Below are 113,543 nucleotides of genomic sequence, written 5' to 3'. Positions count from 1 at the left end.
GTGGCTCTGCCCCTGTCCTCACCCGGCGGACGTCGAGGAGACTGCCGACACCGGCGGCCCCGGGGAACCCACCGTCGCCCGACGGGCCGTGCCCACATCCGGGCCTGCTCCGGACGCCGAGGATCAGCTCAGTCTCTTCGCCGTCAGGCCGCAGGAGCGCGGGGACGGGGAGGCACCGTGAGGTCCCCGGTCCAGGAGACCCTGCCGTTCGAGGACCTGCCGGAGGTACCGACCGCGTCACCCTGGTGCCAGCGGTGGCGCGAACGGAGGCACTCCTGGGCGCATGTCCGGGACGGAGGCTTCGACGCTCGCCGCTACACCGTGGACGTCATCCCCGACGAGGAGCCCGCCAAGGGGTTCGTACTCGCACACCATTACTCCGGCTCGTACCCGGCGGTGACGGTGCAGTTCGGCCTGTACGACGTCGTCGACGGCGAGCAGCGGCTCTGTGGTGTGGCTGTGTTCGGGGTGCCGGTGAGCACCGCCGTCCTCACCAAGCCACTGCCCGAGCTCCGGCCGTACACCGAGTCGTTGGTGTGCTCGCGGTTCGTCCTGCTGGATGAGTGCCCGGCAAATTCGGAGTCGTGGTTCCTCGCGAACTGTCTAAAACGCCTGCTCGCCAGTGGTGTACACGGAGTCGTCTCGTTCGCGGACCCTGTCCCGCGCCGGACAGCCTCGGGACTTCTGGTCATGCCCGGGCACGTCGGCACGATCTACGCAGCCACGAACGCGGTCTACGCCAGCCGGGCCACCGCCCGGACGGTGAAGCTCCTGCCGGACGGCACCGTCTTCCACGAGCGCACGGCGCAGAAGATCCGCCGCCAGGAGCAGGGCCACCAGTACGCCGAAGCCCAGCTCATCGCGCTCGGGGCTCCGGTGCCGCGGGCCGGGTGCAACCCGGCCGTCTGGCTTCGGGAGGCCCTGGTCGCGGTCGGCGCCCGCAACGTACGGCACCGCGGAGCGCACCGCTACGTATGGCGGCTGGGCCGAAGCCGGCGCGAGCGCGAGCAGATCAAGCTCGGCCTCCCCGCCCAACGGCCCTATCCCAAGCAGCCCGACCCCGAAGCGATCGCGGTCTGAGGGCTGTTCAGCCGCGCAGTCCGTACCGCCCCCCCCGGTCGCCGCCCATTGTCCCGTGCTCCCTCAGGAGGAGACCCATGCCCGCCCTCTGGAATCCGCCGCCGACCCTCTCAGTGCACCAGCTCGAAGGCCTTCCCGTGATCGGCCACGCACACGGCCCCAAGGACACCGCCCCCTGGTCGACGCGGCCCGGGAACCGAACCCGATACAGCATCCACGCCGTCGACACCGCCCAGAGCAAGTTGCTCGTGTCGATCAGCAGCGTCGTCATCGCCGGCGGAGACACCGAGTACCCGCACCCCCAACGAGGCGTGACCGGCTGGGCGCCCCTCACGTGTTTCGACCTCATCCTCCTCACCCACCTGCGCACCAGCGGCTCGTACGCCGGACACCAGTGCCACCACCACATACGTGCCTACCCCGAGGCACGGGCCTGCTGGCACTGCAAAGCCCGTCCGCCCGAGGCCCAGTGCACCTACTTCACCGCTTCCCAGCCCCACCAGACCGGCCCCGTCAGCGATGCCCCCTAACCCGCCCACCAGGAAAGAGGAACCATGTCGCACCCCAACCCCCTGTACGTCGACCCGGTCGAGTTCGCCGCGACCCGGCACCGCATTGTCATCAACCTGTCCGGCGGGAAGGACGGACTTGTGGCCGGCGTGATCGCGATGGACGCTGCCCGCCAGGCCGGTGTCGCCGACCGCGTCTGGACCGCCCACGCGAGTCTGGGCCCGATGGAGTGGCCCTCCGTCACCGTGGACGGAGTTCGCTGGCCGAGTGCCAGCGAACTCGCTGCACAGCACAGCCAGGCCCTCGGCGTGCTGCCCGAGCGGCATCTCGAGGTCCGGCGCAGCCGTGAAGTCGACGGTGAACGGGTGCCCTTCGACCTGCTGACCTTCATCGCGGAGCGGGGCGACTGGCCCTGGCTCGGCCGGGCCCGCACCTGCACGGGCCCGTGGAAGACGAAGATGGTGTACCAGGCGTTCACCCCGCAGGTCCGCGCGCTCAGGAGGGAAACGGACGGCCCGTTGATGTTCGCAAACGTGCTCGGGATGCGGGCCGAGGAGAGCCCGGACCGCCGCAACCGGGAGGTGTGGCGCCGTACGACCGACAACTCGGCCCGGGTCGTCGACGAGTGGTTGCCCGCCCACCAGGTGACCACCGAGGAGGTCTGGGAACGCACGATCGGTGCGGGGCTGCCCTACCACTGGTGCTACGACTCGTACCCCGGCGCCAAGGACCGGCGTGGTTCCAGTCGCTGTTCGTGCTCGGCCTGCACCCTGGCCAACCACCGCGATCTGCTGCTGACCGCCGGGCGCCGGCCGCGGCTCGCCGAGCTGTGCGCGCTGGTTGAACGCGTCCGCCAGGTGCCGTTCAATCCGAACATCACCATGGCCGAGCTCATCGCGCTGTCCCGTCGGCGCGACGCCCCGGACCCTGGCGTCGAGGTTGAGGAGAACGAGGACTTCGAGCGGATGGAGCGTGACGTCCACGCCGCCTTGCGCAAGCCGCCCACATGGGACTCCAAGGCCCGTACCGGGCCGGGCGAGCTCCTGCACAGCGCCGCCGGGTGCGATGGCTGCAGCTGACCACCACACCGCGCTCACCCCCATCCGGGAGGGGTACTCAATGACGATGACGACGACCCAGCTCATCCTCGACCTCGCTGCGGCGGCACCGGCCAGCCATGGCGAGGACCTGGTGCTGCTCCTGGGCGAGGCGAACGAGCTGTACCAACAGGGCCTGCAGGATCTGCACCGGGAGGTGGCAGAGCGCCTCGGCGGACTGGCGACCGCGGACCTGATGTTCGCTGCGGAGACGGCCGGCATGCCATGTGATGCCTCACAGGACCGCGACGAGGTGATCCTGCTGCTGGCCCTGGTCGAGTGGGAGATGACGCCGGCCGCCATGGCGTACGCGGAGATGGCCGAGGACGCCGCGCGCCGCGGCGTGTGCTTGATCCCCAAGGAGTGACGAGTCCGGCCATCCGGGAGAACCCGGGGCCACGGGCTGGACCCCAACCCGAACTCCTGCCATTATATGATTTGCGAGTCCGGCCAGCACGACGAACGCCTCACACACCGCCACCGGATACACGCCCGTGGGCGACACGAGAGTGGATCTTCAAGCGGCGACCTTGCTGCTCCGAATGCATGCCCACCATGTCCCATACGAGGGTCACAGCGAGTACAACGATCACTGGGCGCCCGAGCAGGAGGGTTGCGGCACCACCCCTGCGCCGAGCCGGTGTATCACCGCCCCCGGTCGGGCACTCCGAAACCTTCGGAGTGCCCGACCCCAGTGCGCTGTCCGCCCTGGACGACGGTGTGGATCACCGCCACGCAACGCTGCCGACATGCCCTGTGATGGATCGCAGGACCGCGACGAGATGATCACTGCTGGCCCGGGTCGAGTGGAAGATGACGCCGACCGCCATGGCCTACGCAAAGTAATGACTTCGCTCAATGCTGGAAACCTGAGGCCGCAGGCTGGCCCTCCCACCAGACTCCTGCCATTATGTGGGTTGTGAGCCGGGCAGGCCGGCTCTCCTTGCGACAGGACGGATACCGCCCACATGGCCACCGGCTCCGCGCGACGCTTGGCCGACGCTGCCGAGATCTCGGCTGAACAGGGCCTGACGCCCGCGCGGATCACCAGCCTCTACACCAGTCACGCGCAGAACGCGGCCGGCGAGACGTTCCCCGAGCCTGTCGACAAGCGCGGCCGCGCCCGCCTGTGGGACCACGCAGAGGTCACCGAGTGGTTCGCCCACCGCGCGCCGGCAAGGCTCCAGGGTCACACGCCGCCCTCCCGCGACCCTGAGGAGTTGCTGAACGCGGCGGACGCCTCGAGGTTCCTCGGCTACAAGAACCCCAACCAGGTCACCACGTTCATGCGCGATCACCCCGGTTACTTCGCCGACCCGGACGTCGTCGAAGAGTTGGGCACGGACGAGAACCCCTACCGTCGGCAGCTGTGGCGCGTGCAGACCTTGCTGGATTGGATGGCCACGCGGCCCGGGCGCGGCAGGCGTGCCGGCGTCGACCGCGAGTCCTCGCTGCCCGACGTCCCCGTCGACGGTGATCCTGACGAACTTCTGGGGGCGACGCAGGCGGCTGCCTTGCTGGGGTACAAGAGCATCGGTTCCTTCTCCAGCAGTCTTTCCCAGGGAAACCTGCCGCTGCTGAAAACCACGGACGCGGTCGCCGAGAATGCCGGGCGCCAGAACGGGCGTCGGCGGTGGACGCGCCGACGCATCCTTGAGCAGGCCTCCCAGCGCAAGTCCAGAAGGTGAAACCCGGCGGTGAGCGCACCTCCGCTCACCGCCCCAAAAGACGCGGCAGCCGGTTACGGGCGTTGGTCCCTTGCGGGCCGGGTGTCGCACGATGGCCGGCATGGCGTGGCTCGCCACCACGCCCCGCAGCAGCATCAGCTGCTGCGGACCGGCCATCGCCTGTCTTCCATGACCGCTGCCGTGGGCTGTTCCTGAAACCCCACGCAGCCCCGGGTACTCCTGAGCCTTCGCGCAGTCTCGTGGTCGGGGCGACCATGGCCCCGACCACGAGAACGTTCGTGGGTCGTGACCTTGGTCGGGGCCTCATGGTCGGGGGTTGGGTCGGGGGCGGAGGGTTGTCTCATACCCATGACCAGCCCCACACCAGGTGCTCCGGCCGCCGAGTTGGCCCCCAGCCCCGCAGAGCCGCTGCGTTTGCAGATCCTGACCGCGCTCGCCCTCCATCGCATGGCCACCACCGGCCAGTTGCGCCAGATGCTGCGGCCGGACGGCTCCCGCCAGCTCTTCTCCCGCGCGCTGAACAAGCTGCGCGCCACGGGCTTCGTTGACCTCACCCCTCTTCCGGAGTCAGGCCGGTCGCGTACCCACGCCTGGTACCTCACAGCGGAAGGATCGCGTCTGACCCGAGATCTACCTGTCCTGCGAGGGCGGCCGCCGTATCCCATCACCTCGACAACCGCAGCGTCGCTGAAGACACCGCACACGCTCACAGTCGTGCGCGCCCACCTGCCCTTCGCGGCAGACGCCCGTCGGCTCGGACACGAGCACGGCCCGTGGGACTGGACCCCTGAGGTTTCTCACCCCATCGGTGAGGGAGAGCGGCTCGCGGCTGACGCTGTCATGCACTACACCGTCGTCGACGGGGAACACCGGTGGAAGTTGCGGGCGTTCGTGGAGGTCGATCGCAGCACGATGAGCAGCGAGCGCCTGGCCGTGAAGTTGATCGAGTACGCCCGGCTGCTCCAGTACGAAGTCCAGCCCGTCGGCCGCCGTAGGCCGGCCGCCACCGGCCCTGCCTGGCTGCGCTGGTATCCAGTCTTTCCGCGCGTACTCTTCGTGCTCACCGGCGCCTCCAGGGCAAGGCTGGGAGACAGAATCCGCGATCTGCAGGCGATGGTCGCTCAACATCCGCTCGTCGCGGTTCTCGCCCGCGAGGTTCAGCTGGGGGCCGCCGTCCTGGAAGACATCGAGCAACACGGTCCCTCCGGGGCAGTGTGGGTATCGCTGACTGGAGGCGAGCCTCGCCCGTGGATCGCCTTGTAGCGACCCGGTCCGCGCCTTGGTCATCAGCCGCCTGAGCTGGCGGAGCGGTCCGCAGCCAGCGGCGCAGAGGCCAAGTCCCGTCTGCCATATGTGCTGTGGGAGATCGGACAGGCCCTTCAGAAGCTCAGCGACCTTGGTTCACCCGCCGACCCGACGGGCGCCGATCCGGACACGGACCTCGTGCAGCAGGCCGTGGCTGCGGTTGAGCATCCTGCGCGCACGGTAGACAGAATCCACCAAGACGCCCCAAGCCGCAGTCGCTTGGGGCGTCCGCTGCGTTCGGGATTAGCTCCCGTACAGCCAGCTGTCGAACGCGGCGTTGTCGACCAGGTCGTAGAGCCCGAGGGCGCCGGGGAAGAGCACCAGGGCGAGGACGCCACACCGTACAAGTACCGGCGCCATGATCATGACGCCGCCTGTCTGGCTAGTGATCGTGCGCCAGTCGCGCCACCGTCGGATGTCACCCCCGCAAGCCATCCAGAAGAAGCCCCCGAACACGATCCCCGCCCCCGCGAAGACCATGGAGAACCCTGCCACCACGGCGAGGAACGTTACGCGGTCATGGTGATCAGTAACGAAGAACATGCCTACAAAGAGCAGGGCGACGGCGGCGATCCCCTGCACCGCCCCACGTACCACCACGTCCTTGAAGCGCAGCCGCGGCAGCCGTACACCGTCCCTGTCCGTGGCCCGTTGAGTGGCCGGCTCTGCTTGGGTGCGCTGCGTGCCCGTCATGAAGGGCACGCTATCTGAGCCCGGGACGCAAGCTCTCACGGCCTGCACAGCCCTCGGGATGCGGCTGGCTGGGAGGCGCAGCAGCCGTCGAAGGTCCGCCCAGGTTGCGCGTGGCTCGTAGCCGAACATCACTTGCCTTCCCTGGGATTGGAGGGAACCAGCAGGCCGTTGCCCGGCCACAGAGCGCACCCCGCTTCCGCGCAGGCGAGTTGTTTGCCGACCGCGACGAGGACTTCGATCCGGTCGGCGGGCCCGTACGTCTTATACCGCCCGGCCGCAGGGTCGTAGGCACGGACCTCGCTGTGCGGGCCCACGCACACCAGAGCACGGGCGATGTCCGGCAGGCCCAGGCTGAGGGCGTCGCATTCACGGTCTTGGATGAGCTGGAGCAGGTCGGCGGTGACCGCTTCCCAGTCGCCGACCGCCGGCCAGCGCGCACCGCCGTCCAGTTCGTGGGTGAGCGTGGACAGCGGCACGATCTCGCCTTGTCGGCGGCCGCGGGTGAGGCGGTCGTAGATGCGGGCGCCGTCGGGCTGCCGTACGCGCGGGTGCAGCAGGGAGGCTGCGGCCACGAGCGAGGTGTTGATCTCCTTGGCGGCGGCCGGGTAGTAGGCCTCGTGTGAGAAGAGCAGGTACACCTGGCGGGTGGGCTGCTCGGGGCCGTCCTGGGGCATGTGTGTTTCCTCCTTCGTCGACGAGATGGGGGTCGTGCGGTCGGCTGAGGGACGGGGGCCGGGCGGGTAGGGGCCCAGCGGCCGCTGTACGCCGAGCCGGTCGCGCCGGGCGGACGGTGCGTCGCCCTGCGTGGGTGTGGCGATCTGGCCGGTCTGGACGGCGAGTTGCAGCATCAGCCGCTCCCGGGCGATGAGCTCGCTGGAGGCCGAGCGGGTGTCGTGGCGCTGCAGCAGGTCTGCTGTGTCGAACAGCTGGTGGTGGCCGACTTCAACGGCGCGCCGTACCTCGTGGCGGTCGCAGCCGACGGCCGTCTGGACGAGGCCGGCATGCAGTGCGGCGAGGCGCTGCAGGTAGCGGCAGGCGGCTTCGGCCTCGACGATCCGGACGTTTTCGCTGGCGCGGGCATCGAGCGGGTCAGGCAGGTGCTCGACGAGGAGCGGGGCTAAGGCGGCCGCCGGCAGCACGATGCTGAAGGGGACGCCGTGAATGATCGCAAGGGTGGCCGCAAGCAGGGTGAGGGCCGCGACGGCGGCTGTGGCTGTCCGTACGGCAACGGGGCCGAGGCGGATTTGGTGTGCGGGACGCCTGGCCAGCCAGCGCAGGCTCAGGCGCTGGGAGTGGGTCGCGATCGGGGTGAACACGGCGATCCGGTGGGGCTGTTCGGGCAAGCTGCCGTCGGCAGGGACGGTCCAGTCGATCCACCCCCATCCGGTCCGTTCACGGATCAGGACGGGTTCGCAGCCAGCCGCGCACCCGGAGCCGCAGCAGACGTGGCCGTCGCGCACCGCGCGGGACCGTTTCCTCTCCCACCGCTGCCGCTGCTGCTGGAACGGGCTCAGCCGCTGAGCGATCCAGGCCGTCGGCGGTGCATGGGTGGTCATGGGGCCCTTCCTTCCAGGTGGGTCGATGCGGTGGCGCAGGTGGTGCAGCGGCCGTCGCCGTCGGGGTGGGCGCGCCGGGGAGTTGGGCCCGGGCAGGTACGGCACAGCGGCCAGCCCAGGCAGGCCGGGCAGAGGTCCTCGCCCGGGGCTGTGCCGGGAACACCGCAGCCGGCGCATTCGACGAGGGCCCGGTAGGCCAGGGCCTCGCTCACCGTGTGGGCGGCAGACGCCGTCGACGATCGTTTGGTGGTCGCCTGCGGGAGCGGCTCGTGAAGCGGGGGCGCGTCGTGGTGGTCTGCCACGGTCGCGGGCGGCGGGTAGGCCTGGGCGGCGCGTAGCCGGGCGGCGATGATCGCGCCAACCGTGGTACGCACCGGCCGCGGCAGGGGCCGGTCGGTAATGACGTGGCGCAGCTGCTCCCGGCTCCAGCCAGCGTCCATCATCACAGTGACCACGCGGCCCTGATCGGTCAGCGGCGCCCCGGTCAGGAGCAGTTCCGGACGGCTCGCTCCGATCTCGAGCAGCAGCCGGATCCCCGGATGCATCTCATCCGCCCCGGTCGCGTCGAGTCGATCCGTCCCGGCTGGCGTCCGCGCGGCTTCGCCGCGGTCGCACGGAGGGACGGAGCTGGTGTTCTGCTGGGTGGTCTTCTTTCTGTTGGTGTTCTTAGTACCGGGGTTAGCCAACGTAGGTTTATCCAGTACTGGAAAACCCGACTCTGGTTGTGACCTGGTGTTTTGCAGGCTGGGCAGATCGGTGATGAAGTACGCGGCCCCGCCCAGCGTGCCGTTCGGGTTGCGCTCGCGGTGCCGCTGCAGGAAAGCGTGGTTCTCCAGCTCTTTCAGTCCGCTGTTTACGGCAGCCTCGCCTTCGCGGCCCTGGCGGATCAGATCCGCGGTGGACGTCCTCCAGCCGTCGCGATGCGTACTGAGATAGCCGAAGATCCCCTTTGCCTTGAAGGACAACCTGCTGTCGCGGAACAACGCGTTGGCGATCTGGGTGAACTGATCGGCGGCCATCACGCCACGGCGGATCCCCGCGCCGAAGCCGCTGTCGTGCCCAGCCTCGGGCGCCGTGATCACCAGGTCGGCTTCGATCAGCGCGATGTCCACGGTGGCCGGGCGGTCGGTGATGCTGTAGACGACTTCGCCGAGAGTGCCGTCCGGGCGGCGCAGGCGTTCACGGATCAGGTAACCGTGCGTCTGAAGCTCCTTCAGGCCGGCGCGCACGGCCTCCCGTCCGTCGGGGCCCAGGCGGACCAAGTCGGCGATCGTCACTTGCCAGCCGTCCCGGTGCGTACTGATGTACCCGAAGATTCCCTTGGCCTTGTACGACAACTCGGTGTCGCGGAACAGTGCGTTGGCGATCTGGGTGAACTGATCGCCGGCCATCACGCCACGGCGGATCCCCGCCCCGAAGCGGCTCATCGCGCTGCCCCAGACGCAGGCCGCGCGCGGTGGCCGAGGCAGCCCACCAGGGCCACCGGGGTGGGGCGGCCGGTGGAGCTGGATGCGGGGGCGTGCGTGTGTTCCATGCCGTCAGCTCACCGGCCGACCCCGACCACGCTGACGGCCACCAGCCCCGACCATCGGTCACGATCCGGCAACATGCCCGTCTAGCTGCCGTGGTCGGGCTCATGGTCGGGCCGACCATGAGCCCTCAGCGCCGGCCGCCTGGTGCGCAGTCCCCGTTGCGCACCGCCCGTCCGGGGCTGCGCAATGGGGCTGCGCAACCGATCGAGGTTCGTGCGCAGTCGGGTTGCGGGGCGGGGATGCGCATTCCAGCCCATGGCGCCGGCTGTGCCCCTGCGCAGGTCCGGGTGTCGCAATGCGCAGGCACCTGCCGCGGCCGGTGCTGTGGCCGTCTGCGCATCGGCGTACGGGCCCGGTCGCTGTGCGGCGCAAGGGCGTCACGGCGGTCTTCGGCCGCGGACTTGTCACCGAGCACGCTCGGCTCCCACCGGCCCACGCCTGACCCGTGGTCGGGCCTGTGGTCGGGCCGACCATGACCCCGACCATGAGCTTCGTATCCCCATCGTGACCGTGGTCGGGGTCTCGTGGTCGGTGGTCGGGTCGGGGTCGCCGGGTTTTCTCAAGGTCAGCAAGTACACGATCTGACCTGGGAGTTTGACCATGTCTCCTGGCAAGCAGGCTTCGGAGAGCGGCGCTGCCCCTCCGATGGCCGCAGGCGTCGAGCTGGAGAAGATGAGGCGCCGCGTGCGTCTGTCGCGCCTGGCCCTGTTCACCGCGATCGCGGCCGGGCCCGTCGCCCTGGGCGTCGCGGTGATGTCCGGCCCGACCACGGTTGCCGCCGCCCCCTCGAACAAGCCGACTGCTGTGCGCACGGCCGCCGCGGCGGACCCGGCGGGCTATGCGCAGGTGTTCGTCGACGCGTGGTTGCGCAGCAGTGCCGACGACGCCAACAGTGCGCAGGCTCGGCTTGCGCAGTCCCTCGCGCCGGACGTCGATCTGCCGGACCCGGTTCCCAGTGCGCAGCCGAAGCTGGGCTCCGTGACCGCAGTGCGCAGTACGCAGCGCGACGCCGGCAAGTGGGCGGTGACGGTGGCTGCGCAGTACGCCGACGGCCCTGTGCGCTACTTCGTCGTTCCCGTGGCCGCCGACTCGAGCGGCAGCTCGTTCGCCGTGACCGGTGCCCCCGGCGTAGTGGCCGGCCCCGCGCGCGCCACGGTGGCCCAGTCGCCGTACGGCGTGAGCGTTCCCTCCGGCGGCGAACTAGGGTCCGCGGTCGGGGAGTTCTTCGGCGCGTACCTCACCGGGGCCGGGGAGGTGGACCGCTACCTCGCGCCCGGGGTGAAGCTGGCGCCGGTCTCCCCCGCCCCGTACACCGCGGTCACCGTCCAGGAGGTGTGGGGCGCTGAGGAGGCCGCGGCCGCCGAACAGGTGCCGGCCGACGGCACCAAGGTTCGCGTCCGCGTCCAGGTCGAAGCCCGCGATGACGCCGGGCGCTGGCCGCTGGCGTACGACATCGACCTCAAATCCCGCTCCGGCCGGTGGGAAATCTCGGCGCTGCAGTCCGGGAGCGTCCAGGACGGGGGTGCCCGGTGAACTCGGTGCACAGCCTGATGCTCGCCGGGCAGCTGGACGACCTCGGCGACAGCTGGATCAACATGTTCGAGGACTGGGCCACCAAGGGCCTGCAGGCCGGTCTCATCGTGCTGGTCGTCGTCATCATGATCCAAAAGTTCAGCCTGAAAGCCGGGATCGGCGCTCTCCTGCTGATGATCATCGCGCTGGGGCTGTACGACTCCCGCGAGGACCTGGCGGACATGTTCACCGATGAGGTCAAGAACCCGGCCAAGGGCGCGCCCACCGTCCCCGGCATCGTGCGCAGTACCGACCCGATTCCGCGTGAGCTTTCCGTCGGCGCGGGAGGCTGGCTGTGAGCGCGGCCGCCCAAGTGCGTACGGGGCGCTTTTATACCTCCGCCCGCCGCCACCCCTGGGTACTGGGGAAGGTCGCCGACTGGAAGATCCCGCTCGGCCCGTACACCCCTGCACAGATCGCGGTCGCCGTCGGCGGCGGCTTCCTCCTGGTCAAGACCATCAGCTGGTGGTCGTGGATGGGCCCGGTGCCGATCGTGGCCTGGGTTCTGACGGTCTGGGCGATACGCCGACCGAAGATCAAGGGGCGCGCCCCGTTGCAGGCGGCTCTGGGCTGGATGCTGCTCGCCTGGCAGCCGCAGGGCGGCCGGATGGGCGGGAGGGCCGCCCGGGACCGTATCTCCCGTCCCCTGCTGGGCGGCTTCACCGTCGAAGAGGCTGCTCCCGTTGTCCCTGCCATGGCCGCACCGCCCCGGGCCAACCAGCCTGCAGCTGGCCGGAGTGCACGCCGCGGTCTGGCGGTCCGCCCGTCAGTGCGGCCAGGCCAGGATGCGCAGGTGCCCCCGCAGGCGGGTCCGGTGTCGGGTGTCCAGCAGTTGCTCGCCCTCGCCCAGCAGGCGGGGGGTGCGCGGTGAGGGTGCCGATCCGTCACATCGCCGGGCATCTGGTGTGGTCGACACATGGCAGCGTGTGGGCTCTCTACCGGCTGCACCCCGGCCCGGACGCGCGCGGCCGGAGGGAGGAGACCGTCCAGGGCACGTACGTGCCGGCCGCGGTCCGAGACGAACAGCTCGCCAAGATCACGCACCTGGTCCGCTCCCTGACCGGGGCGCCGCGCCTGTTCGGGCTGTGCGCCCAGGTCGACCCGGGCGAGATCGCCCTGCGCATGATCGAGGGCATCGAGCCTGGCGACCAGCCCCCCGGCAGCGCGCACCCGTGGGTGGAGAACGTCGACGCCACCTTGGACTTGCTCAACGAGCAGGAGATGCACCGCCGCACACTCTGGCTGGCGGTGCCGCTGCAGAACGAGGCCGCCGGCGGGCAGGTGACCGCGTCACTCGGCGCGATGTGGGCGGACGTCGCGCCGATACTGGGCATGCGGGCCGCTCCCGTGGCGCGCCGCGAGGTGACCTCCTACCGCGAGCAGGCCTCCCGGGTGGAAGCCGCCCTCGCCGGCGGCGTCGCCTTCCGCCCGGCCCGCCCGGCGGAGATCGTGTGGATGATCCAGCACGCCCTCCATCGCGGCCTGGACGAGCCGCTGCTCACCGAAGCCGAGAGCAGCGAGTTGTACGGCGGACAGCTGACGGCGGGGATGCTGCACTCCCCCAGCTACGCCGATCTCGGCCAAGTGCGCCTGCAGGAGGGCGGCGTTGATCCCGCGCTCGACGACGTTGACGACCTGGCCAGTGCGGACCGGATCGGCCGGTCGGGCCGCAAGGCCTGGTGGCGGCTGAAGACGGCCTCGCCGCTGCGGCGGCGGTGGCTGCAGGTGGAGTCCGACGGCGGAGTGGGCTATCAGGCGCAGCTGGCGCTTGCCGAGTGCCCGCCCGGGGTCAGCCAGGACGCCGCCGACCTCTTTGCTCAGCTGGAAATGCTGGACTTCCCCGTCGACTACGCCGTCGACCTCACCCTGGTGCCGGCGGAGAAGGCCCGCGACCAGGTGCGGCGTAAGAAGAACGAACTCATCGACCAGGCCGACCAGTACGACGCGCGCCCCACCGGCATGCCCGCCTCCCTGACCGACGCCGCCCGCGACCTGGGCGAGCTGGACGCCCGCCTGTCCCGCACCAGCGTGGAGGTCGAGGTCCAGTCGGTGACGGTGTTGACGGTGTGGGGGCCGACCGCCGCCGTGTGCGACGCCCGCGCCCGCGCCCTGGTCGCGCTGCTTAGCGCCGCCGACTACCGGGCGGTCCGCCCGGCCGGCCTGCAGGAGGCCCTGTTCACCCTGGGGCTGCCCGGTACCGCCCGGCCGGGTGTAGTCCGGGAGTTCACCCAGCACCAGGTCAGCGAGGACTGGGCGTTGGGCGGGGCGTTCACCGCTGCGGAGGTCGGCGACCCCAACGGCATGTTCCTCGGCATCGATCTAGACTGCGGCACCACCCGCCCCGTGATGATCAATGTGGCGGACGCGCCGAAACAGGACGCGTCCGCTTCCATGGGGATCGTCGGCGATCTCGGCGCGGGCAAGAGCGTCCTGGAGAAGTTGATCTCTGAGGCGGTGTGGGCGCGCGGCGGGTGCGCGATCTGCATCGACCGCACGCCTGTGCGGGAGTGGGCGAGCTTCGCCCGCACCGCGGCGAAGGGCCGCTGCCAGATCATCGACGCAGCCCAGGCCGAGGTGTCCATCGACCCCTTGCGCATGTTCGACGGCCCCGAGGGACGCCACTACGCCCTGTCCTATCTCACGCTCCAGCTCGGCATCGGTCCGATGAGCACCAACGGGGAGGTCCTGCACCACGCTGTCGAGCGGGCCGCAGCCAGCGACGCCCCCTCCATGCACCGTGTCGTGGAGGTCCTCGAGGAGATGGCCGGGGCGGAGGCGGGCAAGCGGCAGGACGCGGCCGCCACCCTCGCCGGACTCATCCGCGTCGTGGCCAGCAACCCGCTTGCCGCGATGGTGTTCGACCCCACGCTGCCGCCCGTGCGGCTGGACGCCTCCAGCGCCTCCGACATGATCGTGATCACGACGACCGGCTTGAAGCTGCCGCCGAAGGCGGCGTTCGACAAGCCCGAAGTGCTGCACCAGCAGCCGCTCGAAGCCCTGATCGGCCGCGCGGTCCTCTACCTGATCGCGGCGATTGCCCGGCAGACCGCGTTCGAGGACCCGGAGCGGTTCACGGCAGTGGTCCTGGACGAGCTGTACTGGCTCACCTCGTCGGCCGAGGGCACCGCCCTGGTCCACGAGATCCTCCACGACGGCCGCAAGCACGGCGCCGGGCTCCTCGCTGGATCCCACGATTCAGAAGAACTCGGACCCGACCGCGGGCTGATGGCCTACCGCGCGCTCGCCCGCACCGCCGATCGCGAACGCGCCCGCCGCGGGCTGGAGTTCCTCGGTCTCGATCCGAGGGACCCGGAGCTGCTGCGGCTGGTGACCACCGGCCTGTCCCCGGTCGGACAGCGCGGCCGCGAGGGCGAGTTCCTGATCACCTGCCCGCGGCAGAACACCGGCCGCGTCAAGGTCGTCATCCCCCGCATCGAACGGATCTCCTCCTCCATCACCACCACACCGGGACGCCGCACCACCGTGCCCGCGCCGCTCGCGGGTGCCGCCACGGGTGACCGTCCGAAGGAACTTCGATGACCTCTTTCACACCCAGTCGCTCACGGCGCCTGGCCGCAGCCGCGAGCGCCCTCACGGCGATCGCCATCGCGGTCGGCGTGCTCGTCCTGGCGCTCGGGGCGAGCCTGCCAGAGGCCTGGTGGCCACGCACCGGACAGGCCTTCGCCACCGAATCCTCCTCCGCGCGCGAGGATCCGTGCGGCTTGATCGTGGGACCTGCCAAGGCGTACTGCGAACGCGACACCACAACGACTGCCTCTGCCCCCGCCGAGCACCCCGCCGACGTCGCCGGGGCGGCGTGGACGCTGGTGCCAGCCGGCACGGGCCTGGCTGCCCTCGTGATGTGGCGGCGCCGGGGCGCCGCTCGGCAAGGACGGCGCTGAATGCGGCGCCCAGACCGCGGCACGCTCCGCTCGGCCGGTGTCGTCGTCCTGCTCTCCGGCGTCTTCGTCTTGGTCAACAGCCAAGTCGTGTATGCGGCGAGCAGCAGCAGTGAGACCGGTGACCTCCTCGGGCCGCTGAACATCACCTCCTCCGAGGGGGTGGCAATCAACGGCTACGAGCTGGCCGCCGAAGGCGGCTCCATCGTCAGCTTCAAGACCCAGTCCCTCGCCTTCGCCCTGTCCGGCCTTTTCACTCTCATCCGGCTGCTGGTCGGGTTGGCAGGCTGGGCGATCGAGGTCGCCTTCCGGTTCCCGCTGCTGAAGATCCTCACCGCACCGGCGCAGAAGGTCGCCGACGCCTACAACAACGTGGTCGTCGACACCCTCGGTCTGAAGGGCCTGTTGCTGGCCTGGGCGTTCGTCTTCGCCGGTTTCATGATCGTGCGCGGCCGGGTGGGCCGTGGTCTGGGCGAAATCTTCCTGACTCTGCTGATCGCGGCGTTCGCAGCTTCCGCGTTCGTCCGCCCCGACTACCTGCTCACCCAGGACGGCCCGCTGGGGCAGACCCAGCAGGTGGCCGCCGAGGTCGCCAAGGAGAGCGTCAACTCCTACAACTGGGGCGGCAAGCTCGCCAGCAAGGGCCCGTGTGACGGCATGGCCGGCATGCAGGAGACCAAGTGCCTTCAGCGGGAAGCCGAAGCCCCTGTCTCCTCGACGGATGTGGCCCGCCCTCTCCAGGACTCGATCACCAACGCGCTGATCGTGAAGCCGTACATGCTGCTGCAGTACGGGCGGATCCTCGACCCGGCCAAGCCTTCCGACCGCAAGGCGTATGCGATCCATCTGAAGTGGATCGTCGGCGGCTACAAGGCGGGCGAGCCCTCGGAAGACCGGAAAGACGCCTGCAGCCTGGTCTACGGTCCGGCCAAGGAGTACTGCGAGCGCGGCACCGACGACTCTCCCCGTGGGAGTGACGACCTTCCCTCCCTCACGCCTGGTGGTGAACTGCTCGACACCGTCACGCCGGTGGTCAGTGAGGAAGACCAGGAGTTCGCTGCGTTCCTCGCCGATTTGAAGAAGGCTGGCCCGGTCGGCAAGTCGTGCGCCGCCTACGCCGAGAAGCCCACCTGGTGGCGGGTCGGCGGCGCCGCCCTGCTGCTGATCGCCGCGCTGTTCATCTGCGGCATGCTGCTGTCGTCCGCGATCGTCCTGCTCGGCACCCAGGGCATCTGCGCGGCCGCCGCGGCCGCGGGCGGGGTCACGTTCGTCGCCGGCATGTTGCCCGGGCCCGCGCGCCAGTCGGTGTGGAAGTGGCTGTCGCTGTGGGGGATCGCGATCCTCGCGCTGGTCGGGATCTGCGCGTTCGTGCCGTTCTTCGGTATCGCCGTGGACGCCACCATCACCAACGGGCCCGACCTGGTGGTGGAGCGGATCCTGCTGATTGACGTGCTGGCCATCGCGGGCGCGGCCGGTCACCGCCGCCTGCTGACCGGCATCAGTTCCTTCGGCCGCCGTATGGCGATGCGGATGCGCTACGCCAAGGTCGGTGGCACCCATATGCCGGGCGACACCTCCGAACTCGGCGCCGCCCTCGCCATGAACTCCCCCGCAGCGATGGGCGGATACGGGGGCGGACTGCGCGCCTTCACCGGAGGTGGTGGCCGGTACGGGATGCTCGGCACCCGCCAGCGGCTGATGGGCGCCCTCACCTCGTTGTTCGACGGGGCGGGCATGCCGGTGGACACCGGCCGCGTGCTCGCCGACGCCACCGCGGAAGCCGGGCGCGGGCTCGCCCCGCTCACCGCGGCGGCCGCCGTGGGCGGGGCGGGGGCGCGGCTCGGTGCGAAGGGCGCGCACTGGCTGCTGATCGGCCGTCGGCCGGACAAGGAACAGTTGGCCAAGTGGCAGAAGCCCACAGCTGACGGCGACCCGAACGCGAGCGGCCCGTCCGGCGGCCCAGGCGGCGGTTCGGGCGGTGGAGGGCCGCGCCGTCCTGGCGGTCCGCCCGACCGGTACCGCGACGAGGACGGCCAGGTCCGCGACCGCAACTCCGGCAAGGTGCTGCACGACCAGAACTCCGACCGCACCCTGTTGTCGACGCGCGCCCACAACCGTCTGGTCCGCTTCCGCGGTTACCGCATTCTCCACCGGGGCGGCAGGACCGCGTACGGGGCGACGGTCGGCGTGCCGGCAGGCGTCCGCCGGGCCCGGTCGGGAGGTTCGCGCTACTCCCAGGACGCCCGCCAGCAGGTGCGGGTATGGGGCAACACGGTGCGCGAGGACGGACGGGCCTGGGCAGACACGGGGCGTCATGTGTCCGGGGTCATTCGGGAGAACACCGCCGACCGCGGCGGGCCCGGCCCCTTCGTCAGCCGTCGCCTGCCGACCCGGGCGGCCCCGGCCCGGCGTGCGGGCACTCCTCCGATTCCGCCCGGATCCTCCAGCTCCGCAGGCCGTACGAGTCCAGCCGCACACCCCATGGCGCCGACGTCACCAGCCGCAGGCAGTGCCGCTCCGTCCGCGCCGACGTCCCCGACGCGGCTCGGAGGCGGTACGCCCCAGCGTCCGGCAAACCCGGCACCGACCAGGCCCGGGCCGGTCTTTCCCGGAGGCGGAGGCACCAGCAGCAGCACCCGTGACGCGGCGGCCGCCAGGTTCCAGGAGCTGCTGCGGCGGACCGAGCCCGACGCCGAGCGACTGCGCCAGGAACGGGGCCGCCAGGACGAGGACGGTGGGGACGAGTGAGGCCGGCCCGGCGCCGCATGGCGCGGTGGGGATGCTTAACCGTGCTGCTGCTGTTCACCGCCGTGTGCTGCGCCGCACCCGTCTCCAACGCGATCAGCGCGGTCATGGCCCAGCAGAGCAGGACGAGTGACGACGGCGGGATCGCCGAGGGCGGCACCGCGGCCGACATCCCGCCGCGCATGCTCACCGCGTACAAGAAGGCAGTCCAGAAGGTCGGGAAGCATGTGCCGAAGTGCCGGGGGATGCGCTGGCCGATCCTGGCCGGCATCGCCAAGGTCGAGTCGAACCACGCTGTTGGCCGCAACATCGCGGACAACGGGGACATCCGCCCGCGCATCTACGGGGTGCTCCTCAACGGCTCCGGCGCCGGCGGCAACACCACCGTCTTCCCAGACACCGACAACGGCCGCTGGGACGGCACCGCGCACGGTGAGCGCGCCGTCGGTCCCTTCCAGTTCCTGCCCTCCACCTGGGAGGGCGTCGGGAAGGACGCAGGCGGCGACAAGACGGCTGACCCGCACAACGCCGACGACGCAGCGCTCGGCGCCGCGATCTACCTGTGCGGAAACGGCCGCGACCTGGCCAAGCGCGCCCAGCTCAAGGGGGCGATCCTGCAGTACAACCACTCGTCCGAGTACGTCTCCAACGTGCTGGGCTGGGTCGACCAGTACACAGCGGCCGCCAAAGGCCCCAGCCTCAAGGACGTCTCCGCCAAGGTCCGAACCGTCCTCGAGACGGCCCTCTCCCAGCGTGGTGTCCCGTACTCGTGGGGCGGGGGCAACGCGAGCGGCAAGACGTACGGCAAATGCTGCTCGCCCCGTGGCAAGAGCGGCACAAACATCAAGGGCTTCGACTGCTCGGGGCTGACCACCTACGCCTACGCCAAGGTCGGCATCCGTCTGCCGCGCCTTGCCGCCGACCAGGCCGGTGTCGGACGGCGGATCCCCGCCAGTCTCGGCACCAGTGCCTTGAAGGCGGGCGACCTCGTCTTCTACGCCTACGCCCCGGGTCGCGACTCGACGATCTATCACGTCGGCATCTATGTCGGAAGCGGTCAAATGATCAACGCTGCGCGCCCGGGCACTGTCGTACGGCTGGACGCGGTCGACGCGATGTCCGGTTATGCGGGAGGGGCCCGGCTGATATGACCACCACCCCACGCACACCGCGTCTGCTGTTGATCAGCGCTGTCGTCCTCGCCGTGGCTGGCGTAGTCCTTCTGAGCTTGCCGCACGACCAGGAGGTACCGGTTTCGGCGACTCCGCCGAGCGCGACCGCGTCCACGCATCCCTCACCGGCGGCCTCCTCGCCTTCCGACCACAAGCCGACGGACAGCACGCCTCCGGGCCAGGCGGCACTCGAGTCCGTGCTGCCGCCGCACGGCGAAGGCGCAGCCGGTGACCAGGCGATTCAGAAGGCGTTGGAGGCTGCGTGGCCCGCTGACCTTCCCGCGGGCGACGAGCGTCAGTTGCTCACTGCCGGGCGTGCTCTCCTGCGCGCGGACGCCACCGGGATCGGCCGCGCCAACTGGCCCGCCCTCTTCCCCTCCCGGAAGCAGGCGGTGGCCCCTGCGTTCGCCACTTCCCGCTTCCGCATCCAGGCCGCGATCGCCCGCCGCGACCGGAGCTCCGCGAAGGCGGTGGTCCATCTCGTGTGGGCGGGGGCCGACCGCGGCGGCACTTACACCGACGGCCGCATCACCGACCTGCACTTCACCCGCACGACTTCGAACAAGGACGGAGGCGCCGCGTGGACTCCACAGCCCCATATCTGACCAACCAGACCGATCAGATGGCCTCCGGTCAGGTACTCGGCCTGATCACCTGGCTGGTCGACGCCGTCGGCTGGTTCTACGACCACTGGTACCTTCTGGCACTGGCTGTCGCCGTGGCCTGGGGCGTGGGCGAGATGGTGGTGCGCCGCCTGGCAAGGAAGGCCTCGGCCGAGCGGATGGCGCTGGAGCTCGTGCCGGCGCGGCACTTCGACCCCGGCCTGGAGGAGATCTTCCGCCGTGGGGTCCAGCTCGCCCGGGCCTCGACGAGCATGCCGTGGTGGGCGCCGCGCCGTACGAAGGCGGTGCAGATCCGGCTGCGCGCGGACGGCTCGAGTCCGCTGCGCTACCGGATCGAGGGTCCCGCAGGCGGCGAACGCCTGCTGTCGATCACTCCCTTCGGCCCGGCCGTCACGGTGAACCGGGCTCGTCCGCTCGTCGACAAGCCGCGTGAGCATGTGGTGCGGGCGGAGTTCTTCCTGCGCGGCAAGCCCACGGCCCCGCTGCGTGAGGTTCCGCTGGACCCGGACCCGTTGCAGCCGCTGGTCGATGCCGTCTCCGACCTGCGGGCGGAACTGGGTGACCTGGCCGAGATACGGCTCGACATCCAGCGGGCTCCCAAGTGGGCGCTGCGGGCGCGCCGTGTGCAGCTGATGTCGGACGCCCGCCGCAGGGAGCGGCGCGAGGCCCAGCGGGCTGCCAGGTGGGTGCGGCAGGACGCCGCCGGCATCGAGGACTCGCTGGCCTGGCAGTTGCAGCAGTTGGTCAGCGGAAAGCAGGGCGGGGGCGGGCGCCGTCTGGTGATGCCACCTGTCCCCCGCCGGGTGGACCCTGAGGACGCACTGGGCAAGCTCGCCGATGACGACCACCTCGTCCGTGTGCAGTTGCTCGTGATGTGCGCGTCGAACACCAAAGGCCGATCCGAGGCCCGGCTCGCCCAGCTGCAGGCCGCCTTCGACGTGTTCGGCGGCGGCTCGCGGTGGGCGATGCGCGGGTGGCTCGTGGGCCCGTGGCGGTTCGGGGCCGACCGCTGGCCCAGCCGACGCGGCTTCGAGCGCCGCTGGCGGCTGAGGCACTGCCAGCCGCCCCGCCCGAACTGGGTGCGCCTGGAGGAACTGGCCGGTCTACTCAAGCCACCCACGGTGCACTGCCGACTGCCGCTGCTCGCCGGAGACCTACCGACCTTCGAGTTCGGGAACCCCGAGTTGCTGCTGCAGGGCATCTACCGCGGTCCTGAGGGCCGCCGGCGGTTGGTCGCCAGCTATGCCAAGGAGACGCTGTTCGAGGTCGGGGTGGGCAAGGCGGGAGGCGGCAAGACCGAACGCGCCCTGGCGCAGGCGATCGGCTGGGCGCATGCCGGTGGTGGGCTGATGTTCGTCGACCCGCACCGCGACTCCTGGCCCCGCGCTCTGCCGTTCCTCTCCCACGACGTGCTGATGCAGCGGATCGCGCTCATCGACCTCAACGCCAATGGGCCTGCTCCGCAGGTGAGTTCGTGGAACCCGCTCGGTATGCACCAGGGCCAGGTGGCGCACGAGGTCGTCGAGGCCACCGCCGACGCCTTCGCGTCCGCACTCGGCTGGGACGATGCCAGCGCACCCCGGGCGCTGACCATCCTCACCGCCGCCCTGGCGGTGCTGGTGACTGTCAACGACGCCGCATGCCAGGCCGGGCGCCCCGAGGACCAGGCCACTGTCTTCCATGTGCGGTCGCTGCTCACCGACTCGGTCTTCCGCGCTGCGGCGCTCGCCGGGGTGGAGGGGCGCCTGGATGAGGAGACCCGCTCCTGGTGGCGCACAGTGTTCCCGACACTGCCCGTCGACTCCTTCGCCGTGGTCCTCAACCCGATCGCCCGCCTGGCCTCCAACCCCGTCACCCGCGCGTTTCTCGGGCAGCCGGCCGGCGTCTACAACATCCGCGCCGCGATGGACTCGAAGATGATCGTGTGGGTGTGCCCGGGCGGGAACGGGCCCACCGACCGGCTGGTCACCGCACTGCTCGCCCGGGACCTGCTGCGCGCCGTGCGCTCCCGCCGCGATACCCCGGAAAACCAGCGGGTGCCGTTCCGCCCGTACTTCGACGAGCTGATCACCCTGACCGGCGCGGCCCCGGAGACGATCGCCGCGATGTTCGAGGACTTCCGCAAGTACAAGGTCCACGTCCACGGCATGACGCAGCTTTTGGCCCGCCTGCCCATCCCGGTGCGGCTGTCGCTGGTGCAGAACGCCTCCACCCTGGCGTCAACTGCGGGCTCTCAGTCAGCCGTTGCTCCGATTACCTCGGAATGGGGCGACCGGCCTAGCCCCGACGTCGTCGCCGCCCTGGACCGGTTCGATCACTACATGTCGCTGACAGTCAAGGGCCGTCGCGTCGGTCCCGTCCGGATCACCGGCCCGCACCTGGACGAGGTCTTCGCCGACTACTGCCGGCCCGGTCAGGCAAAGGCACTGGAGCGCGCGGCCCGGGCGATGGCCGGCGCGGCGCCGCTGGACCAGCTCACGGACCGGGCCGTCCAACAGCTCACCCGTGTGAACGGCTTCCTCGCCCAGCACGCCTCCACCACCCCGCCGGCTGTACATCTGCAGAAGAAGGGATACAGGTGACTACCGCCTTTGAGACCGTGTCGTCCGGGCGTACGCCGAGCCCGGTCGAGCCGCTGCCGCATCAGCTACTGGCCGCGCTCGGCCAGCACCGGATGGCGACCACGAATCAGCTCCACGACCTGTTGCGGCCCGGCGCGGCGCGTCAGACCGTGTCCACGCCGTTGAACCGGCTGCGCCGCGAGGGCCTGGTGGACTACACGGTGTTGCCGCAGTCCAACCGGTCCCGCGCCTGGTTCCTGACGAGCGAGGGTGCCCGGCTGACCCGGGACTTCCCCGCGCTGCGCGGCCGTCCGCCCTATCCGATCAACTCGGCCACGGCTGCCTCGCTCAAGACCCCGCACACCCTCACCGTGGTCCGCAGCCATCTGGCGTTCGTCGCCGATGCCCGCCGACGCGGGGATGAGCACGGTCACCTGGACTGGACGCCGGAGGTCTCCCACCCGCTCAGCGACGGCGAGAGGATCATCACGGATGCGGTGATGCACTACACCCTCATCGGTGAGGATCAGCGGACGAAGCTCAGGGCGTTCGTCGAGGTCGACCGGGCGACCATGGGCAGCGAGCGGCTCGCGTCGAAATTGATTGAGTACGCGCGACTGTGGTCATACGAACCACAGGCCGTCGGTCGGCAGCGCTCGAGGCAGCCGGCCACCCCGGGAGCCATCTGGCTGCGTTGGTATCCCGTGTTCCCCCGGGTGTTGTTCGTACTGACCGGGGCCTCCAAGTACGTCCTGGACAACCGGATCAGCGACTTGCAGGCCATGGTGGCGCAGCACCCTCTCGTGGGCTCGTTGGCCCGGCAGGTGGCAATGGGCGCTGCGGTCCTGGATGACCTCGAAGTGCAGGGCGCCTCCGGAGACGTGTGGGTGCCGCTGGCCGGCGGCGAGCGGCGCCCCTGGACCGAACTGTGAGAGCCCTCGCCCGTACGGCTACGTCGCGCATCCTGCGCTGTCGTGTTCTCCCTGGAGACCGCCGTCGCACCAGAGCCATTGATGCTGGGCGTCGTTCATCACCGAACGCGCCGCCTCCGTCAGCCAGTTGGAGAGCAAGTGTGATCTCAGCAGGACCGACCGGTTCCTGCTTCAGCACGGTGCCACAGTCACTGAGCCGCGGCTGTGTCAGTGGGTGGCACAGTACGCCGCCAAGCTCCAGGCGATCCCTGCTTTGCACCGCGCTCGGTGGCCCCAGATCAACGGTGTGAGGGGACGTCACGAACATTCGAGCGACACACGGTCAGGGGCACGTGGAACGTGTGCCGTTCGGTGCGGTGAGGGGACTAGGGTGGTGCCGCGCCGTTCTCTGTGTCCTGCGGGACGCGGCAAATGGTCCTTGGACACGACGATGGCCCCGCATGGCTCCAGGTCGCCACAACCTGGATCGCGCCAACGGGGCCGAGCCGGTGCGAGGAAGCTACTCGTCAAATGCGTCTCGCACAGTGCGAGACCGAGGTCTTGGAAACGAGGTCTCGCTGCGATGCAGCGTACCCGTAACTGTCCTTTGGGACACAACACGCCCCGCCAGGTGGAGGCTGTGTCAGCTCCGGCCCCCTGGTGGATTTCCGCATGCCGTCCGGCATGCGGCTCTGCCACGGTCCCCGATGAGGGGGGCTGGATGACGTAACCCATCGAAGGGGCGGATCCCAGCGGCGCCTTCCTCAAGGGCCACTGCCGTCCCTGGCCACGAGGCCCGGTCCCCACCGGGCCGTTCGGCTGAACTGCCACCGCCCTCTCCAGGGGCCTAATCCCTGGTCAGGCGAAGTGCCCGACCTCCCCAGGTCGGACAGATTTTCAGGTTCTCCAGAACCCCGAAGCACCGTCACCGGGCTTCGTTGTGCCCCGGCACAAAGGCACCGGAGTACGGAGGTAATGATGCACGACGTTTTGTTGTGCCGCCATATCAAACCGGTGGCACGCGTGGATGTGTCCAAGACCGCATCGGGCGTGGGCGCATCCGGTCGCTCTTTCGATCTTGTTCATGACGCCAGCGCCCACGAGATCAGCACGACCGCGTCCCGGCAGCTGCGCGGGGGCGCGGATTTTCTCGCTGCCGCACGGTTCATGGTCGGCTCCGGGTTCCACCTCAGTGCCGGCCCGACGACGCTGCGGCTGGCCGAGGTGTTCGCCGCGCGCATGGGGCGCAGCAAGGACGGCACATTCCCGTTCAGCGTCGAGGCGACAGCCCGCGAGCTCGGGCTGAAACGGCGCGCGGTCTTCAACCATGCCCGATACCTGCGCGAGCTCGGCCTGCTCGCTTACGCGGAGCACGGCTCGAAGCGCAACGCACTGCGCACCCGCTACGGCGCAAGGTGGATCAGGGAGCACGGCTACCGCGGTACGGCGACCCTGTTCGCGGCGGTGGCACCACGGGTGTGGGACGACGCGATGGGACGCCGGATCAGGGGCGAGGGCTACACGGCCAGGCAGGTGGGGGTCACTGATGCGGGCCGGGAACTGGCGGTGGCCGCCGCCGGTGAACGCCAGCAGGCACGGCTACGCAAGCAGCAGGCGGAGCCTGTGGAAAACTCCCGCTCGTGCACCCCTTCTTTTGTGGTTCCCCAGGACGGCAGTCATCTGAAGGTAGAGGGGGGTAGTAACTACACCTCGCGCAGGCGCGCGACGCGAACCGACAGCGCCGACACCACCGGCCAAGAACGCGTCTCAGCCACCGAGTGCGCACGGGGCATCGCGACCGCCGAGCAGTTGCAGCGCGAGGTGTGGTGGCTTAACCGCGGATGTGCCCGACGCCTCGCGCACGCCCTGCGCCCTCTGATCGCTGCCGGATGGGCCTGGCAGAGCCTTGCCGCCGAACTCCTGACCTGGGGAGTTCCTGGATATCTTCGAGATCCAGCAGCGTACGTACGCCACGAACTCGCCCGTCGCCGACAGCACCATGTCTGGCCCCACCTTGCTGCACCGGTCGTATGCGATGACCAAGTCGACGAGAGGGGCGAACGCCGTCAGGAGATGCTCCGCCGCCGGGGAGCGGCCCACTCCCCGGCGTGGCAGCGCTATGCCGAGCAGCTCCGCCCCGAGTTGCGTCGCCGTCTGGCCGAAGGACGGCAGGCCCGTCAAGCTCACCGCCTGCAGAGTTCGGCGTACCGACCGATGTGGCGCGAGCCTGAAGAGCATTTCCTGGCCTCCCTGCCGGACCAGGCGTGGGCCAAAGCCCCTTCTCCCCTGGAGATCTACGCGGCGCGGGCTTGGCGCCGGCCTGCTGTTGTCCCGGACAGCGGCACGCTGCCGGCTGGCGATCAGGGGTGGCTGGAGCACTTGCGTGACCAGGCTGAGGCTGAGCGGGCCTGTGCAGTGCTGCGGGCAGAGCTTGAAAACTGGGAGGCCGAGCGCAGATGACCGGCCGCCGGGTGACGCTGTATCTCTCCTCCCGACGTTTTGGCAGGTGTAGCGGACTCAGCCTTCCTCTTGCGCCTTCTGTCCTGGGCCGATGCTGTCTGCCACGTGGGATGTTCGCGTCTTCGCTTCCACAGCCCGCCAAATCGTTCATGATTATTGACACTTTGGTATTTAGTGCGCCAGGATCTGTGGCCATCAGAGATCGCGTATGCCGGTGCCGTTTACTGCACGCGACCCGCCTTAGAACGTATCGGTGTTGATCGCACACGGCCGCCGCGGCCGCGCTGCTCCGTTGTTTCCGTACTCGACCAGGAAACGGTGCGATGACCTACCCCCACTTCGGCCACGCTCCCCATCCCGACGGCCCGTTACCACAACAGCAGCCCGGTTGCCCCGTCCATAACCAGCGGCCCTTGGCGCTCTCCAACGAGTACATGCGGGAAGGCCCGGACAAGCTGTACCAGTGGATTCGGCAGGAGTACGGCCCGGTGGTGCCCATCCTCCTCGAGCACGAGGGCGGGAACGGCATTCCGGCCTGGTTGGTCATCGGGTACGAGGAGCTGAAGCAGGTCTGCAGCCACGAGGAGTTATTCACCCGCGACTCCAGGCACTGGCGCGAACTAGCAGAGGGACGGGTGCCGGCGACCTGGCGGCTGCTCCCCCAGGTCGCCTACCGCGACAACACACGTTTCACCGACACCCCCTACCACCAGCCCCGCCGAGACGCCCTCATCAGCGCGCTGAAGCGAATCGACCAGACCCAGACCCGCCGTCTCATCGAGGCGTACGCCGATCAACTCATCGACAGTTTCTGCGCGTTGGGCTCGGCCGAGTTGGTCGCGGAGTACGCGCGGCCGCTGCCGCTCCTGGTCCTCGCGCGCCTGTTCGGCCTGCGCGGGAACGACGTTGGACAGCTCCTCAACGCGGTGCACCGGATGCTGCAGGGCGGCCAGCAGGCGCAGCGCGCCGACTACGAGATAACCGCCATCCTCGACCGGCTGGTGGCCGACCGCCGCGAGTTACCCGAGGACGACCTGGTCTCTTGGCTGATTGCGGCCGTGCCCGGGCTGAGCGACGAGGCCGTACGCCAGGACATCTGGCTGATGTTCACCTCTGGTGCAGGGGCCGCAACGGGATGGATCGCGAACTGTCTGGCACAGCTGGCCACCGATAAGGAGCTTGCCGCGGGTCTGCGGTCCCACAGGCTGTCTCTGGAAGCTGTTCTGCGCGCGACGCTTTGGAACGCGCCGCCGGCGGAGAACGTCATGGGGTCTTTCGCCCGGGTGGACGTGGTCCTGGGCGGCAGGACCATCCGTGCCGGGGACATGCTCATCCACGGCCTAGGGGCAGCCAACCGCGACCCCGCTCTCGGCGAGGGCAGCGCCCGCGACGCGCACACGGTCAGCAACCGCGCCCACGCCGCATTCGGGGCCGGACAGCACCGGTGCCCCAAGCCAGCAGTCATCCTTGGTGAACTGATCACCACGGTGGCGGTCGAGCGGCTACGACAGCGCTGCCCCCATATGGCCCTGGCCCATCCCGAGCGACCCCTCTCCTGGGGGCCTTCGTTTGTCGTGCGGGCACTCACCGCCCTGCACGTCGTCTTCACTACTACCCCGCGCGGAGCACGCCGCGCGCCAGTCCCATCCGCCTTCGGAGGCCCCTCATGGCACTCACAGAACCCCAGCTCACCAACGGCGTCCCCGCCCCCGAGCGCATGGAGCTCACAAACCCCCTCTACGTCCTCGGGAGCGGTGACGCCGCCGGGGACGCACGGGCACTGCAGGCGCTCGGGCCCGTCGTCCCGGTGGCACTCCCTGGTCGCGTGGCTGCTTGGTCGGTGAACCGGCGTGACGTCGCCGACGAGCTCATGACCCATCCGAGTATGCGCAAGAACCCCCAGCACTGGCAGGCCCTCAACGACGGCCTCGTACCGGACTCGTGGCCGCTGCTGGGAATCATCACGGCCCCCACCATGCTCAACATGGACGGCATGGACCACATCCGGCTGCGCAGTCTGATCCAGAAGGCTTTCACCAGCCGTCCAGTCGAGGCCCTGCGGCCGCGAATCGCGGAGATCACCCGGAAACTGCTCGATGACCTCGCCGCCGCCGGGCCGGGCACGGTGATGGACCTGCGTAGCCAGTTCGCCTTCCAGCTGCCGATGCGGGTGATCTGCGAGCTGTACGGAGTCGACGACCCGGACACGCGGCAGCAGCTCGCGGCCGACAGCGGACGATTGCTCAGCAGCCAGACGCCGCCGGCCGAACGGCTCGGCGCGCAGGCCGCCATCGGCGCCGCGATGGCCAAGCTGGTGGCAGAAAAGCGGGCAGCACCCGGTGGCGACCTCACCACAGCCCTGATCAACGCCTACGACAACGACGACCGCATGTCCGAGGACGAACTCGTTGGGACGTTGTTCCTGATGCTGATCGCCGGGCATGAGACCACGCAGAACCTGCTCACGAACGCGATCAAGAATCTGCTTGAACACCCTGCGCAGCTCGACTTGATACTCGAAGGCCGCGCCAGCGAAGACCCCTGGCGGGGTGTGGTGGAGGAGTCACTGAGGCTCGATGCTCCGGCCGCCACCATCATGTTCCTGTACCCCGTCGCCAATGTGACGGTGGCCGGGGTGACGATCCGTGCCGGCTCGCCGGTCATGATCCATGCAGCGGCGATTGGGCGTGACGATCAGGTCTTCATCGCGCCTGACCGGTTCGTGTCCGGCCGGGACAATGCTCACCAGCACCGCGCCTTCGGCCATGGCGTTCACCGTTGCCTGGGCGCACATCTCGCTCGCCTTGAGGCCCGGATCGCGCTCCCCGCTCTCCATGAGCGGTTCATCATCACGCCCGCGGAGAAACTGTCCGAGCTGGAGCCGCTCGACTCGCTGTCGAGCAACTCGGTAGCGCGGCTGCCTGTCCGCCTTAGGGAGCGGAACCCAGCCCCGAAGTAACCCACGTTCGGGTCGTGTGACTCAGGGACCGGCCCCGAGGCTGAGAGACAAGCTGACCTTGTCCTTGGGCCTTGGGACCGGTCCTTCTGGCCGCAACCAGTGGTTGATCACGGCGTTCGCCATAGCAGCGAAGCTCCCGGCCGCAGGGCACGACCGGGAGCGGGCGGCATCGGCAATCCGAGCTGGGGGCGCCGGTATTCAGCGAGAGGCGTGCGGCACCAACTGCTCCAGCATCCGCGGCGGGAACAAAGAGTGAGCGCTCCGCGAGGCGCCTAGGGCAGAGCCGGAGGCTGCCTCGTCACCGAGGACGCGATCGCTCCGCCTGAAGGCCACGGGCAGAATACGCAAGGACCGCACGATGATCGATGTGCCCCAGTCCAGGGACTCGTCGGGATTCTCCAGGTACGGGGCCCGACAGCGGAACAGGAAATGGTCGATGGCCGTCCTGACGATGTCCTTGGCCATGCGCTCCCCGGGACACCCGTGCGGGCCCGCACCAAACGCGGGGTGGGATTCATTGGTGAGGGTGTAGGAGATGCGCTCGCCGGTGCCCGTGGCATTCGGGTCAGTACTGGCACCGGCCAGGCCCAGCACCAACATGGCGCCGCGAGGGATCTGATAATTACCCAGGGACAGATCCCGTGTCGCAAACCGACCCAGTACGTTTTGAACAGGAGGGTTCTCCCAGTTCGTTACGTTCATGATCTGGTCGATCGACGCCCTGTTGGCGACGAGCAGGTCATGCAACTCCGTCTTTCGTACGACCTGCTCCATGACGTTGGCGATCCAGTTCGTGCACCCGCCGGCCCCCGCCAGGATTGTCAGCCAGGCCTGGTTGGCCACTTCCTTGTCGCTCAGTGACGGCCAGTCCGTGTCAGGGCGATTGACGGGACTGTGGATCAGCCAGGACGTGAGGTCCTTCTCGGGCTGGGCCCGGCGCGCGGCCACCACGCGCTGGAGGATGGCGTTGATCTGTTCATTGGCGCGCTGGGCTCCTTCGCCGCCCTCCAGCAGGCGGGGGATAGCAGGCAGCAGCTGCTCTCCGTCCTCGTGTGACAGCCCCATCAGGCGCAGCATGACCAGGAGGGGCAGGGGTGCGGCATAGTCGGCGACCATGTCGGCCCGCCCGCTCTCACAGAACCGGTCGATCAGCCGGTCGGCCTCCCACTCGACGACGCGGCGAGTCAGCCTGCTGTCAGCCTGACTGAGCCCGGACTCCAGAACGCCGCGCAGCCGCCAGTGCTCTGCACCGCTCATGAACCGGGCATTCTCCTGATAGGCGACCTGCGGCAGGAGCGGCCAGTCGACCGGCACCCGGTGCGCCTGCAGCTCGCTCCACTGTCGGGAGTCCGGGGTGAACAGGTCCTCTTGCTGGCAGACCTGTTGCAGTTCTTTTCGGCCGATGACGAGGAAGGCCGGGATGCCGCCGTCCAGTTCGATCGGTACGACCGGCCCGTGCTCCTTGCGCCACGTCTCGTACAGGCCGCTCAGCTCGTGCTCCATCAGCTCACTGGTCAGCCGTACTCGGCCGGCGTGTGCCGGGCAGCTGGGCGGAGGCACGGGGCCAGCGCTGTCGAAAGGCTGAGCGGGGGGTGGCGGGTAGGTCATCTCGGAACCGTTTCCTGGTCGTCAGAACCGACGGCGGCACGGCCCTTGGGCCGCGCGCGATCATCACGAGGGTCTGGCAGGCCACACGAGCACGTCATTCCGCTGATGCGACCTCTGGCAGGCCAGATCTTGGTGCACCATCAGCAACACAGTCAACGATTGTGAACGAATCGGCCAAGTGGTCTGCATTGCGGGCTAGTTGAGCGGTGAGCCTGCCCGGCAGAAAGGCTCTTCCACTCGCGCCCCGGTCCTTGCGGAGGGGCCGCTCGAAGGGCACGGCGAGAGGGTCGCCCGGGCCCACTCCAGGTGAGACGCAACCGGGATGTACTTCGTGAAGGGGGATCCCTCAGTCAGCAGCGCATGTGGCGCGACTGGCACGCCTTGCTGAGACACCCAAGCTCTATCCGCGGCGGACACTGGTAACCTCCGTGAACAGATCAGTCATGCACTGTCTGTCACGAGGGGATTGGGAGCGTGTACCGGCCGATGAACAGCCCCGCCGCCGCGGCAGCGGATCGCCGGACGAGCACCACACCAGCGCCGACAGGGGCCGTGACGCCGGCCTCCGACCTGACCACGGGTCTCTGAGCGGCATGGGCGGATCCTTCTCGGCGTATCCGGGTTTAATGGCCACCGCATGCGTGCCACGCACGGTCGTGAGCCAGACCGTCACCGTGTGGTGGACACGACGGCGAGTGGTCCACCAGGCCAAGAAGCTCGGTCTTCGCCCCGACCTCGGGCTGGAGGCGATGATCGACCGCATCGCCCGGCTGCGCGGCCAGCCGATCGATCTGGATTTCGTGCCGATGCCCAGAAGGATGACCGGGCTGTGCTGCTTCGGTGAGGACCGTGACACCATCGTCGTCAACGCAGAGGCCGAGCCCCTCCACCGTGTGCTGATCACACTGCACGAACTGTGGCACCTGATCGAGGACTTGGTGGGCCCCGGGCCTCTTGTCCGTCTCTGGCGGCTCCTGGTGACCCGGCCGCTTGAGCGATGCGGCCTGCGGAAGAAGGGGGCCGGATCCCCTTTCGGTGATCACACCGTCTTCGAACTGGACAACCTGGCAGATGTGCTGGACGCGCTGTCACCCGAGTTGGTCCACGACGTCATTGAACACCGCCGGCCCGTGAAAATGCGCGGGGAACACAACCACAGCCACGACCCAGCTGAGGTGTTCGCCCGGCAAACGCTGCAGATGCTCGCCCTGAACGAGGACGCGTCCGGAATCGGGTCCGTGACAGCTTCGCTCGACCACCGGCGCACCGGCATCTGACCTCGATGCTCGAGCCCGTCCTCACCGCCGTCAACCTGGCGATCTTCGCGGTGTGTGCCACGGTCGGTATCGCCAAGGCCGCTGCGGCCCGCAGCGACCGGGACACCACCTTGCGCGTCACGGCGTCCGTCCTGCTGGTCGCCTCCGTGGTCTATCTCCTGTCCGCGCCTGCCGTCTACCGGCTCGTCGGCACCGTCACTGGGTCGCCCAGCCTTCCCACGCTGCTGGTCAGCGTCGCCATCCTGCTGTGCGTCGGCCACGCCCATGCGCTGACCCTGCTGTGGCATCCGCGGCGCCGGACCCCGGACGCATGGCGCCGCTCGGTCACCGTCTGGGCACCGATGTACATCCTGGCGATCGCCGCGATGGTAGTGCTGTTCTGGGCCGCCGACCTGACCGGACCCGCCCACCCGGCCCGGCCCCTCTCGTTCGCCACCTCCTACGCCCACGTTCCAGCTGCTCTCGCGTTCCAGCTGGTGTTTCTCACGGCCCTCGTCGCCGGGATCACTGTCACCGTGCGGCAGTGCCGCGGCCGCGACGGGGTCATCGCGCTGCCCGAGCGCCCCGAACTCGCGGACAGCCTGCGTCTGTTCGCCGCAGCCGTCGCGCTGGATCTCGCCTACGTCGCCTGCACCGCCACTGCCGTCATCTCCGCCTCGCAAGGGCACCATGCCTTGGACTTCCTCGCGGCAGTCGGCTCTGTGGCCAGTAGCAGCAGCGCCCTCGTCGCGAGCTACGGCCTGTCCAAACCCGCACTCGCCGCCCGCGCCGCCGAACGCGCCGACCACCGGATTCTGCTGGCGCTGTGGATCGCCCTTCAGACCGGTCGGGGGTCGAAGCCGCCGCGCCCGGCCTGGTGGAACCGCTACGCTCTCTCGGATCTCCTCGCGGAGATCCTGGACGGCACCTACCGCCTGCGCCCCTGGATGAGCGCGGCTGCTGCGCAGGCCGTGAAGGAGCTCGCCGCGACCCGCCCGGACGCCCATGATCTCGACCTGCCCTCCCTGCAGGCCGCCGCCACGATCCAACACGCGCGGCAACGCCGCGAGTCCGGATTTCCTACCTCGGATTCCGCCCCGCCTCATGCCAGCACCCCGCCCACCCTCGAGCGCGCCCGCCAAGTCCGCATCGCGGCGCACCTTTATCACCCGCTGGTGACGGAGGCACTCAAGACCCTCACGCGCGTCGCCTGAACGGACACCGGCATCTCACACTTCGTCCGGTGCGGATCGTCGTGGCTCAGGCCACGTGCCGAACCGGATTGCGCACGGCACAGATCGGGGAAGCAATATGAGCGCCACTGATCGGCTCGAAGGGAGCCCCTGTGACGCTCGTAGCGCCTCCCCCCATACCCAGGGCAGCGGGATCCATTCCGCTTCTGGGTCACGCGATACAGCTCATGCGCGACAACCTCGCATTCATTGCATCGCTTCGCCACACCTACGGCCCGCTGGTCGAAATCACACTGCAGCCGGGAACCCGCACCATCATCGTTCAGGACCCTGAGCTCATCCGCGTCATGCTGAAGGACCTTGGCCCAAGCCTCGACAAGGGCCGTTTCTTCGAAAAAATGGGTCAACTGCTCGGCGACTCCGTGGTCACCGCCGCCGGCCAGGACCACGTCCGCAAACGCCGCCAGCTTCACCCCGCGTTCGCTCGCGGCGAGATCGCCCGCTACGTCGACATCATGCGAGGCGAGGTCACAAACACCGTCGACAACTGGAAGCCCGGCCAGACCCTCGACGTGCGCGAGGCAATGGTCAAACTCTCCCTTGACATGCTCGCCAAAACGGTGTTCTCCGGCAGCCTCGACGAGACCACCTTCCGCCGACTGCGCCGGGACCTGTCAGTAGTGATGAACGGCGTCGGCGCCCGCATCATGCTGCCCGACTGGGTGGAGAAGCTTCCACTGCCTTTCAATCGCCGCTTCGACCAGGCACGGGACGCCGTACGCGCCACCATCCAGAGCGCCGTCGACGAACTGCAGGAATCCGGGCACGACACCGGCGACATGCTCTCCATGCTGCTACGCGCGGAGGACGAGCAGACCGGCCAACCAATGACGGGGCACCAGATCTGCTCCGAAATCCTCACCCTGGCCGTGGCCGGCACCGAAACCACCGCGTCCGTGCTCTCCTGGATCCTGTACGAACTCGCCCGCCACCCCGACACCGAGGCCCGCGTCCTGGCCGAACTCGACGAGATCCTCGGCGACAGGCCGGTCACTTTCGAGGACGTAAATCGGCTCCCCTACCTGAGGCGTGTCATCGATGAGGTACTGCGCCTGCACCACACAGGATGGCTCGTCACCCGCCGCACCGTCACCGAAACCCGCCTCGGGGAATGGACCCTGCCCGCCGGCACCGAACTGGCCTATTGCCAGCATGCCCTGCACCGCGACCCGGCACTGTTCCCCAACCCCCTGGTCTTCAACCCCGATCGGTGGCTGGACAGTGAGCAGCCGCCCCCCTCCGGGGCGTTCCTCCCGTTCGGCGAGGGCAAGCACAAGTGCATCGGCGAAAGGTTCGCCCTGACCGAACTGATCACCGCGATCGCAACGATCATCCGGGAAGTGCGGTGCGAACTCGCTCCCGGCCAGATTGTGCGCCCCGTGGCCCGGGCCACCGTACGGCCCAGAACTCTGCTGATGACCGTCAGGAACCGGGAACGCTCCGATCAGACGCCAACCGCGATAACCGGCACCTGAAGGCCGCCGTCAGCTGTGACGAGGATTCGTAGGTGGCACCAGAAGAGGGCCATCTGGCGCCGAGATCGCCTGGCTCGCCCCCTCCTGCTGCCCGGCACCGTACGGGCGAGTAGCCGTCCGTACGGAAGTGCCAACAATCCTTGGGAGCTGACAGGAGGCCGGAGGAATCACGTCTGGCACACGTCCTGGTCAGAGCTCTGCAGCGGTGCCAACTACAGGTCTTCGTCACGTCAGCGGACCAAATCCGGCCGGACCCTGGAGAATTGGTGTCCGTAGGATCCGGACCGGGAAGAGACTGCTTCCAGAGACTTCATTGATCAGGAAGGACCTGCATGTTTCCTCTGGGGATGCCCCCTGCAATCGCACGGCTCACGGCGCTCGGCCGAGCCTACGACGCGCTGAAGGCGAAGCTTGGACGGTCAAAGAAGTAGGGCTCCTGGCAGTCGGATGCCCATGCCCGAACGCGGGGCATGGGCATCCGACTGCCAGGAGTGGCGGAGGTGAGGACTGGTTCGTTCTTCAAATGCCAGGGGCTCCCTGAGCGTTCGTGGGGGGAGCTCTGGAGGAGCCGGTGGGCGACTTCTCCCTCCGCGCCGCCCGAGCTACTACTTGGGGAACTTCCAGATGAACGGTTCGCCGTTCTCCTCCGACCAGCGGACCTCCACCGACTTCGTCTTCGAGGGGATCAGGTAGGACTCGCACAGGACATGGCTCTCGCCCGACTTCCAGCTCTCGATGTCGATCGGGTCCTCGCATCCGGGAGAGTCATCGGAAGCGCCGATCAACAGGGCACCCTTCTGTCCGTCCGCCCAGATCGTGGTGCTGTCGTTCGCGTCTGGGCTCTCCGTGAGCGCCGGGCCGGCTTTGTGGGTGAACTGTACGTGTGCGACAGCGAGCACCATTCCCTTGGCGTCCGCCGGGTCCTGCACCAGCTTCTGGGCCTCGGCCTCCGAACCAATGTCGACCTTCTGCGCCGTGATGTCGTAGGTGATCTCGGCGTCGCCTTCCTTGACCTTCCCCGTGGCGCTCTCGCCTGTGTCGAGCTCGCCGCCGGAGGCCGGCTTGGCCTGGGTGGCCTTCGGCGAGGACTTCTTCGCGTCGGCGTCGGGCTTGTCGTCGCCGCCACCGCCGCATGCGCTGAGGGTGAGCACGAGGAGGGCGGGTGCGGCGATGCGCAGCGTCTTGTGGGGCAGCAAAACAGGGCTCCTTGCTGAAGACGGTTGGAGGGGTGCCGAGGGCTCCGCAGCCGAGACAGCGGTCTTCCCCGGTGGGCAATCAGGCCGCGGATGTGGCGTACCTGGCCCTCGGGCACCAACGGCGATCATTGAGCTGCCCAGATCCTGATGCACCACAACGCAAAGTGTCAATAATCGTGAACGATTTGTACGGTGAGGTGCACAGCGTCAGATGGGGAGTTGGGCCTCAGGGATGCCTGCGACAGTGTTCTTGACCAGGAACGTTTCCAGGGGCCGTCCTTGTCGGTGCGGCACGAGGGCGCGGGACCGGCCGCCGCACCTGCGCCCTCGCCCCGCACCTGGCGCGCGCTTCGGGGACGGATCGCTACAGCGCGGCGCATTGAAGAGTTCGGAGGGGCCTAGCTGCGCTTTCGGCGGGCGGTGATGACCGCGGTCAGGATCTCGTCCATCGCATCAGCGGCCTGGCTCAGGTCGTCCGTGCTGCGTGCCGCGACCTTGGTCACGCCGTGCTCGTACGCTTCGGCCACCTTGTTGAGGAACTTCAAGTTGCTCACGATCGGGCCGAGGATTGCCGCCAGGGCTTCGCGCTCGTTGTAGGAGCAGAACCCGGGCAGGGCACCGAAGTGCCGCTCGATGGCGGCGATGTTCTCCGGGCTGGTGAGCCGGCCCTCGGTGAAGACGTAGAAGACCGTCTGCTTGCTGACCTTGGAGCCTCTGGCGATTTCCCCGTAGGTGTACGGCCTCGGGGTCCTGCCGCTGAGCCGGCGGGTCATCGGTGTCTTCAGGCGCGTCTTGCGCAGGAAGAGCAGGCGCTGCAGGAGGCGTGCATGGGCGGCTTCCTTCGAATCGTCGCGATCCGGCGCAGCGCCGCCGAGCAGGGCAGTCACCCGCTCCGGCTCTATGCCCGTGGTGTAGCTGATCCTTTCCGGGTCCAGAAGGAGTTTCAGCTTGTCCTGGGCCGCTGGCGGCAAGCCCTGCGCCATCTCCTGCAGTTCGCTGAGCAGGCCGCTGAGGTCATCGCCCTCAGCGGGTGTCGTCACTGCGGCGCCGGACTCGTCACCCTTCACCGCTGCGGGCTCGCGGGCGGCATCGTTCACCTGAGCTCTCCAAGGCTGGCCCGACAGGTCTGGAAGGGGGATGCCATGAGGCTACCTCTCTGGTTGCCCCATGCAATGGGGGGTCTGCGGAGATCGTACGGGCGCAGCGAACCCAACGCCACGATCGTTCACAATCATTGACACTTTGGCTCGCGCTGCATCAGGATCTGCAAAGGCCGGAGCCCGCGCCCATCCGGCGCGACGGGCATTGGTGCGGGCTGTCCGCCTGCCGACACAGCGTCGTCCGGCTGCCTCTGGCCAGCGCAACCACCGGCAGACGCTGAGGACTTGGAACAAGGCGGCCTGGAGGAACACGATGACGCACGCGGCACGGATGAACGGGCTCATGACAGCCGAGCGATCCGCTGTGCTGCCTGCTCACCGCCAACCGCCGCTCTGCACACTTCCGGTCCAGGGCTTGCCTTGGACCGGCGCTGGTCGGGGCGCCACCCGGATCGCGCCTACCCCTGCGCCGTCCGGCCTCGACTTGGGCTGGGGCGCCCGGACCGTACCCGGGCGCCCCAGCACTACTCTCTCCCGCCGACCGGGTAACCGCCATGATCGATGACACCACGACCGGCGCTGTCCAGAGCATCGACGGGATCTGGATCACTCCGGCCGGCCGGTACTGGGACGCCGTGCGGCTCCCCCGCAGGCTCGGCCTGGACGCCTTCAACGCCGTGACAGGACCCCTCGGCGCCGTGGTCATGGCCCCGGTCACCCGCGGCATGTACTTCCTCGTTCCACCCGGCACGACACGCTCATGGAACCTGCCGCAGACCGTCGGCCTCGGCGAGGCCGCCCACATCGCCCTGCCACCGGCAGGGCGAAAATACCCACCCGGACCGTACTGGCTGGTCCCTCCTCGCCGCAGCCAACTCCACACCCCGACCTACGACTTGCACTGCGCGGTCGAAATCGCACTCGGCCTGCGGCCCGGCAGGCCGACGGCAGACAGGCCAGACCTTGCACGCCTCTCCCTCAAGCAAGTCAAAGGCGTGCACTGCGCGTTGTGCAGTCACCGGCTCGACCAGGCCCGAAAGCTCGGCGTCTTCTGCACAGGCGAAGGGCTGCTCGCCGAACCCACCGAACTTCGGGCCTGCGCCCCCGACTGCTCGACCACCAGCCGGTCGTCTCTCCCCGCTGCCGGGCGCGCCCAGGCACCCGAGCCAGCCAACTGGAAGCAACCTGCCACCGAGCATCGCGCCATGCGGTTCGACAGGGTGACAGCCCGCCCACGCACGGCTTGTTGCCCACTCCGGCCCACATCCTGACCAACTCCACTGACCTGCACGTTTCGTTCGCCGCCCGCCTGTACCTCTGCTCCCAGGAGCCTGGAACCGTGCCCCTCACCGCTGCTCCGTCCGCGAGACGACCAGGCGCGGCTAGGACGCATCGTGCCCTCGTGTGTCTCGGCGTAAGCCGTCAACGGGGAGCGCCGGTGTACGCCGAGACCAGGCCAGCCCCCACCTGCACGCCCCGTTTCAGGAGGAAGCACAGCAATGACGTCCCCCCACCGCACTGCCCACACCCCCCGCATGTCGCTGGTCTCGATCAGCGTGATCGCGGCCGCCGCACTCAGCGGGTGCAGTGCCGGCGCCGACGAGAGCTCCGGGACCGACGGGGCCGCCGCGAGCCCCACCCCGAAGGGCGTGGTAACAGCCGATGTCGCACGCGCCACGGTGGACACGTACGAAAAGGTCAACAACAAGGCCAACAAGGTCCGGGACGGGAAGCTCCTGGGCACTGTAGAAGGGGGCCAGGTTCATGAGCAGTCCCTGGCCGACTACAAGCAGTTCAAGACGTGGTCGAAGGACGAGCAGAAGAACTACGAGAAGCCCTTCACGTACAAGTCCCGGGAGTACTACATCCCGGACGCTGATCAGAACTGGTTCGCGGTCAAGGCGAAGTCCAACGGAACCAAGTCAGAAGCACTCATGATCTTCGACAAAGTCGACGGCCGCTTCAAGATGGTCGCCACGGTGTGGGCGGAGGACCCGATACCCGAGATCGCTGTCGACCGGAACGGGCTCGCCACGGCCGTCGACCCGGCCAAGCGCGTCGGAACGATCGCCCCGAATCAGATCAGCGCCGCCTATGAGGACCTGTACAAGACCGGCGGCACGAAGGACGGGGCGAAGCTGGCCTCCACGAAGACCACCAAGGAAGCGGTCAAGGTCTACCAGGAGCGCGACAACGGCAAGGAGGCCCGCTGGTCGACCAAGAAGTTCTTCACCGCCAAGCCGGCGCACCCTCAGCTGTACGCGCTGCGCCTGGCCGACGGCGGCGTGCTGACCGTTTTCCCGACCGCTCACACCCAGGAGAGGCTGCTCAAGCCCGCGTACATGAGCAGCTTCGAGATCAATCCGAATGAGCAGGAAGCCGTCTACAACCCTGCAGGACGGTCTCTGATCACCGACGAGTTCCAGGGACAGGGCCTTGCGAAGCTGAGCCCCAAGGGCGAGTACCAGGTGATCGCCATGGAGTGGAAGATGGTGGACTCGCGGTGAGCGCCCCTGAGATGCCCGTCGGCTGTGTTCCACAGCCGGGCACCCTGCGGTACACCCCGATCGCCACGCCCAGCGCCTGGGCCTTCGAACGCGACCGGAGATTCGCGGTGTTCCTGGCAGCCCGGCTGACCGAGGCCGAAGACCTCGGCTGCTGCCACGCTGAACTCAAGGTCCTGGCCGGCGTACGGGACGTCTTCGAGGAGTGGCTCGCCAACCGCGAGCTCGCCATGAAACTCGCCGACCACGACCTCGCCATGAAAGTCGACGACGACCTCTTCACCGGCAGCATCAGCGCTCTGGGCTGGACGCTTCGGTGTCTCGCCCGCACCGTCTGGTCCAGCCATCCCGGGTGGGAGTTGGCCTTCCACCCGAACGTTGTCTCGGCGCCGATCGACCCGCTGAAGGCTTCTGTAAGTGCAAATGCACACAGCCACTCGTCGACTCCCGGCTTCGGAAACGACCGCAGGGGTCCCGAGTCGTAGGAGTGAACTCGATTATAGAGCTGAGAAGTTGACTGGCAGATGCGTAATCTTGCGGCTACGGAAACGCATTACCGCAGCTCGACCATGCCGTGCACGCGACCACAGCACCGCAGAGCCCGGGGTTGTGGTCGTCACACAGCGCGTTCGTACGGGGAGACAACGTGACACAAGAACACCACAGGCCCATGCTCACGACTGTTCGCATCCGGAATCGGCGCACAGTGTCCTCGGCGCTGGTAGTGCTTGCTTCGGTCACCCTGGCGGCTGGCTGTTCCTCCGGCGGTGGGGGCAAGACCGACACGTCGCCCACGCCCGGCAGTGCAGCTCCCACGAAGACCGTGTCCGCCGACGAGGCGCAGGCCCGCAAGGCGGTCATCGCCGCCTATCAGAGCATGGCCGATGAGCAGGCCAAGGCCTACGCGAAGTCTTCTCTCGCCGGGAGCGACATCACCAAGTACGCCACCGGCAAGGCACTGCGGGACGTGAAGGACGCGGTCTTCGTCAACATGCAGAACGGCATCGTCGTCAAGGGCGAGCCCAAGGTGATCGCGGCCGAGGACGACGTGACGCTCGACACCACCAGCAAGCCTCAACGGGCCTCCCTGCAGGTGTGCTTCGACACGAACACCTGGAAGCCGGTTGACAAGAAGACAGGAAAAAGCGTCGCTCCGCCCAACCAGGTCAAGCGCTACACCATCACCGCGAACCTTCAACAGCAGAGGTCCCGGTGGCTGGTCACCGATGAGAAGGCGGACAAGGAGAAGACATGCTGAGCCGGCGCGCCCTGGCGGGCGCCGCGCTGGCCGCACTGCTCGCCCTAGTGTCCGCGGAAGCCACCGCATATGCCGACGGCGGCAAGGTCGTCTGCGATGAAAAGGGCTTCTGCCGGGTAGTCGCCGACGACACCGTCACCACACCGGGCAAGGGCGAGGGCGGTGACAGCGAGCAGGCCTCCGACGGCAAAACGAGCAAGCCCAAGTGTTACGACGACCGAGTCGGCAACAACCCGGTGCCCTGTTACCTGAAGGGCTACGGCTACTGGGTCAACGGCCGCAACTGCTACTTCCAGAAGGCCGATCCTCAGCCGCCGGCGGGCGATCCCCGATGGGAGGGGCACGATCCCGCGGACGGGGCCGTGTATGACGCGTACTGCCCCGACAACCCGAACATGACCTCACAGTGGTTCGCGCAGCCGCCCAACGGAGGCGCGGCGGTTGATCCGGAGGTGCTGGCTCGGGAGGCCGTGAAGAAGATGCGGCTTCTGGGCCCGGACATCGCCAGCCCGCGGGCGGCCGGGAAGTACACCGTGGGCGTGCCGATGTGGATGTGGGTCAACCAGAGCGCGACCACGTACGGGCCCCAGTCCGCGTCGGCGTCTGCCGGCGGAGTGACCGTCACGGCCACAGCCAAGGTCTCTCAGATCGTCTGGCAGATGGGCGACGGTGCCACGGTTACGTGCCACGGCCCGGGCACGGCCTACCAGGCCTCCGCCGGCATGTCAGAGTCCCCGACCTGCGGCCACCTCTACGCCAAGACGTCGGCCGGTACGCAGAGCGGCAAGTACCAGGTGACCGCGACCTCAACGTGGTCGATCGACTGGGAGGTCACTGCCGGCGGAGGCGGGCAGAACGGCCAGCTCACTCAGACCCAGCAGTCCCAGATGCAGGTGGCGATCGGCGAAGTCCAGGTCGTCAGGTAACGCCGCCGGAAGGACAGAACGGTGAGCAAGACCCAAGAACGTGTAGACGCAGCCAGCTCGAACGGCCTCCAACAGGGGCGCGTGGCCGGCCCGGTGGCTCCCCCGCGGGTGTCCGCCCGCAGGCGACGCCCGGGTGTCATCGCCCTGTCGCTGGCGCTGATCGCCGCTGGCGGGGCGGGGGTCGCCGTGTTGCTGCTTCAGGTCGGCCATCGCACCGAGGTGGTGACCGTGGTGCGCGATGTGCCGGTCGGCCAGGTTCTCACCCAGGACGACCTGGGCAAGGCCTCCGCCGCCCTGGACCCGGCCGTGAAGGCGGTGCGTGCCAACGACGTGGACTCGGTGGTGGGCAAGCGGGCGGCCGTGGAGCTCAAGCCCGGCTCCCTCCTGGCGCCGTCGCAGGTGACGAAGGACTCCCTAGTGAAGGCCGGGGAACAGCTGGTCCCGATCGGGCTCAAGCCTGAACAGGTTCCAGCCACCGCACTGGTGCCGGGCCAGAAGGTGGAATTGGTCCATGTCCCGGCCCAAGGCGCGACAGACACGGGCACGACATCCGACGCCGCGCCGCAGACCATCGACGGACGGGTCGTGAAGGCCTCCAAGGCCGCCCCCGGCACCGGGATCGTGGTCGTCGACGTCGCCACCTCCGCCACCGACGGCCCCACCGCCGCCGCCTGGGTGTCGGCCGGCACGCTCAAGCTGGTTCTCGCTGCTCCGGACGGCAGCTGATGGCTGTCATCGCGCTGGCCGGATGCAGTGGCTCGCCCGGCGTGACCACGAGCGCTCTCGCGTTGATGCTGTCGTGGCCGCTGGAGCCGTGCCGGAGGATGGTCCTGGCTGAGTGCGACCCGGACGGCGGGGCTGTGCTGCACGGGCTGTTGCAGGGCACGCTCGGCGACCGGTACGGGCTGCGGAACCTCTCGGTCGCCGCCCGCCAAGGCGACCTCGGCGATGCCTTCTGGCGTCAGCTGATCGACCTGGGCGGCGAGGAGGGCAAGAAGCAGTCGCCGCGCGACCGGCTGCTTTTGCCGGGCATCACCGACCCCGCGCAGTCAGCAAGCCTGGGCTCGGTGTGGAAAGCCTTGGGTGTCATCTTCCGCGGCATCGAGGCCGAGCACGGCCACGACATCCTGATCGATCTCGGCCGCCGCGGAGCTTTTGGCCCGTCCGGTGTATTGGCCGAGCAGGCCGACGCAGTGGTCGTCGTGGTGCGCAACACCCTGCGCTGCCTGCAAGCGGCCGAGGGCCGGGTGCGCGCGCTGGAGGAGCGGGTCGGTGACGTCGGCGTGCTGATGATCAACGAGGGGCCGTATCCCGCGGGTGAGGTGCAGCGGGTGCTGCGGGTCCCGGTGGTGGCGACCCTGCCGTACGCGCCGAAGGACGCCCGCGTGCTGTCCGACGGTAGTGAGCAGCCGCGCCACTTCACCAAGTCAGCGCTGATGAAGGCAGCCAGGACGGGCAGCGCCCTGCTGGTCCAGCGGGCCGCTGTGCGCCGGGCCCGCCTCGATCCACACGGCACGTTTGCCGCAGGCGGGGAGGTAACCCGTGCGCGGTAGGCCCTTGCATAACGATCCCATCGTGTCTCCGCCGCCCGGCCGCCCCCAGCAGGCGTGGCCCCGCCAGGCGAACGGCACGCCTGCCGGTGCTGCCTCGAGTACGCACGCGCTCGGCACCGCCACCCCTCAGGTCACCGTCGACTACAAGGTGGCCCGGCACATCGCCGGCCAGGTCGCCAAGCAGCGCGAGGACTTGCTGAAGACGACGCCTGATATGGACCGGGCCAGCGAAGAGCAGCGCTGTCTGGACTGGATCAACGAGGCGGTCGCGCTGTGGTCGGACGCCCAGGCGATGGCGCCGCAGGAGGATGAAGCACTGCGGCATGCCGTCTATGACCTGCTCTTTCGGGCCGGGCGGCTCCAGCCGTACCTGGACGATGAGCGGGTCGAGGACATCATCATCCAGGGCCCGGACCAGGTGTGGCTCGACTACGGCGACGGCGAGCGCCGGATGGTCGGGCCGATCGCGGATTCGGAAGAGGAACTGCTGGAGCTGCTGCGGGAGTTGGCCCGGGGGTCCGGGCACAACGAGCGCACCATCTCCACCGCGAACCCGACCCTCGCCCTGTCCCTGCAGGACGGCTCCCGCTTGCAGGCCATCACGGGGCTGGGCCCGATGACGTATGCGGTCATCCGCCGGCACCGGGTCTCCCACGCCGGCCTCGACGACCTCGTCCGGCTGGGCACGATCGACCCGATCCTGCGCGACTTCCTCGGTGCGTGCGTGCGCGCGGAGAAGAACATCATGATCGCGGGGAAGCAGAAGGCCGGGAAGACCACGCTGCTGCGGGCGATGCTCAAGGAGTTCGACCCGGAGTGCCGGTTCGCGACCATCCAGACCGAGGACGAGCTGTTCGCCCACGCCAACGGCTACCACCGGCAGGTTGTCTCTCTGGTGGGCCGTGAGTCCAACGGGGAGAAGGATGTCACCGGACGGGGCGCCGGCGAGGTCACGCTGCTGGACCTGATGCATCCCGCTTTGCGGATGTCGCTGGAGCGGATCGTGGTTGGCGAGGTCCGGGGCCCGGAAGTCGTGGCGATGATGCAGGCGCTGACGAACGGTTCGGGCGGCAACTTGTGCACGATCCATGCCCGGCGCCCGGACATTATCTTCGACCGGATCGCCGAGCTGTATGCGCTCGCCCAGGACAACCTGTCCGAGCAGCTCGCCTACCGGCAGACGGCGAATGGCCTGGACTTCATCGTGTACGTCGACATGACCGATGAGACGCAGATCGGCGGCCATCGTCACCGCTACGTCTCCCACGTCCTGGAGCTGACCGGGATCGGTGAGAACGGCCGTCCCGCCACCAACACGGTCTTCTCCCCCGGAGCCGAGTTCGGCGAGTTGCGCGCGGTGCCGCGGATGGACCCGGGCTGCAGCGACGACCTGCGTCGCGTCGGTTTCGACTCCGCCCTGCTGCAGCAGCCGTACGGGGCTTGGCAGGCGCCGTTGCCGCTGAAGGTGGGGGTGAGCCGATGACCCTGTTGTGGGGGTTGCTGAGCGGCATAGCCGTCGTCGGCGGGTTGATCGGCGTCGTGACAGGTCTCGTGGGCACTACAGCGCCGCGAAGGGCTCCGCTGCGGCAGCGGTGGCAGGCCTTGCGCGCCGGGAAGGACCAGGGCGAGGATGTGCGGCTGCGTCGTCGGACCCTCGCGGCCTTGGCGGTCGTGGTCTTCGTGGCCGTGTGGCTGGTCTCGGGGAACTTCGTGGGCGGTGCATTGCTGGGCGCGGCCGTCATCGGCGTGCCCTGGCTGATCAGCCCCGCGCAGATGGCGCAGGAACGCATCGGCCAGTTGGAGGCCCTCAGCGAGTGGACTCAGCGTCTGGCCGGTCTGCTCCGGCTGGGCATGGGCCTGGAACAGGCGATGGTCACCAGCCGTCAGGGTGCACCGGACGAGCTTGCCCCGCAGATCATCAATCTGTCCGACCGGCTGCGTCTGGGCTGGCGGCCGGAGGGAGCGCTACGCGCGTTCGCCGAGGAACTGAACGACGTCACCGCGGACAAGGTGATCGCCGCGCTCATCCTGTCCGTCAACGACCGCGGCCCGGGCCTGGCTCAGGCGCTGGAGGACCTGGCGGGAACGGTCCGCGACGAGGTCGCCAAGAAGCGCGCCATCGAGGCGGACAGGGCGAAGCCGCGGACCACCGTGCGGTGGATGACCATCATCACCGTGGGCGTCGTGGTGGCCGGGTTCTTCGTGCCCTCCTACACAAAGCCCTACTCCACGCTGCTGGGTCAGCTCGTGCTCGCCTTCCTGACGGCCGGCTTCATCGGGGTGCTCGCCCTGATGCGGCAGCTGGGTGCCTTCCGCCGCATCCCGCGCTTCCTGATCACCGACCCGTCCAGCACCGTACGGCTGTCCGCGTCAGCGAGGGAGCTGGAAGGAGTCACCTCGTGAACCTGCTTCCCGTCGTCCTGACCGGCGGTTCGGTCGGCGCCGGCCTCGCCTTGCTGGTGCGGGAGCTCCTGCGTCCCCAGCCCGCGTTGGGGCTGGCCCTGCAGCGCAGCGCCCCGGCCACTTTGACCATGCCCGAGCCGGAACTGGATCGCGAAGAGCAGTGGGGCCGGTGGCTGCTGGCCCGCCTCGAGCGCCTGCCCGGCGTACGGATCCCGACCACCAACTTGGCCCTGCTGGGGCAGGGGCCGGGCCAGTTCATGCTCAAAAAGACCGCGCTCGCAGCCATGGGCCTGCTCTGCCCGGTGATCGCGACGATTCCGTGGATCATCGCGGGCGTCTCGCTGCCGTTCTACGTACCCGCCGGCGTCGGACTTCTCATCGCGGGACTGCTGTTCATCACCCCGGATCTCGCGGTCCGCGACCAGGCCAAGCGGGCGCGGGAGGAGTTCGCACACGCCCTGTCCGCCTACCTGGATCTGGTGGCGCTCAAGCGGGCGGCCGACGCCGGCCCCGCTGAGGCGCTGGAGAAGGCCGCCGAGGTCGGCCGCGGCTGGCCCTTCCTCTATCTGCAGGGCGCGCTACGCAGGGCCCGGCTGGAGAAGATCCCGCCCTACCAAGCACTTACAGAACTCGCCGACGAGTACGACCTCCCTGTCCTGGACGACGTCGCCGACATCATGCGGGGATCGGCCACCGATGGCGCCGCCATCTACAAGGCGCTGCGGGCCCGTACCGCAGCGCTCAATTCCGAACTGCTGGCCGATCAGTCCGCGGAGGCGAACGCCGTCAGCGAGAAGATGACCGCCCCCGGCGCTCTCCTCGCCGTGCTGGTCATGTTGCTGATGGCGTTTCCCGCGGTCATCCGCATGTTCACCGTCTAACACCATCCCGACTTTGCTGATCCTCTGAGGGAGCAAGGAGCTCAGATCATGAACCACACCACAGCCCGCGCCTACCGTGCGGTGCACTGGCTGAGTACGCGTCTGCAGGAGAGCCTGGAGGAGGCCAAGCGCCGTCCGGACCGCGGCGACATCAGCACGACCACCGTCATCATCTGGGTGGCTTCCATCACCGGCGCCGTACTGATCGCCGGAACCATCACCATCGTGATCGCCAAGTACAACGGCAAGCTCAACGGGCTGTGATGTCTCCTCCGGAGCGGCTCAAGGACTGGTGGCAGGGGCGAAGATGGCGCGACGACCGCGGTGACACCGCCATCCAGATGGCGATCATCTTCCCGTTCGTGCTGCTCGCCACGGTGGCCGTTATCCAAGCCTCGATGTGGTATTACGCACGGCAGATCGCCTTGACCGCTGCCCGCGAGGGCCTCACCACAGCCCGCGCGTACCAGTCGAGCCCGGCCAACGGCGCTGCCCAGGCACGGGATGTGCTGGGGCGCGTCGCGGGTGACAGCCTGCGCGGTTACAGCGTCAGTGCCGGCAGCAATGGGCAGCGGGTGCGGGTACAGGTCTCCGGGACGGCCATGTCGATGATCCCGGGTATTTCGGGTCTGCAGGTCACCCAGTCGGCGTCCGGCCCGGTGGAGCGCTGGACGGTCCCGGGAGGGTGAACGACGTGCGATACACGGCCCGTTGGGCTCGCAGGCTGCGCAGCGATGAGGGCAGCGCCGCGATCGAGGCGGCCATCATCCTCCCGTCGCTGATCATGTTCCTGTGTCTGGCTATCGCCGGGGGACGCCTTGTCACCTCTGGCTCGAAGATCGACGCGGCAGCTGAAGATGCGGCCAGGGAGGCGTCCATTCACCGTACGGCGGGGGCCGCCCAGGGTGCCGCGCACGCGGCGGCCACCGAGTCGCTCAACGACCAGGGCATCACGTGCGCGTCGACCAGCGTCAGCATCAACACCAGTGGCCTCAGCGTGCCGGTGGGCCAGGTAGGGACGGTCACCGCGACCGTGAACTGCACGGTCAATCTGTCGGATCTACTGCTGCCGGGCGTGCCAGGGGCCCGGACTCTCACGTCGACAGCGACCTCAGTTGTGGATCAGTACAGGCAGCGAGGTGACTGATGATCTTCCGGCAGATGGGGCTGATCCCGGAACGGTGGGATGACCGGGGAGGCGTCACGGTGTTCGTAGCTGTGTGCGTCCTCGCACTGATCGGCCTCATCGGCGTCGCCGTCGATGGCGGCAGCAAGATGCGGGCCACCGAACGCGCCGACTACATCGCCGGCGAGGCCGCCCGGGCAGGCGGGCAGGCGATCGACCCCGCCGAGGCCATCAGCGGCGACGCGATCGTCGTGGATCCGCAGGATGCCCAGGCCGCGGCCCAGGCGTACTTGCACTCGGCCGGCGCCACCGGCACGGTCAGCGTGTCCGGTGATGGCAAGACCCTCAACGTGAACGTCACCGGCACGTACGACACGAAGTTCTTGCCGGTGGTTGGGATCGGCTCGTTGTCGGTGACCGGCCAGGGCAAGGCCACCCTCCTGCACGGCGTCACCGCTCCCGAAGGAAACTGATGCGCACCACCCCCTCGCCCGCCGCAGCGGCTGCCCGCACCCTGGGCCGGATCATCAAGGCTGTACTGAGTCTGCTGGTCCTGGCTGCCGCGGTCGCGGGGCTGCCGCTGCTGCTGGCCTGGGTCACCCCGGTCATCTGGGAGGCCAGCCACGACGACCTCGCACACCTGCTGGACCGGCAGGACACGGGGGCCGCGTTCCTGCTGCTGCTCGTCGCGGTGGGCTGGATCGGGTGGATGCAGTTCACGTTCTGCGCCGTACGCGAGCTGTTCGCACAGCTGCGGGGCCGGACCTGGCACGCCCCGCGAGGACTGGGCTCCTCACAGCGCGCCGCGGCTCTCCTGATCGGCAGCATCTTGGTGCTGCTGCCCACGAGTTCGGCCCTGGCTTCCGATGCTCAGGCGGCCCCGGTCACCACCTCTGCTCGCGTTCCCGGCCCGGCCCAAGCCTCGCAGGCCTCGCAGGCCGCTGAAGCCGATCCGGCCGCGCCGTCTGCCGCGCGCAAGCAGGCGTCCCGTACTTCGTACACGGTGCGCGAGACGCGGCCGGCTGAGAGCCTGTGGGGCATCGCCGAGCGGGAGTTGGGGGACGGCGAGCGGTGGCGGGAGATCTCCGCCCTGAACGAGGGCCGCGTGATGGCCAACGGCCAGGTCTTCAAGGCCAACAGTTTTCTGCAGCCCGGCTGGCAGCTTCAGATGCCGGATTCCTCCGAAGCGGCGGGAGGCGTCCGTACGCAGCTGGGTGACAGCGCCCCGGCTACTGCCGAGGAGAGCGCGCGCGTCGTCACGGTCCACTCGGGCGACTACCTGTCGAAGATCGCGGAAGAAGAGCTCGGCGACGGCGACGAGTGGCCTCAGCTGTTCGAGGCCAGCCGGGGCAAGCCGCAGCCGGACGGCCTGCCCGCCATCTCCGACCCGAATGTGGTCTACGCGGGACAGCAGGTCACAGTGCCCGGCGCCAAGCCCGACCAGCACGAGCCGCCGCACGACAGCAACCACGGCGACGAGACGGACAACCAGGAGACCACTCCCCCGGCCACGCAGAAGCCAGATGGCGAGCAGAAGCCGGGCAAGGACACGGGGGATGAGCAGGCACCCGCGCCGGGCAGCACCACGGCGCCCGCGCCAGAATCGTCGGCCCCCAGCGCGGCGAGCAGCCGTCCCGCCCAGCAGCCCGGGCAGGAACAGGGCTCTCCTTCCGCGACGGCCCAGCCCAGCACCAGCGCCTCCCCCTCTGCGCCGTCGGCGTCGGCTGAGCCGTCCGCTACCGCTGCCTCCTCCCCCGCCACTGCGGCGTCCGAGACGCCGACGTCGGCTCCGGCCGACAGTCCGCTGAACCTGCGCACCGTTCTCGGAGCGGGCGCGCTGCTAGCCGCCGCCATCACCGGGGCTCTCGCGCTGCGCAGGACGCTGCAGCGCCGCCGCCGCCAGCCGGGCGAGAAGATCGCCATCGCGTCGGAGACCTCTCCGGCCGAGGCCCAGTTGGCGGCGGCCGCCGAACCGGGCGGTGCAGCTCGCCTGGACGTGGCCCTGCGGACTCTGGCCCACCAGTTGGCCCAGCAGGAAGGCGCTGCGGACCTGCCGCCATTGCGGGCCGCACGGATCGGTGCCCGCGCCGTGGAGGTGCTTCCCGAGGATCTCGCCCAAGGGCCGCAGGCGCCCTTCGTCTCCGGGAAGGGCGGATGGTGGGTCCTGGCCGCCGACGCCGCCCTCTTGGATGAGGAGGCCGCCCGCGATGTACCAGCGCCGTATCCGGGGCTGGTCACCATCGGCAGCACCGAGGCGGGCGACCTGCTGCTGCTCAACCTCGGCCAGGTGCCCGCCGTGCTGCTGGACGGCAACCCGGTCCACATCACCGAGATGTGCACCTCGCTCGCCCTCGAGCTTGGGATGAGCCCGTGGGCGAGCGAAGTCGAAGTCGTCACGGTGGGGTTCGGCGAGGACCTGCCGCAACTGCTGCCCACCGCACGGATCGCCCACATGCGCCACGCCACCCACGCGCTGCGCGATCTGAGCGAACGGCTGCTGGAAGCACACCAGATGCCCGAGACCAGCCATCAGCCCTACCTGCTGCTGTGCGTGTCCTCGCTCGACGCGGACACAGCCTGGGAGTTCGCCGACGTCATCGACAAGGCCGGGACAGTTCCCGTCACCCTGATCGCCCCGGCGAGTACGGCGGCCGGGCACTTCCCCGAAGCGGAGATCCTCAACGCCTCACTTAGCGAACCGCAGCACCTCGACTACGCCAGCACCGAGATCACGGTGCAGCGCCTGGAGCACGCCTCCTACCTGCAGATCACCGCTGCGTTGAAGGTGTCGGCGCAGCCAGCCCACCCGGCCGAGGGGCCCTGGGAGGACGTCCCAGACGAGCCTGACAACGTGCCCGGGGCTGAGCCGACCGCGCCGGAGGAGTCCGCCGCGCCCGCGACGGACGCTGACACGAGCCCTTCGTTGACGCCGGCGGCCGACATGAGCGGCGAGGTCTTCCCGGCCTTGCTCGCCGCCACCAGCGATCCGTCCGGGCTCCGCCTTTTGTCCCCCGCCAAGACGTCGACTCAGGCCGAGGACGAAGACGATCCGGGTGCCGAAACGGCGGTGCCCCCTGCCCCGAGGGCACCAGAGGCCGGGGAGGCCACGGTGGCCGGAGAGTCCGACGACGGCGGGGACACCGTTGAGGAAGGCACGGTGCCGGAGGCGGATGAGGGCGAGGCTCACGATCTGCACGCGCCGGAGATCCGAATCCTGGGCCCGGTCGCGGTGACCGGTGTGGACAGCACCGGCCACGGCCCGCGGATCGCACAGCTCGCCGCCTTGTTGTATTTTCGTCCCGGGCGGAACGCGGACGTTCTGTGCTCTGACATGGACCCCATCAGCCCCTGGTCGTTGAGTACTCTCAACGCCCGCGTGCAGGGCCTGCGTCGCTCCCTGGGCAACGACCCCGCCGGCAACCCCTACGTGCCTCGCCGCAAGTCCGGCGAGGACCCCTACCGGCTCTCCCCCGGCGTGCGCTGCGACTGGACCCGCTTCCTCCAGCTCGTCGAACGCGCGCTGCCTCTGGGCCCGTCCGGTCTGACAGATCTGGAGAGGGCACTCGCTCTGGTGCGGGGCCGACCGTTCGGAGGCAAGGCATTGCCCTGGGCTGAGCCCTACCAGCAGGAGATGACCACCCGGATCATCGATGTGGCGCACACCGTGGCCACCTATCGCACCCCCGTGGGTCCGCACCAGGACCTCAGCGCGGCCCGCCAGGCCGTCGCAACCGGTCTCGATGTCGACGACACGGCGGAGTTGCTATATCGGGACGGGATGAGGATCGAGGCCGCGGCGGGGAACCGCTCGGGGCTGCACACCGCCATTGCCCGCGTCCAGCAGGTCAATCGGGCGTTGGACTGTTCACTTGAGATGGAGACCGAGCAGCTCATCAACGAGCTGCTCAACGGCTCGGGCGGGGCGGCCCGCACGGCCCTGTAGCCGAGGGGTGCGCAGATGCGCAGCGCGTCACTACTGGCTGTGGGTGACGTCGTGGGCTGCGTACGCGAGCAGTTCGCTGATGGCGGCCTCGTTGGAGGCGGGAGGCCGCGAACGCCACTGCGCCAGCGTTTCCCGAACGGTCTGCGTAACTGCCTTCGCGTGCTGCACCAAGTCGTCGTCGAGTGCTGTCACGTCGCCGGTCGCTGTGCGGCCCGTGACGACGATGGTCCCGGCCAGTGGGTACAGGGCTATGCCGCGCCAGGCACTCGCTAAAGCCCATGCGGCCAGGTTCTGCGGGAGTCCGACTTGCCGGCCGGTGCCGTGGATGTGCAGTACGGCCCGTCGGTGGTACGCCCCTTGGTCGACGGCGTCGGGGGAGCCGACGTGTTCCCGGATCGCCGATTGCGCATCGGGCTCGGGGAGGTGGATGTCTGTGACGGTGGCGTCCGGGTCGATGCGCAGGGCTCGCACGGGTGTCCTCCTCTGTAGGGACGATGGTTGCGCAACGCCGCAGCGCGCAGGGCTGCGCAGTGATCGCTTGGGCTGCGCATTGTGCTGCTGATCAGGGATTTTACTGATTACGCAGACTGAAGGGGCTACCGATGCGCACGGTGCACACGGCGGTCTAGGGCTGCGCATCGGCGTGGTGGCGGGTCAGTGCCTGCCAGCGCCGCTCGAAATCCTCGGACTCTTCGGCGACGTAAGCGGGGGTGATGGGGCGGTTGTACTGGGCGGTGATCCCCCGGTCTGCGCATGCCTGCGCAACGGCCGACTGCGCAGGAACTTCGGTGCGCACTCGCTGCTCGGCCCAGACGTTGTACACGCGCCAGCGCACGAAGTGCCTGCGCAAGTTGGACGGGCTGATGGGCTTGTTCCCGCGGCCGAGCAGTCCCTTCTCTGCGCAGTAGGCCGACAGTTGCTCGTCGCTGGGCTCGCTCCCCTTCTGGTCCTGGTACTCCATCCATGCGAGGTAGTACCGGTCAGAGGCCGTGAGGTCGCCTCCCCCGGCCGCGGGCTGTCGCGGCTCGTCGATGGGAGCATCAACCCGGGGGCCGCGCTGTTCCTTTGCTGCCTGTGCTGGAGCGCCGACGGGCTCCGGCTGTGGGTCGTTCGCCTCCTGGAGCGACTCGTCGGCTTCCTGCTCGACCGGAGCGGTGCCCACCCCGGAGGGTTCGGTCTGGCCGAACTCGCGCTCCTGGAAGCTCGCGAGGAAACTCTCCAAGTCGTCGCCCGTGATGGGCTGGCCGCCATCGCCCGTGATGGTGTCCCGCTCGTACACGTAAGCCGCTAGTGCGGCAGCGTCGGGGTAGGCGCCGCGCTCCTGCTGGTAGCTGAGCCAGGCGCTGTAGAAGTAGTCGTACCAGGACTGGTCGGTCTCCTGCGGTGCCCCGGAGGCAGCAGTCTCCTCGGTGTGCGGTGCGTAGCGCTTCTGGAGGACCTGGAGCAGGGGCTGTACCTGCTCCTCGGAGAGCGGGCCGCCGGTCCCCGTGGAGATGCCGTACGCGTCGCGGAGCCAGAACGCCCACTGCGCGGGGGACGGTTCGACTTGGAACTGCGCGATGAAGGCCTGGTAGGCCTCAGCGAGTCGCTCGGCGTCTCCCTCGATGGATTCCTCAGGCTCACGTGGCCGCTCGGGTGCTACGTCTGGAGCCTGCACCGGAAGCGGCTCCGCGCTCTCCAGCTCCGTTGTCTCCGGCTCGTGATCTGGCGTGGCCTCGGGCGCGGGGCCTTCGGGCTGGACGGGGGCGGACAGCCGCTCGACGGTGAAGAGGATCGGCGGCTCATCGATGCCGGCGGCGGCGAGACCGGCGGGCGCGGTCTCGGCGAGCGGTACGCCGTACCTGGCCAGCCGGAGCGGCATCAGCGCCTCAACTGGAGCCTTGCGGCGCCAGGCGCGGCCGAAGCGTGAGCGGAGGCTGGTCTGGTAGACCAAGCGCTCCTGTTCGAGTTTGATCACGGCGTCGTAGGAGCGCAGTTCCCACAATTTCATGCGTCGCCAGAGCAGGAAGGTAGGGATCGGGGAGAGGATCCAGCGGGTGAGGCGTACGCCCTCCATGTGCTTGTCGGCCGTGATGTCCGCGATCCGGCCGATCGCGTGGCGCGCGGCCTCGACCGAGACGACGAACAGGATCGGGATGACCGCGTGCATGCCGACGCCCAGCGGGTCCGGCCAGGCGGCCGCGCCGTTGAACGCGATCGTCGCCGCCGTCAGCAGCCACGCTGTCTGGCGCAGCAGCGGGAAGGGGATACGGATCCAGGTCAGCAGCAGGTCCAGGGCCAGCAGGACGCAGATGCCCGCATCGATGCCGATCGGGAACACGTAGGAGAAGTTCCCGAAGCCCTTCTGCAGGGCGAGCTCACGGACGGCGGCGTAGGAACCGGCGAAGCCGATACCGGCGATGATGACCGCTCCGAAGACGACCACCCCGATGAGTATCCGGTGTGTCTTTGTGAGCTGCATAGGCGCGGCCACTCTGGTTCCACTCCCCCAACGCGTCTCGTCCTGGGCAGCTTTCACACTCCCACGACCGGGCGCGGGTTGGGATGGCTGGCGGCTGGTTCGCGGTGGATCGTCTGCGAAAAGTGATCATTGAGGACCCTCTGCGGCGGTGTGCAGGTCTGCGCTCATTGGTGGTCCGTGCTGTCCTGCCTACGGGCCAACAGTGCGGCGCCCGCCCCAGGCTGAGGGGTCAGGCGCCGCATGCACGATATTCCGTCGGAATACGCTTCATCGCTTCCGAGTGGAGTTGAGGCGTTGGATCCCGAGGGCATCCGCCACAGCAGCGATGTCCTCAAGTGCCTCGTTGCGAGGGTCAAGGAACCGCAACGGACGCTGGGTGACGATGGTGTCCTTAAAGCGCTGCTTGCGTCGGATGATGGGCAGCAGTTTGGGGTGCCAGTCCGGGTTGCTGCGAATGGCTTTGATGGCGTCGTCCGCGACAGCTCCGCCGCTGCGCCGGATGTTGCCTTGGGCGTCCAGGGGGATGTTGGTGGCAAGGATGTGCTGGACTTCGGTTTTGAAGCCGAAGCGGCGGAACTTGCGCGCTCCCTTGTCCAGGGTGTCTTCGAGATCTTGCAGGCCGATGATGTACTTGAACTCGTCGGCGATGCACCCGATGACCTCCGGGCCGACCATGGCGATCGACAGCAGGAGAATGCCGAGTGTCGGGCCGCAGTCGAAGAACAGGATGTCCCAGCGCCCTTGGGGCAACTGTTCGTCCAGGACGTTCTGCAGCCACAGCACACCTGCGGGGTCGAGCCCGAGGTTGACCTCGGCATCCGCCATCTCTGGTGTACCGAGGAGGAGGTCGAGATTGGGGATGCGGCGGAACGCGCTGTCTTCTTCGCCTTCACCGATGCGGTAGCGGGCCGGGACGACGGCTTCCTCGAGACGGTGCTTCCCTTGCAGAACATCGAAGATGGTCGGCTGTCCCTCGGGTGGGTCCTGGTAGCCGAGGATGTGGGATGCGGTGCGCTGGGGGTCGAAGTCGGCGACGCCTACGGAGTGCCCTCGCCCGGCTGCTTCAACGGCGAGGTTGATGACGTCTTGGGTCTTGCCGGCGCCACCGGCAATGACGGAGCAGGCGAAGATTCGCGGCGCTTCGGGCGCGTTCGTGGTCTTGGAGGTTGGCAAGGGTTCTCCTGAGGGTCGTGCTGGGGCGCCCTCGTATTCCGTCGGAATATTGCGATCGCTGCGTCAGCGGTATTCCGACGGAATACGAGCCTGCCTCACTTGCCGCCGAGGCGGTCCAGCTCCCAGTCGGTGGGCTGATAGTTGACGGCGGACTTGAGGTGGGCGAGGTAGTCACTGACCTGGGTGTCCCAGGCGCGGTTAGCGGCGGAGGCACGCTGCTCGGCGACGGCCAGGGCGACGGCCAAGGCGACGTGAGCGGTCAGCTTTGCGTCGCCGGATGCGGACACCTCCGCGAAGTACTTGTCCGGACTCGTTGCATCGGGCCCGATGGGCTTGGCAGTTGTCCGGAGCCACTCGTGGGCCATCTCCCGAGCGGCCTTGCTCGGGGATGCGAGAAGGGCAGGGGCCAGGAGACGCAGAGTCTCCCGGGGGTTCGAGGGGACTCCCAGCTCCAAGACAGTGCGGCACGCATGGACCCGCAGTTGTGCCGCTTCGACGCTGTGATCGGGTTCCGGCTCGGTCTGCCCGTCGGGGTTGGTCTGCTCGGCCTGCTTTTCGCCGTGATCAGAGCCGGTGGGCTTGATCTCTTCAGGATTGGAGTCTGCTGCTGGAGCTTCCTCGGGTGCTTGCTCGTCCGGGGAGTTCGTCTTCTGCGGCGGGACGGCAGAAGTCGGCTTCGCCTTGGGCGCGGGCTTGGCCTTGGGCTTGGGTGTCGTTGGGGACGAGGGTGCCAGTACCCTCGCGGCGGCGAAGGCAGCCTTGATGCCTTCCTCCTTCATAACCCTCCAGGCCTGCAGGTGCTGCTCTGGAGTGGTGAGCCTGTCGAGCAGGATCTCTGCCTCGCTGACGGCGAGTCCGTCCATGACAGCCTGCTGGACTTCGGGGGCGAGCTTCAGCAGCTTGATCCGGCGCGAGATGTGAGGCTGCTTGCATCCGGTCTGCGCGGCGACCTCCGCTTGCAGCATCCCGTCGTCGAGCGCTCCTTGGAAGCCCAAGGCCTCTTCGATCGGGTTCAGCGGGATCCGCCGCATGTTCTCCGGCAGTCCGAGAAGCCGCGCCCTGGGGATCTTCGAGTTGGTGACCTTGCAGGGCGCAGTGTCCTTGCCAGCCCGCGCCAGTGCGAGCTTCCTGTTGTGTCCAATCAGAGTGACGTAGTCGCCAGCCGGGACCGATCCCAGCTTGTCTTCCAACTCCTCAAGCTTCTCTGGCTGCGTCTCAGCGAGGCGGGCACGCCAGTACTCGAGGAACCCTTCTACTTCAGCAACCGACAGGTCCTGCAGGACTCCGCCTTCTGCCTTGATCGACTCGGTGAGCTCGTCGATGTCCTCGTCCCGGTAGACGAGGCGGGGGTTGAAGGGGTTGGGGTGGAGTTGCTCAAGGGGGATTTCGACGACCTCAACGGCATCAGGGTCGTCCCAGATGCTTCGGGTCTTCTTCTTCCTGCCGAAGGTCATCGTGGGCCCGGAAGCTCCAGCGGCCATGAGGGGTGCTCCTGAGACGAAAGGGTGCTAACTGGAGGTGACCCTAGCGGGCCAGTGGCCAGCCCCTAGCCAACGGGGCGGTATTCCGTCGGAATATCCGAGACTTCACAGCGATCCATACGCCCATATTTGGTAGCTATAGCCCCGTTGTGTCCCCGCGCCCAGTACCCAGCACCCAGCCAGCCGTACATCGGGCCTGGGAGGACTGATATTCCGTCGGAATACTCGATCGAGTGATCACTCTCTGCGCCGCGTACTGCGCTGAGGGCCAGGGGAGTCGTCGCATGGTTGGACAGCGGCTCGAAGAGTAGGGCCCCGGTCCGCAAACACGAAGGGCCCCGCACCTCGGGTTGATTGAGACCGGACGGGATGGAGATGTCCTGTCTCAGATGATCTGGGCTGAGGCCGGGGCTGTGACTTGCGGCGGCCAGACCAATTGAGACGCCGCGTCGCCGGAAGTCTCGGTTGATCTGGTCCCGTCCGGACGGATGCCTGCGAATGACGAGGCGTCGCGGAAGCCCCGTGGGCGGTGCCGATGGGGAGTCTCATGGATCATGGCGAGGGTGCTGCCGCCTGAGAAGGGCCTTGTCAGGACGGCGAGCCGCTTGAGGCCCGGCTTCGCACTCAAGATGGCAGTTTCCTGATCAGGGACCGCAGCAGTGGATGCGTTCAGGAAGGAAGTCGCCGCTGCCGATCCTGGAGCTGCCGACGGGCGGCCGACCAAACGATGTCGAACTCATTGGCCGCCAGCCACTGCGGGTCGTGCCCTTCCCACTCAGAGATAGGTGGTTCCGCGGTCAGGCCGTAGACACTCTCGTATTCAGCCAGCCGACCGTCCCTTTCGGCTTCTTGCCACTCGGCCAGCGAGGCAGCGGCCAATGCCTTGCTCCCGGGCTCCTGCAACTCGACTTGCCGGATCACGTACCCATCGGTGTCCAACTCGAAGTAGAAACAGACGGCTTCCTCGTCCCAGAAGCAGCGAACCCAGCGTGTCACTGGTTCACCGTGTCGAAGGGCTCGTCGTGCCAGCGCCAGCCGGCGGTGCCGTCGTCGTGGATGTGCAGCATGAACTCAGCGACCGGGCTGCCGTCGGGAAACGTCATGGTGAGCTCACTGCGGATCTGGGTGTAGCAGGCGTCTGCCTGCTCCCACTCCTCGTCGTCGACAGCCCGCTCGTGCTCAGCGAAGAGGGGACGGAACTCTTCAAAGCCAGAAAGTGTCTCGACTTCGGCGTGGGTCCAGGGCATGTCGGCACCGGTCACGGTCAGCCGGGCAATCTCCTGCTCGCCGTGGTGGAGTCGCCAGATACTGCCGGTGGTCAGGTTCGGGTTGGTCATATCCCCATGATGGCGATTCGCGTGATCGCGCTCCAGCCACGACTCGAACCCCACATGCCGCAGCATCGTGGCCGCCCAGTACAGGCCGGGAAAGTACCCCTGCCCCCGGTACGACGGGACCTCCCGTACCCGAGCGATCTCCTCGTAGGTCACCTCCAACGCTTCCGCCAGCGGTCTGCGTACCTCGACACCCGCCTGGACCCAGGCCACCTCGAAGCCAGCCGCCCCGTTCCTGCCGCTCAGCGGCTCCCCCTCATCGACCACACCAGGACGATGTCTACTGGATTGCGACAAGCCACCTGTACCGAGACAAGAGCCATCCCACAGCGGGACACAGTCTCTTTCAAACCTGTCCCGACTCCCGCATCGCAAGGTCGGCGCACAGATCAAATGCGACAAGCAACGGTTCGATGCGACGGGACAAGGACCAAACGGTCACGTTCCGGATGGCTTCTGAGACGGCCAACGAATCGGACCAAATCATCTGAGACAGGGACCAGATCGTCTGAGACGGGACAGGAGAGGCGCGCATCGTTCAGCCGACGCTGTCCTTTGACAACCAACCTAGTCGTCGGACTACTGCCTGACCTGGCCGGACGAGGTTGGATGGCAAGGTCACCGGACTTCACGTCCTGGTGTCCGATCAGTCCTCGGTGTGAGGCGTCGGACGAGTCCAGAGGGTGAGGTCGCTGCTTGTGGCGACCGCCATGGTGCAGCCGGACGGGGAGAAGCCAGCAGTGCGCAGTTCCGAGTAGTTGGAGTGGAAGACGTGCCACCAGGTGCCTCCCGGCGGTCCCTGGTGTGCTCCGCCGTCGGCGGAGAGGATGACGCGGTCGTGAGGCCAGTCGGGGCTGACGACATCCAGCGTCCAACCATCCGGTGTGGTGCGGTGCAGGCCGCCGCCGAATAGGCCGGAGATGCGGACCGGGGTGCCTGCGACGGGGCCGAGTCCGGGGCAGGCAAGGTCTGGGTGCGCGTCCGGTGTGCTGGTGGCGGTGTCGGGATCATGGTCGCGTGCGATCTTCTCGCCGGTGACCGCATCGAAGAGTCCGTGTCCGTTGTGGGATACGACCATGACGAGCTCGTGGCCGGTGACCGGGTGGACAGCGAAGCCGATGCCGAGCAGGCCGCCGATGGGGATCCTGCGGTCCTGGACTGATCGCCAGGGCGTCGGGGCTGCCATGACGGGGGCGGCGAGGTAGCGCTCTCGTATCCGCTGTTGGTACTCCGTGATCAACCTGTCTCCTCGATTCGGTTCGCGTCGAGGGTCTCTCGCGCAGCGTCCCAAGTCGACTCGAATTCACAGAAGCTGGTCTCGGCCGTGCCGGCGGCTCCTTGCCAGCCGGTGAAACCGTGCTCCGCGAACGCGCCGTACTTCCACTTGGTGATGTTCCAGTGCGGGCGTCACACCGCGGCCGGGTTGAACATCGAGGATGTCGTTCGGGCAGGCCATCAGACACCACTCCACGCGGTGTATCCGGCCAGGCTGTCGATTGCCCCGCCTGGAGCCGCCGGGGTCTTCGTGATCTCATTTTTCCAATCGCTGCCCGACCACTTCATGGTCGCGCTGCCCGCCCCCAGGCCGCCGTTCTTATCACGCCAGACGATGTCAACCACGGCGGTGCGGTCGTCGTAGGTGATGAAACGGTAGCCCGCCACCTGGCCATGCTGGTCTGCGGAAAGGGCCTGCGAGCCCTCCTCCTGCTCGACCTTGCGGCGCTTGGTCAGGTAGTAGTCCTTACCGTCCCCGACGCACTGACGCTCTACGATCGATTCCCAGTCGTCGGCTGACAGCTGACGGCCCGTGATCTGCACGGCGGCGATGAGGGCGCCGGTGGGGGTGTGCGCGTAGCAGTGGGCCACGTCCCCATCCACCCGGCCCGGCCCGGAGGTTTTGGAGGAGGGTAGGGCGAAGCCGTCAATCAGCTCCCAGGTCACGCCTTTGGGGGCGTTGTCCGACACGGACGTGTCCGTGTCGGACAGCTTGGGACAGCTGCCGTCGTCGGATTCCGCAGGTGGGGCCGGGGCCTTCGGCGTGGTGCTCGGAGCAGAGGATGCCTTGTCAGCTGTGTCGCCGTCGCCCACATAAATGGCGTAGCCGCCGAGCAGCACCACTAAGGCGAGGAAGACGCCGGAAGCGATGAACAGCCGTGACTTGGACGGAGATTCGCCGGACGGTGGATCAGCAGACACGATCGTTCCCCCTTGGTGGCCTGGTCAGAGAATCGCTTTGACGATGGCCAGCACGATGCGAGGCCACCAGTCTACGGAGCAATTGGGCACGCCCGGGGCGTGATTGACCACAGAGGATCATGGGGAGGCCAGCGCCATACGTTCCGTGCTTTTCGCTCATGCCGTCGATTCTGTTCGGGGTGATGCGGCTCTCGGCTCCGGGAGAACGAGAGATCGACTCTGACGCTGGGCGCTACTCGCCGCTGTCATTTGCGGTGAGCGCGCGGGCTGCCGCATATGCTGCGGCTGCTGCTTCGCTGACCGGGATCGGCTGCCCGGTGTGCTGCTCGTGCCGCTGGATGTGGCGCACGGCGGCCTCCAGGTACGTGGCCAGTGACACCAGCTGAGTGGGAGTGCGGCAGTCGGCGAGCACGGTCTCCGCCTCGCCGAGCCAGTACTCGCACTCTTCATCGGCGGCCAGCTCGGCCCGGTGCGTGAGCAGTTCACGGGCGACGCGGAGGACGAGATGGCGCCGCCGTTCCTCCGCGGCCTGCCGACGCACTGCGGCCCTGGCCTGCTCGGCCTGGTATGCGAGGACCGCGTCCACCGCCTCCGGGGTGCGCCGAACTGGGCGCCCAGTGGAGTCGGTGAGGTCGGCCGCGCGGAGGCGTTTCGCCTTGTTATAGGCACCGGAGGGGGCACCGACGGCCAGCGGACGCACCAACTCGGCCCACTCCGCCCCGGCTTCCCGAGCAGCGTCCACTGCGCGTGCCTGGTGCCGGTCGACCTGCGCGATGGTCTGTTCGCGGAGATGTTCCCACAGCAGAACCCTCGTCAGCGCGGCCTTCCGTGCCGCCGTGACATCCGTGATTTTCGCCTGATGCCGTTCGGCGTACTGCAGCGCGCCGAGCAACTCGTCGGGCATCTTCCGGGCGCCCACCCTGGCGTACGCCGCGCGCAGTTCGCCGAGCAGGGCTGATGTGTCGATCTGGCCTACCGTTACCGGCTTCTTCTGGAGCGGCGCAGCAGCAGCGGTGTTCTTGCTGGTGCGCTTCTTGCGGGACGTCGACACAGTCGTGATTGTGCCGCATCGGCTGGATTCACAGACTGTGAAGCAGCTGGATCGGCCCGAAGGAGCCGCTTGCGAAATGCCCTGTCCGGCGAAGTGTGGGAAGTCCCGAAGTTCTGTAGACACGCAGGTCAACGGCCTGCGCCTAGCCCGGTCAGCGATGCCTTGGAAACGACTGAGCCTGCCCCGGGTTCACCGAAACAGGACATCGACCTCACAGGCCTGATCTCACGGCTGGCCCTAGAACGCAAAGAAGCCCCGCCCTCGGAACCGGCACCGGTCCGAGGGCGGGGCACGCGAGCGAGCCAGGCGAGCATCGAGCCCAAGCGGCAGGACAGAGTTGGTGCGCTACCCGGCTTCCGCAGAGCAGTGCAGGGCGTCGTAGGCGTTGCACGCCCTCTTCCAGATGCGGACGGCTCCTTCGTATCCCTCCTGTGCGTGCAGCCGCGCCCACAGATCAGGGAAGTTCTGGCCGGTGCCGTCCCCGCCGGGTTCGCCATCCATGAGCGTGGCGAGTTGGTCGGGGTCCTTCGGTACGTACGGGTCGGCGTAGTCGAGGCCTGGGAGATACGGATGCACGGTCATGGTCGTGCCGGGGACGTGTTGGGTGCTGTGCCTCTGCAGGCGGAGGCTGGTGGTGATGGAATCGGCCTGGTGGAGGTAGTCGTAGGGGCCGAAGCGGATTTCGGGGAGGCCGGGTCGGGAGAGGACGACGGCGTACTGCTCGCCTTCGGGCGCCGGGACGCGAGACGGTCGTGCTTCCCAGGGGTGCGGGGTGAGGCCGAGGCTGAGGCGGATTGGGTGGTGAGGGTGGCCGGCCTGGGTGAGGGCGAGCGTGCTCAGCCGGTGCATGCCGGGCAGAGCGATGACGTCGGTGACGCGATCGGGGCGGGCGTGCGTTCCCCATCCCGCGACGAGTGGGCCGCCGGTGTGTTCGGCGACGGCGGTTGCGGCTCGGATGTAGGTGTTGTTCTCCGGGCCGATGGGGTCGTCCGCAGTCGCCAGGTCGTGGGGCTGGGTGGCCCGCCATGCGTACAGGTTGACGATGAGGAGTGCGCTGCAGCCCCAGTTCTGGGCGTACTTGATGCAGCGCCGGGTGGTGGGGTCGTCCCTCGTCGCGTCGGCCTTGCTGGGGTTGAGTAGGGCGAAGACGGCGGTGGGGCCGGTGTCGCCCCACTCGCGTACGAGGAGGTAGCGGTAGCGGCCGCAGGAGGACAGGACTGCTGAGCGTCGGACCTCGGGGGCCTCGCTCGGCAGCGGCTTCAGGGATGCCATCGGTGATCCGTTTCGTGGTGGCAGTAGTCAAGCGGATGTGGTGGAGCGGCCTTGGTGTGCGGCAGTTCGGCGCTGGATGCCTCGGATGGCTTCGGGCGGCCGGAATCGCCGGTGGGTCCCGTACAGGTGGTCCCGTGTGCCGCTGATCTGGAGCCCTCGGTGGGTGATGAAGCCGTGTGCCTCGGCGTCCTCACCGACAGGAGTCCATAGGTGCTCGGCGGGGTAAGGCGTGCCGTCTTCGGCTTCGTTGGTTTCGATCTCGTACAGCGTGTTGGCTGTACTCACTCGCTGTCCTCCTGCTGGTGGAAGTGCTGAGGACGAGGCAGCGCTGCTCCGGGTCTCCATCGAGCCGGAGCAGCGCTGCAGGCCCGGGGTGTGGGGAGCGGCTGGTTCAGCCGTCAGTAGCCGTCGCGTCGGTCTTGCCGGCGATTTCGGTCTGGGCCTGGGCGTTCTCGTCGGCCCATTTCTGCGGGTCGTGTCCGGCTTCGATGGCCGCGTCCCACACCCATTCGCCGATCTCGCCGGAATCGAGCTCCTCGCTGAGCTCCGCGGTGATCTCGGCGGCCAGGTCCGGGTCGGTCAGTCGCAGGGCCTTGAGGTAGCGGTAGGCAACCCACGCGTGCGTCCCTGACAGTCGGAAGGCTTCGCGGGCTTCGGGATCGCTGGGCGCTCGGAACGGGCCTGAGGTGGCGTTTAGGGTCTGCCGCAGCAGGTCCTCGGTCATCTCCGGAATGGTGCGGGCGGCGATGTGTGTGGGGCGGTCGGGTTCGGGTACGGCGTCGGCCAGTTCGGTAGGTTCCCCGGTGTCCGAGCCGAGGCTTGCGGCCCAGTCGTCGAGGGCAGCGGCAGGGGTGTCCGCGCGGTCGATGCTGGGGTTCTGTAGGCGGTGGGGCTTCTGCAGGCCGATGATGTCGGTGCCGACGACGATCAGGGACTTCTCCGGGGCGGCGTGCCAAGTGCGGACGTCTCGGCCGGCGTGCTGCCAGCGCTCCCACAGTTCCGAGCTCCAGGCGGAGCACGGGGTGTTGGCGGGAAGGTCGGCGAGCGCGGTGCTCAGCAGTTGCCGCCAGTCGGGGAACTTCTCGTCGTCGGTGACCGGCACGCGGAAAGTGCCGCGTGGACCGTCGAGGACGAGGCGGCCGGGTGCGGTGGTGAGAGTGAGCGTGGCTTGGCCGTAGTTGGGGGGAGCATCGACGTGGGCGTCGACCCAGGCACGCAGGGTGGCGAGGTCCTTGCCGTGAACGGTGCGGGCGAACGGTTCGCCGGGCTCGGCGAGTCGGGACCGGGCGGCCGCCAGGGTGTAGCCGTCGGTGGCGATGGCGTGCAGATGGGTGCCGTCGCTGTCGAAGCGGATGCCGTCGATGCGGTCGAGTCCGATGCCGTCGATGGCGGTGTGCGGCGCGGTCGAGCGGATCAGGCGGGCGAGGTGGTGGGCGTTGAGCATGGCTGTGGGCGCCACGGTGCTCTCCTTACGGGTCAGTGAAGCGGGTTGATGCAGAAGCAGGGCAGGCCGAACGGCCCAGCCGGGCAAGCCGGACGGACTTAGGGCATCCGGGGCGGCCGGGCTCGGAGGTCGACGGCCGCCCCGGCCCGTTTCGGGGGGTGTGTTGGTCAGGGAGTGCGCGGGGCTGCAGCGCTGATGGGTCAGGGCAGGCGGAGCCAGTTCCGCATTCGGTGCAGGGGGCCGGCCAGCCGCCGCTTGCTGGGCGAGGACAGGGTTACCGGGGCAGGCTCCGGGTGTGCGCTGTCGGGAGCGGAGGTTGTGCGCTGCTGGTGCTCGGCGATGAGGTCGCCGAGGGTGCTGGGGTCGTCGGTGGAGTCGACCCATTTACCGAAGGCGTGCCAGACGCTGGTGAGGCATGTGTCGGGGTCGTGCCACACCTGGTAGTCGCCGTACCGGTCGATGAACCCGTACTCGGCCAGGAGTTCAGGTCCCAGGTCGTCTTCGCTGCCGACCTGGCTGAGGTCGACTCCGCTGTCCAGCACGTGGATGGCGCTGACCTGCAGCAGCAGAACGTCACCCGGTTCCTGGGGGAACTGAAGGTGGCCGCTGACGCGCAGCACGTCGCTGGCGCCCAGGTCGTGCAGCACGGCATGGGCCAGTTGTGGGGTGGCGACCGTGCAGGGCATGACGAGTTCGTCGACGCGGTCCTCGGTGGGGGAGACGACCAGTTGGAACCGGACCGATTCGCCGGACACGTCGTCCGGGAGGGTCTGGTCGTCGAGGTAGCCGTCCAGAGCGATCAGGCCGCCAGGGGGTGGGGCGGGCAGGGGTGCGGTCACCTCACGGCCCTCCTTCCCTGCCGTCCGCGGGGGCGCAGGGAGCGGGGGACCGCAGCGAGCGTCCTGCGGTGCCGTGCGTGCTGGCGGGCGTGTACTCGCCCGAAGGCGTGCGTGCACTTGGTGCAGGGGTCTTCCTGGCGGGCTTCGTGGCAGTGGTGGCCTTCCACGGTGCCGTGTGGGGCGGTGATGTCGTGCAGCATGGCGAGGCGGTAGAGGTCGTCGGGCTCGACGCCGGTGCGGGCGGTGATGGTGCGTTGCGTGTAGCCGTCGCGGAGCAGGGTCAGGGCGACGGCCTGCGCGGCGGTCAGTGTCGGCCGCGGGCTGGGTATGAGGGGGGTCGCCATGGTGAGGAGTTCCTTTTCAACGGAGGTAGGACGGGGGGCTGTTAGTCGAGTGGCGCGGCGAGGTGGGGCGTGCGGTCGTCGGTGCGGACGAGACGCAGCGCTGGCCGGGCGGCGACGGGTTGCCGCGGTTTGGGGAGGTCTGCGTCGACGGTGAGGACCACCAGGCGCAGGCCGGTGGTGTTGGTGTCGGGCAGGGCGAGGTAGCCGCTGACCGTCAGCGGGGCTCCGGGCTGCAGCTCGGCAAGGTCGGCCGCGGCCACCGGGTCGGCCAGAGCACAGGGCAGCACGGCCTCGCGGACTTCGTGCTCATGCCCTGCGGGGCGTTGGCTGTGGTCTTCGGGCGCGTACAGCACGCGGAAGTAGGCCTGGCCGTCGACGAGCACGGCGGATTCGGCCAGAGCCCCGGTCAAGGTCATCTCGTGGGTGTGCACGGACATGACGGGGTCCTCCCGAGTCATTGGGCCGTCGTGCCGGCGGCCGGAAGGGCGGCGGTGGATGCGGCGCGTTCCTTGCGGAGGTGTGCTGCGGGGCTGGCGGCGTGCCCGGGGGAGCGCGGCTGCGACGCGGCGGCGTAGCGGGTCGCCGGGCACCCACAGCCGCTGACGGCCCTTCACCTGCGTGACAGGGGCGGGTAGCCGGACAACGTGAGAGAACTCCCAGTGCCAGGCGCTGTCGCAGTCGGCCCACCTGCTGCACCGTCCGTCGCAGTCGGTGTGCGCCCCCGCGATGCGGGCAACGGCCACCACGGCCCCGCTGGGCAGCTCCATGTCGCGGGGCATGTGGCGCAGGGCCGCCTGGTCGGTGTCGAGTCCGGCATGGACGAGGATCAGCCCGCGGTAACTGCCGGGCGGCCAGTCACGGTTCTCGATGTCCTTGCCGAGAACGGCCACTGCGGAGGCATACGGCTGCCAGAGCGTCAGTGCGCGGACTGCGTACGGCTCAATGATGACGGGCTTCGTCATGCCGAGGCCCTCGCTTCCTGTGCGGGCTGGGCGACCGCTTCCACGCGAGTCGTGGGTGCGGTGGCGCGGCGGTGGGCCCGGCGGCCGCTGTGCCCGCGCGCTTCCTTGATCGCGTACATCTCGTCGTCTGCGGCCTTGAGAACGGTCGACGCGGACGGCTCGCGCACATCGGCGATGTGCACGGCGCCGATCGAGGCGGTGACCTTGAGCGGGCCTCCCGGCCACGGCACGGGCTGGGCGAGGTCGCGGGCCAGGCCGTCGATGAACCGCGGCAGGTTCTCAACGCTGATCGCGGCAACGAACTCATCCCCACCGAGGCGGGCGCACACGCTGTGCAGGCCACCGTGCTGGGCGACAAAGTCGTGCAGGCGCGCCCCGGTCGCTTTGAGAACGGCGTCGCCTGCTGGGTGACCGAAGTCGTCGTTGACCGGCTTGAAGCCGTCGAGGTCGAGGAGGATCACGTGGGTGATGCAGCCCTGGTGGATCAGCCGCTCGGCGCGGCGCACGAAGGGACGGCGCGTCCACAGGCCGCTGACCGGGTCGCGGCGTTCGGCACGGAGCTTGCGGAGGAGCAGGCTGGCGTGGACAGCCCATCCGGCCGCCGGTATGCCGGCGGCCAGCAGGATCTCGTTCACGGCTGCCCCACTTCGGTCTCGGCTCGGTCGTCGGGCCGTACGACGACGTAGCGGTCGTCGCTGCGGGAGTGGTGGACGTGCACGCCGTCACCTAAGGCGGCGGCTGCAGCGTCAGCCCTCGCCAGCGCGCGCTTCTCGTGCGCGCCAACGGAGTCGAGGCGCTGGGCGGAGCGACCCGCGCAGGTCTTGCAGCCTGGTGCGTAGTCAGGATCAGCCGGTGTTGGGGGAGTGGTTGCAGACGGGGTGAAAGCTGTGGTCATCTCGAAGTGCCTCCGTTTCGGGGGTTGGTGGGGCGCGTCCGGTGGTTGGTAGGCCGAGGGCGCGCCCCGCACGTGTGTGGGCAGGGCAAGTGGGCATCGGGTGTCGTTCTGGGATGTGCCACAGAGCGGGTTTACGCCGTAAAGAGCATTTGGCTTGGATGACTGCCGTCGCCGCAGGGTGCTTCGGTCAGCCGATAGCGAGGCCGGGGCCGCCGCAGCCGTCGCACCACAGCTCGTCGGGCGCAGCGCCGGCGTAGACGGACCGCAGGTCGGTTGCGTTGGTGACCTTGACCCAGAGCGGGCGCGGGCAGCCGTTGATGCAAGCGCCGTCGAACTGGGCCTGCCAGTGGTGGTCGTACGGGTCGGCGTCGTCCATCCAGCGCACGAAGATCTCGCGGCTGGCGATACGGAATGCGCCGGTGGCGAAGTCTCGTGGGCGTTCGTCGTGCCAGGAGAAGGTGGCGGCCAGGTCGTCGCCGAAGGCGTACCGGATGTCGGCGAGCGGGTCGCGGTCGGCGGTAGCCGAGCGCCGCAGTAGAAGGCCGAGCAGATCGAGTTCATCGGCGTAGTGCGCGCTGGTGAAGCCCTCGCCGACTAGGTGCTCAGGTGAGGGCGTTCCCTCGAACTGCTGGATCAGTGCCGGGTCGGGGACCTGCCGGTTGGCGGGTCGGTCCTGCTGGCGGTCCTTGCAGATCTCCAGGGGCGTACGCAGCACGATGGCGACGGCTGGAATCTCGTGCCGTTGGGCCTGGCGAACGAGCCCGGTGCGGTGTGCTTGCTCCGTATTGGTGGCGTCGACGACGGTCGGCTTGCGGCGCTTCAGCCGCGCATCCAGTGCCAGAAGGAACAGGGTCACGGCATCGGGGGTCGCCTCCTGGGCGCCGGGGTCGTCCGCAACGCGGGCCCGGCAGTCGTCCAGTGACAGGCGCCATTCGGCGGGAAAGCACGTGGCGACGGTGGACTTACCGCTGCCTCCGGGGCCTATGAGGACGTAGAGGGCCGGTTCGGGCAGGGAGAGCGGGGCGAGGGTGGGCTCGCTGAGAGGGTGCACGCAGTCCTCCGGGTGAAGGGCGGTTGGATGCGCGCAGAGGGCTGGCGGGCGAGGCCGCCTGCCCGTCATGCGCAGAGATCAATGGCGGCAGTCGCCGAGAAGGAAGCGGCGGTGGTCCGCCGTCCAAGGTCCGTCCTGGTCTGGCCGGTCCTCCGCACGGTCCCGATCCAGAGGCGGATCGGGACGGCACGGACAACCGTCAGCTGCGCGGGGCGCTGTTGACGGTGAGTGTGTTGCCGCGCAGCGTGTCGACGCGGGCGGCAGTGCACCTGGTCCGCCCGGCTAGCCGGGCCAGGTGCTGTGCGTCGGCAGTCACGGGTTTGCGGTAGATGAGTCGTGCCGTGAACTGGCGGGCTCGCTCGGCCAGTTCACCTGCCTGGCCAGCGAGGTGCTCGAGCTGCCGCTCGGCGGCGTCCAAGTTCACCGGCTCGCTGTCGGCCGCGTGGGGCGGAACCGGCTCAAGTTGGTCGAGCAGGCTCTGTAGCAGCTGCTTCATGGCGTTGCCTGCCTCGGTGAGGTCGCCGCAGGACAGCCAGTGTTCGAGGTCTCGGTGGCCCGCGGGATCGGCCGTGTAGACGACGGTGGGGGTCACCCAGTCCCAGTCCACCCACGCCTGCAGGATGATCCGGTTGGCTGCCGTGTCGGGGTCGGCGCAGATGGAGCGGCCCGACCGGCTGCGCAGGAGGGCGATCCTGCAGTCGGTGACCGGGTCTGGCTCCCAGGCTTCTCCGAAGCGCAGACGCAACAGGGACGCGAGGCGCTCGACGGGATCGGGAGCGAGGAAGAGGTCGATGGCGCTCATCGGCGGCCACCGCTGCGGGTGGCTACCCACGTAGTGACCAAGGCAGCGCCGACACCGATGGCCCGGTGGAGTGCCTGGTCCAGCTCCATCAACGCCGTGCCAGGGCCGGACAGTTCGGCGGTGACCGCGCCGTCCTTGTCGACCCGGGCGGCGGTGCAGTGCTCGACGTACCCCTCCTTCCCCGCCTTCCTTGCGAGCCAGAGCAGCGGCTCGCGCCGGTCAATTACGGCGTGAGTGCCTGCATTGATCACGGCACCCGCGAGCAGCGCGCGGAGTGGGACGCGGTAGCCCAGCGCCCGGGTCACCACGATCGCCCCGGCCAGCTGGCCAGCGGTGTATGAGGCCACGTGGCGGGCGACGCTGCGGCGCCCGAGCTGACTCGCGGTCAGTGCCGGCCCGGTGGTGTTGCCCGGACTGAGCGGGGTGCCGTTGCTGTCCACGAGGTGCTTGCCGTACAGGCCCTTGCAGGCCGCATCCCGGGGGCGCTGGAACCACTGATCGAAGCCAGGATGCAGTTCGCTGAAGACAGCGACCAATGTGGCCGCTAAGGCGAGGCGCTCGGTGGCACGGTTTCGGATCATGATGTGGGCTTCTCCTCAATTCGTGGAATCGGCAGGGGTTGTCGGGGCACGCTGAATGGGCGGTAGCCGATGCTCTGGTCGCTCGGGCGCGCGGGCAGATGAGCTCAGGGCTGACCGGTGCGGCTGCGGCGGCTGAACCATGCGGCGATCGGTCGAAGGGCCGGTGTTCTGGCGACGAGGGCCCGAGCGAGGCGCTCGGCCATCAGCTCCATCTGGTCGGGGCCGAAGTACTCGGGTGCGAACTCCTCACCCCGGCAGACGGGGCAGAGATGATCGTGTGCGAGAACCTCCATGCTCCGGGAGCATCCGAGGTCTTCACACGTGGGATCGGTCGGGTCCTCACCGCTGCCCCAGCAGTACGGGCAGCGGGTGAACCGGTAGTTGATGGGTCCGCCGGCGAGTTTTTGGTGGAGCGTGGCCAGGCCTTCCACGCGGCGCTCACGGAGGAGTGCGTCGGCCGCGTAGATGTGGGACAGGCGCGGGGCGTCGGGCTGGTGGTCGGTGAGCATGCGGTAGGCGGTGGCCCAGTCAAGGGTGGTGCGGTCGATGTCGTCGCTGTAGCCGTACGACCAGCCGTTCGGGTCGTTGCGGGAGGGGCGGCCGGGTGCGGTCAGCGGGGCGTCGATCTCGGTGAGTTCGGCGTGAACGTCGGCGCGGAGCTGCTCTTCGCGGTTCCGGTTCCTGGTCACTGTCATGGCGGCCGTTCATCGTGGACGGAGTCGGACGGGGTCACGCCGCGGGCGTGCTCAGCTGTCTGGCAGCCAGGGCGTGCGGCGCTAACGGGTGGGTTCTTTACGGCGTAAAGAACCCACCGTCGGGGAGATTCAGGCGCTGACCGCGGTCAGTGAGCTGTCCGGCAGAGGGATGTCGAGGGCGCACTTCCATGGCCTGGTGAGCGTGGCGTAGTGCTCGGGCGCCAGCGGCCTTCGGGGGCGTCGTCCTGGTTGTTGGCGTAGTCGTCGGCCTCCTGGTCGACGTCGTCGGACCCGCCGTGGATGCTGCAGACAATGTCCTCGTTGCCGTCCAGGTCTCCGTTCAGCGCCCGGAACAGGCAGGTGACGCTGTAAGCGGGCGCCCAGGCGTAGCCAGTGCATTCGTCGTCGACCGGGCAGGGCAACATCACGTCGAACCCGATGTCGCCCTCGCCGTCGACGTTCTGCCGGAGCGCGAGGGTGAGGCACTGCTGACCGAGGCGGATCTCCGCGACGCGGTCGCCGCCCGCCAGGTCGGAGTTCGGCTTCCACCGCCACAGCGGCAGGATCTCCGGGCCGAAGAAGCGACGGGCCAGCAGCAGGTTGCCCAAGCCCTCGCCACCGTCCAGCCCAAGATCGGTGGTGTGGGCCTCGCTCAGCCTCTGAAGGTGCGGTAGCAGCCGGTACAGGCTGTCGGCAAACACGACCGCGTTGAAGCCCTCGACCGTCAGGCCCGCGTGGGAGTGGACCATCGCTTTGTGCTGGGCTCGGATGGTGTCGTCGGGCACGGTTCGGTTGTCCGGGCGCGAGCCTTGACGGGCGATGCACACAGATGGCGGAGTCGCGACGATGATGGCGATGGCAGGCATGCCGTGCCGCTTGGCTGCGGCGACCAGAGGTTTCCTGGCCGCGCTGGTCAAGTTCGTCGCGTCGATGACCGTGTTGCGCTTCCTGGCCATGCGGCGCTCCAGGAGCAGGTGCAGGGCGTCGACGGCGTCGCGCGTCACCTCCTGGTCCTGGCATCCGGGGTCGTCGCTGACCGCGCTGCGAAGGGCGTCGAGCGAGAGGACCTGGGAGGCGGGCCAGGTGCCGGCCAGCGTGCTCTTCCCGGCACCGGAGGCGCCGATGAGCACCACCAGGGCGTTCTCCGGCAGCTCGGGATAGGTCAGCGTGGTCATTCGGTCTCTCCTTGCAGGTCAAGGGAGCGGGCGGCCCAGATCAGGCGCATCCCGGTGTTGTCGGTGATCAGGGCGGCAGCCTCGTGCAGCGGGCAGGAGGCATCGCCGTCGCGGTCGGGCTCGATCTGCTCGGCTCGCTGCGCGGCGGCGGTGAGCAGCTGCGCGAACATGCCGACCAAGCCGCCGGGCGGGTCGGCTTCGTCGCACAACTCGCGGAGCATGGCGGCGAGCTCCGCCGCGTCGATGTCGCTGGTGAGGTCGTCCTGAATCTGCTGCAGGGCGAGCAAGGCGATCCCGGCTGATGCGCGGACGCGGTCGGTGCGGGTTCGGGTGGTCATCACAGTCCCGCCGGGTCAGATCAGTGCGGTGGCGGCGGCCAGGTGGAGCAGGGCCAGGGCGGCGAGGCTCAGGTGAACCGCGTGGCGCAGGCGCTGGTACTTGCGGATCGCGAGGACGGACAGGACCCGGATGCGTGCGGCGCGGGTATCGCTCTGCATGCTGGCGCGGATCTCGTCTTCGTCGAGGCGCGCCCAGTACGGGAAGGACGCCTTGTCGTGGCCGCTCAGGCGGGGCCGGACGACCAGGAGCAGCAGCACGGCGGCGGCGCCCAGGGCGAGGACGGCGGCGGCGCCGAAGGCTTTGGTGGTCAGTGGCAGGTTGTTGTCGGCGACGGAGGCGAGGCCGGCGAGCACGGCGCCGTTGAAGGCCAGCAGTAAGGAGGCTTTGCCGTCCGTGCGGGCGATCTCAGTGGCAACGGCGGCGCAGGCGCTGTCGAGGTTCTTGTCCGTGGCGGAGACGGGGTCGGTGAAGGACATAAGGGCGTGTTCCTTGTCGGGAAGGCCTCGGGCGGGCCGCGCCACGTGGTGCGGCCCGCCCGGGTGGCGGGTTCAGAAGGGCGGTTCGTCGGGGTAGGGCGGGATCGGTAGGAGGCGGATGCGCAGCTGCCCGGCCAGCCGGGCCAGGTGCTGTGCGTGGGCAGTCACGGGTTTGCGGTAGATGAGTCGTGCCGTGAACTGGCGGGCCTGCTTGGCCAGTTCACTCGCATGGGCGGCGGCCCGTCAGTTGTGCGGCGTGCGGCCGTGCAGCGGCTGCACAGGAAGCGGCACTTCTCGCTGAAGGGGTCGGTCGTGCTGGTGCCGATCTCGGCGAGGTTTCCGCAGTTGTCGCAGACGGGGCCGAGGAGCTTGCGGAGTTCGTCGAGTTGGTCGGCGAATGCGGCGCGCTCGCTGGGGAGCATGGCGGTGACGATCTGCCGGGCGGCTTCCCGGTCGCCGGTGAGGACGGCATATAGGGCTGTGGTCTCCTCGAATGCCTCAACGGCAGTCGGCACGCCTGCGTTGGGGAGTGGACCATCGGCGCGGTTGCCCTCGCTGTCCGCGGCCGTGTGGTGGGCGGGAAGCTCCGACGATGACGGTGTCGGTGCCTCGAACGAGGCGGTGATCTTGTCGAGGGCGGCGCGGATGCGGTTGGCGTTGGCCAGGACGAAGGAGCGCTGCTGCTCCGGCGTGATGCCGTTCATGTGGGCGGTGGTCTCGTCCTCGGGCGTGTCGGCTGTCTCTGCCAGGTGCTCTAGGTGGAGCGTCGCCACGACCAGCTCGCTGATCACCGGCGTTTCCGTGCGCCGGGCGCTGGGGCCGGTGGTCTCGGCGGTTTCCGGTGCTTCCGCGCGGCTGTGGGTGATGGGCATGGTCGTCATGAGTGCTGGCCCTCCGTGTCGGTGGGAGCCCGCCTGTCGGGCCTCTGCACTGCCCCGGCCCGCGAAGGGGACCGGGACTGCACAGGGGGCCGGCAGGTCAGGCGCCGACCGGCTCTACCTCGGGCTGGCGGTTGACCTGCTGCTCCAGGAGGTCACGTACCTGCGTCATGGACGTGACGGGGACCGGCTCGTCCTCGGTGTCCGTGAGGACGAAGGTGTACTCGTGGGTCGGGAAGTCCCCGCCGTTGTTCTTCCAGTAGTGCAGGTACGCGCCGTCGGCGAGGGAGAACAGTGCGCTGGTGCCGTCGATGCCGACCCACAGCTTGCGGTTGTTCAGCAGGTTGGCTGCGGGGTCGACCTTCCCGGAGAAGAGCGCGGCCTGGTGGGCGGCACCGTCCCGGGCTGCCTCGGACAGGCGGTCGATGAGGTCCTCGGTGTTGCTGGGCAGGTCCTCCTCCTTCTCCTTCGTGTTCAGCCCGTATGCCGAGGAGGACGGGGAGGGCGGGATGCGCGTGAGCGCACGGAGTGAGCCCATGAACGAGTCGAGCAGTTCCATGGCGCCGAAGGCGAGGGCGAGGCCGAACGCGCCGGTGAGCGCGCCGGACACGGCGGACGGCAGGCCCGGCAGGTAGGAGCCCACCAGGCCGCCGAGGCCGGCGGCGGTGAACAGGAGGACGACGTCGAGGCCTTCCACGGCGATGGCGGCGATGGCTCGCTTGGTCTTGGCCATGAGGTTCTGCTCCTTCTTGGAGTCGGAATTGGTCGGAAACGTAGGTAGGCCGCCTGATCTGGGATCAGGCGGCCGAGGAAAGGGGACCGAGCAGGCCATCAGGCTCGTCGCGTTGACCAGCGGTGGTCGCGTGCTCGTCCAAACGCTTGTTGGAGAGTTCTCCTGTGCCGGCATCCGGGGACCGCTCGGTGCGACGTCTCCTGGCATGACTGCGGTGGCGTCCGCCGTGCAGGGCGACGGCGAAAGCTCCAGCTGCGGCGGGGAGGCGGGCATGAGATCCATGTGGGCACCCCACCCGCCGACCCCGACCAGGCTGGCGACCACCAGCCCCGACCACCGGTCACGATCAGGCAACGGGGTGGGCGGGCCGCTGTGGTGGGGGTCGTGGTCGGGCCGACCATGACCCCCACCACGGCAGGCGAGCGAGCGGTCGGTTACTGCGGGGCGGGCTCAGGACTGCGGAGTCCCGACCGGTGCCGACGACGGCTTCTCACCCTGCGGACACGGAAAGCGTTCCCGGTCCCGGCAGCCCGGACGTCGCCGTGTCCTGGGGCGTTCCCAGCAGATGGAATTCCCAGCCGCGTGCGACGACTTGGGCGCGGGTTGCTGCGCTGAGCGTGTCGTAGAGATGTCGGGTCGCTGTTTTCACGGTGTCGTAGGCCACGTGCAAGCGTCGGGCGATCTCCGCATCGGTGAAGCCGTGGGCGATGCCGATGAGCACTTGGTGCCGGCGTTCGGGCAGGCACGGTCCGTGGGCGAGCGGGTCCTGCTCCGCGGTGAGCAGGCCGCCGCGGTGCGCTGAGTCGATCAGGGCTGCGAAGCCGCGTTGGGCTCTGACGCCAGCGGCCTCGGCGGCGTCGGACAGCAGTCGCGTGGCGGCCCTGGCCGACAGCCCCCTGTGTGTGCGGATTTGCTGCTTGGTCTGACCGGCTGCCAGGGCGCGGACGAGCTCGGCTTCCTGGGGCGAGAAAGGCCGCACCGGATGGTGCTGTGGAAGTGGCATCAGGGGCTGTCCGAGGAGTCGCTGCTGGCAGGCCAGCGCCACGGTGTGCGCCCGGTCGTAGGCGCCGAATCTACGGATGACGTAGTGCACGGTGTTGGAGGCTGTTTTCCGGGTGCACCCCATGGTGTCCGCGATCTGCTCATCGGTCCGGCCCTGAGCGACCAGCAGTAGGACGGCGAGCCGTCGGGGAGTGAGCCACGCCCCTAGCGGGCGGGCTGGCTCTGCGGCGAGCCCAGCCAGCAGCTCTGTGCGGTAGCCGTAGGCGACGTTCGCTGGCCGTGCGGTGCGGCCGCTGACCCCGACCAGGTCCTCGAGGAGCTCCATGGCTTCTCGTACCTGCAGCAGGTCCAGCCCCAGCGCCGTGGCGATCTGCTCATCGGTCAACCCGCGCGCGGCGCCCGCCATGCACCGCAGCAGGATCCGGTGCGGGGCGCTGTGGGCGATGGGCGGGATGGCGGCCGAGGAGTAGCGCGGGACCAGGCTGGCGAACGGTCCATAGAGGACCGTGCTCGCGGAGAGGGCGGGACTGTTCGCGCGAGGCGGTATGCGGTGCCCCGTCTGGTCACGGGATGGGAGGAGGGCGGGCTGGGCAGTGGATAACATGCGCGCTTCCCTTCCGAGCGTCTGAGAGGTCGTGAAGTTCGGTCGTGCGGCTGACTAGATGTGCTGACCGCCGCTCAGGCGGCCGCAGTCGTCACGGCGTCTGCGTGCAGGAACGCACGTCGGCCGACGTGCTGGTCCCGGGGCCGAGTTGTGCGTGGTCGCTGCTGGTGTCGTTGACGTGCGGCAGCACGAAAATCAGGCCGACCACGGCGCCGGCTATCACGACCTTGGTGCGGTGGCGCTGCCACATGGTCGGCTGCGGCGGCCTGTACTCGTGGATCGTGTAGAGCTGCCGGGGCTTGGTCTGCTTGGGCATGGGTGTCCTCCTGGACGAGGTGTCGGTGAGTGCAGGGGGAGCTGGGCCGGTCGGCGTGTGGGGTCCTCGGCGCACGGACAGGGGGTGCGCTGAGGACCGGGCAGGTGGGCCGGTCACAGGGGAGGACCAGGCGGGGTGCCATCGGTCGGTCCGGTTCAGCGTGGCAGCTGGTTACGGACGTTGGTGATCAGTCGTCGCGGTGAATTTCCTCGTGGGGCGGTGTCCAGGGGATGCGGGTGATACCGACCCACACTGCGAGCGCGCCGAGCAGCATCGGCAGGAGGATGCGGCTGACGATCTCAAGCCAGTTCATGGTGTCCTCCGGGGCTCAGCGGCCGTACGGCAGCGGCGTCTGCGGGTAGTTGGGGCAGGCGTCGACGGGCTCGATGGTGTGTCAGTCGCGGGTGATGAGAAGCAGCGGCGCGACCGAGGCGGCGCGCATCAGCCGAGCCCTTTTCGTTCACTGGGCTTCCTCGATGCGCGTGCGGTTGAAGCTGAACGCCTTGTTCGTGTTCTGGACCGCCGTGCGGTTGTCGTTCTTGATGCTCACCGTGCCGTGGAAGTTGTTCGTGACGTCCGGCGTCGCCTTCTTCACCTTCGACAGGGCGGCGCCGGCCGCCGAGATCAGCAGCAGGGGCGCGGAGATGATCAGGCTGATCACGATCACGCCCTCGGTCGTGACGGACTCGAAGAAGAGCTTCGCGCCGAGGCCGACACCGATCGACATCACGCCGATTCCGATGCCGGAGACCGCGACGCCGACGGCCCACTCCGGCACGATGCGCCGGTCGTCCTGCTTCACGGGCTGCGCGCCGGTCGGCTGCGGCGGGGTCGGGTCCCTGTAGGACTTCGGCGGCTCGGGCCTGATCGCGGGAATCTTCAGGGCTGCCTCAATGAGGTCGGCGGCAGTTGCTTTCTGCGCAGGCGAGAGCGGCGCGGTTTCGTGGGCGGGGACGTGCGGCATCATGTCGGGGCCTTCCTCCAGGGTGGACAGCGACGGAAGCCCCGAGGTCGGTCTCGGGGCTTCCGGTTCAGCCGAGAGTGATCAGCCCGGATGCGTCCTTCGGGGCGATCTTCCCCTCGCGCCGCAGGTTGCTGATCGTGGTGCGGATGGAACCGCGCTTGACTTCCTTCCCGCCGTCCTCGTCGAGGGTCGCCAAGAGGTCCTGCTCGGACAGGGGACCGTCGGCGAGCGCGTCGAGGATCCGGTCGGTATTCGTCTTCGGCGTCTCCGGCAGCCGCTCCAGGTCGTCCTCGTCGTCGACGTCGTACTCGAAGTCGTCGTCCGAGTCGGCGCCGCCCTCCTTCGGCGGCGGGAAGATCAGCCTCAGGGCCTCGCCCGGGGGTGCGTTCGAGCCGTACAGCTTCCGGATCTCCGGGTCGTACCCGTCGTGCGGCGCGAGGCTGCCAATGAGGAAGAACCGGGCCATCGACGTAGGGCGCGCCGAGGTCAGGTGGTAGCACATGCCCTGGCTGTTCGGCTTCTCGGCGCTGCGGTCGACCGGCGTCCCCCACCTCTGGATACGTCGCGCGCGGCCGAGGATCTTCGGGATGGGCTGAAGGAACTCGCCGGACGGCAGCAGGCCGTCGCCGACGAGCGAGGCCATCATCTGAGACGACCACCGAAGAAGGATGACCTCGCCTTCTTTCAGCATCGCTCGCAGCGTGTCGCTGCCGCCGAGCTCGTCGAGGTGTCCGGCCTGCGCCGCGAGGACGATGCCGATACCGACCGAGCGACCGGTGCGCCCGAGTTCCTTGATCAGCCGCGCTGCCTCGGCTCGGAACGGGCTGCCCTTCTCCAGCAGGCGGTTCGCCTCGTCGATGACGACGTACTCAAGCCGGTCGGGGTTGTTGATCAGGAAGCCCGAGCGGCCCATGTCGGCGTACCGGTTGAACCGGTCCTCGGCCTTCTTCACGGCGGCGCGCAGCAGGCCCATCGCTTCATTGAGCGTGCGCACGTGCGTTGCGACGTTGCCCTTCGCCTCGGGGACGGACTGGCCGCCCTTCAGGTCGGCGAGGTGCACGACGATCCCGTTGCGCTTGCACGCCGCGAGGAACGCCTGAAGCGCGCGGGACTTCCCCGCGCCGGTCGTGCCGAAGATGATGATCCGCTGCGCGTTGCCGGTCTCGGGGTCGTGCACCCGCATCCGCAGCGGCTCGCCGTCGTAGTACGAGCCGATACGGATGCAGCCGTTCTCGTCCATGACGAGGTCTTCGAGGGTGATCGCCCGCATCTTCGCGAGCGGGTTCACGGGGAAGACCCGCACGACGGCCTGCCGCCCGCGCCCCTGCTCGAAAATCACGCGCGAGGGGTCGTCGACTTCGAGCAGGTCGCACAGGGCGTCGTGGTCGTACCCCTTCACGCCACCGGGGCGGGTGCGAAGGATGTACTCGCGCAGCACCTGCTGTGTCTCTTCGACGTGCTGCTTCGCCAGAGCCGCGGGCGATGTCATCGGTTCAACTCCTCCGACAGGTCGTACTCGTTCACCTCGACCAGATGGACGCCGGGCAACGCGGTCTGGGCGATCTCGGTCCACATGTCCTCGTCGGCCTGCGTCGCCTCGGGCTGCGGACCGATCAGCAGCATCTGCACACCGGCGCCGTACCCGGGGATGTCCTCGATGGCGAGCAGCCCGACCGGGATGTTCAGCAGCGCCGACAGGCGGCGAAGCTCGATCTTCGGCACGGGCTCGCCGTGAACCTTCGAGGCGATCGCCGCTGCGACGCGCCGGCCGTCCTCGATCTGCCGGATGGCGACGATCTCGGTACCCGGGGCGACGCCATCCTCTTTCGCGGCGTTCAGGTGCCACCAGGCGGCGGCCGGATCATCCGGGATCTTCTCGACAACGGCGACCCCGTCCGGCGCCTCGGCATCCTCAGCCTCGTCGTCGGCGTCGGGATCGAGGGCTGGCGGGTCGGGCCACTTCGCGACACGCTTCCCGAGGGCGGCTGGCCGCAGCCACCACACGCCGACGGTCCACAGCGCGAGGGCCCCTCCCTCGATCAGGCGCGCCTCGGTGCTCGTGGTGACGAGTTCGGCGATCAGGATCGCCGACAGGGAGCTGTGCGGCGTCAGATAGATCACGGTCGCGATCGGCCGCTTCTTCGGGTGCGCGGTGAGCAGCCGTGGCGACAGGAAAGCCCCGCCGATGCCAGCCGCGATGGTCGTGATCAGCGCTGGCACGGTCGGCTGATCGGTGAACAGCCCAGTACCGGCAGCGGCACCGCCGACGAGGGTGGCGAGCCGGCCGACGCCGAGAACAAAGGCCGAACCGAACGCCGAGCCGAACCGGCGGGATGTGTCGATGTATGTGCGCAGCGGCATCGGCTGGCGCTCCTTTCAGGGGACGGCGAAGGCGCCGCCCCCGGCTCGGGGTCGGCGCCTTCTTAAGGGGTCAGGTGTGGGCAGCTGCGGCCCGGCGAGTGCTACGGCGCTAGCAGGCTGAGCAGCCCGCCGGCACCGTGGTGCCCGCCTGTGTGATCAGCGGTGGCTGTACCACTCGCGTTCAGCGACGTCGTACGGGCCGGACTGCATCGCCTCGTTCACGGTGCCGTAATCCGACTCGTGGTCGCGGGCCGCGTTGTCGAACTCGGTCGACATCTCGGCCGCCTCTTCGGCGAGAGCGTCGGCCAGGGCGAGCGATTCCCGCATGACGCCAGCGGCATCGTGGTGCGCCGAGGTGACCGCGTCGTCGACGGCGAGGGTCGCGGCGACGTCGGCCAAGTGGTCGACCTGCTTCGCGCAGCCCTCGACGTACGAGTACGCGCCCTTCACGGCCTGCGAGAGCATCCGCATCGCGACCGCCGCGATCGCGAGTCGCGCGATGACGAGCGTGAACGTCACCGCGTCGGCGATGACGTCGACGATCCGGCCGCTGCGCAGGACGGGCAGGTCGCCGCCGTCGGCTGGCGCATCTGTTCCGTCACCCGGGGCTGGCAGGCCCGGCCCGCCGGAAGCCTCGACCTCGGCGCCCGACTGGACGCTCGTCGGCTCGACGACGTTCCCGACGCGCTCGGCGGTTTCTTCTGCTGCTGTGCTCATGATCAGACCCCGCTTCGGTCGTGGTACTCACGCTCGGCCGGCGCGACATGGCCTGCGTCCTTGACCGCGTCGGCGCGGCGCTTGTCAGCCTCGATTGCGACGTCACGCGCTGAGAGGATCGCCTCGGACCCACGCGGCAGGGACGCGGCGAGGGCTTCGGCCTTGTCCTGCACACTGCCGGCGCGCTCCATCAGGCGGATGCACCACTTCACGAGAACGCCGGGCACCTTCTTCTGGAGGCACGTCGCGTACAGGTTCTCGAGGCCGGTCTTCAAGCCCTCGCACTTCGAGGCGACGACCCGCATGTGATCGACGCCCTGAAGGATCTGCTCGCCCATGTCCTCGTCTGCTTCGATCAGGTCGTTCACAGTCAGGTCGGCATCGACGAACTGCGTGTCGCCGACCTCACCTGCGGCTGGTCCCATCACGATCGGGCTCTCTTTCGGTTTGGTCCGGGTCGGGGTGACTTCGCCGCCATTGCCGGCGGGCAGGCCCTTCTGCCCCGTGCCGATGGCGCCGCGCGGCCGGCGCGGGGCCGGCTCTCGCTCGATCGTCACCGAGTACTCGACATCCCATCCGGGCGGAGGCTTCAGCCACTCGCCGTCGGCCCCTGGCATGTCGCCCGCGTCCGTGGAACGCCGTTTGCCACGCTTGCGGCGGCTGCGGTGTGTCTTCGGTCCGGTCTTCCTGCCGCCGGGCTTCCTGCGCCTGCTGCGGCGCTTCCACCAGGACTTCTTCTTCAGGTCGACCTTCTCGGCGTCGTCCTTGCCCTTGCCGGTCTTGTCGTCTTTCGGGTCTGTCTCGGTGCCGTCGCCGTCCTTTGGCTTCTTCTTCAGGTCGACCTTCTCGGCGTCGTCCTTGCCCTTGCCGGTCTTGTCGTCCTTCTCGGACTTCGGGCCCTTGCTCGAGGTGTCGCCGTCGCCGGCCTTCGCCCGCTCAAGCTTCGCCTTCCGCTTCTCGGCCTTCTTCTTGCGGCGATCGTCCGCGTCCTTCTCGGCCTGCCGGCGAGCTGACGCGCGGTCGGCGAGGTCGGCCTTCCGCTCGTCGGCCGCCGCCTGCCGCTGCGCCTTCGCCGCGTCGGCTTTGCGTTTCTGCCGCGCGAGCGCCATCTGTCCGAGCGTGCCGGGCTTGTTCGACGAGTTGCCGGTCGAACCCTTCCCGGAGCCTGAGCCGGTCGAGCCCTTCCCGGAACCCGAGCCGTTCGCGCCCCTGCGGCCCAGGCCACCCGAGTCGTTTCGGGAACCCGGGCCCTTCAGCCCTTTCGGTCCCGCACCGCGGCCGCCAGCTCCGGCCGATCCGCTGCTCGCCGGTGTCCGGCCGCCACCCTTACCCGAGGGCTTCTGCTGCCCGAAGGTCCCGCGCCCCGAGCCGCCGCCGGACGAACCGCCTCGGCCACCGCCTTTGGCCGCGCCGCGGCCGAACTCGGGCCCGGACTGGAGGCGGCCCTTCGCCGCCTGCGCGGCATTGGCGACCTTCTGCTTGTCGGCCGCCTCGCGTGCCTTGTCGGCGACGGCATCATGATGCTCGCGCCGCGCCTTCAGGTAGGCCGCCACCGACCACGTACCGCGCAGCGCCGCGACGGCGATCGCAGCCATCGTGACCATCGCCATCGAGGCCGTCGCGCGAGCGGGCGTTCCGGTTCCGCTTGCGGCCTCGGCAACCATCTCGCCGGCCGCGTCGTCCTGGTCGTAATCGCTGTCGTCTTCCTCGTCGTCCGGCAGGTGGAAGGGCAGCGTGAACTCGGGCGGCGGGGCCGTGTCCGGCGGCTCCGGGAGGGTGGGCACATCGTCGTCGTCCGGGGCCGACCCCGGCGGCGAAAGGTTGATCATCGGGAGCGTGTAGACGTCCGCGCCCCGGTCGTCGTCGGCCATTACCGCACCTCCTTGCCGCTACCTGCGGAATTAAAGGACCCGTCTGCCTCACGCGCGAGGAACCCGCCGTCGACCAGCCGTCCCACGGCCTTCGACACCGTTCCCCTGGTCATGCGCACCGCGCGGGCTACTTCCTTCTTCCGGGCAGGCGCTGGCATCGCCTTGATCGCGTCCAGAACGAGCCTGTCCGTGTTCCTCGTGGGCTCCCGGGTTTCCGGCTCCGTGGCTGGCCCGTGGTAGCCCAGCGTGGCTGCGGCAGCCTGTACGAGAGCGACGGGATCGTGCTCGCCAAAGTCGAACCACTCACCGTGCGCGCGGCAGGTACCGAAGTACATGTGACGGGCCGATTCGAGGGGCTGTCCGCCCGGCTTCTTCCACAGCACGCGGAGTGCCACGGGGGAGCCCGTTTGCAGCTCCTGAAGCCGCGCCTCGGGGTCGTTGCTGACCCCGATTTTGACCACTCGAGCGCGAGACGAGCCGATCAGATACACCCACCGATCGGGGTTCTCGGGCATCTCTTCTTCCTTACTTGACGTAACCGGACGCCTCGCGTACGCGCGCGCGTCACGCGCGCGTGTGGCGACAGTCGCCACGGCGGATTCCTTGGATTCCGCGTTGATTTTTGAACGCGCAGAGTTACCGATCGCCGAGGGCCTGCTTGAGGTACTGGCCGAGCTGCCGGTCGAGCGCTTCCCATACTGGGTCGTCCTCACCGAGCCGAGCGCGCGCCATGTCGACGAGGACGGCGACGCGCGCCTTGTGCCCCTCGGCGGCGTTGATTCGAGGGGCCCACAGCTCGGCCTGGAGCCGCTGCGACCGGTCGGGGTCCTTGCCCGGCATCAGCCGCTCTTGCGGAGGTGCGAGAACAGCGGGGACGGGTCGGCGACCGGTGGTTCCGCTTCGGGCTGCGGGGCCTCGATCTGCTGCTGGCCGCTGCTGGCCTTCAGCTCGCGAACGCGCTGCTTGTCGGCCTTCTTCTCGGCCCGCTGCTCGGGCAGTTCCTCGTACGACGCCTTGTACCGGGCCGCGTACGTGGTCAGGAAGTCGAGGCACTCCTCGAGGCTTTCGACGGCCTGCTCGAACGGCTTGACCGTCCGTCGAGCTCGCAGGGTCGCCTGAAACGGCAGGTCACCGTACAGCTTGGGTCGCTCGGCGATGTCCGCGTCGATCTCGCGGGCGAGCTGCCGCATCTCGGCGATCAGGGGGGCGAGGTACTGCCGGCGCTGCTCGATGAACACGCGGCGCTTCTCGGGGCCTTCCGCGAGCAGGTCGGGCGTCCATACGCCCTGACGCGGCTTCTTGTCGTTGCTCATCAGGGTTTTTCTCCTCTGCGGGGGTGGTGCGATCCGGATCGGGTGGGAGGCTTGGGGACGGCGTTTCGGCGCCTTCACCGCGCTCCCGAGGTGTTGACGGCATCTCGGGGGCCGGTGGAACCGTCGAAGGGGCTCGTTTGTGCAGTTCAGGCCGCGTTTTCGGTGCTGATGAGGGGCCGTTCAGACGTGCTCTCGGCCGCTTCGGGCGAGGCCGCCGAAGGTGCCTTGAGTAGGTCGGCGACGGGGCGGGCCTGGGCGAGCGCCGACTCAATGTCGAAGGGCTCCGGAGCGGTCGGTCCATCAGCGGGAGCGTCCTCGGCGGCGTGCCCAGCTTGCGTGGACTCGGCTGCGAGGGGCCCGAGTTCGCGGGCCTTCTCCATCAGGCGCTTGGCCCGGCTGGGCCCCATACCGAAGTGCGTCGCCGTCTTCTGGATGCCGCCCGTACCGAACTTGCCGTCGGCGTCGAGGACTTCACGCAGTCCCTGTACCGCCTGTTCGTCCGTCCATCCCGAGCCGTCCTGCTCGCCCGTACCGGCGTCCGCGTCTTCGTCCGCACCGTCGTACCGGTCGGCGTCTTCGTCCGTACCGGCATCGGTCTCTGTTGTACCGCTCGTGGCCGCGTCCGTAGCGGCGTTGCTGGCCGTACCGGTTCCGACCTGGGCGGTACAGCTGTACTGCCCAGGGACATCGGGAGCGGTACGGTCCGCGTCGCCCGTACCGGTACGGGCGGTACCGTCCCCCGTACCGCGTACCGGTACGGCGCTGTTGTGGCGGGCATCCGTACCGGTACGGATTGCTCGATCCGGCTCCTGTGTACCGGTACGGGGCTGTGGATTGGCTTCCGTCGTACCGGTACGGCCGTCCGTGAGGATGCCTGCCGTACCGGTACGGGCGAGCATCTGTGTACCGGTATGGCGGTCTGTACCGGCCGACGCTGTACCGGTACGGCTGCTTGTGCCGATTAGGTTGGCCAAGGCTTTCTCCGCGGCTGCGGGGGTGTTGTAGTTCAGCCCGGCGAACTCCCGGGTGCGCACCCGGCGTTGTACCGCCTCCAGGACCAGCCCGAAGTCTTCGACGTTGACGCGGGCCTGAGCGGTCTGCGCCCTGCGGTCGGCCCAGGCGAGGCGCGGGGTGAGGACTGGCTGCCACTTCTCCGGGTCTTCGCGCTTTTGCAGGCGGCGTAGCCGGTAGAGCCAGTAGCCGGCGCGTTCGATGCGGACCTGCCGGGTGGCGTCCTCTTGGCTGATGGTCTCGTCGGCGGCGAGCGCCAGCTGCACCCGGACCCATTCGACAGGGTGCAGCATGCGGACTGCGGCGACCTTGCGCTCCAGCCACAGCCCGAGACCCCGCTTGAGCTTCTCGCGGGCGGCGAGCCGCTCTTCCAACGAGCCGAGTTCGAAGAGCACGCCGGAGATCAGCGGCCAGGCGGCGCGGGCCACGCTGCCGATGAACGTATCGGCCTCGGTCGCAGAGAAGAGCGCGCTCGTGCCGATCAGGAGCCAGAACAAGGTCCCGGAGAGCCCGGACCCACTGCCCTTGCGGGCCCGTCGGCGGGCACGCAGTCCGCAGACCAGCGCAGCAACGTCCAGGCCCACGAAGGGTAGCCAGTCCCACGGACTGGCCAGTCCCATCACGTCTTCGCCGAACTTTCGCAGCCCAGTCGATGACAGGTAGGCGGCCGCGGCGGCTACCACCAGCGTCATCACGTCCTCGGCACGCCGACCGCGACGCTCCCGCCGCTCCACACGCGCTTCCTCGTCCAACTCCGGGCGCTCCCACGGCGGGGCGCCCGAGCGTCGCATCGCGCGGTAGAGCAGCACCGAGCCCCCGGCCACGACCGTGGTCCCGACGCTGATCTGCCACCGCTCAGCCAGCCATGCGGCGGCGGTCACGAGGGTTTCCATCAATCCTCCTTGGTAGGCGCCCTCGCCCGCGGCTGAACAGCAACCGGGATCGTGGACGTGAACAGCAAAAAGGACCGCCCCTGGTGGGACGGTCCGAAAGGGCGGAGATCTGTGCGACTCCCCTCGGCCCTGCCCGTACGGCCGCGTGCGCCGGGACGGGCAGGAGAGGCAGCCGACAGAAACGGCAGAGTCGGGCTCGGTGCTTCAGCGCCGCTGTTGGTGCTGACGGTGGGGCCGGGTCAGCTCGTGGCCATGCTGGACAGACGGCCGACCTTGGACACGTGGGCGTCCTGCTCGGCGACGAGGCGGCGCACCCGCTCCTGCAGCGGGACGCTGGTGGACCAGGCGCTGAAGTAGCCGCTGCCGTAGTCCTCGGCCGAGACGATGTGCCAGTCCCTGGCCTCGGGGTAACCGGCCTTGCCGAGAGCCGCATCGTGGCCCAGGTCGGCGTACAGGTGCGTGCGGTGGGCCGCGGCGATGTCCAGGGCCCGCTCATCGAACGCGATGGCCGCCGCCATAGTGCGGTCCTGGGCATCGACCAGGCGGGAGAGCGCGGAGGGCCACTCGTGGGAGGCCTCCGGCGTACGCAGGTAGGTGTACGCCGACTCCAGCGCCTTCATCTCCCGCTCGTAGGTCTTCCAGCGGTCGGGAGCGTCCTTGACCACCTGCTTGAGGTCCGCGACGTAGACAGCGTCCTTCCATTCCTCGCGCGCCGTGTCGTACACCTCGTCGATGATGAGTCCGGCCGTCTGCCTCAGCTGGTGTTCGGCCGGGTCGTCTGACTCCGGCACGTACGTGAGCTTGGGGTCGTCGTACAACGCGCGCGGCTTGGTCGGCTCGTCCTCGCGGCCGGTGAACGGGGCGAACTCGAAGCACAGCCCATAGCCGGATGGGCGCGGCTTGACCTTCCGCAGGCACGGCGGCAGGTGCGGCGCGAGACGCTCGAAGATCTCGTGCATCTCGCCGGACGTGACGGTGACGGTGTGGCCGAGGGGCATCGCAGATTCTCCTTGAACGGGTAAGAGGGTGTGGACAGGCAGTTGGCGTTCGGCGGTGCCAGCCGTCGAGTGCGGCGTGGTGAACGGCGTCTTGTGCCAGAGCCCGGACTCGTCCAGCGGGGTCTTGAGCGGGATGGAGCGGGACACGGATACCTCCCAGGGGATCGGTGTCGCCCAAGTGGGCGGCGTTCGGGGGTGGTTAGCCCGCCGAGCGGAGTGGTCGACCGTCAGGCCATGGCTACGGCCGGCCGGCGAGGAGCGATGATCTGCCCGTCGGGCAGCAGTTCACCGGTGTCGTCGAAGATGAGGAGCCCGTTGCACAGCAGGCTCCATCCCTGCTCCGGGTGGCCGGCGATGACGCGGGCGGCCTCACGGTCGGGGCTGTCGGTGGTCGGGCAGAGCGGTGAGTGCGTGCACATCGGGGATCTCCCTCGGGATGTCGGGGGCGTTGTGGATCGGGAAGCGGCAGCACCAGGTGGTTCGGCGCGACCTCGTCCCTGCGTTCTCCGCCGCCACCGGACTGGCACGCGCCGGGCCGGTGACGACGGGCTAGGCAAGGGCGACAGCTCGGGGAAGTTCAGGCCCCGTTGCGGTCAGGCTTGCGGCCTTCGTACGCCGCACGCTTCTCGTCCCGGCGAGCCTCGAACGCCGCGACCTTCTTCTCTCGCTCAGCCGCGAACGCCGCACGCTTCTCGTCCCGGCGAGCCTCGAACGCCGCGACCTTCTTCTCTCGCTCAGCTGCAAACGCCGCACGCTTCTCGTCCCGGCGAGCCTCGAACGCCGCACGCTTCTGGTCCTTGTCCATGACGACTCCTTCAGAAGAGAACTGCGGCGAACGCCTGAGTGCGTCCGGGTTCGCCGCATGCTGGGCCCGCCCTCCGAAAGGGGAAGAACGCGGTCGATGAGATCGATCGACCGCTGCGGAAGTGCGTCCTGCGCACTCCGTCGGCCACCGGTCCAGCCGCGAGGGCGGTGACGGTGGCCGACGGGCAGCGCAGGGCTGCATGTGGTGTGGGTGTCAGGCGCGGGCCTGGCGGGCGCGGTTCCGGGCTGCGCGCCGCTTCATGGCGCGGCGCTCGTCCTCGCTCAGCCCACCCCACACGCCGGAGTCCTCGCCGGACTCCAGGGCCCACTGGAGGCAGTGCTCCATGACCGGGCAGCGGCGGCAGACCGACTTGGCTTCCTCGATTTGCAGCAACGCGGGACCGGTGTTGCCGATCGGAAAGAAGAGCTCGGGGTCTTCCTCGCGGCACACCGCGTTGTGCCGCCAGTCGACGCCGTCCGAGGCGGCGGGCTTGTGGGCAGCGGAGAGGCTGACGAGGTCCTGAATGTCCAGCATGGGGTCCTCCGTTGTAATCGCAGACGCGGACAGCCCCAGGAACGCGGAGTCCCTGGGGCTGCTGGGGAAGAGGGCGGCCGGATGCGGTGATCTCCGGCCCCGCCTGGTGCGGCGGTGCTGCGCTGGCAGGGCTGACCTTCCGGCCGTCCGCCCTCCGTGCAACCGGTGGTGCTACTCAGCCCTGAGGTGGCACCGGATCTGCTTGCCGAGCGGCGACGGCTCGACCGTCCAGCGATCGGTCAGCAGGTCGAGCAGGTGCAGGCCGCGCCCGGCCATCGCCTCGGCACTGTCCAGGGCGACGTCGTCCCGGCGGTTCGGCTGTCCCGGAACGGCGTCGTGGACGATCACTTCGACGCCCGTCGAGCTGGCGTACACCTCAACGATCAGCGGCACGGGCTCATCTTCGGGGCTGACCCGCACGACATTGCCCATCAGCTCGGACACGATGAGCTCGGCGGACTCCGCAAGGCCCGGGTCGGCACCGTAGTCCGCAGGCACCGACCGTGTGAGCGCGCGGACAATGCTGAAGGCCCGTGGAGAGGCCGTCAGCTCGACGCGCAAGCCACGCTCACGCTCGGTCACCACCACATCCGGCTGACGGTCGGGCAGCGACGGCCGTTCATCCGTGGCCACAGTGTGCAGCGTTCCGGTCCCGAAGACCGTCGCGGTCACCGCGTCCCACCCCCGTTACCGCCCTGCACCCGCCGCAGCGCCTCGTCAGCCTGGCTCGGGTTCTCGTCCCCCTCTGCACCGATCGGCGCGCGGGATGTCATCATGTTCTCCAGCAAGGTCGTGTTCCTCTCACGCGATGAACTTCAGCGACCGACAACAGCCCCCGGGGTGCATCCCGGGGGCTGTCCTCGTTTTTCGGTTTTCACAGCTGGGTTGGCCTCCCCTGGTGGAGGCCAACCCAGCGGGACTGCTGACCTGAAGAGGTCCTGCTGCCCCCTGCCATCGCCGCGCGTCTCGCGGGCGGCGATCGCAGGTAACGCAGGAACGAGTCAGAACGGCCGACCCACCGGCGGAGTTGCGGGTGAGGGTGGCCGTGGTCGCCGATGCTCAGTGGGTCCGGCAGTGCTCACGGATTTCGTCCGGCGTCCCTTCGACGAGCGGCTCGTCGTGCGTGCGGCGGAGGACGCAGGACAACTCACCGTCGGCAATGAGGATCTCGTATCCGTTGATCTCTTCGCGCTCGATGTTGACCTTGTTCATGTAATCCCTCCGTGTCATCGCGAGATGTGGAGCGGTTCCAGCGGCACGCTGGTGTGGTCGTTCGGGGAGTCGGTATCAGCCGGGCGCTGTGCGCGCTCCCGGTCGGTGCGCCGGACCGCGGGCTCCAGGCGGCGCCAGTCCGACGCACGCTTGCGGGAGCTGCGGCGCTCGCGGCCACGCTCCCAGCCCTGCTCCTCCCGCTGTTCGCGGACCTGCTGCCGGGCCACGTCCTCGCGGGTCTGCACCGTCCACGCCTTCCGCTCGGCCAACTCGTAGCCCATCGGGCAGAACTGGCCCCGCTTGCAGTCGACGCAGCCGACACGGTGCCGGGCGACCGCCCGCAGTGCGCGCTCCAGCGCCGCCACCCCCGTTCGGCCCGCCTCGCGTTGGGCCAGAATCACCGGCATCCGGCACCGCTTGCCGCCACGGCAGACCTTGCAGCCAGCCTGGTGCCGGGCGATCGCCTGCCGCGCACGCTCAAGCGGCAACATCTGCGCGGTGCGGGACAGGCGGTGGACCGGCTGCCCCGCGGGCGCGGCCGGCTTACTGAACTGCCGTGCACTCCGCCGCGCCTGAGCCTCAAGGTCACCCTCGACCAGTGCGGCACCCCACTCCTCGACGGTCAAACCGTGGAAGTCGACAAGGCGGGCACTGCCAAGGCAGCGCGGCGCGCGTTCCCCCTTCTTCACGTCCTCCTGGCCAGGGTGATGCGTCTGGATCATGCTGCGCTTCAAGAACCGCCAGGTTCCGCACTCAGGGCAGCGGATCATCGGCTTCTCACCGTCGCGGAGATTGAGGTCCTGCGGCTTCAACTCGCGGGCAAGGTACGGGGGGAGAGGGCTGGGGCGCACGAAGAACTCCCTGGGTGGTGTGACACTCGCTGCGTTCCCCGCCCGCCAAGAGCCGACCCGCGCATAAAACTGCTGGTCAAATCGTGGAGGACAGGCAGCGCAACTGCTGTCTGTAGCTCCCGTCGGGCCGGCCAGGGACCTCGTGGTTCGTCACCCGGCACTCAGAGCTTCCGACGTAGCTGCGCTATTCGGTTGATTGCAAGGGGTCACGCTGTGTTCCCGGAGGATCACCGCCGCCTTACATACATCAGGTTGCCTCAGGTACCCTCAGGTGTCAAGCGGTATAGTGAGGCATCTGACGAAGCGAAGGAGGCGGTATGCCCGGGGGACCCCGCGCTGATAACCGGCCGCCGTATGCACGCATCGCGGAGCACTACCGCGCGCGCATCAGCTCCGGTGGGCTGTCGCCGGGCGATCTGCTGCCGAGCATCAGGGCCCTGGCAGATCAGTGGAATGTCAGTACCGCCACGGCCGACCGGGCCATGAAGCTGTTGCGTGACGAGCAGCTCGTCCGGGGCATTCCGGGTGTCGGTACGGAAGTCGTGGGACGCCCCGTGTCGCTCTCTTCCGGCGCCGAGCGCCACGACCGCAGCGGCAGAACGAAATCGTCCTGGGACGCCGGCGAGAAGTCGAGCGGCCACACGGCAGGCATCGTCGCCGCTCCCGAGGACGTTGCTATGGCGCTCGGCATCGCCACTGGCGACGATGTTATTCGCCGAAGCCGTGTCTATCGGGATACTCATGGGATCGTCGCCCACTCGACGTCCTGGATCCCGGCGGAATTCGCCCGGATTCTCCCGGACCTGGTGAATAGTAAGCGCCTCAAGGGCGGCCTGTCGCTTGACCTGATTGCGCAGGCCACCGGACGAGAAGTCCTCAAGCGCGTAGATGAAGAGACCGCACGCATCGCCACCAAGCAAGACCTCAAGCTCCTGGAACTGGAGAGCGACGTGGTCGCGGCGATCCTGGTACTCACCGCGAGGTTCCTGGACGCCGACGGCGAACTCCTTGAGTACGGAGTCGACTTGGGCGCTCCCGGCAGAACACGACGGACCACCTCGGACTTGGCGCAGTGATCGCCCAAAGGGTCGAGGTTCTCGACGACACGCTTATTTGCCGCCTCGAAGCACGACTTGGTGATCTGTTGCAGGCCGAGCGCACCGGATCCCTGACCGGAGAAGGACGAGCCGAGATCACGCGCATCAGTGCAGCCCTGACCGGCCGACCGCGGCGCGGTCCGCTTGCTGTCCTCATGACAGGAATGCCGGGCGCAGGCAAGACGACGCTGGCCCGCGCCCTTGAGCAGGCTGGCTACCAGCGGCTCTGCCCGGACGAGGAGATGTTCCGGCGCTACGGCCACTACGGCCGTGATTTTCCCCGCGGCGAGTTCCGTGTCCGGGAGGCACCGGTCCTCAAGGACATCTCCATCGAACTCAGGAACCACCTGATGGCCGGTCACGACACCGTTGTTGACCATGGCTTCTGGACGCCAGAGGAGCGCGCCGAATGGAGCGCGATCGTCGCGGAGGCCGGCGGCGTGCCCGTGCTCGTCTACCTGCCTGTACCGCACGAGGTGCGGTGGGAACGGATCAAGGAGCGCAACAATCTGGCGACGGTCGACGCGAACTCGATCGAGTTCAGCGAGGAAGACCTCAAGAGGTTCGCGGGCCGCTTCCGCCCGCCGACCGCTGAGGAGGCGCACATTGTGTACGACGGGCAGCTGGACGGACTGCTGGCCTCCCTTGGCCAAGGAGCCCGAAATGACGAGGTGTAGAGCAGTAGCACCTGCGCCCAAATGCCTGGGGGCGACGTTGAGTCGGCCTGACAGGCGCATCCTCGGCATGAGGTCCTCCGACCGATGGCTGAATGGCTGGTTCCGACTCCAACTAGCTTCCGGGTCATGGGCGGTGAGCGAGATGCCCTCGTGTAGCAGTGGTGTGGACTCAGCGTGGCAATACGGCTTCATCTGCCTGGCCAAGGGCTGCCGAGGGGGTGTGTAGTGATCGCTGTGGATCGGTGGACAGGTGAAGAGGGGCTGCTGCTGCAGTCGGTGAAACGCCTGTCGGTCCGCAATTTCGCCGACGACCTCGGCATCAGTCCCCGGACGGTTTCTCACTGGAAGGAGAAACCAACTCGCAAATGCCGTCCCTCAACGGCCCAGATCCTTGATGCGGCACTCGCCCAGTGCACGCCGGAAGAGCAGGAGGCGTTCCGCTTCCGGCTGGCGGCACTGCGGGGCGAATCCGTTGGTCCCACAGGGGTTGAGATAGCCCAGCCAGCGCCGTGCACCGTGGTCTCGCACAAATTCCTGCCGGTGTACCTGGGGGAACGACTCAGCTCGCTGTACGCAGCCGCAGCTCCCCGGCCATCGGGCCCGGGGGGCCTTGAGCAGCGAGTTCTGCCCGGTGAGCATCGAACGGCACACACCTCCACGGTCCACGTCTTCGCGTGTGGGATCGCGTTGGTGCTTCTCGAAGAGCACCAACGCGTGGACACACTTACCGAGTTGGCCGTGTGGCGTTACCGCTCGTACCTGACGGATCGGGCCTGGGCCGGTCAGCGCATGACACGCCTGTTGGAGCAGCACAGCCCTGACGGGAAAGCCGTTGATCCGTCACCGGATCCGGAGTACGTCCTGTCCGTGTACGAGTTGCGTGATCACTCGTGGACGAAAGCAGGGCTCGATCCCGCCTTGCAGTTGCTGACGACACCGTCGGTCCTGGTCAACCGCCAGGACCCGCAGAACATCAGGCCTCTGGGAGCGGGTATTGAAGACGCCAAGTTCGGCGACGGCTGGGAGCACCCGGAAGCGGTGGCGTTCGACGGCGGTGCCTCACGGGGAGTGGCCGGCTGGTCTGGGGTGTCCTATCACCCGCAGCCGGACGAACGTGCCCTGACGACAAGCCAGATCGTTGCTCTGGAGTTGGACGTCCAGGCGCTGTGGGCGCTGTCGTCCCACATCCTGCGCATGATCGAGGAAGGACAGGACCCGGTGATGCCCCCGGCGTACGGGTGGCGCTTCCTGCGCGGCGCATACGTCCGGCTAACCACCGCAAGGCCGACGGAGACCGCCCAGCATCGGGTGATGCGCGAGGCGATCCTGGCCACGAGCGAACTTCCTGATCGGCTGCGCGCCGCCCAGGACGCACTGCGAGACAGCAACCCATAACAGATATATGGAAGGCGGACTGGGTGGACCCTCGTTCGACAGCGCTGCTGGTCATCGACGTACAGCAGGGCTTCGTCAACCGGCACAGCCGTGGTGTTCTCCCCGCGATCGCGCGGCTCATTGAGGGGTGGCGGGCAGCTGGCGCACCCGTGGTTTTGAGCCGGTTCCACAACAAACCAGGTTCGCCGTACGAAACGATCACCGGGTGGACCCGGCTTCGCACACCCGAGGAGCAGGCTCTCGCCGCCGAACTCGCTCCATTCGCCGACGAGGCGGCCGCCGTCATCGACAAAGACCAGGCCTCCGTTTTCACACCCGAGGGCGCCCAGCTCATTCGGGATGCGGGATGGACCGACCTGGTGCTGTGCGGCATCGACACGGACGCATGTGTATACGACTCGGCCCGGGACGCCTATCACAACGGCTACCGGCCATGGATCGTCACCGACGCCTGCGCCTCCACCGGCGGACCCCAGTACCACGACGCGGCGCTGCAGATGGCAGCACGGAACATCAGTCCGGACCACCTGGTCACCAGCGAAATCGTCCTGTCCCGCATCAACGGAACCCAGGGAGCCCCCGCGTGAATGCACCGTCATACGACACCGACGTGCTCGTGGTCGGCGCCGGCCCGGCCGGGGTCGCGGCCGCGGTCATGGCGGCCAGCCTCAACCTGCGGACCATGGTGCTGGAGGCCGGCCCTGTGGGCGGCAAACTGCACAGGATCAGCTCCCTGGAGAACGTACCGGGCAGCTGGTCGACCGGTCCTCAGCTGGCCGAGGCCCTGGCAGCGGACCTGGAGCGCCTGGAGAAGGCCGGACGGTGCACGGTAGTGGAGGGCCTCGCGGCGAAGACGAGCGGACACGACGACCGGGCCGAACTCGCACTCGACGACGGACGCGTGCTCACCGCGGAGTTCATCGTGGTCGCCACAGGCGTGACCGACCTGGCTCCGGCCGACGCGGAATGGATAACCGCTTCCCCCGACTTCTTCGCTCCACCGCTCTGGCGCGCCACTCCACAGGAGCTCACTGGCCGAACTTACGTCCTCGGCGGAGATCGTCCTCTCGGGACCTGGCTGCGAGCTCATCCGAAGGTGACGACAACCCTGCACGTGCTGTGCCCACCGGCCGACACATACAAAGCGGCCGAAGTCGAGGACGACAATCGCGTACGGCTCGTGCCCGTCTCGCACGCGGCGATTACCAAGCCCACGTACGGCGGCGGCTGGACGGTCACGGTGAACGACCAGGACGGGACCAAGACCATCTACGCCGCTATGTCAGTGCTCAACAACCTGGGCAACAAGCCGGCTGCTCTGGGTGGGCTCGTCTCTGGCGAGGACGGCTACTGTCCGCCCCGCCAGCAGCACCGACGCATCCGGATCGCGGGGGACCTTCGGTCTGCGCGCTACCAGCGTGTGGCCACCGCACAGGGGTCGGGGGCCGAGGCCGTGCTCGCCTACTACTACGACACCGCGCTGCCCGGTGGGGGCGGGATTCGATGATTCTCCCGAAAGGCTGGGCACCACGGTGCACCCGCCATCAGCGGTCAGCTCGCGCCGACGGCAAATGGAGCCTCCAGGTGAGCCTGCGTGCTTCGGCGCGGCTCAGGCTCCTGCCTGTCGAGGCCGGTTGGCCGAAGGGCGTCCAGGGCAGCGTGGAGCGTGCGCGAATCGCGGTTCCATCGTTTGGGCGCAATGAGCTTGAGCCGCGGCGCATCCGCCGGGGGCATGACCTGGCTCATGCAGTCGATGACTGGGACGAGGCCGAGGTTGTGGGTGAAGAGCAAGACGGGCTTCTGAGCGACCAACGACCGGAGTTCGAGACGGGCAACGGGTCCGAGGACGTGTACCCGACTGCCAAGGCGTTTGGGTCGTCCGATGACGACGAGACCGTCGAGCCGCCCTGCGAGCGTGTCCCAGTCGTACCGGGATTCCTCGAAAGCGGAGCGGTAGTGGAGGAGTTCGACCCCGTCGGGCAGGTCCTCGGTGATGCTCTTGAGCCATCGCTCCCAGTTGGAGTCGTTGACGGTCTTGGGTGCGGCGCTGACGTAGACGCGGACCGGGTTGCCGGGGCGGCGCTCTGTGGCAATGCGGTGCATGGCCGCGACGTAGCGGTCCTGCTGCCCGGCGCTGGCGAAGGTCTCCACGTCGAGGAAGTCGTCGTTCCTCGGCTTCTGCGTCGCTTGCATGTCACTCATCATGCCTGTGCAACTCCTCGGGTGTGGAGCAGGGCAGGTGATCGAGGGTTCTGGCTTTCCGTCAAGAGGCGCTCAGCTATTGGCGACACGAGCGGTACCGGGGTGTCGTTGTGGGATCTCAGGGGGGTACCGTGTCCGTGAATAAGATCGATATGGACATGGTTACGCCCCGCGAGGTGGAGCTCCGGGGCACGGCCGCAGACCTATCCAGGGAAGGTCTCGACATGATGCAGGGTACCCGTACCCTCGGACAGACACACACCAAGGCACCTGCCGTGGCAGCGATGGCTCGTACGTCGCTCCGGCTGGGTGCCGTATTTGTCTTCCCGTGCCGATCCGGCTGCGGGCGTATCTCTGCCCCGGACGGGGGCGAGATGGAGTAGTCGCGATGGGCGGTGCCCGCTGAGCGGGTCTTCCAGCCGCCGGGACGCCCGGCCACCCAGGTGATTAGCGGTCACCTCGGCTGTGGCGTCCCATCTGCCACCGGGTGGGCTTAGCAGGCCCTCCCGAAGGAGTCGACCAGGCAGTTAGCAGCTGTCCGGTCGGTTCGAACTCGGTTCTCCGCGAACCACGAAGAGCCAAAGAGCCCTTCGTTATGCCCACCTCGATGTCGAAGCGAGGCATGACCCATGTTGCAGCATTGGGCTGCCCTTTGTCAGCCCATCCATGCCCGGTTGGCGCATTTTGTGGCGTCTTTCCGGTCACATTCCACGTCACACCGCAGGTCGCACGTGCCTGAATCGGCCGAGTGAGCGCCGTGGCGGTTCCGGCCGCGGTCGCTCCGTCACCCCGTTCCGGGCTGGTTCCGGGCGGGGCGCTTTCCGTGCCCGTGGTACCGGCGGAGGAGCAGGTCGTCGCGCGGACCAGGTCGCGGCGCTCTGGGCCGCGACGATGGCTCCGGTCGGTCGAGTGGCTAGTGGATGCTGGGCTGCATCCGCGTGCCTCCGCGACGACGGTGACGATCGCGCGTGACCTGACGGAGCGGATGGATTTCGACTCGGGTCATGTGCGCTATTGCCTGGAGGGCATGGTGGCGCGGCTGGGTCTGTCGCGAGCGACGATCAGTCGGCATGTGGCCTATCTGCGGGAGCTGGGGTCTCTGGTATGGGTGGAGCACGGCAGCCGGACGAATGTGCGCCGCGCGCGTGGCCTGGCCGGGTATGCGGGGACGGCGACGGTGTACGGGGCGGTCATCCCTGCTGCCTACGACGACGCGCACGGCCACACCATCGTCGGCTCCGGCTACGCAGCCCGGATCGTCATCGACCAGCGCGGCACCGCGCCTGTGTCTCCTGACCAAGTGGAGGCTGTGGATAACTCGCCTGTGGATAACCAGAGTTCGGAGGACCGTGAGACCCCATCCCGTACCTGGGTTAAGGAAGTGGGTCAGGTGGAGATGGTGGAGGGTTGTAACTACACCTCGCGCCAGCGCGCGAGCCGGTCAAAGACGCGAATTCTCCACCAGAGCACCCCGATCAACGGCCGCCGCCGGACGGCGAACGACGTCCGGCGCGCCGAGCGGACGATCCGGCTGGTGCGCGCTCTCGTCTCCTGGACGCAGACGGTGCCGCTTCGACGCCTGGAGTACGTGCTGCGCCCGTTCACCGACCGCGGCCTGGACGCCCATGAGATCGCCGCCGAGCTCACAGCGATGTGCTCCGGCATGCGGTGGCGACCGCAGCGCCCGGACATGTTCATCTCCCAGCGCCTGGCCGTCGTCGCGGCGTACGACCAGCAGCTCGCTAGGGAGACTGAAGAGGCCCAGCAGGCCGCAGCACCGATGAGCAACCCCGAGTGGGCGGCCTGGATCAAGGTCAAGCAGCGCCTGGAGGCCGGGGCTGAGTGCCCGCGCACCGACGCCGCCCGCGCTGCCGCCCGCGCCACCTGGAACAACTGGCCGACTGTCGCCGACCACTACGCCGAGGACCCGGACGACGCCCTTGACCTCTACGGTCACCGCTTGTGCCAGTTCGCCATTGCCCAAGCCGAGCGTCTCGAGGTCCGGAGCCTTGTCTGATCAGTCGGGGCGGCTTATGAGCGTCGACCGGGGCCGCCGTCCAGGTGTCCCGGTCCGACGCTGGCAGGGTCTCGGGTGTCCTGGCGGCCGCGTAAAGCGCTCCCACCTCGGTCGTCCGGCCTCCAAGATGTCTCTCATGACGAGTCGTGCTGTGTTCTCCCGTTCGTGCCCGAGCCCTTGGACAAGGGACTACGCGGTCATCGGCGGGCGGCCAACGACTTCCTCCTCCGGAGCTGCTGTGACGGAGCTGGAGACCGACGCGGAGATTGCGTTCGCGTTCCGCACGGCGGCCGACCTCGTTGCCGAGCACTGGTACGACGACCGCGCCGACGATTCACTGGCGTTGGTCGTGCTGTACAACTACCGGCACGCTCTCGAACTGGGTCTGAAGGCTGCCCTGCGGACCCTGGTCGACAGCATCACGTTCGAGGTCAATCCGGGAGACCAGCCACCAGCGGTTGTGGAGAAGATCGGCAAGGAGCTGGCGCGGACTCATCAGCTCGGGGTCCTTGCTGACTACCTCGTCCAGCTCGCACCGATGTTCCGTATGCACATTCAGGGTGACGTCAGATCGCTCTGCGATGAGGTCCACGCTCTCGATCCGGATGGCCAGGCGCTGCGGTACAGCATGGTCAAGGTCAAGGGCGGCACGACGAGCCCGGCTCGCCCCGATCCGCTCTACGTCGACGTCCCCGAGTTCGCCCGTCGAGCAGGCGAGGCCTGCACCGCGCTGGACATCCTTCTCGATCAGATCACCAACGTGCAGGACTGGCAGGTCAACATAGGGCCCGACTACATGCGAAGGCAACCGTAGCGGCATCGTCAGATCATGCTTCGAGAAGGACGTCAGCTGGGACCGCGGCCGCCGTCAAGAAGGCGCCATTACCGCAGACACCGGCGTGACGGCTGGTCAAGTTTTGCTGCCCTAGGTGGTTCCTCCGGCCTACCGTGACGGGTACACGCCTGGTAAACGCGGTGCGTTGCGGTGAGCTCCGAAGGGGGAGTCGTGCAGGCAGGAGCTGCGCTGGACGGGCGCTACCGGCTCATCGAGCAGCTCGGTGCGGGCGGGTTCGGCCAGGTCTGGAAGGCGCACGACCCGAAGGTGGACCGGCTGGTCGCGGTCAAGATCCTCACCGGGGACGGAGGCCGTGACGTGGCCCGGTTCGCCCGTGAGGCCTCGGTCGCCGGCGGTCTGTCCCATCCCAACATCGTCACTGTCCACGACTTCGGCTCCAGCGTGCACGACGGTCAGCCGCTCGCGTACATGGTGATGGAGCTGCTGGACGGCGAACCGCTCAGCGCCAAACTGGCCTCGGGACGCCTGACGTTGCCCGAGGTGCTGCGGATCGCGGTCTGTGTCGGGGACGCGCTGCAGGCCGCGCACGACGCGGGCCTGGTCCACCGGGACATCAAGCCGTCCAACGTCATGGTCCTGCCTGACACGGCGAAGGTGGTGGACTTCGGCATTACCAAGGGCTCGGACGTACGCCACGACATCACCGCCACCGGTGTACTGATCGGCACGCCGGCCTACATGGCCCCGGAGTGCTTCTCCGGCGACTTTGAATTCCGCTCCGACCTGTACTCGCTGGGCTGTGTGCTGTTCGAGATGGTCGTCGGCCGACGGCCCTTTGACGGCACCTCCTGGCACCTGGTCCACCAGCATCTGCACGAGCAGCCAGCGCGGCTGCGCTCCCTGCGCCAGGACGTGCCGCCGGAGTTGGACGACCTGGTCGCCCGCCTGCTGGCCAAGGATCCAGCACACCGCCCGTCCTGTGGGCAGGAGGTCGCCGACATCCTCGAAGGGATCGGCGAGCAGAACCTCGGCGCAGAGTCGCCAATCCGTGGGCGAGACCTCACCTCCGAGGTCACACTCAGCCAGGACGAAGCCGCCTTCGGCGCGATCATCCCGCTCAGGCGCACCGCCCGCAGAACCTGCCCGGAGTGCGCTGCCCTCCTGGTCGCCAAGCACGGACCGGGCGGGTGCCGCTCCTGCGACGGGTCCGGCCAGATCCGCGAGTCCCACACCATGCGGGTCCGCTTCCCCGCCGGCGTCCGGGACGGCCAGCAGACACGCATGAAGGGGCTGGGCGCGCCGGGCATACACGGAGGCGAGCCCGGCGACCTGTTCGTCACCGTGCACGTGCAGTCCTGAACGCACATCAGGACGGAACGCTCGCGGAGTTGATCCCTCTACCGACCAACGCGGTCACGCCGTTGAGGAGGGCACGAGTGCCAGAGCACGCGTGTCACACGTCAGCCGCCCCGTCTTCGTCGAGCAGTGCGACATACCGGTCGATGGCCTCTTGCTCCAGGTCCCGCTCGATACTGCGGACCACATTCAGCGCGGCGGCCTCCACCTGGGCAGGGTCAATATGCCCGAACGACGCCTCCCCTCCGAGAGCGATATCCAGGCCCTTGAGTTGGCGCAGGGCGCTTCCCTCCTTGCCAGTCGGCGCCGGTGATTCGGCTCGCTCATCGACAAACTGGGCGTCCACGAGGTGTTCCAGGGCGTTGCGCATGGTACGCAGCAGCGGGTGCTCGGGGTCTGGCTCTATGCCGCGTTCCTTGTGCAGACGGGCGCGCCACTGCTCCAGCTGGAAGGCGGCCCAGACCAAGGTGTGCTCTTGGGCCCACTGCTCGCGGAAGTCGCGGTCCAGGTCCTCCTCGGTGGGGCTCCAGTCCTCCATGCGCTCGTAGTTGCGGTCGTTGACGGCCGCCCGCCTGCGGGTATCCCGTACACGAGCGACCTCGCGGAGTACGGCTTCTGCCCAGACACGGACGAAGAAGAGTGCGTGCTCCTCGTTCTGGGGCGTGGTGGGTGATGCGGATGAGTCGGCCATATAGCAACTGTTGCTCATCTCAAGGCGCGGGTTCCACCGGCGATCTGGCGGTGCCCCATGCTGAGGGCGGCTGTCTCCAGCCCGGCCCTGATCACCTCGGCCGCATCCATCCGCCGCGGCCACAACACCTCCGGCAGCAGCGCATGCGTGACCTGGCAGCCGGAACAGCGGGTCGTCGCGCACAAGGCCGCGCCGTCCAGTTGGCTCATGCCGAGTACGCCCAGCGGTCCGAGGCGGCTGCAAGAACAGCCAACCGCTGGCGCTCGTCACTTGTCGCCTTCGATGGAAGCTGCGGCGGGTTTCGTCTCCCGCGTGCCAGGACCGCCGAGTACGAAAGCCAGCTTTTGGTCAGGCATGCTGGACTGCCACGCCGCACCGGAGGGGAGTGTGCGCCCGATCAGGCCGGCCACTGCCAGCTGTACCGCGGGCGGATCCGGGACACCCAGCGTGCCATGGGGTCCATGCCGCCCCACCGGATGGCCTGGATGCACAGCTCGGCACACTTTATTGCTCTGATCAGTCAATACGAATTGTCGTAGGAATAGGCTTACCGAGTTACCGAATTCGGCACCATCGCTTGGCGGCTTGCCCAAATTGGTAAACGCTCGCGATTCTTTGTCTGCGGCGCGCCCTGTGTCGCCTCGGGAGACGGTCGCCTTGTTGGCGTGGAGGTTGGCGTGGCTTTGCCTAAAGTGGTGGTCGGAATTGACTTCGGCACGCATGGGTCCGGAATTTCGTGGTGTACCTACGGAGGCAGGAACGACGATCCTGGTGAGCGGCGCATCAACTTCTTCAACTCGTGGGCGGGACAGCCCGTCGCCTCCGTGAAGAATCTGTCCGCGCTATTGGTCGATGCGCAAGGTGAAGTGCTGGGGTGGGGATACAACGCGCGGAGGCGAGCCCTGGTCAAGACTCACGGAGCCGACGGGCCGCGCTACTTCAGCGGCTTCAAAATGGGGCTCATGGAGCAGGCAGTCGCCGAGCGGGCCAGCCTTAGCGGAGAAAAGGCGGTTATCGAGGGCACCGGACACGACGATGAAGATGAAGAGGACGAAGACGAAGACGAGGGCCAAGAGGACGACGCAACGCCTGAGAAGATTGCCGAAAGTACCGGAGAGGAAGACGGGGCAGAGGCGGAAGTCACCAGTGACCTCGTCGTGCTGTCTGGCTCACGCCGACAGAATGCAGAGTCACTCATCGCTGCCTACCTGCGGAACCTCTACGAGACGGCCCTCGCGCAGGTCACTGCCAGCGGGTACGACAAGGACGACATTCGCTGGTGTCTGACAGTGCCTGCGATCTGGACGGATGAGCAGAAGCAGGTGATGCGGGACATCGCGGGGAAGGCGGGCTTTCCCCTCGAGGACGGCCGGCTCATCCTAGCCCTGGAGCCGGAAGCGGCAGCTCACTACGCCTTGGTCAGTGGCGTCAAAGTTGCCGGCGGCGCCGCGGACGGCGCCAGTTTGATGGAGCCAGGCAGTCGGTTCGTGGTGGTGGACTGCGGGGGCGGCACCGTTGACCTCACGGCCTACGAAACTGATGCCGAAGGCCGGATGGTAGAGATCGGCCTTCCCATCGGGGGTCCCCACGGATCAGAGGAGATCAACCGTGCCTTCCGGGATGAGCATCTCCTGGACCGCTTCGGCAAGCTGGAGATCTTGCAGGACCTCGCCGCTGATCACCCGGAGGCGCTGCTGGACCTCACCGAGGCCTTTGAGAGGGCCAAGCTTCACTTCGGACCCGACGAGACCGACCCGATCTACCTCACCTTGCCTTCGGCGATCGACCGGCGGATCGGTGCGACGGTACGAAAGCGCCTTTCCCGCAAGCAGAAAGGCGTCACGGACGCCATCGTCGTGACCGCAGCCGAGGCACGCCGCCTGTTCGACAACGTCGTGCCCGACATCCTTGACCTCATCGATGAGCAGCTCAAGGAAGTCGAGAACACCGCGACTGCCGGAAGCCGTGACCCAGTCGTCCTTCTCGTCGGCGGCTTCGGCGCATCCCCCTTGCTCCAGCATGCAGTCAAGGTGCACCTCAAGGGGCGTGCCGACGTGCTGGTGCCGCCTGACCCAGGAGCCGCCGTCCTCTATGGGGCCGCGCACTACGCCTACGAACCGCACACGCGTGCACGTCGGAGCAGACTGACATACGGCACCTGCTACTGCACGCCGTTCGAGGAAGGCGTCGATCCTGAGGAGTACCGCTTCACTCTGAGTACGGGCGAGGTGTACTGCAGGGCGCGCTTCTCCAAGCTCGTCACTCGGGGCGACCTGGTCAACACGGACCAGGAAGCGCATCTCCCCTACGTTCCTCTGGAGGGCACAACCCGCAAGCTGACCTTCAGTCTCTTCTCCTCCACTGAGCCGGATCCTCGCTACATCACTGATCCCGGATGCGAGTACCTCGGCAAGATCACGGTTGATCTGAAGAAGGTCATGGCCTTCGCGCTGCGAGATCGTGGCGTCACTCTCTACATGCGCTTTGGTGAGACCGAGATCAAGGCCCGTGCCGTAGTGCAGCAAAGCGGCGAGGAAGCCGCGACCTCACTCCGCTTCCAGACGAACTACTGAGCCGAGGACGCCCGTGCACTCCCTCCCACACACGCCCTCGCCGGCACAACCGCACGAGACCTTCAGCCATCCAGAGTCCCGCGTGGCGGATGATCCACCGGCGAGACCCCGGCGTTTGGACCTGGAACTCGATGAGGGCACCCGCAGGCTGACCGTTCTCGAGCGCGATTACCGAGTGCTGCAACAAGCCTGTGCTCAGTTCGAAGCCCGCCTGCAGTACGTGGAACGACGGCTGGACACCCTGATGGCAGCACAAGCGGAAACCCGCAGTGACGTGCCTTCCAACGCACACAGCGTTCATCACGTCATCGCCCGTGAATACGACGCCCTCGTTGAACAGAAGGTCCAGGGCCTGGCCCGGGCTGCCGCCCATCAAATCCCCGGGCACGCTCCCGGCGCTGTTCCCGTGATGCTCTGGCTCATGGGACAGATCTGCTCCGTCCTCTTCGGCCCCGACGAGCCGGACAGCAAGGCGATCCTGACTGCACTGGGCAGGAGCCGCCTCGACCCGTTGGCATCACAAGCCGTCCGATTGAGCAACACCGCCCTAGAGCTACGGCAGCGCTCAAAACGGACGGGGCTGTCAGCCCGCTGGGACTTCGAACTCGTGCCTGGTGAACGGCTCGACGAGGAGTGGCAGGAAGGCTGGCCGTCGTGCGACAGCACACTGCCCGGCCAGTTCGTGATCGCCCCTGCCTACCTTGTAGCTGACCAAGTCTTCAGTCGGCAGCGGGTGTGCACTGGCTTGTCCATCCCCGGTTGATGCCGACGCTTCGACCCACAACGGGCGAGCCAACCCTGAAGCGGCGACTGCATCTCTCCGCACGGTAGAGCCGGGCCACTACAGCAACGGCGGTTGTGGTGCTACGTCTTCTCGGTGTACCGGATCTGGCCGAACCAGGATCGGAAGGCGTACGTGAGGGCGAGCATCCCGGGGGCGAAGATGCCGGCCCACACCAGGCCCGTCACGACGGGGTTGATGTCCACCCTGTGCAGGTCGCTGAACATCATCCCGAAGCCCACGGTCATGAGGAGGATCAGGGGCGGGGCGACCAGGATGGCGAAGGCGGCGGGCAGCTGTCGCTGGCCGTAGAAGGTGCCGATGAACAGGTGGGCGCAGATGATCAACGGGGGCAGGAGCCAGAAGGAGGGCTCGCTGGAGTAGTGGGAGAAGTAGGCCACGCTGCCGGTCACGAAGGCCACGAAGCCCAGGTGCACGAGAGCTGCGGTGGTGAGGGCGGTCCGTGCGGCCCGGCTGGTGATCGTATGAACGACAACAGTGGGTCTGGGTGCGGGGGCGTCGGCTGCGTCGCCAGGATCGTCGTCTCCGTAGGCTGTCTCCTCGTTCTCTTCGTCCTCGTCGCCGGTGTCGTCCGGGTCCCAGTCGAGTTCGTCTTCGTCCGCCTCGTCGCCGTGGTCCTCCAGGTCGTCGTCGGTCCCCGGCTGGCCTTCGGGCTGGGGTCGCCCTGGGGGCCGTCGACGAGCCCGCGCCCGGAAGCCCGGCGCCCGGCTCTGGCCTGGTACTGCTCGCCGCGCTTGTCACGACGGAGAGCGGCGGTCCGCACTCCACCTTCCGGGGGATCGCGGCCCGCTCGGGGTGTTTTCTGCCCGACAACCGCGAGCGACTGCTGGCGGCCTGGAAGGCCAGCGTCGCCGCCGCGCATCAGCACTATGGCACCGGCACTCCGTGAGGAGCGCCTGATCCCGCTTCGGTGGCGGGAGCGGATGTCAGTGCCCGGCGGTACGGTCCGCAGCATGACGTCGATCCCTTATCCGAACTCTGCGCGGTGGCTGCTGGAGGTCACCGCCGCCGCAGCCCCCGCAGACCCAGCCGCCTTCGAAGAGCAGCGGCAACTGCTGCGTTCCGTCGCCGCATTCCATCGCGCCTCGCGGACGTGGTGCGCTTACATCGGCGCGCTCGATGTCCGGGCTCTCACGGTCCTGCAGCGGCTGTACGAGGCAGCGCAGCGGTTCGGGACCGAGGTGCGTATACGGGCGATCGCCGCCCCGGACGCCTGGAACGGGCCGTGTTTCCCGGAGGCCGGCGAACTGGCGGTTCTCGTGGCGGCAGAGGCCGACCGGGGCCGACAGCTCGGTGAGCTTCCGGTCTCCTGACGCGGGCACGCCGCCGGGATCGGCCTTCGGACGTGGTGTGACTTACCGTCTGCGCGGGTGAATCGGGGCCGTGTGCCGGGCGGGTCGGGGGCGGAACCTACTACGCAGATCACGAACTGCTGGTGATCTTCGAAGGGATCCGTCGTGCGTTTCACCCGCACCACCCGTACTGCTGCCGCAGGGCTCTGCGTGCTGACTGCGCTGCTCGCCCCCACCACGGCCACAGCCCACGCCGCTGCGGCCGCGCCCGGCGACACGGTGACCCTGCCGGTCCGCGAGGCCCTTCAGGCGCTGCCGGTCGAGGACGAGAGCCGGGCCGGCTACGAGCGCTCCAAGTTCCGGCACTGGACCGACGCGGACCGAGATGGCTGCAACACGAGGATGGAGATCCTCACATCCGAGGCCGTTACCGCCCCGGAGCAGGGGCCGAACTGCGTGCTCACCGGCGGGCTTTGGTATAGCTCGTACGATGACCAGTACTTCGACAATGCCCGCAAGCTGGACGTAGACCACCTCGTGCCGCTTGCCGAAGCGTGGGACAGCGGGGCATCCAGGTGGAGTGCGAAGGAGCGCGAGGCCTACGCCAACGACCTCGATGACGCGCGCGCTCTGATCGCGGTGTCCGCTGCGAGCAACCGCAGCAAGGCCGACCAGGACCCGAGTACCTGGCTGCCGGCCTTCGCGGGCTACCGCTGCCAGTACGTCATCGACTGGGTTGCTGACAAGACGCGTTACCAGCTGGCCGTTGACCCGAGTGAGGAAGCCGCGCTCTCCGAGACGCTCAGCCGTTGCCCCAACGAGTCCATCACGGTCACGCTCGCCCGTTAGCCACGGCCGCCCGAAGGCGTGGGGACGGGCCCGGTCCAAACGGTGCAGACAGCTCAAGCCCCGGCTGGACGGGGGAGACCAGCCGGGGCCATGAGGTGGTGACGTGCGGAAGGCGGTCGCCTCTCGGCGGAAGGCTCCATGGGGCTTCAGCCGGACGATCGTCCCCATGGTTACTCCGGCCTTGTGGCAACAGCCTCGACCGGGGCCCTGGGGGTCAGCCGCAGTCGTTGCGGTTGATTTTCAGGGAGCGGGTCTGGTCGTTGAGGTTGTAGGACCGCAGGTCGTGGATGGAGCCGCCGCTGCGGGTCACGCATACCCAGCGCCCGGAGTAGTTCCGCTTCTCGTAGACGCGGGCCGTGCGAGCGGAGTTGTTCCTGATCGAGCTGCCGCGGTCACGGATCGCGGAGGGCAAATCCTTCACGCTGCCGTCGACGGCTCGCCGCACCCACGGCTGCCCACCGAAGTTGACCTCCGGGTAGATGCAGACATAGGCGTCAGGGCAGTCAACGGCAGGGCGCGGGGCAGAGGTTGCGGCGGAGGTCGGCACCGGCAGGGTCAGCGGAAGGCAGGCCAGGGCGGTGGCTGCGGCAGCACGCATCACAGTTCTGATCACATGGACAGAAGTAGTCCACCGACCGTGGGGCTGGGCGGCATTGACGTGTGCGTTCACTCTTTCAGGCGTCCAGCGCGCTCTCGTTGGAGGTAGGCGGCCAGTCGCTGTTCACGCGGGCCCACCTGGCTTGGGGGGTGGACCCGCGGGGTTCGGGTTTAGCTGTGGTAGCGGATGTAGCCGTTGCCGTCCGGGTCGTTTGCGCTCTTGGTGTAGGAGTGGACGTCTGCGCGGTTGCCGGAGGGCTTGTACAGGTAGATCGTGTCGCGGTCGTTGTTCCACATGAAGTTGCAGTTGTCGCGGTAGACGACGTTTCTGCTGTCGGAGTCGGTGCCGTTGCCGCCGCGGAGCTTGATGTAGTCGCCGGGCTGGAGGTAGTGGCTGGCGGTGAAGGTGAAGCGGTTGCCGGTAGCGTCCTTGACGACGTAGCCCTTGAGGTTGATGGTCGCCGAGGACGAGTAGTTCTTGATCGTCAGGTATTCCTCGTCGGTGTTGCCGGTGGAGCAGCTGTTGGAGTCCCGGCCGGGCGCGTCGTACTGGACTCCGCGTACCTTCAACGCCGAGGAGTACTCGGCGGCCTGAGCAGGTGTGGCAGCGAGAACGGCCAGCGCGCCGGCGGTGACGGCCGCGGCAATAACAGAATACGTACGCATGATGAGGTCCCCCCTCAATGGTGCTGATGAGGGGCAGAAGCCTACAGACGTCATGAGCTGCCGGTTGCATCTTTAAGTCCGCATCTGGGACATCAATCGCTGAGTGTGATGACCGGGCCCGGGCCCGCCGTCGCTCTGAGCGTCAGCCGACGAAGTCGGCGACGAGGGTGGCGAATTCGTCGGGGGTGGCCAGGCGGATGCCGAGGGACTCGGCCTTGGCACGCTTGGATCCGGCGTTCTCGCCGGCGACGACCAGGGTGGTCTTCTTGGAGACGCTGGAGGAGGAGCGGCCGCCGGCGCGTTCGATGAGTTCGTTCATCTGGTTGCGGCTGAGTTTCTCCAGTGGTCCGGTCATCGCGCCGGTCACGACGACCGTCATCCCGGCCAGCGGCCCGCCGGCCGATTCCTCGCTCTGCGAGACGCCGTCTGAGTCGTCGGCGGCGGCCGCGCTCGGTGGGGTGGCGCCGGGTTCGGTCATGTTCACTCCGGCGGCGGCGAGTTTGTCGATGAGCGGGGCGAGGTCGGTGAGTTCGGCGACGATGGACGGGGCCTTCTCGGTGCCGATGCCCTCGACCTGTTGCATCGTTTCGGCGTCGGCGGCGCGTATGTGGTCCATGGTGGCGAAGTAGCGGGCGATGCGGCGGGACATGGACCGGCCGGTGCCGCGGACACCGAGCGCGCACAGCACCCGCGACAGCGGCTGCCCCTTGGCCGTACTGATTGCGGCGAGGAGGTTGTCGGTGCTGGTTGCGCCCATCCGTTCCAGGCTCAGGAGCTGGTCGCGGGTGAGGGTGAACAGGTCGGCGAGGTCGGCGACCAGGCCGGTTTCGACGAGTTGGACGACGCGGGTGTGGCCGAGGCCTTCGATGTCGAGCTGGTCGCGGCCGGCGGCGTAGGAGAGGGCGGCGACCAGGTGACAGTTGCGGCCGTTCTCGCAGCGCCAGCGCTGTTCGCTGGTGTCGATGCCGGCGCCGCAGCGCGGGCACATCTCGGGGAAGACGATGGGACGTTCGGTACCGGTGCGCAGGTGGGCGACGGGGGCTTCGATGCGGGGGATGACGTCGCCGGCCCGGTGGACCATGACGTGGTCGCCCAGGCGCAGGTCGCGGCGGGTGATGTCGGCCGGGTTGTGGAGGGTGGCGTAGGTGATGGTGGCGCCGTCGATCTCCACCGGCTCCAGCACGCCGCGGGGGGCGATGATGCCGGTGCGGCCGACGTTCCACTCCACCTCCAGCAGCCGGGTGATCTTCTCGACGGCGGGCAGCTTGTAGGCGATCGCCCAGCGCGGGGCCCGCGTCCCGGATCCGGCCGCATGCTGGTCGGCGGCCAGGTCGGCCTTGATGACTATCCCGTCGATCCCGAACGGCAAGGTCGCGCGCAGCGCGGCGATCTCCTGCACCCGGGCCAGGACCTGCTCCACCGTGTCGGCGGTGATGCCGGGCACGGCCGTGGTGGCGGTGGTGTTCACCCCGTACGCGGCGGCCCGGGCCATCAGGTCGCTGTGCGCGAGTTCGCCCAGGCGTCGGGCGAGTTCCGGCTCGGTGTCGGGCTGGGCCAGCAGGCCGTAGCCGAAGAACGTCATCGGCACCGTGTAGGCACGCTCCTTGGCCCGCAGGCTGCCCGCCGCGGCGCCGCGCGGGTTCGCGAACGGCTGCCCGCCGTGCGCGGTGCGCACCTCGTTCGCGTGCTCGAACTGGGCGGTGGTCATCAGGACTTCGCCGCGCATCTCCACCGTGACTGGCTCGGCCAGCTTGTGGGGCAGGCCTTCGATGGTGCCGATGGCGTGCGAGACGTCCTCCCCGGCCGTCCCGTCCCCGCGCGTGATCAGCCGGTCCAGGCGTCCGCGGGTGTAGCGGGCGGCGATCGCGAGACCATCCAGCTTCGGCTCGACACTGAACCGGGTGACTTCGTGGCCGATGCGCCGGGCCAGCGACGCGGTCCATGCGGTGAACTCCTCCGAGGAGAACACGTTGTCCAGGCTCAGCATCGCCACCGTGTGCGGGACATCGCCTTCCACGGCGCCGCCGGCGACCTTCCCGGTGGGGGAGTCGGGCAGCACTTGCTCGGGGTGCTCGGCCTCCCATGCCGCGATGCCGCGCACCAGCCGGTCGTAGGTGTCGTCGTCCAGAGGGGAGGTGCCGCCCGCGTAGTAGGCGGCCGCGGCCTTCACCGCCTCCTCGACCGCCTGCGCGTAGGCGGCGGCATCCACGATCACTGCAGCTGGTGTGGTCATGCCCGACATCTTGCCTGCCACCACTGACATTGATACTCGTAGGCGGTTCCGGCGGTCGTGGCTCTGCCACTGACTGACGCCCGGCCGAGACCGCGGCCGAGCCTCTCGGCAGTGGCCGCCGCCGACAGCCCCAGCCGCTGGCCGGCTGTGCCGGACCGTTCACGTTCGACTATCTGCGGTCCCGCCGGGCTGACCGAAAGCCGCCGACTGCGCTCCCAGGTCAGTGAGACAGGTGTGTGGCCGAAATGGCCATCTTGCACCGGGCTGGACGCATACCAACGCGGGGTTGCCGGGCAGAGACAGCACCGAAGCGACAGCCGCGAGGGGGGCCGGATGTCCGTGGACTGGGCAACGACCGTGACCACCGTCGGAAGCGTGGCAGTTGCGCTGGTCGGCGTCCTGGCCGGCTCGCTGCTCACCAACCGGGCCGAGCGCGTGCACTGGTCCCGGGACAAGCAGATCGAAGCGTGTGCCGCAATCGTGGCCGAGTCCACCCGTATCAGCCCAGCCGTCGTCGCGGCCGCGGCGAGCATGGATGAGGTCTTCTGGGGCCATAGTGACCAGTTCATCCAGCAGACCGCCACCAGCGAGGCAGCTTGAGGGGGCCAGGGACCGCATGGAAGCCGCCCGGCTGCACTTCATCAACGCGGCCCGCCTGCAGGTCGAGCCCCGGCACACCCGGCTCACGCAGGTACCTGTCAGTCGCCCGCCACTGCCCCACCCGACGGTCTCCGGCGCCGACCAGCAGCCTGACGGGCGCCCAGCGCTGGACCCGTCCGACGCCTGACCCCGACATCCTCCTCGGACTCTTCCTGCCACGGCGGCTCGTTTCCGGGCGGCTCTCCGCTTGTAGTGCGGCCTGTGGCATCGATGCGAGGGCTGGGAGTGTGAGCTGAGGGTCTCGCAGTGCAGGCACCAACTAGGTACCATCAGGGGTATGCCATCCCTGAACGTGTCTTTCACCGACGAGGAACTCGAGGGCGTGCGCGCGGCCGCCGCGGCCGAGGGTAAGAGCCTTAAGCAGTACCTGCATGATCTCGGCGTCCGTGAGATGCAGCGCCAGCGGTTCGTCACCGGCGCCACCACATGGGCCGACAGGCTGCGCGGCGAGTTCGACGACGCCTTCCCCGACGAGGTGCCGCCCTCCGAACGTGACGGGGCCGCAGCCGCCTGATGCCGCCCATCCTCTACATCGACGTCCCCTGGCTCCTGGACGTCCAGGAGGCCGCCCTCGGACACGAGGACATGACGGTCTCCGACTACTCCGCGCTCGTAGCGGCCGTCGCACGGCACAAGACCAAACTGCCGACCCTCCAAACCGCCGACCCGGACGCCGCATGGCGTGCGGCCGCGCTGATGCACACGCTCGTGCGCCTTGAACCGCTCCCACACCGCAACAGCCTTTTTGCGGCATTCGTCACCGCGCAGTACATGGACCAGTCCGGCGAGGGCATCGACCCTCCCTACGGAGCTCTGTCCGATCTCGTACGCAAGATCCGCGACACCCGACTCAGTGTCCACGCCGTCGCCGACCAGCTGCGCTCCTGGAGACTCTGACCAGCCGACTACGCCGGTAGCTGCCGCACCATGTGGTCGTCGGTCACCTCGTACACGTCGATGCGCAGCAGCCTGCGGACATCTCCCGGACGCGTTCGACGACCTTGACGGACGAGGACGGCACGACCAGTGCGTACCGTATGCGCGATTCCTGGCTCGTGATGCGGCGCAGCAGCTGTCCATAGGCGCTGTCGGCGCCGATGCCTTTCTCGCTGGTACGGCCCTTGGCATCGCAGATCAGCCGCTCGTTGCCGCGCACGGCTTCGAGGTCGGTCCAACCGTCCGTGGGATCGACCGGTGTCCAGCCCTGGGTCAGCAGCCACGTGCGGAAGGCATCGGTGACATCGTCAGGTTCAGGTACTTCTTCGCCCCGCCGACCATCTGTCCGGAGTCGGCGTTGCCGGCCCAGGCCACCGTGCTCTTCGGGTGCAGCAGAGGGAGCTGGAGCGGTCCTCCGTCGCCTCGATGGCGTCCTCCCGTGCAGGCCGCCAGCATCGGCGCGTACGTGAGTTCCGTACGCGCATCGGCACCGGCCGCGCCCTCGAGCTCGTTCCAATCGACCCGGAAGTGCTGTGACCTGCGCCACATGGTGCGCGAGAGGTTGATCGTAGCGTCCGATTAACGACGGTTACTTGAAGTTGGAACCTTATTGCGGTGAGTGAGTCAAGGGTGCTGATCGGGGCTGGTGCCGCGCACCCTCCAGGAGGCGCCGCTGGGGCCCGTGGGGCAGCAGCCGGTGGCATGGATTCGAACATGAGTAACCGGCTGGTCGCTTTCCGTAAAAATTCCTCCAGGGCGGGTTCAACGTTTCGGGCCTTGAGTCGATTAGCTGGTGATCGAGAGCAACGATGCTCTCCAGCGCCCCAGTTGGGGTGGGCCGGGCGCTGCCCTTCGTAGATGAGAAGGACCCGCACACGTGACTCACGATGTCGCAAACAGCGTGCTGGCTTCGGTCATTGCGTTGCGCGTGTTTGCCCCCGACGTGGTGGCACTGGTCCGCCGGATGCTTGGCGCCGGGGTGCGCGTGGGAGCCGCCGCTTTGATGGAGCGCCGCACCGGCACGCCGCCAGCCCCGGCCGCACCGGCTGGATTCGTGCAGGGCGAGGACGGTGGCCGGCAGTGAGCGACCACCCCAGTGGACAGCCCCGTCCCAGCACGACCAGGCATGAGCTGACCGTGCCGCTGCCGCAATTGCCGAAGGCGTTCTGGGCCTTCCACGACCAGTACTACAAGCCCTACCGGCGCTACGCCCACGTGCACCTGGGCGACGAGCACGCCGCCGGTGAACTGGTCCACCAGGTCTTCATGCACCTCGCCCTGAACTGGGCACACCTGATGGAAGAGGCCAACCCCGCCGCGTCCGCGTGGGCCTTACTCAAAGAGAGCGTCGCCCAGGAACTCGACCTCCAGGGCCGCCAGCACGCGATGACCGAGACGGCCGTTCTCCAACACGTGACCCGCTCAGTGCTGGAGTCCAGCCGCCAGGAATTCGCGGTCATCGAAAGCGCGCTCGGCCTGTACCCCGCGATAGCCCGCCTGCCCGAGCGCCAGTTCGACGTCATGGTGCTCCGGTACGTCCTTGGCTTCTCCACCGACACCACCGCCCGCATCATGGGAGTCACCGACGCCACGGTGCGCTCCCACTGCCACCTGGCCCGCCGGAAGATCGCCAGAGACCTGGACATCCCCCTCGGTGCGGACTGCGACGATGAGGAGTGAATCAGCGATGACACCGCGCAGCCTCGACGAACTCCTGACCGAGGCCGAAATCCTGCAGGACACCTACGACGACGAAGACACCGCCGCATCCCGCCGGCGCATCGAATACGGCGTGGCCGACACCTGGTGGCGCAGCGCCCTGCTACTGGAGTCCTCCGCACAGCAGGTCAAGCCCTGGCTCCAGGACGGAACACCCCGAGTGCCCGCACCGCTGTGCGCAGCCCAGCACGAGCAGGCCGGCCGCGATCTGCGGGACCTGTCCACCCTGGTGATCCGCGACTCCCGGGCCGCTGACCACATCGCCCTGCTGGCCCGGTCCTGCCGGGTCGAGCCCGCCAGCGCACTGATCTTCGCCTGCCTGCTGCACCTGGCCGACCGCGAAGGAGCCCAGTTCTGGTGGCAGTTCTCCGCCGGCGCCGGAAGCAGCACCGCGGCCCTGTGCCTGTACCTGATGCACCTGCAGCGCGGCGAACTCCGCGACGCCGAACACTGGGCAACCCAGGCAGCCTGCCTGGCCCGCCTGGAAAACCATCACACCAGCAGCAGCGACGACTGGACCAGCCTCGTAAGCCGGCCACCCCGCCAGGGCAACGCCCACTGGTACACCCCCCGCACCATGATCGCCCGCACCATGGCGATCCTGCACTCCGGCATCGCCGCCGACACCAGCGTCGTCGACAACCCCCTCAACACCGCAGAACCACTGTGCCGCTCACTCGCCGTCGCGGTACAGCGCCTGGAAACCAAATCCGACGCCGACTACGGCACCATCCCCCGCGCCAGCTTCGAACTGGCCGCCCGACTGGAGGACTGCGCAGCATCCTCCCCCTGACCTGCCTGAGTGGTTCGGCCGGCACCTAAGCTGACGCGGCGCTCGGTGAATCTGCGGGCCCGCGCCAGCAGGCCTCCAGCACTCGTCTGCATACGGACGGTGACGAAGTGCCGGATGCGGGAGTCCCTCCAAACCGTCGTCCGCTCCCATCCGTTGAGTCGACTCTGTGCGTCACCGCATGTGAGGCAGCACGGTCGAGGCCGTATCGGTGACCGCGCCGGGGGGATGCCTCAGGCTGAGGCGGCGCCGGTGGCGTCAACCGGGGGAGGCAGGGTGCGGAGGCATTCGCGAAGGTCGGCAACGCTGTCGGCTGGACGGTCAGCGAGCAGGGTGTCGAGGCGCTTCAGCCGGGCGCGTGCGGTGGAGCGCAGGCGGCTGGGCGAAATGCGGCCGAGCACATCCAAGCCCCGTTGGGCGGCGTCGGATGGCTGGGTGGAGGCCTCTGCCTGGGCGAGGACGAGGGTGGCGGCGGCCCATCCCGGAGTGCCGGTCGTGCACGCGGCCGCGGAGTTTTCGGCGCGGGAGCGGGCCTGCTCGGTGCGGCCGAGTGCGAGGTGTGCCTCGGCCTGGTGCAGGGCCAACTCGGCGGCGTCGAACCCGAAGCGGCCCGGTGCTTCGCCGAGCGGGTCGGCTTCGAGTTCGGTCAGTGCTTCCTCGAGCGCGTCGGTCGCCTCCCGGTCGCGGCCCTGCTGGGCGAGCGTGGGCAGCAGGGCCCAGGCGTGCAATTGGGCGCGGACAAGGCCGCCCGGTGCTGCGGCGGCGCCGCGTTCGGCGTAGGTGAGCGCGGCCTGGAGGTTGCCGGTGCTGCGCGCCACCATGCTCTGCGCCCCGTGCACCCAGGCGGTGAGCTGGGTGTCGCCGCATCGGTTCGCGTATGCCGCGGCAGTGCCCAGATGGGTGCGTGCACCGGACGGGTCACCGAGGTGGAAGGCGAGGTTTCCCAGGAGGGCACACAGGCGGCCGATTTGGCGCTGCAGTTCGGTGCTGGGGCCGTCGGGAGTGAGGATCCCGGCGAGCAACGTGCGGGTGTCGCGGACCTCTTTGAACAGCACCGGCACAGGGTGCTTGGGGTAATTCAGGGCGTAGTGCTCGACCGCGGCCTCGGCGAGGTCGTCCACCAGCGCACCGCCTGCGGGTTCGGCCAGGAGCGCCAATTGGAGGGATTCTCGGACTGACGGGAGCCCAGCGTCGGTGGTCATCAGCTCCGCCCCTTCCTGCCGGCCGGACGGGGTGACGCCGGCGTCGTGGCGACCGTACCCGATCATGTCCGCGGTCCACGCGGACAACTGCCGTACCCGCCTCATCTGGTGAAGACCCAACTGTTCGGGCTGGGCGCGGTAGACACGGCACAACATCACCGCGTAGTCCGCGCTCGGCCACTCCTCAGGGTCGTGTTCCCAGCGGCACAGCATCGACTCCGATAAGGCCGTCCGCATCAGCCCGTCGGCCACGTAGAGCTCCCCGATCTGGGTGACGGTGTCCGCCCTGGACCAGCCCAACGCGAGGCGCCACGCCTCCAGTTCGGTCACCTCCGGCAAGGCCGCGCGAATCGCTGCGGTGATGTGCTCGGTTGTGTAGCCGGAGCGCTGGCAGCGCATCCGGATCTGGGCGGCCTCGCGCACGATGGCGGCGCGGCGCGAGCGGGTGATTGCGGCGGTCATGGCACCCCCGTCAAACCGGTCCTGAACCGTTCACGGTAGCCGAGCCGCACCC

118 protein-coding genes (1 of these 118 cut by a window edge) are annotated in these 113,543 nt (G+C 68.5%); 57 read left to right on the top strand and 61 right to left on the bottom strand.

The window, feature by feature from the left end; genetic code table 11:
• The 7 genes from FE633_RS13545 to FE633_RS13515 form a co-directional block, all read left to right on the top strand.
• Positions 1–181, top strand: partial view of a DUF6248 family natural product biosynthesis protein gene (locus tag FE633_RS13545; protein ID WP_138045370.1) — the final stretch only. Its footprint begins 338 nt before the window's first position; only the last 181 of its 519 coding nucleotides appear in the window; its start codon lies off the left edge, out of view; its stop codon occupies positions 179–181.
• The gene (locus tag FE633_RS13540; RefSeq protein ID WP_171059933.1) at positions 178–1,080 is read left to right on the top strand and encodes a Mom family adenine methylcarbamoylation protein; all 903 of its coding nucleotides are present in this window, start codon (positions 178–180) and stop codon (positions 1,078–1,080) included. Before FE633_RS13545 ends, FE633_RS13540 begins: the two co-directional genes overlap by 4 nt.
• A gap of 77 nt (positions 1,081–1,157) precedes the next feature.
• A complete protein-coding gene (locus tag FE633_RS13535; RefSeq protein WP_138045369.1) occupies positions 1,158–1,610 on the top strand; it encodes a hypothetical protein in 453 nt (150 codons plus the stop codon).
• A 24-nt stretch (positions 1,611–1,634) separates the two neighbouring features.
• Positions 1,635–2,669, top strand: a complete 1,035-nt coding sequence (locus FE633_RS13530) for an adenine nucleotide alpha hydrolase family protein (protein WP_138045368.1) — start codon at positions 1,635–1,637, stop codon at positions 2,667–2,669.
• A 40-nt stretch (positions 2,670–2,709) separates the two neighbouring features.
• Positions 2,710–3,054, top strand: coding sequence for a hypothetical protein (locus FE633_RS13525; protein WP_138045367.1), 345 nt, complete (start codon positions 2,710–2,712; stop codon positions 3,052–3,054).
• A gap of 601 nt (positions 3,055–3,655) precedes the next feature.
• Positions 3,656–4,375, top strand: coding sequence for a hypothetical protein (locus tag FE633_RS13520; RefSeq protein WP_138045366.1), 720 nt, complete (start codon positions 3,656–3,658; stop codon positions 4,373–4,375).
• A 348-nt stretch (positions 4,376–4,723) separates the two neighbouring features.
• Complete coding sequence (locus tag FE633_RS13515; RefSeq protein ID WP_138045365.1) at positions 4,724–5,638, top strand: replication-relaxation family protein; 915 nt, start codon at positions 4,724–4,726, stop codon at positions 5,636–5,638.
• A 285-nt stretch (positions 5,639–5,923) separates the two neighbouring features.
• Here FE633_RS13515 and FE633_RS13510 read toward each other — a convergent pair whose 3' ends face one another.
• The 3 genes from FE633_RS13510 to FE633_RS13500 form a co-directional block, all read right to left on the bottom strand.
• Complete coding sequence (locus tag FE633_RS13510) at positions 5,924–6,373, bottom strand: DUF6336 family protein (protein WP_246113601.1); 450 nt, start codon at positions 6,371–6,373, stop codon at positions 5,924–5,926.
• A 128-nt stretch (positions 6,374–6,501) separates the two neighbouring features.
• The gene (locus FE633_RS48330) at positions 6,502–7,929 is read right to left on the bottom strand and encodes a hypothetical protein (RefSeq protein ID WP_246113600.1); all 1,428 of its coding nucleotides are present in this window, start codon (positions 7,927–7,929) and stop codon (positions 6,502–6,504) included.
• Entirely contained in the window at positions 7,926–9,356 is a 1,431-nt protein-coding gene (locus FE633_RS13500) for a hypothetical protein (RefSeq protein WP_138045364.1), read from the bottom strand. Before FE633_RS13500 ends, FE633_RS48330 begins: the two co-directional genes overlap by 4 nt.
• A 705-nt stretch (positions 9,357–10,061) precedes the next feature.
• Here FE633_RS13500 and FE633_RS13495 point away from each other — a divergent pair.
• From FE633_RS13495 to FE633_RS13440, 13 genes are all read left to right on the top strand, one after another.
• Positions 10,062–10,994, top strand: coding sequence for a conjugal transfer protein (locus tag FE633_RS13495; protein WP_138045363.1), 933 nt, complete (start codon positions 10,062–10,064; stop codon positions 10,992–10,994).
• Complete coding sequence (locus FE633_RS13490; protein ID WP_138045362.1) at positions 10,991–11,332, top strand: hypothetical protein; 342 nt, start codon at positions 10,991–10,993, stop codon at positions 11,330–11,332. Before FE633_RS13495 ends, FE633_RS13490 begins: the two co-directional genes overlap by 4 nt.
• Complete coding sequence (locus FE633_RS13485) at positions 11,329–11,904, top strand: hypothetical protein (RefSeq protein WP_138045361.1); 576 nt, start codon at positions 11,329–11,331, stop codon at positions 11,902–11,904. The genes FE633_RS13490 and FE633_RS13485 overlap by 4 nt, the downstream gene beginning before the upstream one ends.
• Complete coding sequence (locus FE633_RS13480; RefSeq protein ID WP_138045360.1) at positions 11,901–14,573, top strand: ATP-binding protein; 2,673 nt, start codon at positions 11,901–11,903, stop codon at positions 14,571–14,573. Before FE633_RS13485 ends, FE633_RS13480 begins: the two co-directional genes overlap by 4 nt.
• Positions 14,570–14,935, top strand: coding sequence for a hypothetical protein (locus FE633_RS13475; protein ID WP_138045359.1), 366 nt, complete (start codon positions 14,570–14,572; stop codon positions 14,933–14,935). Before FE633_RS13480 ends, FE633_RS13475 begins: the two co-directional genes overlap by 4 nt.
• Positions 14,936–17,680, top strand: coding sequence for a hypothetical protein (locus FE633_RS13470; RefSeq protein ID WP_138045358.1), 2,745 nt, complete (start codon positions 14,936–14,938; stop codon positions 17,678–17,680).
• Positions 17,681–17,721: 41 nt separating this feature from the next.
• Positions 17,722–18,828, top strand: coding sequence for a C40 family peptidase (locus FE633_RS13465; RefSeq protein ID WP_246113599.1), 1,107 nt, complete (start codon positions 17,722–17,724; stop codon positions 18,826–18,828).
• The gene (locus tag FE633_RS13460; RefSeq protein ID WP_138045356.1) at positions 18,825–19,454 is read left to right on the top strand and encodes a hypothetical protein; all 630 of its coding nucleotides are present in this window, start codon (positions 18,825–18,827) and stop codon (positions 19,452–19,454) included. Before FE633_RS13465 ends, FE633_RS13460 begins: the two co-directional genes overlap by 4 nt.
• Entirely contained in the window at positions 19,430–22,054 is a 2,625-nt protein-coding gene (locus FE633_RS13455; RefSeq protein ID WP_138045355.1) for an ATP/GTP-binding protein, read from the top strand. The genes FE633_RS13460 and FE633_RS13455 overlap by 25 nt, the downstream gene beginning before the upstream one ends.
• Positions 22,051–22,965, top strand: a complete 915-nt coding sequence (locus tag FE633_RS13450; protein ID WP_138045354.1) for a replication-relaxation family protein — start codon at positions 22,051–22,053, stop codon at positions 22,963–22,965. The genes FE633_RS13455 and FE633_RS13450 overlap by 4 nt, the downstream gene beginning before the upstream one ends.
• A gap of 954 nt (positions 22,966–23,919) precedes the next feature.
• Positions 23,920–25,404, top strand: coding sequence for a hypothetical protein (locus FE633_RS13445; RefSeq protein ID WP_138045353.1), 1,485 nt, complete (start codon positions 23,920–23,922; stop codon positions 25,402–25,404).
• Positions 25,405–25,817: 413 nt separating this feature from the next.
• Positions 25,818–27,248, top strand: a complete 1,431-nt coding sequence (locus tag FE633_RS47180) for a cytochrome P450 family protein (RefSeq protein WP_171059932.1) — start codon at positions 25,818–25,820, stop codon at positions 27,246–27,248.
• Positions 27,249–27,289: 41 nt separating this feature from the next.
• The gene (locus tag FE633_RS13440; protein ID WP_212747213.1) at positions 27,290–28,363 is read left to right on the top strand and encodes a cytochrome P450 family protein; all 1,074 of its coding nucleotides are present in this window, start codon (positions 27,290–27,292) and stop codon (positions 28,361–28,363) included.
• A gap of 198 nt (positions 28,364–28,561) precedes the next feature.
• Here FE633_RS13440 and FE633_RS13435 read toward each other — a convergent pair whose 3' ends face one another.
• Positions 28,562–29,866 (bottom strand): cytochrome P450 family protein, encoded by a 1,305-nt coding sequence (locus tag FE633_RS13435; RefSeq protein WP_138045351.1) that lies wholly within the window; start codon positions 29,864–29,866, stop codon positions 28,562–28,564.
• Positions 29,867–30,564: 698 nt separating this feature from the next.
• Between FE633_RS13435 and FE633_RS13430 the strand changes: the two genes are divergently transcribed.
• From FE633_RS13430 to FE633_RS13420, 3 genes are all read left to right on the top strand, one after another.
• Positions 30,565–31,248: a hypothetical protein gene (locus tag FE633_RS13430; protein WP_138045350.1), complete on the top strand. Its 684-nt coding sequence runs from the start codon at positions 30,565–30,567 to the stop codon at positions 31,246–31,248.
• Positions 31,249–31,253: 5 nt separating this feature from the next.
• Positions 31,254–32,441: a DUF6545 domain-containing protein gene (locus FE633_RS13425; RefSeq protein ID WP_138045349.1), complete on the top strand. Its 1,188-nt coding sequence runs from the start codon at positions 31,254–31,256 to the stop codon at positions 32,439–32,441.
• A gap of 131 nt (positions 32,442–32,572) precedes the next feature.
• Positions 32,573–33,955, top strand: coding sequence for a cytochrome P450 (locus FE633_RS13420; protein WP_138045348.1), 1,383 nt, complete (start codon positions 32,573–32,575; stop codon positions 33,953–33,955).
• A gap of 605 nt (positions 33,956–34,560) precedes the next feature.
• Here the strand turns inward: FE633_RS13420 and FE633_RS13415 are convergent.
• Together FE633_RS13415 and FE633_RS13410 are read right to left on the bottom strand one after the other, a co-directional pair.
• A complete protein-coding gene (locus FE633_RS13415) occupies positions 34,561–35,151 on the bottom strand; it encodes a hypothetical protein (RefSeq protein ID WP_246113597.1) in 591 nt (196 codons plus the stop codon).
• 398 nt (positions 35,152–35,549) lie between these two features.
• A complete protein-coding gene (locus FE633_RS13410; protein WP_138045347.1) occupies positions 35,550–36,248 on the bottom strand; it encodes a hypothetical protein in 699 nt (232 codons plus the stop codon).
• A gap of 557 nt (positions 36,249–36,805) precedes the next feature.
• Here FE633_RS13410 and FE633_RS13405 point away from each other — a divergent pair.
• The 15 genes from FE633_RS13405 (at position 36,806) to FE633_RS13335 (ending at position 50,845) form a co-directional block, all read left to right on the top strand.
• The gene (locus tag FE633_RS13405; protein ID WP_138045346.1) at positions 36,806–37,522 is read left to right on the top strand and encodes a hypothetical protein; all 717 of its coding nucleotides are present in this window, start codon (positions 36,806–36,808) and stop codon (positions 37,520–37,522) included.
• A gap of 228 nt (positions 37,523–37,750) precedes the next feature.
• Positions 37,751–38,758, top strand: coding sequence for a DUF8094 domain-containing protein (locus tag FE633_RS13400; protein ID WP_138045345.1), 1,008 nt, complete (start codon positions 37,751–37,753; stop codon positions 38,756–38,758).
• Positions 38,755–39,240, top strand: coding sequence for a hypothetical protein (locus tag FE633_RS13395; RefSeq protein ID WP_138045344.1), 486 nt, complete (start codon positions 38,755–38,757; stop codon positions 39,238–39,240). The genes FE633_RS13400 and FE633_RS13395 overlap by 4 nt, the downstream gene beginning before the upstream one ends.
• Positions 39,241–39,578: 338 nt before the next feature.
• Positions 39,579–40,013 carry a hypothetical protein gene (locus FE633_RS13390; RefSeq protein WP_138045343.1) on the top strand — a complete coding sequence of 145 codons (435 nt, stop codon included), beginning with the start codon at positions 39,579–39,581 and terminating at the stop codon, positions 40,011–40,013.
• Positions 40,007–40,939, top strand: a complete 933-nt coding sequence (locus tag FE633_RS48325; RefSeq protein WP_246113596.1) for an ATP/GTP-binding protein — start codon at positions 40,007–40,009, stop codon at positions 40,937–40,939. The genes FE633_RS13390 and FE633_RS48325 overlap by 7 nt, the downstream gene beginning before the upstream one ends.
• A gap of 21 nt (positions 40,940–40,960) precedes the next feature.
• A complete protein-coding gene (locus FE633_RS13380; RefSeq protein ID WP_138045342.1) occupies positions 40,961–41,665 on the top strand; it encodes an SAF domain-containing protein in 705 nt (234 codons plus the stop codon).
• On the top strand, positions 41,665–42,492 hold the full coding sequence (locus FE633_RS13375) for a CpaE/TadZ family protein (RefSeq protein WP_138045341.1): 828 nt from the start codon (positions 41,665–41,667) through the stop codon (positions 42,490–42,492). Before FE633_RS13380 ends, FE633_RS13375 begins: the two co-directional genes overlap by 1 nt.
• Positions 42,482–43,975, top strand: coding sequence for a TadA family conjugal transfer-associated ATPase (locus tag FE633_RS13370; RefSeq protein ID WP_138045340.1), 1,494 nt, complete (start codon positions 42,482–42,484; stop codon positions 43,973–43,975). The genes FE633_RS13375 and FE633_RS13370 overlap by 11 nt, the downstream gene beginning before the upstream one ends.
• Complete coding sequence (locus tag FE633_RS13365) at positions 43,972–44,895, top strand: type II secretion system F family protein (RefSeq protein ID WP_138045339.1); 924 nt, start codon at positions 43,972–43,974, stop codon at positions 44,893–44,895. Before FE633_RS13370 ends, FE633_RS13365 begins: the two co-directional genes overlap by 4 nt.
• A complete protein-coding gene (locus FE633_RS13360) occupies positions 44,892–45,776 on the top strand; it encodes a type II secretion system F family protein (protein ID WP_138045338.1) in 885 nt (294 codons plus the stop codon). Before FE633_RS13365 ends, FE633_RS13360 begins: the two co-directional genes overlap by 4 nt.
• A 48-nt stretch (positions 45,777–45,824) precedes the next feature.
• A complete protein-coding gene (locus FE633_RS13355; protein WP_138045337.1) occupies positions 45,825–46,040 on the top strand; it encodes a hypothetical protein in 216 nt (71 codons plus the stop codon).
• The gene (locus FE633_RS13350) at positions 46,040–46,465 is read left to right on the top strand and encodes a TadE/TadG family type IV pilus assembly protein (protein ID WP_171059930.1); all 426 of its coding nucleotides are present in this window, start codon (positions 46,040–46,042) and stop codon (positions 46,463–46,465) included. Before FE633_RS13355 ends, FE633_RS13350 begins: the two co-directional genes overlap by 1 nt.
• Positions 46,462–46,923, top strand: coding sequence for a TadE/TadG family type IV pilus assembly protein (locus FE633_RS13345; protein ID WP_171059929.1), 462 nt, complete (start codon positions 46,462–46,464; stop codon positions 46,921–46,923). Before FE633_RS13350 ends, FE633_RS13345 begins: the two co-directional genes overlap by 4 nt.
• Positions 46,923–47,375, top strand: a complete 453-nt coding sequence (locus FE633_RS13340; RefSeq protein ID WP_138045335.1) for a TadE/TadG family type IV pilus assembly protein — start codon at positions 46,923–46,925, stop codon at positions 47,373–47,375. The genes FE633_RS13345 and FE633_RS13340 overlap by 1 nt, the downstream gene beginning before the upstream one ends.
• Positions 47,375–50,845 (top strand): LysM peptidoglycan-binding domain-containing protein, encoded by a 3,471-nt coding sequence (locus FE633_RS13335; protein WP_138045334.1) that lies wholly within the window; start codon positions 47,375–47,377, stop codon positions 50,843–50,845. The genes FE633_RS13340 and FE633_RS13335 overlap by 1 nt, the downstream gene beginning before the upstream one ends.
• 30 nt (positions 50,846–50,875) lie before the next feature.
• On the opposite strand, the gene FE633_RS13330 is transcribed toward FE633_RS13335, so the two are convergent.
• The 45 genes from FE633_RS13330 to FE633_RS13125 form a co-directional block, all read right to left on the bottom strand.
• Positions 50,876–51,316 (bottom strand): hypothetical protein, encoded by a 441-nt coding sequence (locus FE633_RS13330; RefSeq protein ID WP_138045333.1) that lies wholly within the window; start codon positions 51,314–51,316, stop codon positions 50,876–50,878.
• 154 nt (positions 51,317–51,470) lie between these two features.
• On the bottom strand, positions 51,471–53,306 hold the full coding sequence (locus FE633_RS48320; protein WP_246113595.1) for a DUF2637 domain-containing protein: 1,836 nt from the start codon (positions 53,304–53,306) through the stop codon (positions 51,471–51,473).
• Positions 53,307–53,573: 267 nt separating this feature from the next.
• Positions 53,574–54,479 (bottom strand): ParA family protein, encoded by a 906-nt coding sequence (locus tag FE633_RS13320; protein WP_171059928.1) that lies wholly within the window; start codon positions 54,477–54,479, stop codon positions 53,574–53,576.
• A gap of 95 nt (positions 54,480–54,574) precedes the next feature.
• A complete protein-coding gene (locus tag FE633_RS13315) occupies positions 54,575–55,960 on the bottom strand; it encodes a ParB/RepB/Spo0J family partition protein (protein WP_138045331.1) in 1,386 nt (461 codons plus the stop codon).
• Between the two features lie 669 nt (positions 55,961–56,629).
• Positions 56,630–56,956: a hypothetical protein gene (locus FE633_RS13310; protein WP_138045330.1), complete on the bottom strand. Its 327-nt coding sequence runs from the start codon at positions 56,954–56,956 to the stop codon at positions 56,630–56,632.
• Positions 56,953–57,450, bottom strand: a complete 498-nt coding sequence (locus FE633_RS47755; protein WP_212747212.1) for a hypothetical protein — start codon at positions 57,448–57,450, stop codon at positions 56,953–56,955. The genes FE633_RS13310 and FE633_RS47755 overlap by 4 nt, the downstream gene beginning before the upstream one ends.
• A gap of 490 nt (positions 57,451–57,940) precedes the next feature.
• A complete protein-coding gene (locus tag FE633_RS13300; RefSeq protein WP_138045329.1) occupies positions 57,941–58,534 on the bottom strand; it encodes a hypothetical protein in 594 nt (197 codons plus the stop codon).
• A 215-nt stretch (positions 58,535–58,749) separates the two neighbouring features.
• A complete protein-coding gene (locus tag FE633_RS13295) occupies positions 58,750–59,490 on the bottom strand; it encodes a DUF8175 domain-containg protein (protein ID WP_138045328.1) in 741 nt (246 codons plus the stop codon).
• Positions 59,491–59,722: 232 nt separating this feature from the next.
• Positions 59,723–60,541 carry a hypothetical protein gene (locus tag FE633_RS13290; RefSeq protein ID WP_246113594.1) on the bottom strand — a complete coding sequence of 273 codons (819 nt, stop codon included), beginning with the start codon at positions 60,539–60,541 and terminating at the stop codon, positions 59,723–59,725.
• Between the two features lie 345 nt (positions 60,542–60,886).
• A complete protein-coding gene (locus FE633_RS13285; RefSeq protein WP_138045327.1) occupies positions 60,887–61,813 on the bottom strand; it encodes a DUF1643 domain-containing protein in 927 nt (308 codons plus the stop codon).
• 27 nt (positions 61,814–61,840) lie between these two features.
• Positions 61,841–62,098, bottom strand: coding sequence for a hypothetical protein (locus tag FE633_RS13280; RefSeq protein WP_138045326.1), 258 nt, complete (start codon positions 62,096–62,098; stop codon positions 61,841–61,843).
• 106 nt (positions 62,099–62,204) lie between these two features.
• Positions 62,205–63,272 (bottom strand): hypothetical protein, encoded by a 1,068-nt coding sequence (locus FE633_RS13275; protein WP_138045325.1) that lies wholly within the window; start codon positions 63,270–63,272, stop codon positions 62,205–62,207.
• Positions 63,273–63,457: 185 nt separating this feature from the next.
• Positions 63,458–64,096: a hypothetical protein gene (locus tag FE633_RS13270; protein WP_138045324.1), complete on the bottom strand. Its 639-nt coding sequence runs from the start codon at positions 64,094–64,096 to the stop codon at positions 63,458–63,460.
• The gene (locus FE633_RS13265) at positions 64,093–64,440 is read right to left on the bottom strand and encodes a hypothetical protein (RefSeq protein WP_138045323.1); all 348 of its coding nucleotides are present in this window, start codon (positions 64,438–64,440) and stop codon (positions 64,093–64,095) included. Before FE633_RS13265 ends, FE633_RS13270 begins: the two co-directional genes overlap by 4 nt.
• 41 nt (positions 64,441–64,481) lie before the next feature.
• A complete protein-coding gene (locus FE633_RS13260; protein ID WP_138045322.1) occupies positions 64,482–65,402 on the bottom strand; it encodes an ASCH domain-containing protein in 921 nt (306 codons plus the stop codon).
• A complete protein-coding gene (locus FE633_RS13255) occupies positions 65,399–66,037 on the bottom strand; it encodes a GGDEF domain-containing protein (RefSeq protein WP_138045321.1) in 639 nt (212 codons plus the stop codon). Before FE633_RS13255 ends, FE633_RS13260 begins: the two co-directional genes overlap by 4 nt.
• Entirely contained in the window at positions 66,034–66,297 is a 264-nt protein-coding gene (locus FE633_RS13250) for a hypothetical protein (protein ID WP_138045320.1), read from the bottom strand. The genes FE633_RS13255 and FE633_RS13250 overlap by 4 nt, the downstream gene beginning before the upstream one ends.
• Before the next feature lie 187 nt (positions 66,298–66,484).
• On the bottom strand, positions 66,485–67,348 hold the full coding sequence (locus FE633_RS13245) for an ATP-binding protein (RefSeq protein WP_246113593.1): 864 nt from the start codon (positions 67,346–67,348) through the stop codon (positions 66,485–66,487).
• 199 nt (positions 67,349–67,547) lie between these two features.
• A complete protein-coding gene (locus FE633_RS13240) occupies positions 67,548–68,150 on the bottom strand; it encodes a hypothetical protein (RefSeq protein ID WP_138045318.1) in 603 nt (200 codons plus the stop codon).
• Positions 68,147–68,731, bottom strand: a complete 585-nt coding sequence (locus tag FE633_RS13235; RefSeq protein ID WP_138045317.1) for a hypothetical protein — start codon at positions 68,729–68,731, stop codon at positions 68,147–68,149. Before FE633_RS13235 ends, FE633_RS13240 begins: the two co-directional genes overlap by 4 nt.
• A gap of 104 nt (positions 68,732–68,835) precedes the next feature.
• Positions 68,836–69,426, bottom strand: coding sequence for a hypothetical protein (locus FE633_RS13230; RefSeq protein WP_138045316.1), 591 nt, complete (start codon positions 69,424–69,426; stop codon positions 68,836–68,838).
• A 146-nt stretch (positions 69,427–69,572) separates the two neighbouring features.
• Positions 69,573–70,601, bottom strand: a complete 1,029-nt coding sequence (locus tag FE633_RS13225; protein ID WP_138045315.1) for an ATP-binding protein — start codon at positions 70,599–70,601, stop codon at positions 69,573–69,575.
• Entirely contained in the window at positions 70,598–70,939 is a 342-nt protein-coding gene (locus tag FE633_RS47175; protein WP_171059927.1) for a hypothetical protein, read from the bottom strand. The genes FE633_RS13225 and FE633_RS47175 overlap by 4 nt, the downstream gene beginning before the upstream one ends.
• A 15-nt stretch (positions 70,940–70,954) precedes the next feature.
• Entirely contained in the window at positions 70,955–71,416 is a 462-nt protein-coding gene (locus FE633_RS13220; protein WP_138045314.1) for a Pycsar system effector family protein, read from the bottom strand.
• 164 nt (positions 71,417–71,580) lie between these two features.
• Entirely contained in the window at positions 71,581–72,297 is a 717-nt protein-coding gene (locus tag FE633_RS13215; RefSeq protein WP_138045313.1) for a hypothetical protein, read from the bottom strand.
• 97 nt (positions 72,298–72,394) lie between these two features.
• Positions 72,395–73,027 carry a hypothetical protein gene (locus FE633_RS13210; RefSeq protein ID WP_138045312.1) on the bottom strand — a complete coding sequence of 211 codons (633 nt, stop codon included), beginning with the start codon at positions 73,025–73,027 and terminating at the stop codon, positions 72,395–72,397.
• A gap of 490 nt (positions 73,028–73,517) precedes the next feature.
• Entirely contained in the window at positions 73,518–74,633 is a 1,116-nt protein-coding gene (locus tag FE633_RS48315; protein ID WP_171059926.1) for a helix-turn-helix domain-containing protein, read from the bottom strand.
• A gap of 91 nt (positions 74,634–74,724) precedes the next feature.
• A complete protein-coding gene (locus FE633_RS13200) occupies positions 74,725–74,949 on the bottom strand; it encodes a hypothetical protein (RefSeq protein ID WP_138045311.1) in 225 nt (74 codons plus the stop codon).
• Positions 74,950–75,136: 187 nt separating this feature from the next.
• On the bottom strand, positions 75,137–75,262 hold the full coding sequence (locus FE633_RS49220) for a hypothetical protein (RefSeq protein ID WP_281291177.1): 126 nt from the start codon (positions 75,260–75,262) through the stop codon (positions 75,137–75,139).
• A gap of 147 nt (positions 75,263–75,409) precedes the next feature.
• Positions 75,410–75,916, bottom strand: coding sequence for a hypothetical protein (locus FE633_RS13195; RefSeq protein ID WP_138045310.1), 507 nt, complete (start codon positions 75,914–75,916; stop codon positions 75,410–75,412).
• A gap of 64 nt (positions 75,917–75,980) precedes the next feature.
• On the bottom strand, positions 75,981–77,402 hold the full coding sequence (locus FE633_RS13190; RefSeq protein ID WP_138045309.1) for a DNA/RNA helicase domain-containing protein: 1,422 nt from the start codon (positions 77,400–77,402) through the stop codon (positions 75,981–75,983).
• A complete protein-coding gene (locus tag FE633_RS13185; RefSeq protein WP_138045308.1) occupies positions 77,399–78,274 on the bottom strand; it encodes a hypothetical protein in 876 nt (291 codons plus the stop codon). The genes FE633_RS13190 and FE633_RS13185 overlap by 4 nt, the downstream gene beginning before the upstream one ends.
• Before the next feature lie 156 nt (positions 78,275–78,430).
• A complete protein-coding gene (locus FE633_RS13180) occupies positions 78,431–78,991 on the bottom strand; it encodes a hypothetical protein (RefSeq protein WP_138045307.1) in 561 nt (186 codons plus the stop codon).
• Between the two features lie 2 nt (positions 78,992–78,993).
• A complete protein-coding gene (locus FE633_RS13175) occupies positions 78,994–80,862 on the bottom strand; it encodes a hypothetical protein (RefSeq protein WP_138045306.1) in 1,869 nt (622 codons plus the stop codon).
• Positions 80,862–81,377 (bottom strand): GIY-YIG nuclease family protein, encoded by a 516-nt coding sequence (locus FE633_RS13170; protein WP_138045305.1) that lies wholly within the window; start codon positions 81,375–81,377, stop codon positions 80,862–80,864. Before FE633_RS13170 ends, FE633_RS13175 begins: the two co-directional genes overlap by 1 nt.
• A gap of 121 nt (positions 81,378–81,498) precedes the next feature.
• Positions 81,499–81,702, bottom strand: coding sequence for a hypothetical protein (locus FE633_RS13165; RefSeq protein ID WP_138045304.1), 204 nt, complete (start codon positions 81,700–81,702; stop codon positions 81,499–81,501).
• Positions 81,702–82,175 carry a hypothetical protein gene (locus tag FE633_RS13160; protein WP_138045303.1) on the bottom strand — a complete coding sequence of 158 codons (474 nt, stop codon included), beginning with the start codon at positions 82,173–82,175 and terminating at the stop codon, positions 81,702–81,704. The genes FE633_RS13165 and FE633_RS13160 overlap by 1 nt, the downstream gene beginning before the upstream one ends.
• A gap of 146 nt (positions 82,176–82,321) precedes the next feature.
• Positions 82,322–84,079, bottom strand: a complete 1,758-nt coding sequence (locus FE633_RS13155; protein WP_138045302.1) for a DUF2637 domain-containing protein — start codon at positions 84,077–84,079, stop codon at positions 82,322–82,324.
• A gap of 239 nt (positions 84,080–84,318) precedes the next feature.
• Positions 84,319–85,224, bottom strand: a complete 906-nt coding sequence (locus FE633_RS13150; protein ID WP_138045301.1) for a hypothetical protein — start codon at positions 85,222–85,224, stop codon at positions 84,319–84,321.
• Between the two features lie 80 nt (positions 85,225–85,304).
• Positions 85,305–85,496: a DUF5999 family protein gene (locus FE633_RS13145; RefSeq protein ID WP_138045300.1), complete on the bottom strand. Its 192-nt coding sequence runs from the start codon at positions 85,494–85,496 to the stop codon at positions 85,305–85,307.
• 158 nt (positions 85,497–85,654) lie between these two features.
• Positions 85,655–85,882, bottom strand: a complete 228-nt coding sequence (locus tag FE633_RS13140; RefSeq protein ID WP_138045299.1) for a hypothetical protein — start codon at positions 85,880–85,882, stop codon at positions 85,655–85,657.
• A gap of 213 nt (positions 85,883–86,095) precedes the next feature.
• On the bottom strand, positions 86,096–86,416 hold the full coding sequence (locus tag FE633_RS13135) for a WhiB family transcriptional regulator (RefSeq protein ID WP_342791167.1): 321 nt from the start codon (positions 86,414–86,416) through the stop codon (positions 86,096–86,098).
• A 171-nt stretch (positions 86,417–86,587) separates the two neighbouring features.
• Positions 86,588–87,088: an ATP-binding protein gene (locus tag FE633_RS13130; RefSeq protein ID WP_138045298.1), complete on the bottom strand. Its 501-nt coding sequence runs from the start codon at positions 87,086–87,088 to the stop codon at positions 86,588–86,590.
• A 387-nt stretch (positions 87,089–87,475) separates the two neighbouring features.
• Positions 87,476–87,628, bottom strand: coding sequence for a hypothetical protein (locus FE633_RS47165; protein ID WP_171059925.1), 153 nt, complete (start codon positions 87,626–87,628; stop codon positions 87,476–87,478).
• A gap of 14 nt (positions 87,629–87,642) precedes the next feature.
• Positions 87,643–88,350, bottom strand: coding sequence for a hypothetical protein (locus tag FE633_RS13125; protein WP_138045297.1), 708 nt, complete (start codon positions 88,348–88,350; stop codon positions 87,643–87,645).
• Positions 88,351–88,796: 446 nt separating this feature from the next.
• Here FE633_RS13125 and FE633_RS13120 point away from each other — a divergent pair, with 446 nt between their 5' ends.
• The 5 genes from FE633_RS13120 to FE633_RS13100 all read left to right on the top strand — a co-directional run bounded on the left by FE633_RS13120 (position 88,797) and on the right by FE633_RS13100 (position 93,155).
• Complete coding sequence (locus FE633_RS13120; protein ID WP_138045296.1) at positions 88,797–89,555, top strand: GntR family transcriptional regulator; 759 nt, start codon at positions 88,797–88,799, stop codon at positions 89,553–89,555.
• Positions 89,552–90,253 (top strand): ATP-binding protein, encoded by a 702-nt coding sequence (locus FE633_RS13115; protein ID WP_138045295.1) that lies wholly within the window; start codon positions 89,552–89,554, stop codon positions 90,251–90,253. Before FE633_RS13120 ends, FE633_RS13115 begins: the two co-directional genes overlap by 4 nt.
• Before the next feature lie 225 nt (positions 90,254–90,478).
• Positions 90,479–91,648 (top strand): XRE family transcriptional regulator, encoded by a 1,170-nt coding sequence (locus FE633_RS13110; protein ID WP_138045294.1) that lies wholly within the window; start codon positions 90,479–90,481, stop codon positions 91,646–91,648.
• Positions 91,645–92,235 carry a cysteine hydrolase family protein gene (locus tag FE633_RS13105; protein WP_171059938.1) on the top strand — a complete coding sequence of 197 codons (591 nt, stop codon included), beginning with the start codon at positions 91,645–91,647 and terminating at the stop codon, positions 92,233–92,235. Before FE633_RS13110 ends, FE633_RS13105 begins: the two co-directional genes overlap by 4 nt.
• On the top strand, positions 92,232–93,155 hold the full coding sequence (locus tag FE633_RS13100) for an FAD-dependent oxidoreductase (protein WP_138045292.1): 924 nt from the start codon (positions 92,232–92,234) through the stop codon (positions 93,153–93,155). The genes FE633_RS13105 and FE633_RS13100 overlap by 4 nt, the downstream gene beginning before the upstream one ends.
• A gap of 44 nt (positions 93,156–93,199) precedes the next feature.
• On the opposite strand, the gene FE633_RS13095 is transcribed toward FE633_RS13100, so the two are convergent.
• Positions 93,200–93,841, bottom strand: a complete 642-nt coding sequence (locus tag FE633_RS13095; protein WP_138045291.1) for a hypothetical protein — start codon at positions 93,839–93,841, stop codon at positions 93,200–93,202.
• Between the two features lie 964 nt (positions 93,842–94,805).
• On the opposite strand from FE633_RS13095, the gene FE633_RS13090 reads away from it, so the two are divergent.
• The 3 genes from FE633_RS13090 (at position 94,806) to FE633_RS13080 (ending at position 98,022) form a co-directional block, all read left to right on the top strand.
• Positions 94,806–95,867, top strand: coding sequence for a hypothetical protein (locus FE633_RS13090; protein ID WP_138045290.1), 1,062 nt, complete (start codon positions 94,806–94,808; stop codon positions 95,865–95,867).
• 238 nt (positions 95,868–96,105) lie between these two features.
• Complete coding sequence (locus FE633_RS13085; protein WP_138045289.1) at positions 96,106–96,681, top strand: hypothetical protein; 576 nt, start codon at positions 96,106–96,108, stop codon at positions 96,679–96,681.
• Positions 96,682–96,873: 192 nt separating this feature from the next.
• On the top strand, positions 96,874–98,022 hold the full coding sequence (locus FE633_RS13080) for a protein kinase domain-containing protein (RefSeq protein ID WP_138045288.1): 1,149 nt from the start codon (positions 96,874–96,876) through the stop codon (positions 98,020–98,022).
• 94 nt (positions 98,023–98,116) lie between these two features.
• Here the strand turns inward: FE633_RS13080 and FE633_RS13075 are convergent, their stop codons facing one another.
• Together FE633_RS13075 and FE633_RS13070 are read right to left on the bottom strand one after the other, a co-directional pair.
• The gene (locus FE633_RS13075) at positions 98,117–98,710 is read right to left on the bottom strand and encodes a hypothetical protein (RefSeq protein WP_138045287.1); all 594 of its coding nucleotides are present in this window, start codon (positions 98,708–98,710) and stop codon (positions 98,117–98,119) included.
• Between the two features lie 14 nt (positions 98,711–98,724).
• The gene (locus FE633_RS13070; protein WP_138045286.1) at positions 98,725–98,919 is read right to left on the bottom strand and encodes a hypothetical protein; all 195 of its coding nucleotides are present in this window, start codon (positions 98,917–98,919) and stop codon (positions 98,725–98,727) included.
• 456 nt (positions 98,920–99,375) lie between these two features.
• Between FE633_RS13070 and FE633_RS13065 the strand changes: the two genes are divergently transcribed.
• Entirely contained in the window at positions 99,376–101,283 is a 1,908-nt protein-coding gene (locus tag FE633_RS13065) for an Hsp70 family protein (RefSeq protein ID WP_138045285.1), read from the top strand.
• Positions 101,284–101,398: 115 nt separating this feature from the next.
• On the top strand, positions 101,399–102,046 hold the full coding sequence (locus tag FE633_RS13060; RefSeq protein ID WP_138045284.1) for a hypothetical protein: 648 nt from the start codon (positions 101,399–101,401) through the stop codon (positions 102,044–102,046).
• Positions 102,047–102,147: 101 nt separating this feature from the next.
• Here FE633_RS13060 and FE633_RS13055 read toward each other — a convergent pair whose 3' ends face one another.
• Positions 102,148–102,501 carry a hypothetical protein gene (locus tag FE633_RS13055; RefSeq protein ID WP_138045283.1) on the bottom strand — a complete coding sequence of 118 codons (354 nt, stop codon included), beginning with the start codon at positions 102,499–102,501 and terminating at the stop codon, positions 102,148–102,150.
• A 537-nt stretch (positions 102,502–103,038) separates the two neighbouring features.
• Here FE633_RS13055 and FE633_RS13050 point away from each other — a divergent pair.
• Positions 103,039–103,398 carry a hypothetical protein gene (locus tag FE633_RS13050; protein WP_138045282.1) on the top strand — a complete coding sequence of 120 codons (360 nt, stop codon included), beginning with the start codon at positions 103,039–103,041 and terminating at the stop codon, positions 103,396–103,398.
• A gap of 144 nt (positions 103,399–103,542) precedes the next feature.
• Entirely contained in the window at positions 103,543–104,226 is a 684-nt protein-coding gene (locus FE633_RS13045; RefSeq protein WP_171059924.1) for an HNH endonuclease family protein, read from the top strand.
• A gap of 214 nt (positions 104,227–104,440) precedes the next feature.
• Here FE633_RS13045 and FE633_RS13040 read toward each other — a convergent pair whose 3' ends face one another.
• From FE633_RS13040 to ligA, 3 genes are all read right to left on the bottom strand, one after another.
• Positions 104,441–104,824, bottom strand: a complete 384-nt coding sequence (locus FE633_RS13040) for a peptidase inhibitor family I36 protein (protein WP_138045281.1) — start codon at positions 104,822–104,824, stop codon at positions 104,441–104,443.
• Between the two features lie 170 nt (positions 104,825–104,994).
• The gene (locus tag FE633_RS13035; RefSeq protein WP_138045280.1) at positions 104,995–105,489 is read right to left on the bottom strand and encodes a lamin tail domain-containing protein; all 495 of its coding nucleotides are present in this window, start codon (positions 105,487–105,489) and stop codon (positions 104,995–104,997) included.
• A 142-nt stretch (positions 105,490–105,631) separates the two neighbouring features.
• Positions 105,632–107,722, bottom strand: a complete 2,091-nt coding sequence (gene ligA, locus FE633_RS13030) for an NAD-dependent DNA ligase LigA (RefSeq protein WP_138045279.1) — start codon at positions 107,720–107,722, stop codon at positions 105,632–105,634.
• Positions 107,723–108,097: 375 nt separating this feature from the next.
• Between ligA and FE633_RS47160 the strand changes: the two genes are divergently transcribed.
• The 4 genes from FE633_RS47160 to FE633_RS13015 all read left to right on the top strand — a co-directional run bounded on the left by FE633_RS47160 (position 108,098) and on the right by FE633_RS13015 (position 109,279).
• Positions 108,098–108,322 carry a hypothetical protein gene (locus tag FE633_RS47160; protein WP_171059923.1) on the top strand — a complete coding sequence of 75 codons (225 nt, stop codon included), beginning with the start codon at positions 108,098–108,100 and terminating at the stop codon, positions 108,320–108,322.
• A gap of 16 nt (positions 108,323–108,338) precedes the next feature.
• Positions 108,339–108,509, top strand: a complete 171-nt coding sequence (locus FE633_RS47155; RefSeq protein ID WP_171059922.1) for a hypothetical protein — start codon at positions 108,339–108,341, stop codon at positions 108,507–108,509.
• Between the two features lie 150 nt (positions 108,510–108,659).
• A complete protein-coding gene (locus FE633_RS13020; RefSeq protein WP_171059921.1) occupies positions 108,660–108,896 on the top strand; it encodes a hypothetical protein in 237 nt (78 codons plus the stop codon).
• Positions 108,896–109,279: a toxin Doc gene (locus FE633_RS13015; RefSeq protein ID WP_138045278.1), complete on the top strand. Its 384-nt coding sequence runs from the start codon at positions 108,896–108,898 to the stop codon at positions 109,277–109,279. Before FE633_RS13020 ends, FE633_RS13015 begins: the two co-directional genes overlap by 1 nt.
• A 43-nt stretch (positions 109,280–109,322) precedes the next feature.
• Here FE633_RS13015 and FE633_RS13010 read toward each other — a convergent pair whose 3' ends face one another.
• Both FE633_RS13010 and FE633_RS47150 read right to left on the bottom strand, forming a co-directional pair.
• On the bottom strand, positions 109,323–109,538 hold the full coding sequence (locus FE633_RS13010) for a hypothetical protein (RefSeq protein WP_246113592.1): 216 nt from the start codon (positions 109,536–109,538) through the stop codon (positions 109,323–109,325).
• Positions 109,539–109,591: 53 nt separating this feature from the next.
• On the bottom strand, positions 109,592–109,867 hold the full coding sequence (locus tag FE633_RS47150) for a hypothetical protein (protein ID WP_171059918.1): 276 nt from the start codon (positions 109,865–109,867) through the stop codon (positions 109,592–109,594).
• 328 nt (positions 109,868–110,195) lie between these two features.
• Here FE633_RS47150 and FE633_RS13005 point away from each other — a divergent pair, with 328 nt between their 5' ends.
• From FE633_RS13005 to FE633_RS12995, 3 genes are read left to right on the top strand one after another with little or no spacing between them, the layout of a single operon-like run.
• A complete protein-coding gene (locus FE633_RS13005; RefSeq protein ID WP_138045277.1) occupies positions 110,196–110,402 on the top strand; it encodes a hypothetical protein in 207 nt (68 codons plus the stop codon).
• Complete coding sequence (locus FE633_RS13000) at positions 110,399–110,998, top strand: sigma-70 family RNA polymerase sigma factor (RefSeq protein WP_246113591.1); 600 nt, start codon at positions 110,399–110,401, stop codon at positions 110,996–110,998. The genes FE633_RS13005 and FE633_RS13000 overlap by 4 nt, the downstream gene beginning before the upstream one ends.
• 7 nt (positions 110,999–111,005) lie before the next feature.
• Positions 111,006–111,830 carry a hypothetical protein gene (locus FE633_RS12995; protein ID WP_138045276.1) on the top strand — a complete coding sequence of 275 codons (825 nt, stop codon included), beginning with the start codon at positions 111,006–111,008 and terminating at the stop codon, positions 111,828–111,830.
• 230 nt (positions 111,831–112,060) lie between these two features.
• Here the strand turns inward: FE633_RS12995 and FE633_RS12990 are convergent, their stop codons facing one another.
• Entirely contained in the window at positions 112,061–113,491 is a 1,431-nt protein-coding gene (locus tag FE633_RS12990) for an NsdA family TPR-like regulatory protein (protein ID WP_138045275.1), read from the bottom strand.
• Positions 113,492–113,543: the final 52 nt, after the last annotated feature.

This window comes from Streptomyces montanus (assembly GCF_005786655.1).
In the GTDB taxonomy this organism is placed as follows: Bacteria; Actinomycetota; Actinomycetes; order Streptomycetales; family Streptomycetaceae; genus Streptomyces; species Streptomyces sporangiiformans.
Note: the sequence above shows the minus strand (reverse complement) of the source record. Positions and strands in the feature narration are given on the sequence as shown.

Coding starts and splice junctions, on each gene's coding strand:
- FE633_RS13070 (WP_138045286.1), bottom strand. CDS start 98,919: ATGAGCCAACTGGACGGCGCGGCCTTGTGCGCGACGACCCGCTGTTCC.
- FE633_RS12995 (WP_138045276.1), top strand. CDS start 111,006: ATGACACCGCGCAGCCTCGACGAACTCCTGACCGAGGCCGAAATCCTG.
- FE633_RS13180 (WP_138045307.1), bottom strand. CDS start 78,991: ATGAGCACAGCAGCAGAAGAAACCGCCGAGCGCGTCGGGAACGTCGTC.
- FE633_RS47155 (WP_171059922.1), top strand. CDS start 108,339: ATGGAAGCCGCCCGGCTGCACTTCATCAACGCGGCCCGCCTGCAGGTC.
- FE633_RS47165 (WP_171059925.1), bottom strand. CDS start 87,628: ATGAACAAGGTCAACATCGAGCGCGAAGAGATCAACGGATACGAGATC.
- FE633_RS13200 (WP_138045311.1), bottom strand. CDS start 74,949: ATGCCCAAGCAGACCAAGCCCCGGCAGCTCTACACGATCCACGAGTAC.
- FE633_RS13340 (WP_138045335.1), top strand. CDS start 46,923: ATGATCTTCCGGCAGATGGGGCTGATCCCGGAACGGTGGGATGACCGG.
- FE633_RS48325 (WP_246113596.1), top strand. CDS start 40,007: ATGCTGAGCCGGCGCGCCCTGGCGGGCGCCGCGCTGGCCGCACTGCTC.
- ligA (WP_138045279.1), bottom strand. CDS start 107,722: ATGACCACACCAGCTGCAGTGATCGTGGATGCCGCCGCCTACGCGCAG.
- FE633_RS13460 (WP_138045356.1), top strand. CDS start 18,825: ATGACCACCACCCCACGCACACCGCGTCTGCTGTTGATCAGCGCTGTC.
- FE633_RS13185 (WP_138045308.1), bottom strand. CDS start 78,274: ATGCCGCTGCGCACATACATCGACACATCCCGCCGGTTCGGCTCGGCG.
- FE633_RS48315 (WP_171059926.1), bottom strand. CDS start 74,633: ATGTTATCCACTGCCCAGCCCGCCCTCCTCCCATCCCGTGACCAGACG.
- FE633_RS13495 (WP_138045363.1), top strand. CDS start 10,062: ATGTCTCCTGGCAAGCAGGCTTCGGAGAGCGGCGCTGCCCCTCCGATG.
- FE633_RS13170 (WP_138045305.1), bottom strand. CDS start 81,377: ATGCCCGAGAACCCCGATCGGTGGGTGTATCTGATCGGCTCGTCTCGC.
- FE633_RS13195 (WP_138045310.1), bottom strand. CDS start 75,916: ATGATGCCGCACGTCCCCGCCCACGAAACCGCGCCGCTCTCGCCTGCG.
- FE633_RS13445 (WP_138045353.1), top strand. CDS start 23,920: ATGATGCACGACGTTTTGTTGTGCCGCCATATCAAACCGGTGGCACGC.
- FE633_RS13425 (WP_138045349.1), top strand. CDS start 31,254: ATGCTCGAGCCCGTCCTCACCGCCGTCAACCTGGCGATCTTCGCGGTG.
- FE633_RS13405 (WP_138045346.1), top strand. CDS start 36,806: ATGATCGATGACACCACGACCGGCGCTGTCCAGAGCATCGACGGGATC.
- FE633_RS47175 (WP_171059927.1), bottom strand. CDS start 70,939: ATGACCACCCGAACCCGCACCGACCGCGTCCGCGCATCAGCCGGGATC.
- FE633_RS13175 (WP_138045306.1), bottom strand. CDS start 80,862: ATGGCCGACGACGACCGGGGCGCGGACGTCTACACGCTCCCGATGATC.
- FE633_RS13135 (WP_342791167.1), bottom strand. CDS start 86,416: ATGCTGGACATTCAGGACCTCGTCAGCCTCTCCGCTGCCCACAAGCCC.
- FE633_RS13165 (WP_138045304.1), bottom strand. CDS start 81,702: ATGCCGGGCAAGGACCCCGACCGGTCGCAGCGGCTCCAGGCCGAGCTG.
- FE633_RS13250 (WP_138045320.1), bottom strand. CDS start 66,297: ATGACCACAGCTTTCACCCCGTCTGCAACCACTCCCCCAACACCGGCT.
- FE633_RS13510 (WP_246113601.1), bottom strand. CDS start 6,373: ATGACGGGCACGCAGCGCACCCAAGCAGAGCCGGCCACTCAACGGGCC.
- FE633_RS13315 (WP_138045331.1), bottom strand. CDS start 55,960: ATGGCCGCTGGAGCTTCCGGGCCCACGATGACCTTCGGCAGGAAGAAG.
- FE633_RS13225 (WP_138045315.1), bottom strand. CDS start 70,601: ATGACCACGCTGACCTATCCCGAGCTGCCGGAGAACGCCCTGGTGGTG.
- FE633_RS13160 (WP_138045303.1), bottom strand. CDS start 82,175: ATGAGCAACGACAAGAAGCCGCGTCAGGGCGTATGGACGCCCGACCTG.
- FE633_RS13375 (WP_138045341.1), top strand. CDS start 41,665: ATGGCTGTCATCGCGCTGGCCGGATGCAGTGGCTCGCCCGGCGTGACC.
- FE633_RS13335 (WP_138045334.1), top strand. CDS start 47,375: ATGCGCACCACCCCCTCGCCCGCCGCAGCGGCTGCCCGCACCCTGGGC.
- FE633_RS13500 (WP_138045364.1), bottom strand. CDS start 9,356: ATGAGCCGCTTCGGGGCGGGGATCCGCCGTGGCGTGATGGCCGGCGAT.
- FE633_RS13355 (WP_138045337.1), top strand. CDS start 45,825: ATGAACCACACCACAGCCCGCGCCTACCGTGCGGTGCACTGGCTGAGT.
- FE633_RS13050 (WP_138045282.1), top strand. CDS start 103,039: ATGACGTCGATCCCTTATCCGAACTCTGCGCGGTGGCTGCTGGAGGTC.
- FE633_RS13265 (WP_138045323.1), bottom strand. CDS start 64,440: ATGGCGACCCCCCTCATACCCAGCCCGCGGCCGACACTGACCGCCGCG.
- FE633_RS13435 (WP_138045351.1), bottom strand. CDS start 29,866: ATGGAGCACGAGCTGAGCGGCCTGTACGAGACGTGGCGCAAGGAGCAC.
- FE633_RS13190 (WP_138045309.1), bottom strand. CDS start 77,402: ATGACATCGCCCGCGGCTCTGGCGAAGCAGCACGTCGAAGAGACACAG.
- FE633_RS13035 (WP_138045280.1), bottom strand. CDS start 105,489: ATGCGTACGTATTCTGTTATTGCCGCGGCCGTCACCGCCGGCGCGCTG.
- FE633_RS13215 (WP_138045313.1), bottom strand. CDS start 72,297: ATGACGACCATGCCCATCACCCACAGCCGCGCGGAAGCACCGGAAACC.
- FE633_RS49220 (WP_281291177.1), bottom strand. CDS start 75,262: ATGAACTGGCTTGAGATCGTCAGCCGCATCCTCCTGCCGATGCTGCTC.
- FE633_RS13475 (WP_138045359.1), top strand. CDS start 14,570: ATGACCTCTTTCACACCCAGTCGCTCACGGCGCCTGGCCGCAGCCGCG.
- FE633_RS13520 (WP_138045366.1), top strand. CDS start 3,656: ATGGCCACCGGCTCCGCGCGACGCTTGGCCGACGCTGCCGAGATCTCG.
- FE633_RS13120 (WP_138045296.1), top strand. CDS start 88,797: ATGCCCGGGGGACCCCGCGCTGATAACCGGCCGCCGTATGCACGCATC.
- FE633_RS13015 (WP_138045278.1), top strand. CDS start 108,896: ATGCCGCCCATCCTCTACATCGACGTCCCCTGGCTCCTGGACGTCCAG.
- FE633_RS13285 (WP_138045327.1), bottom strand. CDS start 61,813: ATGGCATCCCTGAAGCCGCTGCCGAGCGAGGCCCCCGAGGTCCGACGC.
- FE633_RS13235 (WP_138045317.1), bottom strand. CDS start 68,731: ATGATCCGAAACCGTGCCACCGAGCGCCTCGCCTTAGCGGCCACATTG.
- FE633_RS13400 (WP_138045345.1), top strand. CDS start 37,751: ATGACGTCCCCCCACCGCACTGCCCACACCCCCCGCATGTCGCTGGTC.
- FE633_RS12990 (WP_138045275.1), bottom strand. CDS start 113,491: ATGACCGCCGCAATCACCCGCTCGCGCCGCGCCGCCATCGTGCGCGAG.
- FE633_RS13125 (WP_138045297.1), bottom strand. CDS start 88,350: ATGATCCAGACGCATCACCCTGGCCAGGAGGACGTGAAGAAGGGGGAA.
- FE633_RS13365 (WP_138045339.1), top strand. CDS start 43,972: ATGACCCTGTTGTGGGGGTTGCTGAGCGGCATAGCCGTCGTCGGCGGG.
- FE633_RS13260 (WP_138045322.1), bottom strand. CDS start 65,402: ATGACGAAGCCCGTCATCATTGAGCCGTACGCAGTCCGCGCACTGACG.
- FE633_RS13075 (WP_138045287.1), bottom strand. CDS start 98,710: ATGGCCGACTCATCCGCATCACCCACCACGCCCCAGAACGAGGAGCAC.
- FE633_RS13440 (WP_212747213.1), top strand. CDS start 27,290: ATGCGCAAGAACCCCCAGCACTGGCAGGCCCTCAACGACGGCCTCGTA.
- FE633_RS13515 (WP_138045365.1), top strand. CDS start 4,724: ATGACCAGCCCCACACCAGGTGCTCCGGCCGCCGAGTTGGCCCCCAGC.
- FE633_RS47150 (WP_171059918.1), bottom strand. CDS start 109,867: ATGTGGCGCAGGTCACAGCACTTCCGGGTCGATTGGAACGAGCTCGAG.
- FE633_RS13470 (WP_138045358.1), top strand. CDS start 14,936: ATGCGGCGCCCAGACCGCGGCACGCTCCGCTCGGCCGGTGTCGTCGTC.
- FE633_RS48330 (WP_246113600.1), bottom strand. CDS start 7,929: ATGACCACCCATGCACCGCCGACGGCCTGGATCGCTCAGCGGCTGAGC.
- FE633_RS13155 (WP_138045302.1), bottom strand. CDS start 84,079: ATGGAAACCCTCGTGACCGCCGCCGCATGGCTGGCTGAGCGGTGGCAG.
- FE633_RS13530 (WP_138045368.1), top strand. CDS start 1,635: ATGTCGCACCCCAACCCCCTGTACGTCGACCCGGTCGAGTTCGCCGCG.
- FE633_RS13535 (WP_138045369.1), top strand. CDS start 1,158: ATGCCCGCCCTCTGGAATCCGCCGCCGACCCTCTCAGTGCACCAGCTC.
- FE633_RS13020 (WP_171059921.1), top strand. CDS start 108,660: ATGCCATCCCTGAACGTGTCTTTCACCGACGAGGAACTCGAGGGCGTG.
- FE633_RS13040 (WP_138045281.1), bottom strand. CDS start 104,824: ATGCGTGCTGCCGCAGCCACCGCCCTGGCCTGCCTTCCGCTGACCCTG.
- FE633_RS13210 (WP_138045312.1), bottom strand. CDS start 73,027: ATGGCCAAGACCAAGCGAGCCATCGCCGCCATCGCCGTGGAAGGCCTC.
- FE633_RS48320 (WP_246113595.1), bottom strand. CDS start 53,306: ATGCAGCTCACAAAGACACACCGGATACTCATCGGGGTGGTCGTCTTC.
- FE633_RS13220 (WP_138045314.1), bottom strand. CDS start 71,416: ATGTCCTTCACCGACCCCGTCTCCGCCACGGACAAGAACCTCGACAGC.
- FE633_RS13240 (WP_138045318.1), bottom strand. CDS start 68,150: ATGAGCGCCATCGACCTCTTCCTCGCTCCCGATCCCGTCGAGCGCCTC.
- FE633_RS13525 (WP_138045367.1), top strand. CDS start 2,710: ATGACGATGACGACGACCCAGCTCATCCTCGACCTCGCTGCGGCGGCA.
- FE633_RS13095 (WP_138045291.1), bottom strand. CDS start 93,841: ATGCAAGCGACGCAGAAGCCGAGGAACGACGACTTCCTCGACGTGGAG.
- FE633_RS13140 (WP_138045299.1), bottom strand. CDS start 85,882: ATGGACAAGGACCAGAAGCGTGCGGCGTTCGAGGCTCGCCGGGACGAG.
- FE633_RS13230 (WP_138045316.1), bottom strand. CDS start 69,426: ATGACAGTGACCAGGAACCGGAACCGCGAAGAGCAGCTCCGCGCCGAC.
- FE633_RS13430 (WP_138045350.1), top strand. CDS start 30,565: ATGGGCGGATCCTTCTCGGCGTATCCGGGTTTAATGGCCACCGCATGC.
- FE633_RS13145 (WP_138045300.1), bottom strand. CDS start 85,496: ATGTGCACGCACTCACCGCTCTGCCCGACCACCGACAGCCCCGACCGT.
- FE633_RS13350 (WP_171059930.1), top strand. CDS start 46,040: ATGTCTCCTCCGGAGCGGCTCAAGGACTGGTGGCAGGGGCGAAGATGG.